The 115,343-nt window shown below is 43.2% G+C and carries 83 protein-coding genes and 1 pseudogene (2 of these 84 running past the window's edge); 29 read left to right on the top strand and 55 right to left on the bottom strand.

Translation table 11 applies throughout. The features are described 5' to 3' along the window. Positions 1 to 553: the 5' portion of a SusC/RagA family TonB-linked outer membrane protein gene (locus BMX56_RS13025; protein ID WP_090647893.1), read on the bottom strand. 2,633 nt of this gene lie to the left of the window's left edge; 553 of the gene's 3,186 nt are visible here — the first part of the coding sequence; its start codon is at positions 551 to 553; its stop codon lies beyond the left edge, outside the window. Positions 554 to 648: 95 nt separating this feature from the next. Next, positions 649 to 1,329 carry a DUF3826 domain-containing protein gene (locus tag BMX56_RS13020; protein ID WP_090647889.1) on the bottom strand — a complete coding sequence of 227 codons (681 nt, stop codon included), beginning with the start codon at positions 1,327 to 1,329 and terminating at the stop codon, positions 649 to 651. A 442-nt stretch (positions 1,330 to 1,771) separates the two neighbouring features. On the opposite strand from BMX56_RS13020, the gene BMX56_RS13015 reads away from it, so the two are divergent. Next, positions 1,772 to 2,662, top strand: a complete 891-nt coding sequence (locus tag BMX56_RS13015; protein WP_090647882.1) for an AraC family transcriptional regulator — start codon at positions 1,772 to 1,774, stop codon at positions 2,660 to 2,662. 59 nt (positions 2,663 to 2,721) lie between these two features. On the opposite strand, the gene BMX56_RS13010 is transcribed toward BMX56_RS13015, so the two are convergent. From BMX56_RS13010 to lysS, 13 genes are all read right to left on the bottom strand, one after another. Beyond that, positions 2,722 to 3,648, bottom strand: a complete 927-nt coding sequence (locus tag BMX56_RS13010) for a dihydrodipicolinate synthase family protein (RefSeq protein WP_090647879.1) — start codon at positions 3,646 to 3,648, stop codon at positions 2,722 to 2,724. A 30-nt stretch (positions 3,649 to 3,678) separates the two neighbouring features. Then, positions 3,679 to 5,235 carry a sodium:solute symporter family protein gene (locus tag BMX56_RS13005; protein WP_090647874.1) on the bottom strand — a complete coding sequence of 519 codons (1,557 nt, stop codon included), beginning with the start codon at positions 5,233 to 5,235 and terminating at the stop codon, positions 3,679 to 3,681. A 232-nt stretch (positions 5,236 to 5,467) separates the two neighbouring features. Then, positions 5,468 to 8,275 (bottom strand): outer membrane beta-barrel family protein, encoded by a 2,808-nt coding sequence (locus BMX56_RS13000; protein ID WP_090647870.1) that lies wholly within the window; start codon positions 8,273 to 8,275, stop codon positions 5,468 to 5,470. Positions 8,276 to 8,467: 192 nt separating this feature from the next. Beyond that, the gene (locus BMX56_RS12995; RefSeq protein ID WP_255369833.1) at positions 8,468 to 10,675 is read right to left on the bottom strand and encodes an alpha-galactosidase; all 2,208 of its coding nucleotides are present in this window, start codon (positions 10,673 to 10,675) and stop codon (positions 8,468 to 8,470) included. A gap of 50 nt (positions 10,676 to 10,725) precedes the next feature. After that, complete coding sequence (locus BMX56_RS12990) at positions 10,726 to 12,750, bottom strand: alpha-galactosidase (protein ID WP_255369832.1); 2,025 nt, start codon at positions 12,748 to 12,750, stop codon at positions 10,726 to 10,728. 125 nt (positions 12,751 to 12,875) lie between these two features. Next, positions 12,876 to 15,212: a glycoside hydrolase family 95 protein gene (locus BMX56_RS12985; RefSeq protein ID WP_090647862.1), complete on the bottom strand. Its 2,337-nt coding sequence runs from the start codon at positions 15,210 to 15,212 to the stop codon at positions 12,876 to 12,878. A 10-nt stretch (positions 15,213 to 15,222) separates the two neighbouring features. Further along, positions 15,223 to 16,536: an alpha-L-fucosidase gene (locus BMX56_RS12980; protein WP_090647857.1), complete on the bottom strand. Its 1,314-nt coding sequence runs from the start codon at positions 16,534 to 16,536 to the stop codon at positions 15,223 to 15,225. A gap of 123 nt (positions 16,537 to 16,659) precedes the next feature. Next, complete coding sequence (locus BMX56_RS12975) at positions 16,660 to 18,597, bottom strand: SGNH/GDSL hydrolase family protein (RefSeq protein WP_090647854.1); 1,938 nt, start codon at positions 18,595 to 18,597, stop codon at positions 16,660 to 16,662. Positions 18,598 to 19,037: 440 nt separating this feature from the next. Further along, the gene (locus BMX56_RS12970; RefSeq protein WP_090647849.1) at positions 19,038 to 19,622 is read right to left on the bottom strand and encodes an LOG family protein; all 585 of its coding nucleotides are present in this window, start codon (positions 19,620 to 19,622) and stop codon (positions 19,038 to 19,040) included. Between the two features lie 132 nt (positions 19,623 to 19,754). Then, positions 19,755 to 21,227, bottom strand: coding sequence for an IMP dehydrogenase (gene guaB / locus BMX56_RS12965; protein WP_090647845.1), 1,473 nt, complete (start codon positions 21,225 to 21,227; stop codon positions 19,755 to 19,757). A 193-nt stretch (positions 21,228 to 21,420) separates the two neighbouring features. After that, on the bottom strand, positions 21,421 to 22,704 hold the full coding sequence (locus BMX56_RS12960; protein ID WP_090647841.1) for a M16 family metallopeptidase: 1,284 nt from the start codon (positions 22,702 to 22,704) through the stop codon (positions 21,421 to 21,423). A 124-nt stretch (positions 22,705 to 22,828) separates the two neighbouring features. After that, a complete protein-coding gene (locus BMX56_RS12955; RefSeq protein WP_090647837.1) occupies positions 22,829 to 24,106 on the bottom strand; it encodes a M16 family metallopeptidase in 1,278 nt (425 codons plus the stop codon). 215 nt (positions 24,107 to 24,321) lie between these two features. Beyond that, complete coding sequence (gene lysS / locus BMX56_RS12950; RefSeq protein WP_090647833.1) at positions 24,322 to 26,043, bottom strand: lysine--tRNA ligase; 1,722 nt, start codon at positions 26,041 to 26,043, stop codon at positions 24,322 to 24,324. A gap of 244 nt (positions 26,044 to 26,287) precedes the next feature. Between lysS and BMX56_RS12945 the strand changes: the two genes are divergently transcribed. Then, complete coding sequence (locus tag BMX56_RS12945) at positions 26,288 to 27,181, top strand: SMP-30/gluconolactonase/LRE family protein (protein WP_090647830.1); 894 nt, start codon at positions 26,288 to 26,290, stop codon at positions 27,179 to 27,181. A gap of 76 nt (positions 27,182 to 27,257) precedes the next feature. On the opposite strand, the gene BMX56_RS12940 is transcribed toward BMX56_RS12945, so the two are convergent. Then, positions 27,258 to 27,575: a hypothetical protein gene (locus tag BMX56_RS12940; protein ID WP_090647825.1), complete on the bottom strand. Its 318-nt coding sequence runs from the start codon at positions 27,573 to 27,575 to the stop codon at positions 27,258 to 27,260. A gap of 402 nt (positions 27,576 to 27,977) precedes the next feature. On the opposite strand from BMX56_RS12940, the gene BMX56_RS12935 reads away from it, so the two are divergent. Then, positions 27,978 to 28,673, top strand: coding sequence for a hypothetical protein (locus BMX56_RS12935; RefSeq protein WP_090647822.1), 696 nt, complete (start codon positions 27,978 to 27,980; stop codon positions 28,671 to 28,673). Positions 28,674 to 29,435: 762 nt separating this feature from the next. On the opposite strand, the gene BMX56_RS12930 is transcribed toward BMX56_RS12935, so the two are convergent. Beyond that, complete coding sequence (locus BMX56_RS12930) at positions 29,436 to 29,831, bottom strand: hypothetical protein (protein WP_090647817.1); 396 nt, start codon at positions 29,829 to 29,831, stop codon at positions 29,436 to 29,438. 307 nt (positions 29,832 to 30,138) lie between these two features. On the opposite strand from BMX56_RS12930, the gene ligD reads away from it, so the two are divergent. After that, on the top strand, positions 30,139 to 32,853 hold the full coding sequence (gene ligD, locus BMX56_RS12925) for a DNA ligase D (RefSeq protein WP_090647813.1): 2,715 nt from the start codon (positions 30,139 to 30,141) through the stop codon (positions 32,851 to 32,853). A 454-nt stretch (positions 32,854 to 33,307) separates the two neighbouring features. Here ligD and BMX56_RS12920 read toward each other — a convergent pair whose 3' ends face one another. Beyond that, a complete protein-coding gene (locus BMX56_RS12920; RefSeq protein WP_090647808.1) occupies positions 33,308 to 34,642 on the bottom strand; it encodes a sensor histidine kinase in 1,335 nt (444 codons plus the stop codon). Between the two features lie 157 nt (positions 34,643 to 34,799). Between BMX56_RS12920 and clpB the strand changes: the two genes are divergently transcribed. Continuing rightward, positions 34,800 to 37,415 carry an ATP-dependent chaperone ClpB gene (gene clpB, locus BMX56_RS12915; protein WP_090647804.1) on the top strand — a complete coding sequence of 872 codons (2,616 nt, stop codon included), beginning with the start codon at positions 34,800 to 34,802 and terminating at the stop codon, positions 37,413 to 37,415. Positions 37,416 to 37,590: 175 nt separating this feature from the next. On the opposite strand, the gene BMX56_RS12910 is transcribed toward clpB, so the two are convergent. The 3 genes from BMX56_RS12910 to BMX56_RS12900 all read right to left on the bottom strand — a co-directional run bounded on the left by BMX56_RS12910 (position 37,591) and on the right by BMX56_RS12900 (position 43,509). Further along, positions 37,591 to 40,578 (bottom strand): glycoside hydrolase domain-containing protein, encoded by a 2,988-nt coding sequence (locus BMX56_RS12910; RefSeq protein ID WP_090647800.1) that lies wholly within the window; start codon positions 40,576 to 40,578, stop codon positions 37,591 to 37,593. A gap of 246 nt (positions 40,579 to 40,824) precedes the next feature. Next, positions 40,825 to 42,177 carry a Gfo/Idh/MocA family protein gene (locus tag BMX56_RS12905; RefSeq protein WP_090647796.1) on the bottom strand — a complete coding sequence of 451 codons (1,353 nt, stop codon included), beginning with the start codon at positions 42,175 to 42,177 and terminating at the stop codon, positions 40,825 to 40,827. Between the two features lie 21 nt (positions 42,178 to 42,198). Beyond that, on the bottom strand, positions 42,199 to 43,509 hold the full coding sequence (locus BMX56_RS12900; protein WP_090647791.1) for a DUF3472 domain-containing protein: 1,311 nt from the start codon (positions 43,507 to 43,509) through the stop codon (positions 42,199 to 42,201). A 215-nt stretch (positions 43,510 to 43,724) separates the two neighbouring features. Here BMX56_RS12900 and BMX56_RS12895 point away from each other — a divergent pair, with 215 nt between their 5' ends. Then, entirely contained in the window at positions 43,725 to 44,753 is a 1,029-nt protein-coding gene (locus BMX56_RS12895; protein WP_090647787.1) for a LacI family DNA-binding transcriptional regulator, read from the top strand. A gap of 112 nt (positions 44,754 to 44,865) precedes the next feature. On the opposite strand, the gene BMX56_RS12890 is transcribed toward BMX56_RS12895, so the two are convergent. From BMX56_RS12890 to BMX56_RS12875, 4 genes are all read right to left on the bottom strand, one after another. After that, positions 44,866 to 46,404 carry a beta-N-acetylhexosaminidase gene (locus tag BMX56_RS12890; protein ID WP_090647766.1) on the bottom strand — a complete coding sequence of 513 codons (1,539 nt, stop codon included), beginning with the start codon at positions 46,402 to 46,404 and terminating at the stop codon, positions 44,866 to 44,868. A gap of 61 nt (positions 46,405 to 46,465) precedes the next feature. Then, complete coding sequence (locus BMX56_RS12885; RefSeq protein WP_090647762.1) at positions 46,466 to 47,221, bottom strand: glucosamine-6-phosphate deaminase; 756 nt, start codon at positions 47,219 to 47,221, stop codon at positions 46,466 to 46,468. Positions 47,222 to 47,327: 106 nt separating this feature from the next. Beyond that, positions 47,328 to 49,622, bottom strand: coding sequence for a GH92 family glycosyl hydrolase (locus BMX56_RS12880; protein ID WP_090647757.1), 2,295 nt, complete (start codon positions 49,620 to 49,622; stop codon positions 47,328 to 47,330). Positions 49,623 to 49,853: 231 nt separating this feature from the next. Further along, positions 49,854 to 50,915 (bottom strand): proline iminopeptidase-family hydrolase, encoded by a 1,062-nt coding sequence (locus tag BMX56_RS12875; protein ID WP_090647750.1) that lies wholly within the window; start codon positions 50,913 to 50,915, stop codon positions 49,854 to 49,856. A gap of 221 nt (positions 50,916 to 51,136) precedes the next feature. On the opposite strand from BMX56_RS12875, the gene BMX56_RS12870 reads away from it, so the two are divergent. The 3 genes and pseudogenes from BMX56_RS12870 (at position 51,137) to BMX56_RS12860 (ending at position 54,906) form a co-directional block, all read left to right on the top strand. Then, positions 51,137 to 51,619, top strand: coding sequence for a VOC family protein (locus BMX56_RS12870; protein WP_090647747.1), 483 nt, complete (start codon positions 51,137 to 51,139; stop codon positions 51,617 to 51,619). 151 nt (positions 51,620 to 51,770) lie between these two features. After that, the gene (locus BMX56_RS12865) at positions 51,771 to 53,651 is read left to right on the top strand and encodes a CocE/NonD family hydrolase (RefSeq protein ID WP_090647742.1); all 1,881 of its coding nucleotides are present in this window, start codon (positions 51,771 to 51,773) and stop codon (positions 53,649 to 53,651) included. A 461-nt stretch (positions 53,652 to 54,112) separates the two neighbouring features. After that, positions 54,113 to 54,906 (top strand): annotated as a pseudogene (locus BMX56_RS12860) (SDR family NAD(P)-dependent oxidoreductase). A 100-nt stretch (positions 54,907 to 55,006) separates the two neighbouring features. Here BMX56_RS12860 and BMX56_RS29860 read toward each other — a convergent pair. Continuing rightward, the gene (locus tag BMX56_RS29860; protein ID WP_143065436.1) at positions 55,007 to 55,207 is read right to left on the bottom strand and encodes a coproporphyrinogen III oxidase; all 201 of its coding nucleotides are present in this window, start codon (positions 55,205 to 55,207) and stop codon (positions 55,007 to 55,009) included. Positions 55,208 to 55,397: 190 nt separating this feature from the next. Between BMX56_RS29860 and BMX56_RS12850 the strand changes: the two genes are divergently transcribed. The 4 genes from BMX56_RS12850 to BMX56_RS12835 are packed head-to-tail and all read left to right on the top strand — an operon-like array spanning position 55,398 to position 58,423. Continuing rightward, on the top strand, positions 55,398 to 55,874 hold the full coding sequence (locus tag BMX56_RS12850) for a DUF4442 domain-containing protein (RefSeq protein WP_090647735.1): 477 nt from the start codon (positions 55,398 to 55,400) through the stop codon (positions 55,872 to 55,874). Between the two features lie 9 nt (positions 55,875 to 55,883). Then, entirely contained in the window at positions 55,884 to 56,342 is a 459-nt protein-coding gene (locus tag BMX56_RS12845; RefSeq protein WP_090647731.1) for a GNAT family N-acetyltransferase, read from the top strand. 25 nt (positions 56,343 to 56,367) lie between these two features. Then, positions 56,368 to 56,991 (top strand): AlbA family DNA-binding domain-containing protein, encoded by a 624-nt coding sequence (locus BMX56_RS12840; protein ID WP_090647727.1) that lies wholly within the window; start codon positions 56,368 to 56,370, stop codon positions 56,989 to 56,991. A gap of 52 nt (positions 56,992 to 57,043) precedes the next feature. Further along, positions 57,044 to 58,423 carry an MATE family efflux transporter gene (locus BMX56_RS12835; protein WP_090647722.1) on the top strand — a complete coding sequence of 460 codons (1,380 nt, stop codon included), beginning with the start codon at positions 57,044 to 57,046 and terminating at the stop codon, positions 58,421 to 58,423. Here BMX56_RS12835 and BMX56_RS12830 read toward each other — a convergent pair. The 7 genes from BMX56_RS12830 to BMX56_RS12800 all read right to left on the bottom strand — a co-directional run bounded on the left by BMX56_RS12830 (position 58,420) and on the right by BMX56_RS12800 (position 65,126). After that, positions 58,420 to 59,322, bottom strand: a complete 903-nt coding sequence (locus BMX56_RS12830) for a histone deacetylase family protein (RefSeq protein WP_090647717.1) — start codon at positions 59,320 to 59,322, stop codon at positions 58,420 to 58,422. The two genes, BMX56_RS12835 and BMX56_RS12830, sit on opposite strands and share 4 nt — an antisense overlap. Before the next feature lie 5 nt (positions 59,323 to 59,327). Continuing rightward, positions 59,328 to 60,182 (bottom strand): bestrophin family protein, encoded by an 855-nt coding sequence (locus BMX56_RS12825; protein WP_090647713.1) that lies wholly within the window; start codon positions 60,180 to 60,182, stop codon positions 59,328 to 59,330. Between the two features lie 11 nt (positions 60,183 to 60,193). Beyond that, positions 60,194 to 61,480 carry a kynureninase gene (gene kynU, locus BMX56_RS12820; protein WP_090647708.1) on the bottom strand — a complete coding sequence of 429 codons (1,287 nt, stop codon included), beginning with the start codon at positions 61,478 to 61,480 and terminating at the stop codon, positions 60,194 to 60,196. 35 nt (positions 61,481 to 61,515) lie between these two features. Then, a complete protein-coding gene (locus BMX56_RS12815) occupies positions 61,516 to 62,118 on the bottom strand; it encodes a DNA-3-methyladenine glycosylase (protein WP_090647703.1) in 603 nt (200 codons plus the stop codon). After that, positions 62,115 to 62,765 carry an alpha/beta fold hydrolase gene (locus BMX56_RS12810; protein ID WP_090647698.1) on the bottom strand — a complete coding sequence of 217 codons (651 nt, stop codon included), beginning with the start codon at positions 62,763 to 62,765 and terminating at the stop codon, positions 62,115 to 62,117. Before BMX56_RS12810 ends, BMX56_RS12815 begins: the two co-directional genes overlap by 4 nt. Further along, on the bottom strand, positions 62,765 to 63,241 hold the full coding sequence (locus BMX56_RS12805) for a GAF domain-containing protein (protein ID WP_090647695.1): 477 nt from the start codon (positions 63,239 to 63,241) through the stop codon (positions 62,765 to 62,767). The genes BMX56_RS12810 and BMX56_RS12805 overlap by 1 nt, the downstream gene beginning before the upstream one ends. Positions 63,242 to 63,416: 175 nt before the next feature. After that, entirely contained in the window at positions 63,417 to 65,126 is a 1,710-nt protein-coding gene (locus tag BMX56_RS12800; RefSeq protein WP_090647692.1) for a GMC oxidoreductase, read from the bottom strand. Positions 65,127 to 65,319: 193 nt separating this feature from the next. Here BMX56_RS12800 and BMX56_RS12795 point away from each other — a divergent pair, with 193 nt between their 5' ends. The 9 genes from BMX56_RS12795 (at position 65,320) to BMX56_RS12755 (ending at position 73,753) form a co-directional block, all read left to right on the top strand. Continuing rightward, positions 65,320 to 66,162, top strand: coding sequence for an MOSC domain-containing protein (locus BMX56_RS12795; RefSeq protein ID WP_090648058.1), 843 nt, complete (start codon positions 65,320 to 65,322; stop codon positions 66,160 to 66,162). Beyond that, on the top strand, positions 66,159 to 66,437 hold the full coding sequence (locus BMX56_RS12790) for an Rdx family protein (RefSeq protein ID WP_090647689.1): 279 nt from the start codon (positions 66,159 to 66,161) through the stop codon (positions 66,435 to 66,437). The genes BMX56_RS12795 and BMX56_RS12790 overlap by 4 nt, the downstream gene beginning before the upstream one ends. A 254-nt stretch (positions 66,438 to 66,691) precedes the next feature. Further along, the gene (locus BMX56_RS12785; protein WP_090647684.1) at positions 66,692 to 67,126 is read left to right on the top strand and encodes an RrF2 family transcriptional regulator; all 435 of its coding nucleotides are present in this window, start codon (positions 66,692 to 66,694) and stop codon (positions 67,124 to 67,126) included. A 233-nt stretch (positions 67,127 to 67,359) separates the two neighbouring features. After that, positions 67,360 to 69,450 (top strand): HEPN domain-containing protein, encoded by a 2,091-nt coding sequence (locus BMX56_RS12780; RefSeq protein ID WP_090647679.1) that lies wholly within the window; start codon positions 67,360 to 67,362, stop codon positions 69,448 to 69,450. Beyond that, positions 69,450 to 70,226 (top strand): uroporphyrinogen-III C-methyltransferase, encoded by a 777-nt coding sequence (gene cobA, locus BMX56_RS12775; RefSeq protein ID WP_090647675.1) that lies wholly within the window; start codon positions 69,450 to 69,452, stop codon positions 70,224 to 70,226. Before BMX56_RS12780 ends, cobA begins: the two co-directional genes overlap by 1 nt. Next, complete coding sequence (locus tag BMX56_RS12770) at positions 70,204 to 71,712, top strand: TSUP family transporter (RefSeq protein ID WP_090647670.1); 1,509 nt, start codon at positions 70,204 to 70,206, stop codon at positions 71,710 to 71,712. Before cobA ends, BMX56_RS12770 begins: the two co-directional genes overlap by 23 nt. A 1-nt stretch (position 71,713) precedes the next feature. Then, a complete protein-coding gene (locus tag BMX56_RS12765; RefSeq protein WP_090647667.1) occupies positions 71,714 to 72,424 on the top strand; it encodes a phosphoadenylyl-sulfate reductase in 711 nt (236 codons plus the stop codon). Positions 72,425 to 72,695: 271 nt separating this feature from the next. Continuing rightward, complete coding sequence (locus BMX56_RS12760; protein WP_255369831.1) at positions 72,696 to 73,496, top strand: RpnC/YadD family protein; 801 nt, start codon at positions 72,696 to 72,698, stop codon at positions 73,494 to 73,496. Between the two features lie 89 nt (positions 73,497 to 73,585). Beyond that, complete coding sequence (locus BMX56_RS12755) at positions 73,586 to 73,753, top strand: hypothetical protein (RefSeq protein WP_177183796.1); 168 nt, start codon at positions 73,586 to 73,588, stop codon at positions 73,751 to 73,753. A gap of 51 nt (positions 73,754 to 73,804) precedes the next feature. Here BMX56_RS12755 and BMX56_RS12750 read toward each other — a convergent pair whose 3' ends face one another. Beyond that, positions 73,805 to 74,386 (bottom strand): GNAT family N-acetyltransferase, encoded by a 582-nt coding sequence (locus BMX56_RS12750; RefSeq protein ID WP_090647662.1) that lies wholly within the window; start codon positions 74,384 to 74,386, stop codon positions 73,805 to 73,807. 606 nt (positions 74,387 to 74,992) lie between these two features. Here BMX56_RS12750 and BMX56_RS12745 point away from each other — a divergent pair. Next, positions 74,993 to 75,334, top strand: a complete 342-nt coding sequence (locus tag BMX56_RS12745; RefSeq protein WP_090647651.1) for a hypothetical protein — start codon at positions 74,993 to 74,995, stop codon at positions 75,332 to 75,334. 113 nt (positions 75,335 to 75,447) lie between these two features. Here BMX56_RS12745 and BMX56_RS12740 read toward each other — a convergent pair whose 3' ends face one another. The 11 genes from BMX56_RS12740 to BMX56_RS12690 all read right to left on the bottom strand — a co-directional run bounded on the left by BMX56_RS12740 (position 75,448) and on the right by BMX56_RS12690 (position 89,353). Then, a complete protein-coding gene (locus tag BMX56_RS12740; RefSeq protein ID WP_090647644.1) occupies positions 75,448 to 77,202 on the bottom strand; it encodes a beta-N-acetylhexosaminidase in 1,755 nt (584 codons plus the stop codon). A 261-nt stretch (positions 77,203 to 77,463) separates the two neighbouring features. Next, positions 77,464 to 78,888, bottom strand: a complete 1,425-nt coding sequence (locus BMX56_RS12735) for an efflux transporter outer membrane subunit (protein WP_090647639.1) — start codon at positions 78,886 to 78,888, stop codon at positions 77,464 to 77,466. 105 nt (positions 78,889 to 78,993) lie between these two features. Next, complete coding sequence (locus BMX56_RS12730) at positions 78,994 to 82,209, bottom strand: efflux RND transporter permease subunit (protein WP_255369830.1); 3,216 nt, start codon at positions 82,207 to 82,209, stop codon at positions 78,994 to 78,996. A gap of 151 nt (positions 82,210 to 82,360) precedes the next feature. Further along, complete coding sequence (locus BMX56_RS12725; RefSeq protein ID WP_090648054.1) at positions 82,361 to 83,497, bottom strand: efflux RND transporter periplasmic adaptor subunit; 1,137 nt, start codon at positions 83,495 to 83,497, stop codon at positions 82,361 to 82,363. Positions 83,498 to 83,834: 337 nt separating this feature from the next. Then, a complete protein-coding gene (locus BMX56_RS12720) occupies positions 83,835 to 84,440 on the bottom strand; it encodes a TetR/AcrR family transcriptional regulator (RefSeq protein WP_090647628.1) in 606 nt (201 codons plus the stop codon). A 198-nt stretch (positions 84,441 to 84,638) separates the two neighbouring features. Next, positions 84,639 to 85,139 carry a DinB family protein gene (locus BMX56_RS12715; RefSeq protein WP_090647619.1) on the bottom strand — a complete coding sequence of 167 codons (501 nt, stop codon included), beginning with the start codon at positions 85,137 to 85,139 and terminating at the stop codon, positions 84,639 to 84,641. A gap of 140 nt (positions 85,140 to 85,279) precedes the next feature. After that, positions 85,280 to 85,717 (bottom strand): DUF5990 family protein, encoded by a 438-nt coding sequence (locus BMX56_RS12710; protein ID WP_090647611.1) that lies wholly within the window; start codon positions 85,715 to 85,717, stop codon positions 85,280 to 85,282. 203 nt (positions 85,718 to 85,920) lie between these two features. After that, positions 85,921 to 86,670 (bottom strand): menaquinone biosynthetic enzyme MqnA/MqnD family protein, encoded by a 750-nt coding sequence (locus BMX56_RS12705; protein WP_090647607.1) that lies wholly within the window; start codon positions 86,668 to 86,670, stop codon positions 85,921 to 85,923. 15 nt (positions 86,671 to 86,685) lie between these two features. Further along, positions 86,686 to 87,303: a histidine phosphatase family protein gene (locus BMX56_RS12700; protein WP_090647603.1), complete on the bottom strand. Its 618-nt coding sequence runs from the start codon at positions 87,301 to 87,303 to the stop codon at positions 86,686 to 86,688. A gap of 123 nt (positions 87,304 to 87,426) precedes the next feature. Continuing rightward, positions 87,427 to 88,623, bottom strand: coding sequence for an aminofutalosine synthase MqnE (gene mqnE, locus BMX56_RS12695; RefSeq protein ID WP_090647599.1), 1,197 nt, complete (start codon positions 88,621 to 88,623; stop codon positions 87,427 to 87,429). A 208-nt stretch (positions 88,624 to 88,831) separates the two neighbouring features. Continuing rightward, the gene (locus BMX56_RS12690; protein ID WP_090647595.1) at positions 88,832 to 89,353 is read right to left on the bottom strand and encodes a hypothetical protein; all 522 of its coding nucleotides are present in this window, start codon (positions 89,351 to 89,353) and stop codon (positions 88,832 to 88,834) included. A gap of 99 nt (positions 89,354 to 89,452) precedes the next feature. Here BMX56_RS12690 and BMX56_RS12685 point away from each other — a divergent pair, with 99 nt between their 5' ends. Beyond that, positions 89,453 to 90,568, top strand: coding sequence for a trans-sulfuration enzyme family protein (locus BMX56_RS12685; protein WP_090647590.1), 1,116 nt, complete (start codon positions 89,453 to 89,455; stop codon positions 90,566 to 90,568). A gap of 71 nt (positions 90,569 to 90,639) precedes the next feature. On the opposite strand, the gene BMX56_RS12680 is transcribed toward BMX56_RS12685, so the two are convergent. The 4 genes from BMX56_RS12680 to BMX56_RS12665 all read right to left on the bottom strand — a co-directional run bounded on the left by BMX56_RS12680 (position 90,640) and on the right by BMX56_RS12665 (position 97,592). After that, complete coding sequence (locus BMX56_RS12680) at positions 90,640 to 91,689, bottom strand: DUF6807 domain-containing protein (protein WP_218152412.1); 1,050 nt, start codon at positions 91,687 to 91,689, stop codon at positions 90,640 to 90,642. 6 nt (positions 91,690 to 91,695) lie between these two features. Continuing rightward, positions 91,696 to 93,051, bottom strand: coding sequence for a Gfo/Idh/MocA family protein (locus tag BMX56_RS12675; RefSeq protein WP_090647580.1), 1,356 nt, complete (start codon positions 93,049 to 93,051; stop codon positions 91,696 to 91,698). Between the two features lie 219 nt (positions 93,052 to 93,270). Continuing rightward, positions 93,271 to 94,131, bottom strand: coding sequence for a sugar phosphate isomerase/epimerase family protein (locus tag BMX56_RS12670; RefSeq protein WP_090647576.1), 861 nt, complete (start codon positions 94,129 to 94,131; stop codon positions 93,271 to 93,273). A gap of 17 nt (positions 94,132 to 94,148) precedes the next feature. Beyond that, entirely contained in the window at positions 94,149 to 97,592 is a 3,444-nt protein-coding gene (locus tag BMX56_RS12665) for a ThuA domain-containing protein (protein WP_090647570.1), read from the bottom strand. A gap of 386 nt (positions 97,593 to 97,978) precedes the next feature. Here BMX56_RS12665 and BMX56_RS12660 point away from each other — a divergent pair, with 386 nt between their 5' ends. Beyond that, positions 97,979 to 98,782 (top strand): alpha/beta fold hydrolase, encoded by an 804-nt coding sequence (locus tag BMX56_RS12660; protein ID WP_255369829.1) that lies wholly within the window; start codon positions 97,979 to 97,981, stop codon positions 98,780 to 98,782. 15 nt (positions 98,783 to 98,797) lie between these two features. On the opposite strand, the gene BMX56_RS12655 is transcribed toward BMX56_RS12660, so the two are convergent. After that, positions 98,798 to 99,823, bottom strand: coding sequence for a WD40/YVTN/BNR-like repeat-containing protein (locus BMX56_RS12655; RefSeq protein WP_090647562.1), 1,026 nt, complete (start codon positions 99,821 to 99,823; stop codon positions 98,798 to 98,800). Between the two features lie 205 nt (positions 99,824 to 100,028). Here BMX56_RS12655 and BMX56_RS12650 point away from each other — a divergent pair, with 205 nt between their 5' ends. Then, positions 100,029 to 101,969 carry an AMP-dependent synthetase/ligase gene (locus tag BMX56_RS12650; protein WP_369829638.1) on the top strand — a complete coding sequence of 647 codons (1,941 nt, stop codon included), beginning with the start codon at positions 100,029 to 100,031 and terminating at the stop codon, positions 101,967 to 101,969. A 188-nt stretch (positions 101,970 to 102,157) separates the two neighbouring features. Then, the gene (locus tag BMX56_RS12645; RefSeq protein ID WP_090647555.1) at positions 102,158 to 103,360 is read left to right on the top strand and encodes a DUF763 domain-containing protein; all 1,203 of its coding nucleotides are present in this window, start codon (positions 102,158 to 102,160) and stop codon (positions 103,358 to 103,360) included. Positions 103,361 to 103,516: 156 nt separating this feature from the next. On the opposite strand, the gene BMX56_RS12640 is transcribed toward BMX56_RS12645, so the two are convergent. The 5 genes from BMX56_RS12640 to gltB all read right to left on the bottom strand — a co-directional run bounded on the left by BMX56_RS12640 (position 103,517) and on the right by gltB (position 113,893). Next, entirely contained in the window at positions 103,517 to 104,515 is a 999-nt protein-coding gene (locus tag BMX56_RS12640; RefSeq protein ID WP_090647551.1) for a family 43 glycosylhydrolase, read from the bottom strand. 51 nt (positions 104,516 to 104,566) lie between these two features. Next, a complete protein-coding gene (locus BMX56_RS12635; RefSeq protein WP_090647547.1) occupies positions 104,567 to 105,100 on the bottom strand; it encodes a DUF4142 domain-containing protein in 534 nt (177 codons plus the stop codon). Between the two features lie 400 nt (positions 105,101 to 105,500). Further along, complete coding sequence (locus tag BMX56_RS12630) at positions 105,501 to 107,663, bottom strand: hypothetical protein (protein WP_090647542.1); 2,163 nt, start codon at positions 107,661 to 107,663, stop codon at positions 105,501 to 105,503. 227 nt (positions 107,664 to 107,890) lie between these two features. Then, complete coding sequence (locus BMX56_RS12625) at positions 107,891 to 109,369, bottom strand: glutamate synthase subunit beta (protein WP_090647539.1); 1,479 nt, start codon at positions 109,367 to 109,369, stop codon at positions 107,891 to 107,893. A 6-nt stretch (positions 109,370 to 109,375) separates the two neighbouring features. Continuing rightward, complete coding sequence (gene gltB, locus BMX56_RS12620; RefSeq protein WP_090647536.1) at positions 109,376 to 113,893, bottom strand: glutamate synthase large subunit; 4,518 nt, start codon at positions 113,891 to 113,893, stop codon at positions 109,376 to 109,378. Between the two features lie 468 nt (positions 113,894 to 114,361). Between gltB and BMX56_RS12615 the strand changes: the two genes are divergently transcribed. Continuing rightward, entirely contained in the window at positions 114,362 to 114,853 is a 492-nt protein-coding gene (locus tag BMX56_RS12615; RefSeq protein ID WP_090647533.1) for a D-glycero-alpha-D-manno-heptose-1,7-bisphosphate 7-phosphatase, read from the top strand. A 175-nt stretch (positions 114,854 to 115,028) separates the two neighbouring features. Next, positions 115,029 to 115,343: the 5' portion of a hypothetical protein gene (locus BMX56_RS12610; RefSeq protein ID WP_090647529.1), read on the top strand. It continues 1,215 nt past the right edge of the window; the window shows 315 of its 1,530 coding nt (coding positions 1-315); it begins with the start codon at positions 115,029 to 115,031; the stop codon falls past the right edge of the window.

Raw genomic sequence — 115,343 nt, 5'->3', positions numbered from 1 at the left:
ATAAAGGATCGGTGCTGCCACCATCTTTTGCCAGGAAAATGGGGTTACGAATAGTAATGGAGGCATTTTGCCCAGGCCTTGCCGTACCGCCGGATACGCCAACCGCGGCGTTGGTACCCTTTAGCGCGGCAGCAAGATTGGTTGTTGGGATATCTTGTATCTTCGTCATATCTACGGTTTCAACAGCGCCGGTAAGGTGACTTCTTTTTTGGGTTCCGTAACCAACTATCACCACCTCGTCAAGATTGCTTGATGTGGGTACCATTTTAAAATCGGCATTCATTTCGCCAACATTTAATGTTTTTTCCTGGAACGAGTAGCCAATGTACTGTACTTTGATTACCACGCTTTGTAAGTTGGTAACTTTAATAGAATACCTGCCACTGGTATCGGTTGTGGTACCGGCTGTGCTCCCTTTTACCTGAACAGAAACGCCTATCAGGGGTTCGTTTTTGTCGCTGCTCACCACCTTGCCGGTTACGGTTCGGGTTTGGGCCTTTAACATACTACTGATAATCAGCAATATCGAAAATAAGAGGAAAAATTTTCTCATAAACTCATGGAATTGAATTTCATAATTCTGTTAATTAATTGGTTATAATTGATGTTCAGGCAATACTTCTCACTTTATCAACCCTACTTTTTTAGTTATTTGTTTGTAGCAGCCCTTTCTTTAATCCGTTTTTGCCACTCCTCGCCTTCCTTCTTCATGTCGTATCCCTGCGCCGACAGGTAATTATTGATACGGCCCTTAAATTTGCCAAACCAGGCGTGCTTTTTCTCTGACGATTCCGCATCTATAGCATTTTCACGCGCTTCCAGCAACCAGCCTTTTATTTTATCTTTTTGCAGGCTGGAAAGGTTAGGTATCTCATCTAAATAAGCGGTGTACGTTATGGGGTAAATGCGGTAAGTCATGCCATCCTTTACTTTATCCACCTGGTCGGCATTTAGTTCGGCAGTTAATTTTGAAAGGTATTGGCCGTGCAGCACGCTCAGCTGTTTAACCATCCCACTATCCACATCTGCGGTTTTGGTTACCGCTGCCGCTTTATCATCGGCAAACTGTTGTTTAATTGCTTTGTTTTTAGCGTTCCTGTCGTTGTATATATCATTAAGATTTCGGTACTGGTCAACTATAATATCGCGCACCTTTTTGTACTTCACCGAGTCGCTAATATTTAACACATCAACAATTTTTGCGGCGCGTTGCGTAATTACCGCGGTGTACTTATCGCCGGTATTACTATCCGGCGCCGATTGTGCAAGCGAAGCTGTGCATCCTGCAAAAATCAACACCAGTATAACAGTATATTTTTTCATCATCATTTCTACCTAATTAGAAATTAAAATTTGAACTTCATATAAAATATTGACAATCAATTTATTAATAAATATTACTATATATTTTTCAGTTAATTTGATCGTATTTACAACAATAAAACAAATTGATATTTATTACTAATACCTTATTTAAAAACTATATGTTGACTACCTTTATTGGTTTATATATTTGGCTGCAGCAAACTGTTTTACAGGATGCTTAAACAAATATCAAATATTAGGGGGTGCAATTTCTACCTGTATTTATCAATTTATTGTACGATCCTATCATAACCTTAATTTCACAGCTGATGTAACAAACGTCAAAAAATTGTTACCATTTTATAAACATCTTTTGCCTTAATTTTTATAATTTTAAATATTGTAAGCCATATAGAAAGCAGTGTTCAAACTGTTTATTTTATAACCAGTATATTGATTTTTTAAAATGAAGCCTCATTTCCTTAAGGTTGCTGTAAAACCACAGAACTCTTTTAGCATTAGGCATGATATTTTGCCAACCTTCCGGGGTATCTGGCATTATCATCCCGAACTGGAGTTGCATTACGTAATTAAAGGCGAAGGTGTGCGTTTTATTGGTGATAATATCAGCAATTTTTCGCCCGGCGAGATCACCTTACTTGGCGAGGCCCTACCCCACTGCTGGCGCTGCAAGGACGAATACTTTTTACCCGATTCTGGCTTGAACGTAGAGGTTATTGTAATTCACTTTTTACCGGATTGTTTGGGCAAATATTTATTGAATTTGCCCGAAACTTACCTACTGCCAAAACTATTTGAAAAGGCTAAAAGCGGCATGGTGATAAAAGGCGAAGCCAGGGAAAAGCTGGCTGGGTTAATGCGCCAGGCGGTTGAGGCAACCAACCTCGAACGCATCATTGTGTTGCTATCTATTTTGAAAATACTGGCCGAAACTGAAGAGTTTGCCCCGATCATTCTCTCACACAGCGAATTTCACCAGTCAAACGAATCGGATACCATCCGGCTGAATAAAGTGTGCTCATACACACTTGCCAACTATAAACAGGAAATCAGCCTCGAAAAAATAGCAGCTATAGGTAATTTAAGCGTTACCTCGTTTTGCAGGTATTTTAAGCTGATGACCAAGAAAACGTATTTTGATTTTTTAACGGAGATAAGGATCAGCCACGCCTGCCGGTTTTTAATTGAGGATAAGCTGCCTACCGAGGTACTATGTTTTGAGTGCGGCTACAATAATATTTCAAATTTTTACCGGCATTTTAAACGGGTTACCAACATGACCCCGCTGGAGTACAAGAGGCGATATATTAAAGGACAAAAGGCTGCTGTGGCCTAGCTAATTGATTTATATATTATAATTAACAAGTCGGCTTTTAGCTATTCTGCTTTTAGCTCTTACCAAATACCGATATTATTTTGCAGTAAAGTATAACTGCTATACAAATCTTCCATCTGGTTACGCACCGAAGCCGAAAATTGCCCCACGTTGCGCCTTGTAACTGTCGAAATTTTTAATCCGCGCCTGGTTAAATAATATTTAGCTATAACCGGGTATACATTATGCATCACAACCATATTATCTGTTAAAAACTCTTGTACCATGTTTACCGCGTGCTGCAAAGCCTCATTGGCATAATTATTACACAACCATACAATTAGCTCAGGAAAAAAATTCCCCTGGATACATGACAGGCCGGCCGAACCTGCTTTTAAAGTTTCAACGGCGTGCCCCATATATGCATCGTATAAACCAAAGGCCGGGTTTACGGCCTGGGCAGCCAATTTTTGCTTTACCTGGCCGATATCAAGACAGGTATCTTTATGGTAAATTACCCTGCCGGTAGCAACAAAATCAGTAAGCTGCTGTGGTAATAACAGCCTTTTGTAAGGCACCGGGCATTCGTAAAAACCCAGTGGGATGCCTGCAGTTTGGTTAAACAAGTCAAATACCCGGTCGTTCAAAACTTCATCTGCCTCGTTAACATCAGCCAGTAAACTTGTAATGGCAATTACCGCTGTTGTACCTGTATCATGTACTTTTTTTATAAAATCGGCTTGATGCGTAACGGTGCCGCCAAAGGTACCTGTGGCTACTATGGGCACAGCGCCATTCACTACTTTTATAACGTGATTAATAAGTTGCAGCCGCTCATCCTCCTTAAGTTCAAACATCTCGCTGGATAGGCAATTGGCAAATACCCCTGCGGCACCCGCCTGCAAATACATCTCTGTGAGTTGCGTAAGTGCATCATAATCTATACCTCCGTCGCTTTTAAAGGGCGTTAACATTACCGGTATAAACCCTTTTTTTGCCTGTTCCATTTGTTTTCTGAATTAAATTTAAATGAGGAATTAAACCGTTTGCCGCCTTGCTTTTGTTAAAAGTATGCCCGTAAGGAAAATAGCGAGCGTACCCAACACAATAATCATATTTGTATTGAAAGTACTACGAAGCGATGCGTACTGATCTGGAATAATGGCCGGGAATGTAAGCCAAATGATAACTATAACACCTATAATGGTAGCTATAATTGCCTCGTGATTGCTGGTTTGCCTGCTGATGATGCCCAATAAAAACAACCCCAGCATGCCCGCGGCAAATATGCCCGAAAGTTGCCACCATAAATCAAGAATACTTTTTGCCCCTATCATAGCTATGCCCACGCCCATACCGGCAAAACCGAATACTACGGTGCCAATATGTAATAAAAAAAGTGTCTGCTTGCTGTTAAGTTTCGGTTTAAAATACCGTTTATAAATATCAACTGCAAAAACAGTAGCCGATGCATTCATACCCGAACTAATGGTGCTCATTGCGGCCGACAAGATTGCGGCAACAATAACACCCACCAACCCTGTTGGAATACGGGTTACCATAAAATGAGGCATAATTTTATCGCCATAATCGGCAGGCGTTAATGTGGCCATCAGGGCGTTTACCTGGCCGGGGGTAGCCGTTAACGGAAGCCGTTCCGCAGCTACCTGGTGCTTTATACTCAAAAGTAAACCGGGATGCTGGCTATAGTAGGCATACAGGCAGGATCCTATCGCAAAAAAAAGAAACGATGCCGGGATATATATCAGCACACAAAGCCACACCGATTTTGCTGCCTGCCTGGTTGATTTTGCCGCATGATACCGTTGTATATAATTTTGGTCCATCCCAAAATTGTTAAGGTTTATAAAAAAACCGTAAAACAATATTACCCAAAACGTGGGCTGTGTAAAATTTAACGAGAAACTGCCCAGGCTAAACTTATCGGCTGTTTTACCTATGGACAGTATTTGGGCAAAACCGCCTGACACATTGGTTACCACCAGGTAAATAATAAGCACTGCTCCCAGTGTTTTTACAATGGCTTGTACTACCTCCGTCCAGATAACCGCTTTTATACCACCCGATACTGTGTAGATGATAATAGCAATACCCATAACAAGCATTATCAGTTTCATAGACACCCCGGTAAGCGCCTGCAGGCTTAATGCAATACCAAAAAACACCGAGCCCATACGCGCCAGCTGTGTAAGTAAAAAACAAATAACCGCATAAGTGCGCGCCCATGCCCCAAAACGTTTTTCGAAATGGGTATAGGCTGATACTTCGCCGCTGTTACGGTAAAAAGGTATAAAATATTTAACCGCTATCCACGCCGCCAGGGGCATAGACAGGCTGAATACAAAAGCGCTCCAGTTACCGCCATAGGCTTTACCCGGCACGCCCAAAAAAGTGTTACTGCTTAAAAATGTGGCATATATGGATAGCCCTATAGCCCAGCCCGGTATCAAACCCGAGCCGGTGGTAAATTGCTCGGCATTCTTATTCTTCCGCGAAAAATAAAAGCCGATTAATACCATGGCAATAAGGTAAATACCTATAACGGCAAAATCGACCACGGGTAACATTTTCATGTTTGGAACGGGTTGAACGGTAAAAGTTTATATTATGGTTTAAAATTGTATTAACAAATGTAGCATTGTGGCTGTATCATTTACTGTAACATTTTTTCAGACTATTGTATGATATTAGCATTGGGTTGCAGAAAAATCACCGGTCAATTTTTTAGTTTTTTGGCTGCCAAATTTGCTAATGTATTCATTTGATCTACAAAGAAACCGACGATATAATTGAAAGAGGTTTATATTATTCAATAAAACTTCCGTCCCCTCTCCTTTTCATCCGTTGCCCGTGACGCATTGGCGAGCCCGTCCATTTTTGCAGGTTTAGCTTGGCGCTGAACATGAAGTAGCGGCTTTGGGCGTTACTGAGGGTGTTGGTTACCGAGTTTTCGGTAGTTACCTGGTTAACAAAGTTGTTTTGCTTTAATATATCAAATACCTGGAATGTGAGCGTAAGGTTGCGGCGCTTAAAAAACTGCTGTTCAATGTAGGCGTTAATGACCAAAGGATTACGGGTAAGGTTTTGCGATATCCCTTTTACAAAATTTTTATTGGCACTGTAGCCAAAGGTAGCAGTACGGCCGGTAAGGAAATAAAATTTACCATCAATGGCTAAAGCCGTTGTACTGATATTGGTATTTACCGAGTGCGGCAGCGTGAAATATGATTTTGCCACGTCATAGGAAACGTACGGGTTAATTTCTACCGATTCGCTTGGGTTTATTTGTGGGCCTAAACGTTCGTTAAAATGCCAGGTAGTGGTAAAGTTTTGAACGTTGTTACTCATTGACACACCATGGCCGTAATTGATGGTGCCGTTAAGCGACAGGTTATATTTCCTATTGTCCAGTTGTTTCGAAATATTGTAGTTCCCGCCTATTGTATAGCTGCCATTTAAGTTAATATAGTGTGTTTCGTTTTTCAAAGCGCCAAGAGTATCGGCTATCTGCACTGTATTGGTAACAATTTGGTTTTTAATAAAGCTCACGTTGGCGTTGGCAGATACATTGAACTTTGAATCGACTATGTAGTTATTGTATTGCAAATTGATGGAATTCCTGAATGATGGTTTCAAATCGGGGTTACCCACAACCGGGTTTTGCGGATTAGACTCATCGCGCACAGGCTGAATCTGGTTAAATGAAGGCTCTTGCGGGCTGCCAGAATAGTTAACCGAGAAACGCTCCTGCTTTGACCATACGTACTGAAAACGCGCTATCGGGATCAGGTTAAAATTAGTGCGATGCGTACTTACCACTCCGCCGGTTATTTTTGTACCGTCTAAAACGGTTGGCACACCGGTAACACCTAACGAAATATTATATTTTTTTTGATTGATACGGTAATTAAGGGCCAGCCGGGTTTCGGTAAACGAATATTTAAAAACATTGCTCAGAGAGTCAACCAAATTACGCCTGCCTAACGAATCTATGTTATAGGTATAGGCCTGGTTATCATAGCTGCGCGAATTAACCTGCGCGTTAAACTCCAGTTGCGACACATCGGTGAGCGGCTCAACATAGGTAAAGCTCGTCCTGAAGTTTTTACTCAGGTTACTGCGGCTGATGTGGCGGTTCACCAGTGAATCTTTTAAAACATGATTAGTAGAATCCTGGTAGTAGATGATGTTATTATCCTGCTCGTTAACTGTTTCATTATCCGCCCGGTTGTAGCTTACCTGCAGCGATAGGTTGCGCTTTGGTTTTTTAAACAAATGCTGATAAAATACAATAGCCCCCCAGGTGGGCACGGTATTATTGCTACCGGTTAATCCTAAAATATCCTGGTGAATGAGACCGGTTTTAAAACTTTGAGATGTGTTTGTTGAATTTACACCCGAGTAGCTAAAACTGGGTGTCACTTTCAGGTAATCAGCGCTATCTATATTATACTCCAATTCCAGGTTTACGTTATGAGTTTTGTTATTGTTTTGCGAATTGGAATTCCTGATAAAATTAGTGGTACCCAATGTGCTAAACTGTTGACCATCGCTATGGTTAATTGAATTAACATCCCGAAAATTATAGTTGTAGCTGGTATTTATTTGGATTTTTTTGGTAAGATAACTCCGGTAACTGATATTAGGCCCACCTGTTTTGGTAGTACCGCCACTGCCGCCACCGGTTCCGCCCGAAACACCATTTACGGTGTTTACAAAACTGCCTATCACCCCTATCTGCTCGTTGCCGTTTATCCTCTGAAAAAACAGGCGGTTATCATAACGGTCGTCACTGCCTACACCCGCGCTTAATCGACCAACATTACCTACCGATCTATCGGCCCTTGTGGTAATATTCAACACTTTTTGCGGGTCGCCATCTTTGATGCCGGTACGGGCCGCCTGGTCGCCGTAGTCGTCAATTATCTGTACTTTATCAACTATATCGGCAGGCAAATTTTTAATTGCCTGGGCAACATCTCCCCCAATATAATCTTTACCATTCAGCCGGGCCTTTACTACGGCCTGGCCCTGGTGGGTAACCGTTCCGTCTTTGGCAACTTCTACGCCCTCCATTTTTTTAATCAGTTCGTCAACAGTAGCGTTCGGGCGTACTTTATAGTCGCTGGCACGATACTCAACCGTATCGGTTTTGTAAGTAACACTTGGCTCGCCATTTATCACTACTTCGCCCAGCATGTGTTGCTGCGGCTTCAAAACAAAAGCATCAAGTTCTAAACTGCGCGATTCGTCGTTATTCAGCATCTTGCGGACAACCGTTTGGAACCCCACGCTGGTAACAGTGATAACAAAAGTAGCCGATTTAACCTTCCCAAACCTGAACTTACCTGTCGGGCCGGTGCTGGTAACCATGCTGTCTGTAGCCGATACCAGTTTAATGGTTGCCCCTTCCAGTTTTTTATTTGCAGTATCCTTCACTACCCCATAAACTTCCCTGAAAGGTAAAGGACCTTTTTGATCTTTGGTACCACGTTGCTTCCCGAAGTTGCCGGCGCCATTGTTTCCATTTCCATTGCCACCTCCACGGCGGTTTTGGGCATAGCCCATGGCGGCAAACATCAGTATAAATAAACAGAGTAAAGTTTTTTTCATGGTAAGGCGGATGTAGCTGGGTTAAGCCCTGAGTTAAAAGTCCTGAGCCAGAAATTATAAGTAGCAAGCTGGCTTATAACTTGAGGCTATCAATTTAAAACTTGTAAAGTTGACAGGAATTAATCTGGCTAAAAATACAAGGCCGCAACGGTTTATTTTAAACTGTTGCAGCCTTGTTACATAACATCCTTGTTACTTACTTTCTTCAAGCTGCAAAACGACGCTTGTTCTGCCGCTGTTAACATCGGGGTTGATGCCTACGGTCATTAAGAAATCGCCTGTTAAAACCAGGTTATTTTCGATGGATGAGTTGGAGCCTGCATAAAGGTTAATCTCTTTAACCAGGTATTTTTTTTGCGGATCGAGGCCTTTCAGGCGGATAGGCACCTTTGTTCCGGCATTGTAACGATTATTAACCAAATAGTTAAATACCACTGCTTTTGATTTGCTTTCATTAACATACATAATAGATGCGGCATCGTTATCCCACGGCGATTGCAAACGATATTGATCGCCGTGCCAGATGGCATCTTTCAGGTATTCATAGTTTTTAAGCGCGTCATGCACATAGGTAAGGTCTTGCTCACTTAGTTTGCTTACTACAATGTCAAACCCAAGCTTACCCATCATAGCCACGTCCGTGCGGAATTTTATAGGTTGTTTACCCCAGTCGGTAACGTGGTTTGAGCTGGTCATAGCCGGGTAAAAGTAGGAGTACTCCCATTGGATAAACACCCTTTCTAAGGGTTCGGTGTTATCACTTGGCCAAAACTCGGTAAAGTATTTGAGTGCACCATAATCAACACGGCCACCGCCGCCTGAGCACAGCATTAAAGGTACTTTGGGATATTTTGCCCTAACACGTTCCAATACTTTGTACAAACCGAAAACATAGTCGGTATACAAATGCGATTGGTCTTTTTTAAGATAAGCAGAATAGGCGTTATAGATCACCGCGTTGCAATCCCATTTAATATAAGCCAGGGTTGGATTTTTGGTAAACAGGTCATCCACTATCCCAAATACAAAATCCTGCACGTTAGGATTGGCAAGATCCAACACCAATTGGTTACGGAAATACTTTTCGGGGCGGTTTGGTTGCTTTATCACCCAATCAGGATGTTTACTGTAAAGTTCACTTTTGGGGTTAACCATTTCGGGCTCAATCCAGATGCCGAATTTTACGCCATCAGCCGTTGCCTCTTTTACCAACGATCCGATCCCGTTAGGTAATTTAAGCTTATTTTCCTGCCAATCGCCTAACCCCGCATGGTCGCCATTACGTGGAAATTTATTGCCGAACCAGCCATCGTCCAACAAAAACAGATCGACGCCTAATTTTTTTGTATCTTTTAATAAACCAAACAGTTTGCTTTCGTTAAAATCAAAATAAGTCGACTCCCAGTTGTTCAGCAAGGTAAGTCTATCGCCCTGCCCGTCAACAATTTTATATTTGCGTGCCCAGCGTTGCAGCTTGCGGCTGGCATCTCCTTTACCATGATCGGAGTAAGTATAAACAAACGCCGGCGTTGTAAATTCCTGAGTTGGTTTGAGATGATACTCGGCAGCTGCGTTGTTAATACCGGCAATAACCCTTAGGTTATTTGATACATCCAGCTCCAGGTCGATTTTAAAATTACCCGACCATTCCAGCGCGCCTAACATTACTTTGCCCTCATCCTCGGTAGCAGGTTTATCCATAGATACCATGAACATCGATGGCTCATACAAATTGGCGCGGGTGCCCAGTTTACTATCAATAGTTTTAATGCCGTGGGTTAGCTTTGCTTCCTCTGGCTGCATCTCCAATGCCCAGTTACCGTGATACTGTTTTAGCCAAAAGCCATTACCTTTTAAATTAAGGTTGGCCGATGCATATTTGTTCAGGGTTACTTCGCCCTTTTCGTTATGTTTTATTACTGACCATTGTTCGGTAACGTCCTCTTTAAAATAGGTTTTATAATATAGTGTTACTTCAAACGGGTAAACAGGATCTTTCAGGTTAACAGCCAGCAGGCTCACATCTTCATCAACTTTGGTAACGGTGTGGCTTACATAAACCAGGTTGAGGGATTTATTACCATCGGTATGCGTCACGGTTATTGCCGGTTCGGCCAGGCTCTGCGAGCCCGATGCCATGTAGGCTTCGGTTAGCACACCCGAATCATCGGCCTGCCGGTACATTTTGCCTATCTGCTCGTACTCTTTGGCATTACCCAGCTTGCTGCCGAAGTAAACCATTTTAAGGGTTTTATCGCCTCCGGTCTGCAGCACCAGGGCATTATTTTGTGTTTCTACCGGGATGGTAACAGTTTGGGCGTAGCTTCCCATAGCCATCACTATCGAACTTACAAGCACCACACCAAATGGCAATGCTTTGTTTGTAAACGTCTTTCTCAATTTTTTATAGGTTATTAATCAGGTACAAATAAGGTTAAATTTATTGATTATTAGTTCTTGAACTCAAATTTATATAATACAGCATCAGCGGCAGGCAATTTTACATTCAAATCTGTATTCGTGCCTTTCAGTATTTCGGTAACTTTATATTTTTGCAGGGGCAGGCCTAACCTTTTAAAATCCAATACAAACGCTTTGGGCTTATCCGAGTAATTAAATACGGCCACATAATACGCGTTTCTAATTTTTCGAACAAACAGTTCAGACGCGTTTTCGCCGGTATTACCCTCAACCGGTTTAAAGGATTTACCATTTTTGATAACCGTTAAAATCTCCGGATTTTGATACCACGCTATAGCCCTTGAGCTCCACTGTCCGTGTACGGAAAAATCGTCGCCGGTAATAAACGTACCGGTAACTATGGCCGAAAGCATCCGGGCGCGGTTGGCCCCTTCAGTTTCGTTGTTTAATACCACATGGTCGGCATCAACAAAATTGTACAAATAGGTTTGCCACCAGCCATAGCTTACACTGTTTAAGGTGTACTGCGTATTATCGATACTTTTAAAAGCATCGCAGGCAATGCGGCGGGTATGAACATAGCGGCCCGATGCCAAACTTGGCGATATAGCGGCGTAAATGAGCATCTGATCGCCCAATTTGCTGACCAGGTATTCCATTCCTTTACGGTAGGCCTGCATTCCTGTAGTTATGGCAGGATCATAAAAATGGGTAGACTCGGCGGTAGCATGACCCAGGAAATCTATTTTAATCATCTTAAAGCCGCATTCTTTCAGCTTACCAATCACCAAATCAATATGTTGCAGCGTTGCGGGGTGTGTAGGATCAACAGCCCTTGCGCCATCAATATCGTGGTAGCCTTTACCAACTTTTGTCCAGGTTTCGCCGTAGGTATAATTAGTGCCGGCTACTTTTCTGTCGGGGCCATCTTTCCAGCCCCAATCGGTAAATGGTGCCCAATATACCCCCGGTTGCAGGCCTTTACTTTTGCAATAGTCTGCAAATGCTTTCAGCTTGCTATAGTCGCCTTCTAAGCCGCCCTTCAGCATAAAATCCCAATAGGAATCCAAATCGATAAAAGCGGTATTACCGGTGCGGAAGGTTGACAGGCTATCGGCAAAAAAATCGACTACTTTGGTGGCTTTCTCGTAGGTTAGTTTTTCCTGCATTACGCCCCAGCTATTCCATCCAACAGGCGTAGGTTTTGTCCAGTTAAAAACAAACGGAGGTTCGGCAATGCGGTTGGCTTTGGCATATTCTTCCATACCTGTACGCCAGTCATTGTAGTAACCAATAAATATCTTGGGCGACTGCACTATATCACCTTTAACATCGCCATGTTCAATATTATCGCGGGTTACGCTTTCTTCGGTATATCCGCTCCAAACAACTATCCGGTTGCCTTCGCCGGTGGCCGTACTGCGTACCCCGGTTTTCCAAACCTCGTGCTCAACAGAACCAGCTATGTAACCGTTGCGACTGGCGTTGTCATATACCGTACCTACTTCGGCGCTGGTATTGCTGAACGGGGCTTTAAACTCTTTGGCATTGTAGCGGATAAACGTATCGTTATCAAAGGGCACAAAAACGCTGCGCGCATCGCCCGAAACAGCCGGAATATTCCCGGAAAACGGAATAATGGCATTGCTGGATATTTTTTTTCCTGTCATTACAACCTGGGTCAGGAAAAATTCCCGGCTCGGGTAAACGTAAAATACCTGTTCAATTTTTGGCAGGTTATTACGGGTAAGTGTTACTACGTATTTTTCGCCTTTGCCAAAACCATCATTAATAGCCGTAGTAGCATATTTACGATATAAATTATCAGTTGTGGCTACGGCGACATCTTTTATTTTGAAAGTGGCTGTTATATTAGAAAAAAATATTTTTTTGCCATGATAAACATTATAGGTGCCGGTTTTAAGGTCGTAAACAATGCTGTTGCCTTTACCGTATGGGATTATTACGGTACTCGTTTGTTTGGCTGATGCAATACTAAACAGTGATTGCATGGCTAACGAAAGGGTAAAAATTATTTTATAGCGTATTTTCATTGATTAGTATTTTTAATAATAAAACGTTATTGCGAGGTACGAAGCAATCCCCGATATGCCAAGTCCCACATAGTTCAGGATTGCTTTGTACCTCGCAATGACGGTAGTTTAGTACATTGATTTAACTACACCTTTTTCGCCATCACCTCTTTCATCACCCCGTTAACCTTTATTTTCACTTTACGCGGCGTGGTTGATGTAACGCGGTAGCTAATAACCTTACCATCTTTCCATTTAAAATCGACAGTAAAATTGCCACGGGCACGTAACCCTTTCACATCGCCGGATGCTTTCCACCTATCGGGAATTGCCGGTATCAGGTTGATATAGCCTTCATGGCTTTGTATCAGCATTTCGGCAATACCGGCAGTTGTGCCAAAGTTTCCATCTATCTGGAACGGCGGACCGGCTGATAACAGGTTTGGATAAATACCGCCACCCGCACCATAATTAATACCTGTACTTGTAGTCGGCTTCATGATCTCGGTGAATAATTTATAGGCCCGGTTGCCATCGTGCAGTCTCGCCCAGAATAAGAGTTTGTAAGCAATAGACCAGCTTGGGCCATCGTCACCGCGTACATCCAGGGTTTTCTTAGCTGCGGCTGCCAGTTCGGGCGTGCCGTCTGCTGTAATTTCGGATGCCGGATAGATGCCATACAGGTGAGAGATGTGCCTGTGCTGTGGCTCGGTTTCCTTGTAATCTTCCAGCCACTCCTGTATGCGGCCATCTTTGCTGATGATACCGGCGGGCGGAATTTCTGTTAACCGTTTTTTTAATTGAGCACGAAAAGCGGCATCAATACCTAAAGTTTCCGAAGCGGTAATTACATTGGTAAATAACTCGCGCATTATTTGATTATCAATAGTTGCACCGATGCAGATACTGGCGTGATTGCCGCTGCCATCGGGCATAATAAAGCTATTTTCGGGCGATGATGACGGCGCAGTAACCATATAGCCGCTTTTAGGGTCTTTTACCAATATGCTGTTATAAAACTGGGCCGAACCCTTTAAAATGGGGTAAATACTTTTTAGGTAGTTTTTATCATTTGTAAAAGCATAATGATCCCAGATATTGCTGCACAACCAACCCGAACCAGCCTTGGTTACGCCCCATGAGGCACTCTCGCCAGGCTCAGTCCATCCCCAAACGTTGGTGATAACGTGGGCAACCCAGCCATCGGCGTTGTAATAAGCTTTAGCTGTACGTTCGCCATTTTTTACCATGCCGCGCACCAACTCAACCAATGGCAGGTTTAGTTCAGACAAGTTGGAAACCTCAACCGGGAAATGGTTCATTTGTACGTTTACATCCAGGTGGTAATCGCCGTTCCATGGGGTGTGTACTTCGTTGGCCCATAGTCCTTGCAGGTTGGGCGGCAACAAGCCTACCCTTGTACTGCAAATACTTAAATAGCGCCCAAACTGGTAAAACAATACCGGCAAGCCTTTATCATCAGCAGGTGCTTTGTGGAAGCTGATAAGCCGCTGATCGGTAGTTTCTGTCGGGTTATCGTTACCTAAATTGATGCTTACACGGTTAAACAGCTTTTGAAACTTCCTGGTATGTTCCTGCTTTTCTAAGGCATAGGGCTTTAACATAGCATCAGCTAAATTCTTAGCCATTTTAATCTTAAAATTGGGACCCTTAAAGTCGGTAGTTGCCGAAATGTAGATAATAACCTCGGTAGCATTTTTTATAACCAGGCTATTATCTATGGCGGTTAATGTACCGCCGGTGAGTTTGGCTTTCACATTGGCAATGTATTGCATACCGTTCCCATCGGTGCCATTATCCAACCGACCTTCCATTTGCAGCGTATTGCCAACTGTGGTGGTTTTTGAGCGCTCCGGACGGCTAATGCCAATACTGAAATTCAGTTGGCCGGGCTTATCGGCAGTAAGTTTGATAATATCAACATCATTGCCAAAACTGGTAAAATACTCCCGTTTATAGGTAACGCCGTTAACTGTATAAGTACTTTTCGCTAATGCATTATCCAGCGACAACTCCCGCTGATAGTTGGTATATTTAGTAGCATCTGCACCATTATAATTAAACTTTAGGTTTAAATCGCCCAGCGTTTGAAAACAGCCCCATTGTTTGCCTCCTGATCCGGGGCCTTTACATACAAAATCTTTATCAATCAGGGCCTGTGCCTCTACGTTTTTACCGGCCAATAATAATGCCTTTATTTCGGGCAGTTTTTTATAGGCATCATAATTATTGGCATCCTGTACTGATCCCGACCAAAGTGTAATGTCGTTAAGTACAATCCTTTCGTCGCTCACTCCCCCATCAGGCATCATGCCTAAACGGCCGTTACCCAGGGCAAGGGTCTCTTCCCAGCGCGATGCGGGCTTATCGTAAAGTAAATTAAGCGCCTTTTTTTGGGCGAAAGAAAACGTAGACAGCAATAAAAAAACAGTCGAAATAGTTATATTTTTTGTAAAATTCATTTAGTGCAGGTTATAATTTTATTACCGGTATATCCATAGCATTCACGTCGAGCTCCAATACAATTACCGAGCAATTTTCATCAGGTAAAGTGGCCGGCAACTCTATCTTGTAGCCTTTACTGTCCGATCGGATTGCAACCGCATTGCCGTTCAAAAAGTATGATTTCAGGATTTTGACATTGGGCAGCAATGGAATATTTAGCGTGCTATCCTTACGTTGAAAAACATTGATATAAATTTTATTGTCCAAGCGCGTTGCACCATATTCGGCGGTTGGTGCGTATGGGCCACCTTTTGTGCCATAAATCGCTTCACCGTTTTGCCTTAACCAGGCCCCCATTTCTTTTAAACGGGCTACCTGCCGGGCTTCTATGTGGCCATCCATCGCCGGGCCAACGTTAAATAACAGGTTGCCATTACCCGATGCTGATGTTACCAAAGTTTGGATGCACTGTTTTAGTGATTTCATCCCATCATTTGGTTTCCAGGCCCATTGGTTGCACATGGTAATGCAACTTTCCCATGGTTCATCCATATTAAGTTTGCCTATCGTTTGTTCAGGGGTTAAAAAGTCACCTACTGCATCGCCGCCAAGCTTATCGCTTATTTTCCCAAGCCTGTTGTTTATAACTACATTAGCATCAACGCTTTTGATGTAACTGTAAATTTCTTTGCCATCTTCTGTTGTCCATGGTTTTTCCCAATAGCCATCAAACCAAAGCATAAACGGATGGTATTTGGTAATCACTTCTTTCAACTCGTTTTTCATGCGGGTTTTAAAAGCAGTCATATCTCCTTTCCTGGCATTTATTTCGGGGTGATGAGGGTTATCTATCGGGTAATCCTGGTCATGCCAGTCGAGCACAGTCATATAGATACAAAAGGTAATGCCTTGTTTTTTACAGGCTTTGGCCAATTCCCCAACCAGATCTCTTTTAAAAGGCGATTTGGAAATATTATAATCCGAATAAGCACTTGGCCACAACAGGAAGCCATCATGATGTTTGGCTGTTATGGTGAGATATTTCATACCGGCATCCTTAGCAGCCTTTACCCAGGCATCGGCATTAAATAATACCGGGTTAAATTCGTGGTACAAGTTATCGTAATCCTCCTCAGACACCTGATCGTTGCGGCTCCAGCCAATTTCGGTACCACGCTGGGTTACCGGGCCAAAATGAATAAACATACCGAAACGTTTATCCATAAACTGATCCATGACCGCTTTGGGAGTTTTAACCGGAATTGAACTTGTTGCCTGCTGAGCGATAGCTAAACAGGTACTTAATAAAAGGACTCCCAATAGTCCTGCTTTTCTTTTCATAGTATAGTTTAATTATTTTTTGGTTAGACTGAGTTGGATTGGGTTTAATTAGGTTGATTGAGTTGGATTAGGTTGGTTTGGTTTTAAAAACCATTCACTTATTAAGCCTAATCAACCAATCACTTATTTATTGTTTACAAAAAAGTTAACAATGCGGCAGGCATGGCCTTTACTCAAATTGTTCTTTTTATCGCTTATTTTAATTTTTAAAGTATGGTTGCCATTGTTCAGCTTATCGCCCAATATATGGTAAACCCCAAGATGAATCCAGCTATAATATTCAGTCAATAAATCCAGATCTTTATAAGCGCCACCATCAATTGAGTAAGATATAATGCCCGCATCGGGCCCAGCCACCACCGCAATACCAACAGCTGTGCCTTTAAATGGCAGGGCGAGTTCGCCACCTGGTTCGGTAGCCTGTAACATGGGTACATCAACAAAACCCGGGCGGGTTGACAAGCCATCCCTGGGATTCCATTTGGTATCGATAGCCCAGCCTTTATCCAACCGGGCATTAGTAATGTTATAATAGCTACCATTATTATAACTGGCGTTATCAATTGATTTAGGTAAAACAGCTTTAACCGGTTGTTTATAATTTGCAGCAACGCCGGCCTGCAGCAAGGCTTTAATGGTTTCAAAGTAAAGCTCCTGCCCATGATACCAGGGGTGGATATCTTTAAAATCATCGGCCCAGGTTAGCTCTTTGTTTTTTATTTTATCGTTAACCCCCAACGCCAGGTTTACATAAGGTAAATTGTAATGAGTAGCTACCAGCTGGTGGTTCAGCAGTTCGGGCGATACTTTGCCTTTGGCGTAGTTGTCTATTTTTTGAGGATCAACAAAGGCCATCATTATAACATCCATCATTGGGTTGTTCGTTTTTGCATGCCTTATAATACCTTCTAAAGCCCGAACCTGCGTAGTACTATCTGTGCCCCTATCGTTTACAGCAGCCTCTACAAACAGCAGGTCGGTTTTACCCGAGTCAAGGATATCCCTTTGCAACCTGAATGCGTGCGGTAAACTGCCTAACGATGGTATCCCGGCAGCTATAAAATGAAAATCTGTTTCGGGGTAAGTTTCCCTGAGATATTTGCAGACCTTATCGCGCCAACCGGGGTTAAAAGTGATCGATCCGCCTAAAAAAGAAACGGTAGCTTTTTTATTTACTGTTGCAGCATAGTAAAAGTTATTTAAGCCGCCCGCCGTTTTGATATAATTTGTGTAAGGCAGTATTTTTTGTACCGGGTATGAGTTATTGTATATAAATTCGGCGTAATAAGCCGGGCGATCTACCGTGAAATGATGCCCCTGTAACTCCATTGGCCCCTGTGTTACGGGATGGATACTAATGGGACCACCCAAAGCAATATAGCGTTTGGCCAGCACATCGCTATTCTCGGCAGGCGGGGCAAGTTTATCGTCGAGTCCTATGGTATGTAAAATGGGTACGCGGAATGAAGCCAGGCCTTCCAGGTTATCAATTGGGTTATCGTTATAAGCAATAGCCTGTTCTTCGGTAAAATGAAAAACCTGTTTTAGTTCGTTCCAGGCGTCTTCATCTCCAGCCCCTTTCAACTTTCCTCCGGGCCAGCTTTTAATATCACAAACCGGCGTTTCCGCATAAATACAGGTTACCTTATCGGGATTGCGTTTGGCCCAGGCATAAGCATACAGGCCTCCCCTGCTCACAGCTTCGAGTGCTACCTTTGGTGCAAAGGCAAGCTGCGTAGTTAAATAAGTGTAAAATACATCATAAAACTTCATTGCCGATGGCGCACCATACCGGTTATCAACATTTATAAAGGCTATATAAAACCCTTTCGCAAGCAAAATACTGTCTATATCAGTATGCCAGTCGGGGAAAGATGTGCGCCAAACCCAGGGATTACCAGGCAACGGATGTGCGGGCTTAACATAGTAAGCATCCCGGTCGGCAAATTTCAGTTGTATTCTTTCAAAGCCTTTCCATAAGTTGGTCTTGCTTTGTGCATCTGCATTAATAAAAAGGGTTGTTAACAGTAATAAAAAAACAGCGTGTTTTAATTTTGACATAGGTTTTAACATTACAATTCGGGCAAAGGTGTTTATGCGCTTCGCGGCTTTTGTGAACAAAGTATTTTTAAACAGGCCATAACATGGCCATGTGCACGTGTTAAAAGATGCTGCATTTACCCTATTTGTTATTATTGGTTGGGGTAAATATATAAGCTAATTGCACTTCAAAAAATGGATAAACCTTTTAAAACGATGGATTATACACCGATAAATAGTGTTATAAAATGCGCTTAAAACAATTATGCCATTGTACTAAATTACCGATCTTCGTATTAGTAAAATCAGTTTCGATCTAATTAACCGCAAATCATGATTGTATCGAATAACCCGTTTGGCTGTGGTGTGATGCTTGCTGTGCTTTTGCCGGATACTACACCCGACGGTACCAGAGTAACGGCGTTATGTAATCAAAATAGAGATAAGCTGCAAACAACAAACTATGTCAGATCTCTGTCCCTAAACCAAACTTCATCGGGTTTGACATTGAAATTATCCATTAGGTTTACCAGCTCAATAGGGTCTCCCGAGGTGATAACCAGCTCGCGGTTGGTGGGTTTAAGAAATTTCTGGTCGACCATGACATCCAGTTGTTTTAACAGTGAATCGTAATACCCGCCTGTATTAAGCAAACCTATCGGGTGGTTGTGCAGGCCTAACTGCAGCCAGGTAAGCACTTCAAAAAACTCTTCGAGGGTACCCAGTCCGCCGGGCAGGGTGATGATGCCATCGCACAAATCATTCATCATTTGTTTGCGCTGGTGCATGTTATCTACAATGTGCAGCTCGGTTAACCCGGTATGGCCAACTTCCTTATCCATCAAAAATTGCGGTATTACGCCTATCGCTTTACCGCCACGGCTTAAAATGGCATCGGCTATCAGCCCCATTACGCCAACTTTACCGCCGCCAAATACCAGGGTAATATCGCGGCTTACCATAACTTCGGTCAGTTGCTCAATAGCTTGTTTTAATAAAAGATCGCCGTTAAAGTTGGCACCGCAGAATACGCAGATGGATTTCATTTATTGGTGAGTGGTTGATTGGGTTGGATTAAGTTGATTGGGTTGGGTTGTAGTTAATTGGGTTGACTGTGTTGATATGAATTTCTAATAAACTCAATCAACCACTTAACCTAATCAACCCAATCAACTAACCTACCTGCTTGTGTAATTAGGAGCTTCCTTGGTAATAGTAATATCGTGCGGGTGGCTTTCGCGCATGCCGGCTGCGGTTATCCGTACAAACTTGGCGCGCTGCAAATCTTCAATGTTGGCAGCACCACAGTAGTGCATACCGGCGCGTAAACCGCCAATGTATTGGAATACCACTTCGGCCATACTGCCTTTAAATGGTACGCGGCCCACAATACCTTCGGGAACCAGTTTGGTTACCACATCGGTTTCGTCCTGGAAATAACGATCCTTCGATCCCTTTGCCATGGCCTCAACCGAGCCCATACCACGGTACGATTTAAACTTACGGCCTTCGTATATAATAGTTTCACCCGGCGACTCTTCAACCCCGGCAAATAACGAGCCTGCCATGATAGAGCTTGCACCGGCTGCAATAGCCTTCACAATGTCGCCGGTTTGTTTGATACCACCATCGGCAATAACGGGGATGCCGCGACCTTCTAATGCTTTAGCGCACTCGTAAACGGCGTATAGTTGTGGTACACCCACACCCGCTATAATACGGGTAGTACAAATTGAACCCGGACCAATACCCACTTTAACGGCATCGGCGCCTGCATCTGCAAGGGCAATGGCTGCATCGCCTGTAGCAATGTTACCGGCAATAACCTGCAGGTTTGGATATAAGGCTTTAATGGCTTTCACCATATCAATAACCCCTTTGCTGTGGCCGTGGGCTGTATCAACCGTAACCACATCAACACCAGCGTTTACCAGGGCGGTTACGCGGTCGATATTGTCGGCAGCAACGCCAACGGCAGCTCCTACCCGCAGGCGGCCAAACTCGTCTTTACAGGCGTTGGGGAAGTTTTTAACCTTCTGAATGTCTTTGTATGTAATTAAACCTACCAGCTTACCATTGGTGTTTACAACTGGTAATTTTTCAATTTTATTGCTTTGCAGTATCGCAGCAGCCTCGGTAAGTGTGGTACCTTCTGGAGCTGTGATCAGGTTTGTTTTAGTCATTACGGTACTAACCGGAACGCTCATATCTTTTTGGAAACGCAAATCGCGGTTGGTGATAATACCCTTAAGGCGATGATCGGCATCAATTACCGGGATACCACCAATGCTAAACTCCTTCATGATCTGGAATGCATCTGCAAGCAGGGCATCTTCCAGCAAGGTAACCGGGTCCTGGATCATGCCGCTTTCAGACCGTTTAACTTTACGAACTTCATCGGCCTGGGCCTGTATGGTCATATTTTTATGCAGCATACCTATGCCACCCGCCTGGGCAATCGCAATAGCCAGGCCAGCTTCGGTAACGGTATCCATAGCTGCCGAAATGATGGGAATGTTTAAACGGATGTTTTTTGTTAACCAGCTGCTGGTGTTAACATCGCGCGGTAATACTTCTGAATAAGCGGGGAGTAGTAAAACGTCGTCGTAAGTTAATCCTTCGGCAACAAATTTAGATGGGTCTAACTGCATAGCAAATAATTATTTTGGAGTTATTATTTGCCGGGCAAAGCTAACTTTTTATTTCGGATTTCGGATGTTCGATTTTGGAATTATTTAAAAATTGCCTTTCTGTGATATTTGGGGAAATTTGGGATTTCGGATGTTCAATTTCGGAATTAAAGACCAAATCCGAAATCGAACATCCGAAATCCCAAATTAAAAATTAATACTTTCCTACTATCACTTTATAGAAGTTCTCAAAATGGAAATATTTATTGGCTAATTCCAATAACCTTGTCGAGTCGACACTTTTTACAGTGGCGGCATACCTGTCATAATAATCATAGTCCAAACCGGCAAAGTAGATGCTTTTGAATTTATCGGCATGCGAAAAAACATTCTCCAGGCTGCCTAACAGCGAGCCCAACATGTAGTTGCGTACCAATGAAAGCTCCTCGTCGGGGATCAGTTCGGTTTTCAGGATATTGATTTCCTTTTCAATTTCGGCAAGGGCCGGTTTGCACACATCTGCCCCTACCTCGGTAGCTACAAAGAAGGACCCGGCCTGTTTAAACGAGCCCAGCCCCGAGCCGATGCCATACGTATAACCTTTATCCTCGCGAATGTTGGCCATCAGCCTCGACCCGAAATAGCCGCCCAAAACCGTATTCAACACCTGTAGTTGCTGAAAGTCCGGGTGGCTGCGGTTAATCATCGGTGTACCTATCCTTATGGCCGATTGCAGGGCTTCTGGCTTCTCGGTAAAGTAAAATAACTCTGTAGCCGGTACAATTTCGGGTTGGGTAGTATCGGCGGGTTTGTTGCCATTAACCCAGCCTTTATCAAACGTATCGGTAATAAGGGTCAAAGTTTCCGGTTCAATTTTCCCTGAAATGATAATGGTGCAGTTTGATGGCTGGTATTGCTCTTTATAGTGTGCAACCAATTCATCGCGCTGCAGGGCTTTATAATTATCAAAGCTTGCACCCACCCCGTATATGGTATCGCCATAAACCGCCTTGTTAAAATTGCGGCGGCCAACAACATCATTTTTTTGCAGGCTAACCTGTAGCTTTTGTTGCTGGTTACGTTTAAAAGTTTCCAATTCTTTCTCGGGGAAGGTTGAATTGGTTAAAATATCAACAATAACCGGCAAGGTATGGTGCAGGTGCTTATTAAGGCTGTACAATACAACCTGCGAGTTTTCGTACCCGTATTCCACCTGCAAAAAGGCACCGTAAAAATCAACCTTATCGGCAATCTGGGCCGCGGTTAATGTACTGGTACCTTCGGTGAGCATGGTATTTACGGCCATGTTCAACAGCGGCAGCGCCGGGTTAAAACGCAGGTTGCCAAAAATCCATTCTATACGTACCAATTCCTGGTCGCCGGAGTTAAAGCAAAATATATTACAGCCGTTACCGAGCTTTTTATGCGCGGGCCGTATCAGGTTTATATTATCGATAGCCTTAAAATCAGGGGCTAATGTTCTATCTAAGTTGGTCATTGGTCAGTAATTCTTTTTTCTGAACCCGGATTAAGCAGATTAATCAGATTTTTTGGATTTGATTAGACTAATCCTGTAAATCCGTTAATCTGAAAAATCGTGGTTCAGATCAATTCCAATTCTGTTAATTCTCTAATTCTGAAAATTCTGATTCAGAAACTTCTGCTTTCTCGGCCAGGTATATCAGCGTTGATGAATTATCTTTCCTGAATATCTTGTTGGCGGCTTCTTTGATCTGCGCAGGAGTTACCGCAAGGTATTTAGCGGTTTCCTGGTTCAGCAGGTCGGCATCGCCCAGCAGTTCAAACGAGGCCAGGTTCATGGCTTTATCCAACAACGACATTTCAGAAAACACCATGGTCGATTCGGTCTTGTTTTGCACCTTGGTCAACTCATCAGCCGGAATCTCCGTGGCTTTTACTTTTTCCAGCTCGTCCCAAAACGCGGCTTCGGCCTGCTCAATGCTAACGTTTTCCAGGGGTTTGCCCTCTAACACAAACATACCTTTATCCAGGCTGCCTGTAATGTAGGCATGCACCTCGCTAAAAATTTGCTTATCCTGCACCAAACTACGGTACAAACGTGACGAGTGACCACGCGACAAGATATCACTCAGTAATTCCACCGGGTAATAATCATCATCCAGCCTCGCCCCCATCTGGAACGCGATGTACACATCGTTCAACGGTACTTTGGCGGTAACGGTTTCGCGGCGTTCGTCATGCTGTTCGGGCTCCTGCGGCAGGTTGCGTGTGTATTTATCGCCTGCGGGGATTGGGCCAAACCATTTTTCGGAGAGCTTTTTAACCTCTTCGGTTGTGATATTGCCCCCAACTACCATAATGGCATTTTGCGGGTTATAATGTTTTTTAAAGAATGCTTTCACATCCTCAATTTTGGCATCCTCGATGTGCTTGATGGTTTTACCAATGGTAGCCCAACGGTAAGCGTGCTGTTTATAAACCAGCGGGCGTAGCTTTAGCCAAACATCGCCGTAAGGCTGGTTAAGGTAACGCTGCTTAAACTCCTCAATTACTACGTTACGCTGCACCTCAAGACTTTTTTCGCTAAAGGCGAGGTTTAACATGCGATCGCTCTCGAGCCAAAATGCTGTTTCGATATTGGCCGATGGCAGGGTGATGTAATAGTTGGTGATATCGTTACTGGTAAAAGCATTGTTTTCGCCTCCTACCCTTTGCAGTGGCTCATCGTAGCTTGGAATATTTACAGATCCGCCGAACATCAGGTGCTCAAACAAATGAGCAAAGCCTGTTTGCTCGGGATCTTCGTCGCGTGCACCAACATCATACAGAATGTTGAGCACTGCCATAGGCGTGGTATTATCTTCATGAACAATAACCCGGAGGCCATTATCCAGTGTAAACCGGTTGAATTTAACCATGGATAGTTCTTATTTTAACAAAGCAAATGTAAAACTTTTGACGACAATCGGAGCGGAGAGTCAAGAATTAAGAGTCAAGAATCAAGACGGAAGAAAACTGGCACTCAGCAACGGTCTCAAAAAGCGCCATTAATTAATAAAAAAACGACCGCGAATTTCCTTTAAATAAGGCACTTCGCGGTCGTTGTAAAAGGTAACGTTAGTTTTCTTGTATATTATTTAAACCAGGCCATCACCTCGTCTTTGGTAGGCATGGTAATATCCAGCTTCAATTTTTTGCGCATGCCGCCAAGATCATTAAATACTTTGTTGGGGTTGGCGGCTTTTAGTTCATCTACCGCATTAAACCCCATTGCATTAAGCACGGGTACCCACTCGGCCTTAACACCTATATTTATAAAGTCGTCAGCAGTAACAACTTTAGCTTTTTTCTCGGGGCGCATCTGCGGGAAGAATAATACTTCCTGGATAGTGCTCTGATTGGTCATCAGCATCACCAACCTGTCGATACCGATACCCAGGCCTGATGTTGGAGGCATACCGTACTCCAGGGCGCGTAAAAAGTCGTCGTCCATGGCCATGGCTTCATCATCGCCCCTGCCTGCAAGTATCAACTGCTCCTCTAAACGCTCGCGCTGGTCAATAGGGTCATTTAACTCCGAATAGGCATTGGCTATCTCTTTACCATTTACAAAAAGCTCAAAACGCTCTACCAGGCCATCTTTGGTACGGTGTTTTTTGGCAAGCGGGGTCATTTCGATTGGGTAATCGGTAATGTAAGTTGGCTGGATCAGGTTATGTTCAACCTTGGCGCTGAAGATCTCGTCAATCAGTTTGCCTTTACCCATGGTTGGGTTAACTTCTATTTTCAGCTCGGCACAGGTTTCGCGCAAAGCGGCTTCATCCATGGCCGATACATCTATCCCTGTATATTTCAGGATAGAATCGTACATGGATAATTTTTCGTACGGACCGGCAAAGTTGATCTCGTTGCTACCAACCTGCACCACGGGAATGCCGTGAACAGCTTTAGCAACAGTTTCCAAACATTCTTCAACCATGGCCATCATCCATATATAGTCTTTATAGGCTACATAAATTTCCATTGCTGTAAATTCCGGGTTGTGGGTACGGTCCATACCCTCGTTACGGAACATTTTACCAAACTCATACACACCATCAAAACCCGCAACAATAAGGCGTTTCAGGTAAAGTTCATTGGCTATGCGCAAAAACAAAGGCATATCCAGCGTATTGTGGTGCGTGGCAAACGGACGCGCCGCTGCGCCGCCATGTACCGGCTGCAGTATGGGGGTTTCTACCTCCATCCAGCCCTGCGCGTTAAAATAGTTGCGCATACTGCTAATCACTTTGGACCGGTTGATGAATATTTGTTTATAAGCCGGGTTAACAGTTAAATCAACATAACGCTGACGGTAACGTAATTCGGGGTCTGTAAATCCATCATGAATGGTTCCGTCGTCCTCGCGCTTAACAACAGGTAGCGGTTTAAGCGATTTAGAAAGAACAATCAATTCGCGAACGTGAACCGATATCTCGCCGGTTTGGGTTAAAAATACATAACCTTTAATACCAATGTAATCGCCGATATCAAGGAGTTTTTTAAATACGGTATTGTATAAAGTTTTATCCTCATCAGGGCAAATATCATCGCGTTTCAGGTAGATCTGGATCCGGCCGGTTGAATCCTGCAACTCGGCAAATGATGCATTGCCCATGATACGGCGGGTCATGATACGGCCTGCGATAACTACATTTTGGTAGGCCTCGGGTTTTATTGCAAAATTATCGGTAATATCCTGTGCCCAGGCGTTAACATCAAATGCTTCGGCGGGGTACGGGTTTATGCCCAGTTCCCTTAATTTTTGTAAAGATTCGCGGCGGATAATTTCCTGCTCGGATAGTGCAATACTCATGTTTTGAACGGTATTTTTAATAAAGGTGCAAAAATAGCGTTTTTAATGGAAAATTAGCCCCCTAACCCCCTGAAGGGGGAACTTTTTGATTTGCATGGTTATTTGAAGTTTAATGAAATAATCACCTCCCTCTTAATGCAAATCAAAAGTCTCCCCCTTCAGGGGGAGATTCAGAGGGGGCTTGCGAGCTTTTTCTTCTTTTTCCCTTTAAAACCCCTTACATTAGCCAACCAATTACCAAACCATGAAAAAACTGTCCGTTATATTATTATGCCTTATAGCAGCCACTTGCAAAGTATTTAGCCAGGATACTACTGCTTTATACAACGCCGGCACCAAAGCTGTGTTAATTGCCAAACAATTCGCATTCACCGAAGGGCCTGCTGTTGACAAAAAAGGCAATGTATTTTTTACGGATCAGCCCAATAATAAGATCTGGAAGTATAGCACGGACGGCAAACTTTCTGTTTTTATGGATAGCGCCGGCCGCAGCAACGGAATGGATTTTGACAGTAAGGGCAACCTCATAAGCTGTGCCGATGGTAAAAACGAACTTTGGTCTATCAGCCCGAAAGGAAAAATAGAAGTATTACTTACCGGCTATAAAGGGCAAATATTTAACGGACCTAATGATGTTTGGGTAAGGCCGGATGGTGGGCTATATATAACCGACCCCTATTACCAACGCGACTATTGGACGCACAAAAAGCCCGAGCTTGACGGCCAAAAGCTTTATTACCTGCCAAAAGGTAAACATGAAGCCGTTATGGTTGATGATAAATTTGTGAGGCCGAATGGCATAGTTGGCACTGCCGATGGCAAACATCTTTTTGTTGCCGATATAGGGGATAACAAAACCTATCGCTACGATATTAATAAAGACGGTTCATTAACCAACAAAATGCTTTTTGTGGCGATGGGATCAGACGGGATGACGATTGACGAACTGGGCGACATATACCTTACGGGCAAAGGCGTGACTATTTTTAACCCTAAAGGCGAAAAAATTGGCCACATTGATATTGACGAGCCCTGGACAGCCAATATCTGTTTTAGCGGCAAAAACCGGGATATATTATTTATTACGGCGTCAAAGGCGGTATATACTTTTCAAATGAAAGTAAAAGGAGCTAACTAAGTCGGAATTCATAAGTCGTGAGTCTTAAGCCGGATTTAGTTCTTTTGACTTAAAATTGAGACTTTCGATTACAGCACTATGCTTTCTGTTGTAATATAGATATGATTTGCTGTTGCTCACCGTTGTTGAGCAGTTCGCCTTCGTAGTGCCAGGGTCCCGACTGGGGGAAATATATGGTGCCCAAATAATCGGGATTATCTTCATCGGCTAAAGAGGGGCCGTCGCCATCAATCTCCATTTCTTCCGTAAACAGCGTTGACTCATTGTCTACCGAAGTTTTGTAAATTTTATATACCCCCGTATCCGCAAGGTTATGTTCCAATACCGGTTCAATGATAATATTTCGTAAACTGCCGTCGGCATGCTTTAAATCTGCGTAGACCGGATTTTTCATAAGCAAGTGGTTTTGTTAGATTAATACAGTAGTATAAGTATTTTGTTTTATGGCTCTATGATGGTTATTGTGGATGGTTAAAATTGGCAGGTACAATTTAAAGCGGATGTGACAAATTAAGTTAAATCGAAAAAACATATTTACCTGATAAAACATAGAACCCGGTTTTCGGTGTTTAATCCATACAATTGTACTCAATCCGTTACAGAACTTATTTCATTTATGCGGATAACTGCAGAAAAGTATAAATATTTTTTGACAACAAGGAAAAAAGACAGCGAACTCTTTCCCATTCTTCTTTATTCCCGAACCGGCGATTTTTAACCTTCATTTAAAGCAGGCAAAAACTATTTTTTTGTATTAAAAAATGTAAATTGGTAAGTCATTTATTATATTATATTAATGAATTTTATTGGTAAAATATCGCTTTTTTTAACGTTGTCTAATGTCGTGCATTTGCATTTCAACTTGAAGCCGGTTTTAACTCCGTTAACCTCAAAAAAAGATTCAGTCCGACAAAGTAAAACCAAAATCATAAACGGTATTAGTTATACTGCGATAAATACCTTTGGTGATGGCGTTAGCCCTGGCAGGTTTTATATAAAAGATAAAAGCGGCAAAATAGTTTATAAAGCAACCGCCGATGACGAAGTGGTTTATTTTAAATTCATTGATTTTAATGGAGATGGCTATAAAGATATCACCGTAGAACTAAGGGGAGTAGATTCGGGTGCACAGGACCTGATTATTTACGACGTAAAATCAAATACATTCAAATTAGCCGGCGATTGTTCAAATGCGGAAAGGATTCCAACAACAAAATTTTACTATACTTACGAGGATTGTTGTATGGGAAGAGTTTGGAGCAGCAACCTGTTTTACATTACCGATTCAAAGATCATCAACGTGGGCAATATTAAGTATGACGATAACGGTGACTATGGCATTTCGTTTTACAAACTCAACGGTCAAAAGCGTGTTTTTATAAAAAAATGGAAAGTTCGGATTAACGGTGATACGCCTGTTTCAACAGGTAAACATATCGATTTTATTTTGAAGCATTATTGGAAGAATCATTGGCGTAGTTTTATTGAATAACGCAGGTTAAGCAAATAAAGATAACTCAAATCATTTCAGCGTTTTTTTAACCGAATTTCATAAACTGCCCAGTAATCAACGGGTAATCATCCAAATTCATCAAACAACCTTTAGATAGGTTGGATGCTTTCAGATTCGGTTTTGAAAGTTTTAAAAACCTATAGAAACAAGAAGCGCCCTCTGATGGGCAGGGGCGCGTTCTAACCAATTATAAACCTAAATTATGAGAAGAGCTGTAAGGGAGGTCTCGAACCTTCTGGTGCTGCCGTTCAGCGCCTTACAAATACTACACTGCAAATATACTACACATCTTTTATTTTGCAAATATTTTAAGTAAAAAAGTTAACTATTAACAATTTAATAATACAGCAAGCATTTAAGTGCGATATTGATAAATAAATAATTGTCATTTAAACACATTATCTATCTGTATATCAATATGTTCATTTAACGCAATAATAATACCAATAGTGCCCTACGATTAAAATATTTTGATTATTTATTGGTTATGTTGATGACTTTTGCAGATTTTGATGCGATTTATTAGAAACCATGCACTTATCAGATAAAAAACTGTTATAACCCAGCTAAAAACTGCAACCTATTATATATCAATCGACTCAAATAGGCATTAATGACCGAACCAAGGGCATCAAACCGGAACAATTTCGCCCAGAGTTACAACACAAAGCCGCCATGGCATACCAGGGCGGCTTGTTATAGCGGCGGGGTTAAAATCGTTATCCCGCAAAATACCGTTAGCTAGTTCTGCGACGCCGGCGATGTCTTCGCCTCTTTCCTGGCGGCCTTTTTTTGTTTTTGGGCTTCTACAAAAGCGAGGTATTTCGTTTTTTGTTCGGCAGTAAAAATGGCCTCCAGTTTAGTTTGCGCGTTGTCACGGATCTGTTTATGTGAATATCTTTGTTCTTTTTTATCGTTTGTACCTTTAAGGGCCTTCAAACTATCCAGGCTTTTACCCTGTTCCAGTAATACCGCATTCACCTGGGTTATCTGGCTGTTGCTCAGGTTAAGCTGTTTAGTTAATACTTTAGTTTGTTTTGCAGCCCGTAACGCGGGAGTCGCCTTTGCTTTTTCCTGGGCGTGTGCAAATAAGCCCAGTCCTGCTATAAAAGCTATCATCATGAATATCTTTTTCATAGTTTATATTTTTTTATGGTATGACTGATTTTTGCTGTATTGGTTTAAATAATAATGAACAATGCCCGGTTAAAAAAACAAGCCTTTTTTCGATACTATGTATAACCAACAAAGTGTGTGTACCGCCCGGAAATGAAACACCATGAAACGGGGTGGTACGGGTGAAACACCCTGGTACGGGGTGGTACACCTGTTCCTCACCTATGTTGGCACCACCTGAAATACCAATGAACTAATGAACCAGTGAACTACCCTAAAACTTTCTTCTTCCCCATGATGTTATTCTAATAATTAAACATCAGTTACCATGAGCCTGGAAATATATGCCAAAAAGCGCGACTTTACCAAAACAGCCGAACCAAAAGCCGGTAAAAGCAAGGATAAAAACAGCCTGACTTTTGTAATACAAAAGCACGATGCTTCGCGGTTGCATTACGATTTCAGGCTGGAGATGGATGGCGTACTCAAAAGCTGGGCGGTGCCCAAAGGGCCGTCAACCGATCCAAAAACCAAAAGGCTGGCTATGATGGTGGAGGATCATCCTTATGATTACCGCAACTTTGAGGGCATCATCCCCGAAGGCGAATATGGTGGAGGTACTGTGATTGTTTGGGACGAAGGCACATATGAACCCATCGAAAAAATTAAAGGCAAAAAAGAGCAGGAAAAGCAGCTGTTAAAAGAACTTAAATCCGGATCATTAAAAATAAAGCTCCATGGCAAAAAACTACAGGGCGAGTTTGCCCTGGTAAAAACCCATGGCATGGGCGATAATGCCTGGCTGCTGATAAAGCACGATGACGATTTTGCATCAAAAAAAGATATTACTAAAGAGGACAAGTCGGTAATATCGGGCAAAACCATCGAGGCCATGGAAAAAACCGGTGAAAAGGTTTGGCAGAACGGGCATGAAGAAAATATTGAAAAGCCGAAGAAGGGCGCATCAATAAAAAAAGTGATTGAAGCAACCGAGCCCAAAGAAAGCGTGGTTGAACAGGAAGATATTGACATTACCGCGATATTAAAAAAAGCCCCCAAAGCTAAAATGCCAACCGGGATAAAACCTATGCTGGCCACTTTGGTTGATGAACCTTTTGACGACCCTGATTGGGTTTACGAGGTAAAATGGGATGGTTACCGCGCACTTGCTTTCGTGAACAAGGGAGAGGTGGAGCTATTATCCCGCAACAATAAAACGTTTAACCAAAAGTTTTACCCTATCTACAAACTACTACGGGGCTGGAAGATTAACGCCGTATTGGATGGCGAGATCCTGGTTTTGAATGATAAAGGCATCTCAAACTTCGGCAACCTGCAAAACTGGCGCAGCGAGGCCGACGGCGAACTGGTTTATTATGTGTTTGATATTTTATGGTACGATGGCAAAAACCTGGTGAATTTACCCCTCTCCCAACGCCAGGCTATACTCAAATCTGTTTTACCAACTAACGATGACCGCGTACGCGCCAGCAAGGTGTTTGACGCCAGTGGAATGGATTTTTTTAAGGCGGCCGAGCGGATGGGCTTAGAAGGCATTATTGCAAAAAAAGCCGACAGTAGTTACGCTCAAGATACGCGCTCCAAAGAATGGTTAAAAATTAAAGTACACAAACGGCAGGAAGTTGTGATAGCCGGCTTCACCAAAAACGAGGATACGTCTAAACAGTTCAGTTCATTGCTGTTGGGTGTTTATGAGGATAAAAACCTGCAATATGTAGGTAAAGTGGGCACTGGTTTTTCGGATAAAGTACAAAAGGAAATGATGGCACAATTTAAGCCGTTAATAACCGATAAAAGTCCTTTTGACACTATTCCTGATGTAAACAAACCATCGCGTTTCAGGCCTAATCCACCCAAAGCCAAGGCAACCTGGCTAAAACCCGAGTTGGTTTGCGAAATAGAATTTAGCGAAGTTACCACTGATGGTGTTTTTCGGCATCCATCGTTCCAGGGCATGCGGATTGATAAAAAGGCAACGGATGTAGTGCGCGAGGTTGCAGAACCCACCGAAACCGCTATTGAACAGGCGGAAGACAAACAGGAGGATAACCATGCATCGGCCATAAAACCACCAAAAGAGAAAGGAAGAAAAACCTTGCTAAACCCAACCGACGAAACCCAGGTGCGCAAAATTTGCGGCCACGATTTAAAGTTCACCCACCTGAGTAAAATTTACTGGCCCGAGGATAAGGTAACCAAGCGAGATATGTTTAACTACTATTACCAGGTAGCCGAGTACATTTTGCCTTACCTGAAAGATCGCCCCATGTCGCTTAACCGGTTTCCCGGCGGTATTCACGGCCCAAGTTTTTACCAAAAAGATGTAAAAGGCAAAGCGCCCGATTGGGTAAAAACATTTCCGTATACCAACGGTGAAGGCGAGCACAAAGAATATTTGGTGGGCACCGATGAGGCAAGCCTGTTATGGATGGCATCATTAGGCTGCATCGAGATGAACCCCTGGTTCAGTCGTATCCAATCGCCGGATAACCCGGACTATTGCGTGATAGACCTTGACCCCGACAAAAACACGTTCGACCAGGTAATCGCCGCAGCGCTGGAGGTAAAAAAAATATTGGATGCCATTGATGTTCCCTCCTACTGCAAAACTTCCGGCTCAACCGGCATGCATATATATATCCCAACCGATGCCAGGTATAGTTATGATCAAACCCAGCTGTTTGCACGTATTGTTGTAAACATTGTTCACAAACAAATACCCGATTATACCAGCCTGGAACGCATGGTTGCTAATCGCAAAGGCAAAATGTACCTTGATTTTTTACAAAACCGCCCCGGCGCTACCATAGCCGGCCCCTACTCGCTCCGCCCCAAAATTGGCGCCACAGTATCTATGCCCCTTCACTGGGATGAAGTAAAACCTGGCCTTACTATGAAACATTTTACCATATTCAATTCAATAGACAGGCTGAAGGTTGAAGGCGATTTATTTAAGGGAGTATTGGGCAAGGCAATCGACTTAGAAAAGACAATGGAAAAAGCAAAATCGATTTTTGGTTAGCGGTCGTTAGGCATTGGTCATTTAAGGCCAAGTTTGATGAGCTAACGATTGTTTTAATTTTTTAATAAATCTCCCCATGACATATCCAATTTTCCTGTTATTCTGAGCGGTAAAATTTCGCGAAATTCCGAAGGGAAAATGACAACGATTTAATCCCCAATGTCATGCTTGTTTCGGCACCGCACATGCTAAGTGTACTTCATGTGGGTCACCTGTCCTGTGGGATCCCGAAACAAGGATGACTTCCGTTTTTCAACTTGTCATAGGTAGGTACGAAGGATCTATAAGCTATGTATGATCGATAGAAAAGTTCGCAAATAGATGCTTCGTTCCTCAGCATGACAGTCGTTTATTTTTTGATTGTCATTCTCCCTTCAGAATTTCGCAAAATTTTACGACTACCAATGACCAATGACAGCGAAGCGAAATGACTAATGACAGCGAAGCGAAATGGCTAACTAACCGGCAATTTCACTACAAAAACAGACCCTTTGCCTTCTGTACTTTCCACGTGGATAGTACCCTTATGGCTTTCAACTATCTGGCGTACAATACTGAGCCCCAAACCTGTTGATTTTTCGCCACGCACGCCGGTGCGGCCGGCCTTGGTAAAGCGGTTGAATATTTCGGGCAGCATAGCCTCAGGAATCCCCATGCCATAATCCTGAACCTCAATAATCACATCCTTATTAACCTGGCTTAACCGCACGTCAACACGGCTGTTATCCTTTGAAAATTTCACGGCATTACTCACCAGGTTGTCAATCACGCGGGAAAACCTTTCTTTATTAATCAGTGCATAAGCGGGGTTTACACTGCTGATAAAAATAACATCAACGTTCAGTCTCCCCTGGGTCCGCCAGGAATCTACGGCGGTTTTAAGCAACTGATTTAATTCTGTTCTTTCGGTTTCAATAGGTCTCCCGTTTTCATTGCGGGCGGCATCCAGCAGGTCGTCAATGATCGACCGGGCTTTGGCACACGACTCCTTAATCATATTTAAATTATCCTGCGTATCCTCTGTCACCTCATCAAGTTCCATCATCATCGCTATCGATTCAACCGAGGCAATAGGGTTGCGCAAATCATGAGCTACCATACCCAGCACCTGGTTTTTAAATACATTGGCCCCTTCTATCAGTTCATTTTTTTCACTTATTTGTAAAACCTGCTGGTAACTATTGGCTTTGTAAGTAAAAAAGTACCGGGAGGTTAAATAAAAAGCAGACAATAAAACCACTGAAATTAACTGATTATAAACCATTTGCGTCGGCGATGTTTGGCTATAAAGCAACAAAGCAGTAAAAAACAACTCTACGCCTATAATAAGGATAATCGATTCGTAATACTCAAATACTACTGTCGCGCTTATCAGGCATAATGCTATCAGGTAAAGTGTAAGCGAATTACTTGGATCGGACGTGGCTATAAAGCTGGAATACATGCCACAGGTAATAATGTACAACGAAAATAAAAATACCGTAAACGCCATAAGCTGGGTGCTTTTTTTTTGCCTTTTATATTCCATTATCAGCAGGTTGGCAGCTATCAGGAAAAAGGGGGTTATTACCAGGAACACCCAGTTACTTGTGTTAAATTCGGGAAAGTTTTGCGCCTTGGTAAGGCTTGCCGGGAAAACAACATACAGCACCCTTATAATGATATTCAACAATAAAAATATGATACTGGCTGCCCGTACAGCAATCAAATTCTGGTACGTGTAAAAATCTTTGTACAATGATCTGTACTTAACAGGCAGGCTATTGAAAAAAAAGCGCGTGTTCAACATGAGTTGATATTTACCAAACGGATAAAAGTATTAAAAATGTTACAACTATTTCAGGTAACGACAAAATGACGTTTAAAATATTTTTTACGTGACTTTTTATCATGTTTAGCTAACTGGCAAGGGATTTGACTAATACAACTCATAACACTAAATCACTATGAATTTTAACAACTTTACAATAAAAGCACAGGAAGCTGTACAAAAAGCTTCTGAAATTGCTACCGGTAATCAGCAGCAGGCAATTGAGCCGGCGCACCTGTTAAAAGGGTTACTGCTGGTTGATGAAAATGTCATATCCTATTTACTAAAAAAGCTTAATGTTAACCTTAACCGGCTGAACGAGGTGCTGGATACCCAGATAGCATCGTTTCCGAAGGTTAGCGGCAGCAACGTTTACTTATCATCAGATAGTAACTCGGCACTGCAAAAAGCGCAAGGATACTTAAAAGAATTTAAAGATGAGTTTGTATCGGTTGAGCATATCCTGTTGGGGCTGCTGGCAGCCGGTGGCAAAGTAAGCGGCGCGCTTAAAGATTTTGGTGTAAATGAAAAGGATCTTAAAAAAGCCATTATCGCTTTACGCGGCGATAGCAAAGTAACCGACCAAAATGCTGAAGCAACCTACAATGCCCTCAATAAATATGCCCGTAACCTGAACGAGTATGCCGAAAGCGGCAAGCTTGACCCTGTTATTGGCCGCGACGACGAGATTAGGCGTGTTATCCAAATCCTATCCCGCCGTACCAAAAACAACCCGATATTGGTTGGCGAGCCGGGCGTTGGTAAAACTGCCATTGCCGAAGGTATTGCTTTCAGGATAATCAAAGGCGATGTACCCGAAAGCCTGAAAACAAAAACAGTTTACTCGTTAGATATGGGCGCATTAATTGCAGGCGCCAAATATAAGGGTGAGTTTGAAGAACGCTTAAAAGCTGTTATAAAAGAAGTTACGCAAAGCGATGGCGAGATCATTTTATTTATAGATGAGATACATACGCTGGTTGGCGCAGGTGGTGGCGAAGGCGCTATGGATGCTGCCAACATTTTAAAACCAGCCCTGGCCCGTGGCGAATTACGGTCGATAGGCGCGACTACCCTTAACGAATACCAAAAATATTTAGAAAAAGATAAAGCGCTTGAACGCCGTTTTCAGAAGGTAATGGTTGAAGAACCGGATGCCGCCGATGCCATATCGATATTACGTGGTTTAAAAGAACGTTACGAAACTCATCATAAGGTGCGGATTAAAGACGAAGCCATTATTGCCGCGGTAGAAATGTCGCAGCGGTACATAGCCGACAGGTTTTTACCGGATAAAGCTATCGATTTGATGGATGAAGCCGCATCAAAACTACGCCTGGAAATGGATTCGGTACCGGAAGTGGTTGACGAGCTGGAACGCCGCATTATGCAACTGGAAATTGAGCGCGAGGCTATTAAACGCGAACGTGACGACCGTAAGGTAACCGACCTGAGCGAGGAAATTGCCAACCTGTCGGCCGAGCGCGATTCGCTCCGCGCCAAATGGCAGGGAGAAAAAGATTTGGTCGACGGCATAAATACCAAGGTTGAGCTGATTGAAAATTATAAACTGGAAGCCGAACAGGCCGAACGTGCCGGCGATTACGGTAAAGTAGCCGAATTACGGTACGGTACCATTGTACAAGCCCAGGCCGAGGTTGAAAAACTGAAAGCCGCCCTTTTGGAAAACCAAAGCGATAGCCGCATGCTGAAAGAGGAAGTTACCGCCGATGATATTGCAGGCGTGGTAGCCCGCTGGACAGGCATCCCGGTGAGTAAAATGATACAAAGCGAAAGAGAAAAACTGTTAAACCTGGAAGGCGAGCTGCACAAGCGTGTTGCCGGGCAGGAGGAAGCGATAGAGGCGATAAGTGATGCTATACGCCGCAGCCGCGCCGGTTTACAGGATAAGCGCAAACCAATAGGGTCATTCATATTTTTAGGCACAACAGGTGTGGGTAAAACCGAACTGGCCAAAGCCCTGGCCGAATACCTGTTTAATGACGAAGGCGCCCTGGTGCGTATAGATATGAGCGAATACCAGGAACGCCATGCTGTTTCAAGGCTTATAGGAGCGCCTCCGGGCTATGTGGGTTATGATGAAGGCGGCCAGTTAACTGAAGCTGTGCGCAGGAAACCGTATAGTGTGGTACTATTAGATGAGATTGAAAAAGCGCACCCTGATGTATTTAACATTTTGCTGCAGGTATTGGATGATGGCCGCTTAACCGATAATAAAGGCCGGGTGGTAAACTTTAAAAATACCATCATCATCATGACCAGCAATATTGGCTCAAACATCATCCAGGAAAACTTCCAGGCTTTGGAAGATAGTAACCGCGATGAGCTGATAGCCAAAACCAAAAATGAACTGTTTAACCTGTTAAGGGCAACCATCCGCCCCGAGTTTTTGAACAGGATAGATGAGATCATTATGTTTACACCGCTAAGCCGCAACGAGATACAGGACATTGTAAAACTACAGTTTGCCCAGGTACAACACACCCTGGCCGAAATGGGCATCACGATGGAAGCAAGCGAAGAAGCATTGGACTGGCTGGCCCAGTTAGGTTACGATCCGCAATTTGGTGCCCGTCCGTTAAAACGTGTCATCCAGAAAAAGATCCTGAACGAACTATCTAAACAGATCCTGGCCGGCACAGTAGATAAAGACAGCACCATTAAGGTAGATATGTTTGATAACAACTTTGTATTCCTGAACACGCCCAAGGTTGGTGAAGTGATTGGATAAGTAAGTGGTTGATTTGATTGGTTTTTTAGATTAAATCGACTCCATCACGAGATTTACTCTATTCTTACTTGCAACTTCAGCATAAACATCAACTCGTACTTCCTCAATGGTAACGATTGCCATCGGTATACATTTGCATACCAGTGGCAATCGTTGTTTTTTATCGGCCTGTTTTTTATTTGATGATCAGCAACCAGCCTTTTCCTTTTTCAACCGGAATCCTATCATCCAAACCAAACGTTTTAGCCGGCTGAAAGCTTTTAATCTCCGGCGCTGTGATGGTCGCTTTTGCAGGATCGATGCCCAGTTTCTTCCAATCGATAGCCAGTTTAAAATCAGTATCGGTATCTTCCCAACTCGCTATCGAAACCATAACAGCTCTTGCCTTCTGGTAAACAGTTGCCAATACCCTGGCTTTATCAGTTTTTACCGGGTTATCATCAACCCAGTAGCCAATCATTTTTGTACCCTTCATACCAAAGTTATCCCAGGCTTTCCATATCGGGCGCGGGTCGGCGCCATCGCTCCAGGGCATGCGGTTAGTCATCCCGTAAACCATGCCCCGCCATTTATTACCGCCGCTTTGTAACATTTCGCCCATTAGGCCAAACGGAATACCGCTCACCTCAGCCAGGAAAAAATCGGGGTCGTTCTTTTCGTAGTCAAAATACTCGCCAAACCACAGACGGTTCAGGTATGGAAAATGCTCCATATACAGGTTGGCGCTGTTATTAAACCCATCACTTTTATTGTATTGATTGGCCGAGTGGAGATCAATAATACCGGGGTGCCCGTCTTTTGTAAGTACGCGTTTAACACGTTTCATGGTTACACGGTCAAAGGCCACATCGTCTAAATAAATACCATCGATGCCTGCGTTTTTGGTAAGCCAGTTCATGCCTTCCACATAGTAATTATGCCAGCGGTTCATACCGCTGTTAATAATGGCCGCATCCTTAATTTCGGGAACAAACCAGGCGGCAATGTAATCGTCGCCAACGTGTTCCTGCAGCCAGCTGAAGCCGCCGCCTCTGCCGGGCGAATAAATTTCGTGCCCAAGGCTGCGGAGCACGAAGGTTTCATAAGCGTGGTTGGACAGTTCGCGTATGGTGTTGTAAATTTTCACTTTTAACCCAGCCGTATGGGCCGAATCATCATAGGACTTCATTTTATGCCAGGCGATAAAAGGGTAGTTGATAGTTGGATTGATAGCTGTAGCATGGTGAATGTTTATTAAGCTTGCACCTGCTGCCTTAATGGTGTCAATAGGTTTGTAAGCGTGATAAAACCTGGTGGCCCACTGAAAATCGGTATTAATGGTATGAAACGGCGTAATAAGTAAGGTAAAGTTGTAGTACAACTCCTCTCCTTTTTTCAAATTCCGTTCGCCGCTGTAGTTGTTTACCAGCACCGCTTTGCCGTCAAAGGCAATTTTTATACCGCCTTTATTATCATTGCCCCATGACGATGGCAGGATCAATGGTTTTTGCAGGTAGAAATTGGTATTAAGCGGACGAACGTATTTTTCATCGCGCAGTGAATATTGCAAACCACCGTTTACGTTGCCAACCCAGGCACCGTCCTGGTTTTTATGCGCCACATCCCATTTCCACTCAAAATTTTCGGGACGATAGCCGCCCTTTTGGCCAAGGCCCATCATGTATTTGGCAAAGTCCTTTTTAAGGGGGATATGCATATTTATCTCCTTTAAACTTACATCCTGCAAGGCCTTCACCTTTACTGTATAGGCCATAAAGCCGTCAAACTCCAAGGATGCGGATACATCCATTTGCAAACTATCATTGGCGCTTACCGCCGTCCACTGTACCGTACCGGCTTCTTTTTTACTGAATTGCACGCCCTGGCTTTTCAGGTTAATTTTTTTTCCGGCAGCGTTTATAAAATGAAAGTGAATGCCTTCGGTAAGCAGGTTATTAGGTGTGGCGGCATATTCGGTCATTTCGGGCGTAAAGTAGGTTTGTATTTGTTTGGGGAATCCATCTTTATTTACCTCCACTTTTCTGCCCAGCAGGGTAATGGTATTGCCATCTACTGTTAATGGCGTATACGGTGCAATTACTGTATTTTCCTGCGCCATGGTCGAGTTTAGCCAACCCAGGCGGGTCATTTTATAAGGTTCATTTACGCCGCCATCTTTTAATATTTTGCTGTTTACTTTTATGGATATAATAATCGTTTTAGCAGCTTTCCCATCTACCCGGATAGTTGCCTTTCCTGTATACGTTGAAGGCAAAGCTGAGGTGGGCACATCAACACCGCACCATAAAGCCTGAATATCGCCCTGTGATACATTTACGGTTTTAGTTAGCGGTTTAGCATCATAGGTGGTACCGCCCGTGTTAATACAAAACAACGCAGATGCAGGGATGGTTTTGCCAGCCGCCGAAGTAAGGCTACTGAATGTAACCTTTACATTTTCGATATTCTGCAACGCGTAAACACCCAACTGAAAGGCAAAGTTTTCGCCACGGGCAGCTACGCCTGTATATTTGTTTTGCGGCCCAAGTTCTATCCATCGTTGTGGCAAATCTTTGGTCATACGGATGGCGTTCAACCTGTCTTCCGGAAAAACCAGGAAGGCCTCTTTTTTATTTTTGCCAATCAAAGCCTCAGTCTCTGCTTTGGTGGCGATCACTTCCATCGGGTAAAAGCTATTAAATGCATCAATGGATTGAAATTCCTTTACCTGGGCCGGAACAAAAACACGTGTCGACGATAACTTTTTTAACCATGCGTCAGAAGCCGTATTATCGGGCTTTAAGTATACCCCCTTAGGATAATTGGACCTGCCCTCATTTTTATAGGGCATATAATAAACATAATAGGTCCCTCTGCCCGATGTGGGCTGAAAAAAGATCTTCCCGCTTTCCCTGTCAATTTTCGCCGCTTTTACATTGGTTATTTTTTGGTGCGTTTTAGCATCCTCAACGATAATCCTTTTCTGTTCCGGATCAATGTCCCTTCGTCGCCAGGAGATGGTTACCGAAGCAAAATCGCCGGTACCGTTAAAGGTCAATACTACCCGGTGATTTCCTAATGAATCGGGCAGCCAGCATTTTTCGCAATTGGTATAAGGTATTTTTTGTGCCGAAGCAGCAAAACTGCCTAACAGTAAAATAATGGCAGTAAATTGTTTTTTCATTTTAGTTGGAACTTATAATTTTTGATAGCCAGCTATGAGCAAATTTGATTACGCACAATCTCAAATGCGCAAAGCAAGCTATCAAAAATTAAAATCTATTATGAGGATGTTATAACTTTTGAAGGCTAAAAATGGTAAAATTATTGATACCATATCCTCACCGTTTCATCCCGCAACAGCGGTAATTACCTGGCTGTACACTTAGCAATTAGGGTGCTGAAATAAACCGACAACATTCTTACATTCCTAAAATCCGCTATCGTCCAGGGCAAAACTGTTTTTCCTATCTTTCCATTTACCTTTTGTAAAATCAGGAAAGGCCACGCTTGCATTGCCTTCTTTAAGGGATTTAGTTGATAATGGCGTAATAACACTCATGGTAACTGAATCATAAACATCAATAGGCGTTTGGCGTTTATTTTTTACCGATTCGATAAAGGCGTTAAATACAAACCAATCCATCCCGCCGTGACCGGCGCCTTCGGCCATTTTTTCGTATTTTTTCCACAACGGGTGATCGTATTTATCAAACCATTGTTGTGCCGGATCCCAGGAATCATCCTCTTTCGATTTATGGTCGATATAAACACTTTTGTTTACATCCATCCACAATCCCTTTGTGCCCTGTACGCGGAAGCCCAATGAATACGGGCGCGGCAAATGCGTATCGTGGCTCAGCAATACCGTTTCGCCGTTGGCGCAATTGATCATGGTGGTAGTTACGTCGCCATTTTTATAATTTATCTTAGCGTTGGGATGGCCGGGCGACAATTCTTCGATGTAAGCCCCCAAACCGCGTGCTTTTGAGCTAAAAGATACCAGGTTGGTAAACCGGTTACCCGCGTTGATATTGGCGTAATGCATACAAGGGCCTGCGCCATGGGTTGGATAGATGTCGCCATCCACATCTATATTAAACTGGGTACGCCATTGGGCTTCGCTTAAGGCTTTGGCACCATATTCCACGCCTCTGTTACCGTAGCTCCCTTTACCATCGTTAAACAATACCGGCCTTAAATTGTGCTGGTAACCGCCTTCCAAATGGATAATCTCGCCAAAAAGGTCCTGGCGTGCCATATTTAGCGCAGCCATTACATCCCGCCGGTAACAAACATTCTCTAATGTCATATAGGGCATTCCTGTTTTTTCGGAGGTATGCACAATATCCCAGTGTTCGTCTACCGTCAAGCCTGCAATAACTTCACAACCCACATACTTGCCGGCCTTCATGGCATCAATAGCCTGCGGATGGTGAAACTGCCAAGGTGTGGCTATGATGACTGCATCGATATCCTTACGGTCTAAAAGTTTTTTGTAGGCATCCAGGCCACCTGTGTATTCCGTTACCGGGGCATGGCCCTTTTTGGCTATGTATTCGCGGCAAATTTTCAGTGAATGCTCCTGGGTATCACAAATGGCTACTACTTCTACATCATCGCGCAGCAAACCTTCGGCAATGTGGCTCATGCCGCGGGCACCAACGCCAATGTAACCCAGCCTTACTTTGGCCGGTGCAGATGCAAACAAACTACCAGACGGCAATATGCTGAAGCCGGCTGCGGCAATAGCGCCGGTTTTTATAAACTCTCTTCTTTCCATTTTATAAGTTATATATCAGTTTTATTTAATAGGTAATTTATTAATATCGATAACAGGTTTTACACCTGCCGCTGCCCTGGTGAATGGCGTGTTCAGTTTCACGAAACCGTCAAAAAAACCGCCGTTTTGCAGGTAAAATTTATCCCCTTCAACTCCGCCGGCATAATCTTTCCGGTAATTTGCTTTGGCGGTAGCATCACCGGTGTATACAGCATGGGTAAGTTGCAGCCAGTTATTGTTGTTATCGCCTATCCATTGGTTGGTAAACAGCGCTTTGCGGGTTTTATCGCCGTTTTCGGGCTCAAAATTCTCTACAAAAGAATAGAGGCTGGTTAGGTAAGTTGCTTTTTGCGGCCGGTTAAAGCTGGCCACCAGGAACCATTTGCCGGCGGCAACGTCTTCAAAATAAGCCGTAAAAGTTGTTGAATTTTTAGCAGGATCGGGTTCGGCGCTTAACAAAAAGGCATAGGCTTTCCCGGCTTCCCATGGGTAATGCATATAACTTTGCCCGCCCGATCCTTCGTTGCCAAATTCGCCAATGTGTACGCCCGCGCCACCTTTTATCAATTTAATGCGCATGCTATCGGGAATGCTTTTGGGGTCTTCGGTATTAAATGGACTCCATACAGAAAACAACACCCGGCGTTCGGCAGCCGAATTTACCTGCATGCCAAAATATCCCTGGCCAAATCCATCTGCCATAAAATATGATCCGACAACGTCCTGCCCCCTGGGAACAATTATCTGGTTGTAAAACCATTTCACTTTTGTTTTTTTATCATCGGGAACTGTAAACCTAAGGTGCACCGATGGTCCCCTCCTGCCGAAATGAAACGAACTGCCTTGTTTTACATAAGCAATATCGGCATCGGGCTGTTTGGTTTGGATGATCAGGTCGCTTACATCAGCATACACTGCGCCTGTTTTACTGATACCCTTCAGTTCAATTTTAACATGACCGGCATGCCTTAAATGAATCGTTCCCATCTCAATGGTATCAAAAGCCCGGTTGCTTACCTTTTTAAATATATAATTTTCGCCTTCCTTTATCCGGATCTTACTTTCGCCGTTTGGCACCCGTAGCCGCAACGATATTTTAATATCCTGCGTAACCGAAACCCTGAAATAGATGTTCGCGGTTGATTTAGGGCCTTTCCAGTTCATCAGGCCTTCATCAGTAATGGTATCGGGCGCGTTTACCCAGGCATTGCCTCCTAAAGGGATTACCTGCCTTATATTGGGCACGTCGGGGTTTGCAACCTGGGCCAGCGAAACAGCGGCTATAAAAGAACCAATTAAAAAGACAAGGCAGCTTGCTGTATTTTTTTTCATATTATGTTATCGGCAAATACCAAATGGTATCCTTTTATAAATGTGCCGGCTTCTTAATAAACATTTTGTTTTGCTGAAATTAGTGATTAAGCATGTGAAAATAAATTACACAAACCCAAAAACGGCACGCAAACGTTTGCAGTACTTTGCAAACCGGCAATAATTTGATAATAATCTGCTAACTTTAATTTTATTTCAAGTACACCAAAAGGATAATGCAATCAAAGCCGACTACTATAAAAGAGATAGCCCGACAACTTGGTATCTCGGTATCTACAGTTTCAAGGGCCTTGCATGATCATCCCAGCATCGGACTTAGTACCAGGGTAAAAGTTAAGAAACTGGCTGGCGAACTAAACTACGAGCCAAATCAAACCGCCATTTTTTTACAGAAGGGAAAAACCCGCACCATTGGTGTTATTTTGCCCGAACTTTCTGAAGCCTTTTTTTCATCGGCTATTAGCGCTATTGAAGATACCGCCTATAAAAAGAATTATACGGTATTGCTTGCACAATCACATGACGATGAGCAGAAAGAAAAAGAACTGGTAGAGAAAATGAAAAATCACCGTGTAGATGGGCTACTGGTATCGGTAGGCAAAAATACTTCTTCTTTTCAGCATTTTGAAAACCTTAAAAAATATAACATCCCTATAGTTTATTTTGATAGAATTCCCAACATTGCCAACATCCATTACGTGGCCTGTAATATGGAAATTGGTACTATAGCAGCGGTTAGTTTCCTGTTAAAAAAAGGTCACCGTGCCATAGGCATGATCAATGGCCCCCAAACTATGGTAGCCACCGGCGAACGAAAAGAAGGTTACATTAAGGCAATGACCAAAAACCGGCTAAAATTTGATCCTTCGCTTATTGTATCCTGCGATTTAACGGAAGAGGGCACAAAAAAAGCTTTCGACGAGCTGTTGGCCAACAAAAGAAAACCCACAGCCGTTGTTACGTTTAACGACTATGTAGCCTTATTTGCTATTAAACACGCACGAAAACTCGGCATCAGGATAAATAAAGACATTGAATTTGTAAGCTACGCCAATTTACCGTTGATCAATTATATGGAAAACATCCCGACAGCCTCGGTTGAGCAATTCCCCTACCTGCAGGGGCAAAAAGCTGCTGATATCCTGATGGACTTGCTCCATCACCAGGATAAGGGCAGTAATGAGCAAAGCGCCTATTATAAAATCATTATAGAATCGCAGCTGATCGAGAATAAGAATAAATAAAGAACGGTCAAACGTTTGCGTGCCGGTTTCATCAGGCCTGTTAAGTGTATTACTGCTGAAAGCTGAAACCATGTTTAACCACGAGGTGAAACCTCGCGGTAGCTTTATTAAATTATTTATCCCCTGCCAATCTGTCAAATAACGATGTCACTTTCATATTACGCAGTTCGTTTTCCTCCCGGATGGCCGACAGCGCCAGAAAATCTTTATTTAATTGTTCAAACCTTTCATTCAGTTTTCTTGATGTAGCCAATAGTTGCTTTAACGCCGCAATTACTGCAGTCTTTTGCGCATTATCAAACGACGCCTCATTCACCTGCTTTTCAATAGCCTGGTAAGTGAGGTAATATACCCTGACATCGGCCATTAATTTAAAGTGCTCAAATTCCTGCCGGTTTTTCGCAGGCTTTAGGGCGTACAGCTTTTGCCGGGCAATGGTGCAGCTATCCAGCAATTGCTGAACCGATAGCGGTGCGGGCGATTTCACCTCGCCCTGTTGTATTTCATAAGGTGCTGTTTTAAGTGCTTCCCAAAATGAAATGGCCCCGGCCCTATCAAACCCGAACTGGTTTTGACCGTAGTTGTATACAAAGTTGGTGATATTTAAAGGCTGGTTACTTTTAACTGCTTCGAAATATGCGGCTATAGACATATTAAACCCCGATAAGGGGTACACGTGCCTGATGGCATACAGTTCGGCCATGTCCGATTCGGATTCATACACTGCCGAATATTGGCCCGATGTTGACCACGACGTCATGATCATCCCTTTATAGCCCAACTTGCTTGCAGCCGGTATAAAATTGCTGATATTTTTCAGGTGTTTTTCCCAAAGGGTGAGGTTATAATTATCCGGGCTCGAGCGGATTGCCGGCGATCCCCAAATTTCGAAGCCGCTTTCCATCAACTTTTGGTGGTTGCCAAAATAGCTCATATCCCAGCCATAGTTCCAATCTACAAAAACGGTTTCTTTGGGCAGCGATTTAATGGCCTCAGGATATTTCAGCGCGATATCGGCCCAAAGCACGGGGCGCTTGCCCAGCTTAATCACGATTTCGCATAGCGTTTTAATGTAATCGGTATATAGTTTGGATTTACCTTCCTTTTCGGCTTTGGCCTTACATTTGGCATCGTGCCCCAGCAGGTAGGTTTCATCGCCGCCGATGTGGATATATTTAGAGGTATGTGTGGCGGCAAGTTCGGTATACAAATCAGTAAACAGGGCTTTATCCCCATCCGTTTCCAAGGGGCACACCTGCGATACATCTTTTTGATCTTCGCGCAGGTTTTTATAACGTTGGTGCCGCAAAATATATTCAACATGACCAAAACTTTGTTGCAGCGGTATCACATCAATACCCAGGCTGTCGCAATAGCGGATAAAGCTTTTAATTTCCTGCTTGCTGTATGCGTAGCGATTGGGTATCAAGGGATGTTTTTCGAATGGATAAGTGCCCTCCCACTCCATCACCAGCGTGTTCATCCCGTTTTGGCTTAGTTTTAATGCAAAAGCTTTAAGCGCCGGCATGGTCATTACCTGGATGCGCAGGTCGAGATGGAAACCACGCACCGCAAAAGGTGATTTTGCATGCTGCGCGATAACGGCGTTTAAACTAAATAAGAGTAGTAAAGTGGGTAATAACTTTTTCATGGAATCGCAATCTTAGCGGGTGCTGCTTTCGTTTCCCCAATTTATTTTTTTAACGGGATGCTTAAATATACGTTCCGCTTTTATCATCAACAAATAATGTAGCATCCGGGTGTGTCCGCAATATTGTTGAAGGGTATTTTTCTGATATTGCTGCATTTAAAGTATGTTTAACCGCATCTGCCTTTTTTTCGCCGGGCACAATGGCAAATGCAAAAGGCGTGTTTACCAATGCGGGGATAGTGAGCGTTAAGGCATGAGTGGGCACATCTTCTATCCTGGCAAAACAGCCATCATTTACCTGCTGTACGCGACAGGCATTATCCAGATCGACAATTTTAACCAACAGGGGATCATTAAAATCGGCCACATGCGGATCGTTGAAAGCGAGGTGCGTGTTTTCGCCGATGCCCAGGCAAACAACATCCGGTGGGAATTGGTTTAGCAAGTCTGCATAGCGCAGGCACTCCTGCTCCGCATCCGCAGCGTTGCCATTGAGATAATGTACCGCCTTAAAAGGCGCTTTGCAAAACAGTCGTTCTTTTAAAAAATTGCCGAAACCCTGCGGCGCGTCCGCATCCAGGTTAAGGTATTCATCCATGTGAAAAGCTCTGATCCTTGTCCAATCTATATCCCGTTTCAGCAATTCATCCAAAAACTCATTTTGTGACGGGGCCGCCGCGAAAATGATATTAACGAATTGCTTTGCTTTTAGCAGTTCATTGATTTTTTCGCCTACCGCATTTGCAGCCGCTATGCCCATCAGGTGCCGGCTGCCCGATACTTCAACTTTCAATTGATCTTTTATAAATTCTTTCATCAACCGTGACTTATCTAAATTCTTCTCTGATATTCTGTACAGACCATGCTATAGAAAAAAAATCTGCACACCTGAAATCTGCACATCTGCATATCCGCTCATCGTATCAATCTTTTTGGGGCACACTTGTCATCTTAAATTCCAATGTACCCCCGTGGCTTATCTGCTCGTGCGATATCATGTGGTTTTTTATGGGCTGGCCATCAAAAGTAACTGCCTTCACATATTTATTTTGTGCCGATAGGTCGGTGGCTTTAATAACCAGCTTATTGCCATTTTGCAGGCTTAGGGCAATATAAGGGAATTGCGGCGCGCCAATACTGTACATACCCGATGCCGGTGTTACCGGGTAAAAACCCATGGTGCTAAAAATATACCATGCCGAAGTTTGGCCGCAATCATCGTTACCGTTGATGCCTACAGGGGCGTTGCGGTAATTTTGCCAGCCTACGTTTTGCCTTACCAGTTCCTGGGTTTTCCAGGGCATACCGCAATAGTTAAACAGGTATATGTAGTGGTGCCCGGGCTCATTATCGGCCCTGTAGTGGCCATCGGTAAAATTATGGGATAGTTTATCGGCAAAAGTTTTTTCACCGCCCATAAGGGCTATCATGCCCGGCACGTCCTGCATGGCGCCAAAGGTATAAGTCCATTTGGTACCTTCGGTAAAGCCGCTATCCGGCTTGGCCGACCATTGTCCGTTGGCGTTGCGCGGCGCCATAAATCCGGTAGCGCTGTTATAAACGTTTTTATAGTTCTGGCTCCAGGCCATCAGCTGTTTATAGTCATCATCCTTGCCCAATGCTTTGGCTACCTGGGCCACACAGTAATCGTCGATGCCATACTCAATTGTCCGGGAAACCGACTCACGGGTTTTATCAACAGGAACATAGCCCAGTTTATGGTAGTTGGTAAGGCCGCCGCGGGCTTCAAAGCTCGTCCACAAATCGCGGTCGCCCCATTTTTTTTGCGTATCACCGTCGGGCGCTGTAAAAGCATCTTTATGCATGGCCTCATAAGCCAGTTTGGTGCTATATCCCCGAAACCCTTTTACATAAGCATCGGCTACCACAGCATCAGCATGGGTGCTTATCATAATATTGGTATAGGTTGGGTTTGGCCACATGGGCATCCAGCCGCCCTCCTGATACATTTGTAATAACGATTTCACCATACCGTTTACCCGCTCTGGCTGGGTTAGTGTTAACAAGGGGTGTAAAGCCCGGAAAGTATCCCAAAGCGAATAATCGTTGTAAGAAATTCCACTATGCACTTTATCGTCAAACGCGCTGTAATACCGACCATACTCCGTAAATTGCCTTGGAAACAACAAGGTATGGTAGAGGGCAGTATAAAATATAGTTCTTTGCTCATTAGTGATGCTATTTACCTGTATCACTTTTAGTTGCTCCTGCCAGTTATCGCGGGTATCCTTTACCACTTTCTCAAAATCCCAATCCGGAATTTCTTTTTTAAGATTGTGGCGGGCCTGGTCAATACTGATAAACGAGGTAGCCACGGCTACTTTGATCTGGGTATTGGTTATTGTTTTAAAAGAGATAAATGCGCCCATACGGGTGCCGAATTGTTCCTTACTGCCCTTTTTGATGACATTTTTATCCCAGGTACCGTATTTACGGATCTGTTTATCAAACCTGATGATAAAATAACCCTTAAAGTTTTTAAGTTCCGGCCCTATCTGGGCCGATTGCCTGTCGGGATTGTAGCCGGTAATTTCATTATTGATGGTATCAACATGCACGTAGCCCTTTAGCTTTTTAAGTCTGGGCTCATAATCATTTGCCCAATCCTTAAGCTGCGGGTTAAGGTTTATGCCCTGGATAATAAGGTGCGCCTTTTCTGCAGCCGGAAAAGTAAACCGGAACATGCCGCAGGTATTCGCCCCCGCTATTTCTGATTTGATAAACGTTTTATTATCAGCCCTTAACTTAACCGAATAGTAGTATGGCTTTGCAATCTCGTCCTTATGATTGTAGGTTAATTTGCGTTCGTTGGGCAATACACGCAGGTTACCAACCTGGGGCATAATAGATACATAACCATAGTCGCCCATCCAAACAGTTGGCTGATGGGTGGCCAGCAGGCCTATAACGGTTTTGTCTTCGTATTGGTAACACATACGGCCCATTTTGCTTTCGCCGGTTTGCGCAACAAAGTTGGTCATGGCGAAGGGCACATTTACGCAGGGCATAGTGCCACCACCATCAAGGCCTTTGGCAAAACCGGTAATGGCTGTACCTATTAAAGGGTTAACAAAGTCTACTTCGTCTTTCTGAGTTTTTTGGCTGGCTTGCTGTGCCTGGACCGTGGCGTTAAAACTTGTGAGCAGAGCAAATAAACAGGCACTTATTTTTAATTTATGGTCAAATAAAAATCTCATTTTTCAATAGGTATGTAAATGTGTTTATAAATAGTGGTACGGCAAATGTCTTATTTTAAAACTATTCCCGATAGCGATAGCCGCTTTTTTTTGCTAAAACGTTTAACAGGGGGCTGTTAAAAACCATATAATAACATAAAAAGCGGATGCCGGTTTGCATTCAATTAGCTACAAAGCAAAACGCCCCGGCAAGTAAAGACTCAGGGCGTTGTATTTTGAATTTGAAAGTGATTATAGTTTTATTTTCTTTTCGCCTGCATCCACTCCTTTTATAAATTTAATAAGGCCGGTCATGTAAGTTTGCTGGTCATCATACATGCTCATATGGCTTCCGTTGGGGCAATATAAATAACTGCCGTTTTGCACCAGCTGAGATACCTTTTCCATGTGTTTTGGGTCCATAGTATCATATTGACCACCGATGCTTAGCGTTGGTACAGCTATTTTGGGTAAATCGGCCATCCTATCCCATTTAACCAGCTTACCGGCAACACCAAATTCGCTTGGGCCTTGCATGGTTACATATAATGACTGGTTCATTTTGGCAAATGAACGGTTAATCGGCTCAGGCCATTGGTCAAGCGGGATACGGCAAATATGTTTAACATAAAAATTCGGCATCAACAAAGCCATGTATTCCGGGTTTTCAAAGTCACCCTTAGCTTCAATAGCCCTTATGCGCGCCAAAATTTTAGGATCAAGTTGCTTTGCCAACACTTCATCGGCATACTTTCCATAAGCAGGTACGCTCATCATCATATTTGAAATGATAAGGCCTTTTAAATTACGCTGGTACTTTTGCGCATACTCCATAGCCAGGATACCGCCCCACGAATGGCCAAGCAGGTAAAAATTGCTGCTATCCAGCTTTAAGGCCTGGCGTACCTGTTCTACCTCCTCAACATAACGGGGCAGGCTCCACATGGAGGTATCTTTAGGATTGTCGGAATTGCCGCAACCGAGCTGATCATAATAAATCAATTCGATGCCTTCGGCCGGCAAAAAGCTCTCCATACACTCAAAGTATTCGTGTGTGGCGCCAGGGCCGCCGTTAAGCAACAGTAACTTAATTTTAGGGTTATTACCCAGTTTTTTTGTCCAAACGTTGAACTTGCCTTTGGGCGTATTGATAGTTACTACCTGAACGCCACCCGTTTTAACACCGCTTGCGGTGTCGCTAAAATAGCTGCTTAAAGTAACACCGCCCGGCTGGGAAATTGGAGGTTGCTTACAGGCAAAAAAAAGTGCTGCGATAACTACCGGCGCTATCCATTTTATGAATCGTGTTATCATATGATGTTTAAGATGTTGGTGCTTTAAAGCTAATCAAAATTTCACAAGCCCCAAAAACAACCTAAAATTAAACAAAGGCGGTTTTGGGGCCAAATTTACCTAAACTTAGCTATGCTTACTTTCATTATCACCCCCTAAAAATGTCATGATCAACCCGCATCAATAAAGCCTGTTTACAGCTACATTTGATCATAAAAATCAATTTAACAACCCGACTATTTATGGAAATCAGACAAAAAATCACCCCGTTTTTATGGTTCGACAATAATGCCGAAGAAGCCATCAACTTTTATATCGCTGTGTTCGAAGGATCAGCCGTTGGCGACCTTGCCCGGTATGGCGATGCAGCGCCCGGCAAAACAGGCAGACTAATAACGGGTACATTTAGTTTGGCAGGGCAGCAATTTATGGCACTTAACGGCGGCCCAATGTTTAAATTCAACGAGGCAATATCGTTGTTTGTTGATTGCAAAGACCAGGAAGAAGTAGATTACTTTTGGGAAAAGCTATCCGAAGGGGGCGAAAAATCACGTTGCGGATGGCTGAAAGATAAATTTGGTCTATCGTGGCAGATAGTACCCGACACCCTGACCAAGGTACTATATGGCGCCGACCGTGAAGGCTCGGCAAGAGCGATGCAAGCCATGATGAAAATGGATAAGCTTATAGTTAAGGATTTGCAGGATGCTTACGATGGGAAGTAATAGCAACACGAAATAATAACCGGTCAATTTGCAAACAGATTGGCCGGTTTTGCTGTGCATAATTTTCGGGCTCATTGTAACAATTAAGTTGGCAAACAGCCTAAACCTGGCTTTATTCATTAAATTGCAGTTTAAATTAACTGACTGACTTATGAAACAACTGCTACTCTGTTTAGGGCTTGCTTTATGCTGTTCGCTCGCGGGCGCACAAACAGCCCCGCCATCTGACGATGCCACCTACATCAAGGACAACTACAACAAGATGGAAAAGTACATTACCATGCGCGACGGTAAAAAACTTTTCACTTCCATTTACCTGCCTAAAGATCAATCAAAAAAGTACCCCATCATGATGACGCGTACACCGTATACCGTTGCCCCTTATGGGGAAAACGAATACAGGCGCACGCTTGGTCAAAATATGTTGTTTGCCAGGGCAGGGTATATTTTTGTTTACCAGGATGTGCGTGGCCGGTGGATGAGTGAGGGCGACTATGTAGACGTACGCCCTATATTAGATAAGAAAAAAAGCAAAACCGATATTGACGAAAGCACCGATACCTATGATACCATTGATTGGTTGGTAAAAAACCTGCCCAACAACAATGGCCGTGTTGGTATTGAAGGTATCTCCTACCCGGGCTTTTATTCCAGTGCCTCGTTGCCAAACGCACACCCTGCACTAAAGGCGGTATCGCCACAAGCCCCGGTTACCGATTGGTTTATAGGCGACGATTTTCACCACAACGGAGCGTTTATGATGATGGATGCATTTAACTTTTATACTGGTTTTGGCATCCCCCGTCCCAAGCCTATTACGCCAAAAGAATTTAAAAGCAATATTAAACCAGTATTTAAGGATAACTACAAATTTTACCTGGAAATGGGTGCTTTGCCCAATTTCAAAAAGAAATACATGGGCGATTCTATCAAATTCTGGAACGATTTAATGTCGCATCCTAATTATGATGAGTTTTGGAAAGCAATGAACATCCGCCCGCATTTAGTCAACATTAAGCCGGCTACCATGACTGTCGGAGGCTTTTTTGACGCCGAAGATTGCTTTGGTGCCCTGCATGTGTATGATGCACTGGAAAAACAAAATCCGCAAAGCCATAAAAACATGCTGGTTATGGGCCCATGGTTCCACGGCGGATGGGAGAGCAAAGATGCAACGCTTTTTGCTGATCAGAATTTTGGGTCGAATACAGCCGAATGGTTCCGTGAAAATATTGAGCTTCCATTTTTTAACTACTATTTGAAAGATGAAGGCAAAATGGAATTACCCGAGGCCAGCATATTCATAACCGGCAGCAACCAGTGGAAAAAGTTTGAAACATGGCCGCCAAAAAACACTACCGAAAAAACGCTTTACTTTCAGCCTAATGGCAAGCTATCATTCACTGCTCCATCGGCAACCGATAGCTTTGACGAGTATGTGAGCGACCCGAATGCACCGGTGCCCTATCAGGACGGTATACAAAAAGGCCGTACACGCGAATACATGCTGGACGACCAACGTTTTGCCGGCCGCAGGCCCGATGTTAAGGTTTACCAAACAGATACCCTTACCGAAGATATGACCCTGACAGGCCCTGTAATGGCCGATTTATTTGCATCAACAACCGGTACCGATGCTGACTATGTGGTAAAACTGATTGATGTTTTCCCTGATGACTACCCTAATGCAAACCCCAACCCTAAAAATGTAACCCTTGCCGGTTATCAGATGCTGATTCGTGGCGAAGTGTTCAGAGGGCGTTTCCGTAACTCGTTCGAAAGACCCGAAGCTTTTATACCGGGCAAAGTAACGGAAGTGAAATATGCGCTGCCGGATGTAGGCCACACTTTCAGGAAAGGCCACCGGATAATGATCCAGGTACAAAACTCCTGGTTCCCGTTGGTTGACCGTAATCCGCAAAAGTTTGTGGATATTTATCAGGCCACCGATATCGATTTTCAAAAAGCTACCCACCGCATTTACCACGATGCCCAAAATAAATCGTCGGTAACCGTTACTGTACTTGAATGATATAAATAAAGCATAAATAGTAAACAACGCCACAACAACGACGATATCGTACCTGAAATTTCCCTGGAAAAAGTACTCCCAGGTGCTTACCGGGGTTTTATCGTCAGGAACGAGATAATTGCCGTTGCGTTTATTATAGTACATGTAAGGTACAAGGATTGATGCCCCTCACAACGTGCCAAAGTGAGCAGCCAGTTGAAATTTTAAATATGCGGGGGGCATTTTTGCTTTTACCTCAAAGTAAATGAACCAAACAGATACCTTATAATTTATGTGGTGAAACGCCCCAAATTTGTGGTGAACGGACAACTGTATATAGCTTTGTTTAAAACAATCCATACTTAAGTCATAAACATATTCTTTTGTCAGGGTGGTTTAATCTTTGAGTTTAAAAGCTTGCGGTTCTATAAACATGTATTAATCTTGCATTGGTAATTCAAAAAACCACAAATACAAAGCATATGGATCTTCAACTTAAGGGCAAGGTTGCTTTGGTAACCGGCTCAACTGCAGGTATCGGCTATGCCATTGCCAAATCATTAGCCGGCGAAGGCGCCCAGGTATGCATCAACGGCCGCGATCAACATAAAGTTGATGCGGTTGTTGACAAAATGATCAACGAAACCGGCAACAAAAACATTAAAGGGGTCGCTGCCGACTTTTCGGATAAACAACAAATTCAAAACCTGTTGACTCAATTACCGGAGGTTGACATCCTGGTAAACAATGTAGGCATTTTTGAACCGAAAGACTTTTCGGCAATTACTGATGAAGACTGGTTTAAATTTTACGAAGTAAATGTGCTGAGCGGGGTGCGCTTACACGGGCCTATTTTGATAAAATGATCGCCAAAAACTGGGGGCGTATCATTTTTATTTCGAGTGAGTCGGCACTACAAATTCCCGTCGAGATGATCCATTACGGAATGACCAAAACGGCGCAAATTGCAATAGCACGCGGATTGGCCGAAATGACCAAAGATACTGCCGTTACGGTAAATTCGGTATTACCCGGCCCAACCTTGTCTGAAGGCGTTGGCGACTTTATCACCGCCTTAGCCAACGACCAGGGACTATCGGAAGCTGAAATCGAAAAGGAGTTTTTCACTAGCATGCGCGGCACATCCCTCATCAAACGTTTTATAACTCCCGATGAAATTGCCAGCCTGGTAACTTATGTGGCCAGTCCGCTTTCGGCGGCCACCAATGGCGCTACTTTAAGGGCCGACGGCGGGGTCATAAAAACTGCATTTTAACCGCCCCTGAATTACCAAAAGCGCAATAAATTTTACCATAAAAATTCCTGGATCTTCCTTGAAATATCTTGAAATTTTTATGGTAAAACTTAATAGATAATTACATCTTTTTAGAAGTATCTTTTTTGATGGTGTCGGTTTTAGCGGTGTCAGTTGCTGCCGGCGCCGGGGTTGTTGTAGATGTTGAATCCATCTTTGTACTGTCGGCCCCTTTACTGGCGTCTTTAGTTGAACTACACCCTGTTGCAATTGCAGTCACCATTGCCGCGACTAATGCGAAACTTAAAATTTGCTTTTTCATAGTTATTGATTTAATAGCGTTTGTCGTTTTTAATGAACATATTTATTAACCCGACAAATCCTACATTGTTTAAACAAGTTTGCGTGTAAAATGAATTTTTTTAAACCTTTTTGAAATAAATTGAAATTAAACTGTCAGTTTTTACTCCATTATTGAACTACTTTGCCATAAAATCCAGATATTTAAAAATATGGTTGTATCCGAAACCCTATTAAAGTGGGCATTACGCATTTACCCTCCCCTCCTTTTCCAACGAATTTGGGTTGTTCAATTTGATAAAGATTTTAAAGGCGTGGAAGTAAAAATCAAAAAGAGTTTTTTAAACAAAAACTATAATAACTCAATTTTTGGCGGTACCATTTTCGCTGCCGCCGATCCGTTTTATCCATTGCTATTTCACCAGGTTTTTATCAAAAAAGGCTATCGCTTACGGGTGTGGTCAAAATCATCTACTATACAGTATTTAAAGCCTGGTTCAACCGATTTACGTTTTAAAATCATCTTAGGTTACGCTGAAATCGCTGAGGCTGAGGACATATTAAAGAGTACCGGAAAATATACGGGGCACCACCCTATTGACATTTATAATAAAGATGGTGAAATATGTGTTTCATTAATGAATGAGGTTTATGTGCGGAATCTCGATTTTATCGATCAGAATTTATAATTTTAGCTGATGACTACTTTTATTGACGATACACCTTTTATTGAAAAAGGCTTTATAATATCAACAGACAAGAACTTGTTACCTATTGACGTTATATTCAACTATTTAAATGACGATTCCTACTGGGCTCAGGGTATTCCACGGCAAAAACTTGAAAATGCAATTGAGAACTCCATGTGTTTTGGCGTTTACAATCACACCACATTTGCGGGGTTTGCGCGGATTATTACAGACAAAGCCACTTTTGCATACCTTTGCGATGTGTTTATTTTACCCGAATTCAGAAAAAAAGACCTGTCGAAATGGCTAATGCAAACCATAGTTAAACATCCTGATTTACAAGGACTAAGGCGTTGGTCGTTGGCTACAGCCGATGCTCATGGCCTATATGCACAGTTCGGATTTTCGCAACTAAGCAAGCCCCAAAACTGGATGGAAATATTTACACCTTACATAAAACCTCAATAATTAGTTTAAGGAACCGGAGCTTATAATGAATATAAAAAAACTGATTTTTGAGGGCGAGGGTGTTAAGCTCGACTTTAAAAAAACAATTACCAGCTGCGAAAAGATAGCCCGCACTATGGTATCGTTTGCCAATAATAAAGGCGGCAAATTATTAATTGGCGTTGCTGACGACGGCACCATAAAAGGCGTAAAATCCGAAGATGAAGAGCGTTACATGATTACGCGGGCCGCCCACATGTTTACCAGGCCTGCGCTGGAGCCTACTTTTGAAGAAATTTATGTTGATGATAAAATGGTTTTGGTAGTAGATATCCCCACCAGCGATCTTAAGCCGCACTATGCCCTCGCAGATGATGGCAAATGGTGGGCTTATGTAAGGGTAAAAGATAAAAGTGTATTAGCCAGTAAAATTGTGCTGGAGGTGCTTAAAAGATCGGCAAGCGATCAAGGCGTTTTGATAGAGTATTCAGATAATGAGAAAACGCTTCTCAGCCATCTGCAGAAGTCAAACCGGATAACTATCAAAGAGTGTAGCGAATTGCTGAAGATGGGACGCAGACGTACACAACGCATCCTGGTTGATCTTATCCTGTCGGGGCTTATTCGTATAAACACAACCGAAAAAGAGGAATATTATACGGCCTGTTAGGTTGTTCTTTTGTCGCCACCAATCGTTACTTTTGCACCCCTGCAAATAAGTGATGAAAGCCATATACCATAAATACCGCCCATTTTATAGCGAGAGTTTAAAGCTGGCCATTCCGGTAATGATATCGCAACTTGGCCATATTATGGTTCAGATATCAGATTCAATCATCATTGGCCATTTCACAAATAAAGTATCCTTAGCTGCAGTTTCGTTGGTAAACAGCTTGTTTATGATACCACTTGTTGTTGGCATGGGGATATCATATGGCTTAACCCCGCTCATCGCTCAAAACAATGCGCGCAAGGATTTTAAGGAGTGTGGTTTATTACTATCAAATAGTTTAATGTTAAACCTCCTGACCGGCATTGTCTTATTTTCAGTCATATACTTCGGTACTTTGCCGCTAATTGGCCATCTTGGGCAGGCGCCATCAGTTGTAACAACGGCTACACCTTATCTTTTCCTGCTAAGCCTGTCAATTATTCCGTTACTTATTTTCAACACATTTAAGCAGTTTGCCGAGGGTTTGGGCTTTACCAAACATGCCATGAAAATATCTATTTGGGGTAATGTAATCAATATATGCCTTGGGGTGATATTTGTTAAAGGTTTGTTCGGTATTCACCCTATGGGTATAAAAGGAGTTGGGTACAGCACACTGATTGATCGTTGTGTTATGGCAATTGTAATGGCCATCTATGTATTCAAATCCCCCATATTTAAAGGTTATTTAAAGAATTTTGCCGTCAAAAATATCGATCGTTTGCGTGGCTTGCGAATCTTGAAAATTGGTGCTCCGGTTGCCCTGCAATACATTTTTGAGGTTAGTGCCTTTGGCGGTGCATCTATTTTAATAGGTACCATTGGTGTAAACCAACAGGCTGCGCATTTGGTTGCGCTTAACCTGGCTTCGGCTACCTATATGATGGCCACCGGTGTATCAGCTGCCGCTGCGATAAAATCGGGCAACTATTTTGGTGTTAACGACCACAAAAACCTGCGCCTTGCCGCTATATCTAATTATCATATCGTATTGATATTGATGGGTATAACAGCAGTTATTTTCGCTCTCGGTCGAAATTATTTACCCTGGATCATAACCTCCGACAAAGACGTTATTATTATAGCTTCGCAATTATTGATCATAGCTGCCTTTTTTCAGCTTTTTGATGGAACGCAGGTTGTTGGCTTGGGCGTATTACGTGGAATGGGCGATGTAAATATCCCCACGTTTATCACCTTTCTGGCTTATTGGGTAGGTGGTTTGCCAATCGGTTACTTGCTTGGCGTAAAATTGAAAATGGGCGTTTATGGGGTTTGGTACGGACTTGTGCTGGGCCTGGCCATTGCCTCTGTGCTGCTTTTTTTTAGGTTCAATTTGATCAGTAAACGGCATAGGGATATAACGACACCGATACCTGCAAAAGATTAAAAGTACAAATCGATTGCTGCCTTAAAGGTATTGCAATGTGCATCCACGATATCTTTGATCTGTGGCGAATAGCCTCCTCCCATACTTACCTGCACCGGCAAATTATTGTTGATACATTGTTCAAAAACAAATCTGTCGCGTTTTTTACAGCCATTTTTGCTAAGGGATAACTTGCCCAGTTTGTCGGTATTCAAAATGTCAACACCCGACAGGTAAAAAACAAAGTCCGGTTTATGTGTACTGATTAACTTTGGCAGTGTTTTATGTAAGATATCCAGGTATTCTTCATCTCCAACCCCATCTGCTAATGGAATATCAAGATCCGACCGTTCTTTTCTGAAAGGGAAATTTCTATCACCATGCATCGAAAATGTGAATACCCTGGCTTCTTTTTCAAATATCTGCGCAGTGCCATTTCCCTGGTGTACATCTAAATCGATAATTAAAATAGAATTTGATAAGTTACTATTTAATAAATAGTTAGCAGCAATAGCCTGGTCGTTCAACATACAAAATCCTTCGCCCCAGTTTGTACCGGCATGATGTGTGCCACCGGCTACATTAAAAGCAATCCGGTTATTTAAAGCGGCTAAACAACCATCAATAGTTCCTTTAGCGATTCTTACTTCACGCTCAACCAGTTGTGCCGATAATGGGAAGCCTATTCTACGTTGTTCTTTGGCAGGTAGTGTTAAATCGCGAAGTTGTTGCCAGTAGTCTTTATCATGAGTTTTGATTATAATATCATCCGATAACAATCCCGGGGAGAAAATATCGTCGGGTTTAATAATCCCTTCATGTAATAGCTGTGCCGGAATCAATTCATACTTCAACATCGGAAAACGATGCCCTTCGGGCAGCTGATGAGCGTATATCGGGTCGTAAGCTATCTTGAACATGATAATTAACCAAGAATCTCCCCTACGTGTTTCTGGATATTTTCGCAAATATTATCTAAGGGAAGGTCATTGGCATCATATCCAAACGGGTCTTCAATTTCTTCGGCCAATAACTCAATACTGGCAAAAACGAATAATACAAAACCAATAATTGGTATAGCAAGATATTTCATCTCAAACGCCCATGTAAATGGAAGCGTCATGATATAAGTAAAGATAAACTTCTTGATAAATACATTGTATGAGAACGGTATCGGGGTTTTTCTGATCCTTTCACATGCACCGCAAATATCTGTAAATGAAGTAATTTCGATAATTATACTAAATAATTGCTCCGGGTTGATATAACCCTGTTTGTTAAGTTCATAAATACGCCCGATAATGGCGGACGCCACCTGGTTAGGCACATGTTTTTCGGCATCGATAACAACAAAGGCCTGTTCTTCTGGTATATAAATATCCCGAAGGTGATTTCGTAACACTCTTGCATATAACGGGATCAGGTAGTTGAAAAACGCCCATTCCTCTTCGCCAACCAGGAATTTTAGTTTTATAGCCAGGTTGCGGCTGCTATTGGTCAGACTGCCCCATACTTTCCTGCCTTCCCACCAACGGTCATAAGCCGAGTTTATCCGGAAGGCCAGTAATAACGATAACACAAACCCTACAGTTTGGTGTACAAAACTTACTTTTTTGAGCAGGCTACTGTCTGGTAAATGCCAGAAGTCTATCAGTAAATAAATTACTGCACCCGCATAGGCGCTAACTGCAATAATCAGCGGCAGAAGCTCACGTAGCGTATCGGCCTTGTTAAGCTTAAAAATAAAAGAAAACCACTCTTTGGGATTGTAGTAAACCATGTATCAATAATCTATTTTACGGCTTCAATGGCATTTGCCAGGTGTTTTGCCGTGTTGTAAACGTCCTGGAAAGAATTATATAATGGAACGGGGCTTAACCGAATCACATCCGGTTCGCGCCAGTCGCCAATTACACCATTGTCGGCCAGATAGTTAAAAATAGCTTTGGCATTGCGGCTACAAACTATCGATAGCTGGCACCCACGATTAGTTTCATTTGCCGGTGTAATAATGTTAAAAACGTTATCACCCAGTTCTCCATTAATCTCCTTGATCAGAAACTCCAAATAGCCCGTTAGCGCAACGCTTTTCTTACTGAGATTGTCGATATAGCCCGCATCGTCAAAAATCGCCATAGAGGCCTTAAATAAAGCCAAAAGAATTATGGGGCTGGTACTCACCTGCCAGCCATCGGCACCTGATGCCGGATCGAAGCCGGGGGCCATCAAAAAGCGTTTATCGGCACGGTAGCCCCACCAACCGGCAAAGCGGTTCATTTCCTTATCTTTAAAATGTTTTTGATGTACAAATATCCCGCTAATGCCTCCCGGGCCGGAATTCATATATTTATACGAGCACCAGCAGGCAAAATCGGCTCCCCACTCGTGCAACTTCAACGGCACGTTTCCGGCAGCATGCGCCAAATCGAACCCGGCATAGGCGCCGGCATTGTGTGCAGCCTTAGTTATCGCCGGTAAATCAAAAAACTGGCCGGTGTAATAGTTTATTCCACTAAACATTACTAAAGCCAATTCATCAGCGTGCTCATTTATGCAATTTACGATATCTTCGGTACGTAAAGTTACTTCGCCCTCACGCGGAAAAATTTCTATAATGGCATCTTTAGGATCAAGGCCATGAAACTTTACCTGGCTTTCCATGGCATACTGATCTGACGGAAAAGCGCCGCCTTCCATGATGATTTTAAATTTTTTATTATCTGGTTTATAGAAACTTACCATCAATAAGTGAAGATTTACTGTAAGCGAATTCATAACAGCTACTTCATTTTCATTTGCACCGACTATAGCAGCCACCGACTTTGCAAGCGGCTTGTGGTATTCCAGCCAGGGGTCACTTCCCTGGAACCAGCCTTCAACCGCAAGGTTTTGCCAGTTTGCCATTTGATCGGCCACATATTGAGCTGCAGATTTTGGCTGCAGGCCAAGGGAATTACCACAAAGATAGATGGCATCCTCTCCCTTATGTTTCGGAATCAAAAAACGATCTCTGAACTCTTTCAACGGATCAAGTTCGTCCTGTTCAATTGCAAATGCTAAGCTGTTTTGGTAATTCATCGCCCAATATTACAAAAAAGGCATTTTAAACCGGGTTATTTATTGGGTTTACTCACGTATTTATTGCCTTTTACATAAAAACGATAAGGTAAAAAAGCATCCTCGCCGGCATAACTTACGCCAATACGCGGGCCAATTGTAATTTGCTCATCTGGAAAATTGAGTCCACGGTCCTCTATCCAAAGCGTATCGCTTTGGAGGCTTATCGCATTGATATTTCGGGAGATACCTAATGCCTTAGCTACCGAGCCTGGCCCCGCAGTGATAGTGGGCTTAAGCATGGGCATATTGCGCCTAACCTGCATGGCCTCAATGCCCTCGGTAGGGTTTATTGCACGAATAAGGGTAGCATGGGGTGTGCCCTCAACAGAAGTAACTATGTTAAACATCTCGTGAATGCCATAGCACAGATAAACGTATGCTATACCGCCCTGCATAAACATGGTTCTGGTACGCGGGGTTATCCGATTGCCGTAGGAATGAGAAGCCCTATCAATAACTCCGTTATAAGCTTCTGTTTCAACAATATAACCTCCGGTGGTTACACCATCAATACAGGTAAATAAGTACTTACCAAGTAGGTTTTTACTGATGGCAACTACGTCATTCCCGAGGTAATAATCCTCATTTAGTTTCATTGTTGATAAAGGATTGGTTTTAATAATTTGTTTATTTCTGCTGCTTTATCAAAAATCATAATGTGCGTACCGCCTTTTACAATGGTAGCATTCTTTATTTTTTTGTAATCAAAAACCAAATCTTTATCGCCGGTAATGTGGTAGGTATTCGGTGGGATAATATCATTTTTCCATGCTAAAATAGCACTCATTGCCCACTCGATAAACACCGGTGAAGTACCTTTCAACATCTCCATGAACACCCTTGCATCACCTTTAGCCATCCCCCCGAACACCGGCCTGATCATGGGACCCATCGAGGTCATCAGTTTACCCGAAATGAGTTTTTGAATCGGCACATTTCTGAAAAAGCTAAAATAGCCCGGCGCCTCATCACTGGTTTTGATACTGGATATCAGGATCACCTTTTTCATAGGCACGATTTTGGCAATTTCTACCGCGAGCATTCCTCCCAACGAATTGCCAATCACTATTGAATCAGGTTTTATATTATATTGATACATAAGCTTTTGGGCGTACGAAGCTAAAGTATCAGCTTTGCCGGGCTCTATCCAGTTTATCGGGATAACTTCATGGTCGTGCAAGTCGATATTCTTATAAATCCGGGTGTCGGCACCAAGGCCCGGAATGATATAAATCCGGCTCATTAAAATTTAATCAGCTTTACTATTTGCTCCAGGAACAAAGCATCGGTTTCATCAAACTGATCCAGCAATTCGCTGTCAACATCCAGCACCCCTACTGCTAAATCGTTATTAAAAACCGGCACCACAATCTCCGACCGGGAAAGCGAGCTACATGCAATATGCCCGGGAAATTCTTCAACATCCGGCACTATCAATGTTTTGGCCTGCTCCCATGCCGCGCCGCAAACGCCTTTGCCCAATTTAATACGGGTACAGGCCACCGGGCCCTGAAACGGGCCTAAAACAAGTTCGTCGTTTTTTACCAAATAAAAACCAACCCAAAACCACTTAAACTGTTCTTTTAAAGCTGCGCTGATATTGGCCAGGTTAGCCACTAAATCGGTTTCGCCATCAAGCAAAGCTGCTATCTGGGGTAGCAATGTGGTATATTGTTCGGTTTTATCGGTTGATGTGGTTATGTTTAAATCCTCTGCCATAACGCAAAGATGGATAATTTGGCAGCAAGTATTTTAGCGCGAAAGTCAATTTTTGCATATTATTTACAATACAAAAAAGACCGACAATACAAATCCTACCAAACAATCCATCTTCAAATTTTCAAATCCTCAAATCTTCAAATTGCCTTTCCAATCCTCAAATTTTCAACTCAATTTAAATATTTCCTTTCTTCAACTCATCCGCAGCAAAATTCGCGGCACGGGCGGTTAATGCCATATAAGTTAAGGATGGATTTTGGCATGCCGACGATGTCATAGCCGCGCCATCGGTAACAAAAACGTTTTTAGCATCCCAAACCTGGTTATGTTCATTTAACACCGATGTTTTAGGATCTCGGCCCATACGCGCAGTCCCCATTTCGTGGATTCCATCGCCTATATTATGGCCCCGGTCATGCGTTTTTACGTCTTTAACACCGGCGCTTTCCAGCATTGCTTTAGCTTCTTTAACAATATCTACGCGCATCTTCATTTCATTTTCCCTGATAACCGCATCCATAGATAATATGGGCAGCCCCCATTTGTCTTTACGGGTTTTATCAAGCGTAATTTTGTTATCGTGATAAGGCAGCAGTTCGCCAAATCCGCCTATACCTATTTGCCAGTCGCCAGGTTCGGTTATGGCATCTTTGTATTGCGCGCCAATATTCATTTCGGCAATTTCACGGCTCCAGCCGGTGCGGCTGGCGGCGCCCTGGTAACCAAAGCCACGCAGGTAATCGCGTTTATCGCCAAATAAATTGGCAAAACGCACTACGTAAATGCCATTGGCCCTGCGGCCATAGTAATATTTATCTTCAAATCCTTCAACAGTGCCCGATGCACCCAAATTATAATGATGATCCATAATATTATGGCCCAATTCGCCACTACTGCTGCCCAACCCATCAGGCCAGATGTCAGTAGCCGAATTCATCAATACCCACGCACTGTTTAAGGCAGAAGCATTAACAAATACAACCTTGGCATAATATTCATAAGTTTTGTTGGTTTCGGCATCCAGCACCTCTACTCCTTTTGCTTTTTGAGTATCCTTATCATATAATATCCTGGTAACTATACTGTATGGCCTTACGGTTAAGTTACCGGTAGCCAAAGCGGCCGGCAAGGTAGATGACTGTGTACTAAAATATCCCCCGAAAGGGCAGCCCTCCCAACACCTGTTCCTGAACTGGCATTGCGTACGGCCAGGTATAGCGGCCGTAAGGTTGGCAACACGACCTATGATCATATGCCTTGTATCGTTATAATTCTTTTTAATTCGGGCAGCTACATCTCTTTCCACCCAGTTCATATCCATCGGTGGCAAAAAATGTCCGTCAGGTAAGTGAGGCAATCCTTCCAACGATCCACTTATACCAGCAAACTTCTCAACATGATCATACCATGGGGCAAGGTCTTTATAACGGATGGGCCAGTCAATTGCCCAGCCATCTTTTGCATTGGCTTCAAAATCATAATCGCTCCAGCGGTAGCTTTGACGGCCCCATAAAATAGAGCGGCCGCCCAGTTGATATGATCGCCACCAGTTAAACGGCTTAACCTCGTGATAAGGTGCTTCCTGCTCATTCACCCAGTAATCCATAATAGGTTCCTGGGCGCCCCAGTTACGTGAAATTACCGGGCGGGCTTTTCGCTGCTCCTGCGTTACCGAACCGCGGTGCTCAAAGTCCCAGGGATCTTTGGTTGCTGTTTTATAATCTTTAATGTGCTCAAAGTTCCTGCCGCGTTCAAGCATAATGGTTTTTAAGCCCCTGCCTGTTAGTTCTTTAGCCGCCCAGCCGCCGCTGATGCCCGATCCTACAACAATAGCGTCATAAGTATTTCCGGCTTTGGCGCTGCCGCTTACATTGTTTAATGGCATAATCTCGAATTGGTTATGAGTATATTTAGTATTGGTTTCTCAATTGGATAAAACAATATTATCAATTAATATTAACTAAAGCAATCGATTGAAATATTTTTTATCCGAACCTGGATGAAGCGCCTTAGCTTTCATGCCGGCTTCGCATTCAGGTCAAATTTTTCTATTTTTACCGGGCCATCACATATCGCGTATGCTTCAAATCAGCCAGCTTTACATATATCCTATAAAATCTCTTGGCGGTATTCCGGTAACTTCGGCCGAAGTTACCTCGCGCGGTTTTAAACACGATAGGCGATGGATGCTGGTTGATGGCCAAAACAGGTTTCTCACCCAAAGGGAACACCCCCAGATGGCGCTGATCAAAGTAAACATACAAAGCGATGGCTTACTGGTTTCTTATCATGCAAACGGATCTATAAAGATTCCGTTTGCATACGATACCCTTAGTAAACATGATGTGGTTATTTGGGATGATACGTGTATAGGCGTTTATGTAGGCGATGAGTTTGACGAATGGTTTACCACCATATTGGGCATTCCTTGCCGGCTGATTTACATGCCCGATGACAGTGAGCGTGAAGTTGACCAACGCTATGCCCAACCGGGCATGATCACTTCTTTTGCCGATGCTTATCCATTTTTACTCATCGGCCAGGCTTCGCTGGATGATTTAAATAAACGCCTGCCGGCTGCCTTACCGATGGATAGGTTTAGGCCCAACATTGTTTTTACCGGCGGCGATGCCTTTAGCGAAGACCTGATGGACCATATAAACATCTCGGGCATCAATTTTTACGGAGCTAAACTCTGCGCCCGCTGTGTAATGACCACTATCGATCAGCAAACGGGCGTAAAAGCTAAAGAACCGTTGAAAACACTGGCTACTTATCGCTTAAAAAATAACAAGATCCTTTTTGGACAAAACCTGGTACACCAGGGCGAAGGATTTGTTACTGTCGGTGATACCATTAGTGTATTAAGCACACACACCGACGACAGATTTATAATTGAGAAAAAGAAATCAGTATCATGAAACCAACCGTCACTATTGAATATTGCCCCAAATGCGGCTGGATGATGCGGGCAGCTTATATGGCCCAGGAACTGCTTACCACTTTTACTGATGACATTTATGGGGTAACCCTACATCCAAGCGAAATAAGCGGGAGGTATACTGTTTTTATCGATGGCGATGTGATTTTTGACAGGAAAAAAGAGGGGCGTTTTCCTGAAATCAAGGAATTGAAGCAATTGGTGCGCGACAGGGTTAATCCCGAAAAAAACCTTGGGCATTCGGATAAAAAATAAAGATATATCAAAAAATATCGGGCTTAACTGCAATTGTATATTCAATTAACAGCGCTTTTTTTCGATAAAAAGAAATACGCCCATCATATCGCCCTCTTTTTCCGTCTTAACATCCATTGATTTTACATATTTTTCGGCAAACTGTAATTTTATTATAACAAAAAAGGTAAATAAGATAGTATCGTTGTACTCTATAGTTTTAGTGGATTATTTTATTTAATATTGTTTAACTTTTTGAGTTTTTATTTTTTAAAATGCTTTCCAAAAAAACAAAGTACGCTATTAAGGCATTGGTGATCCTGGGCAAAAACATGGATCAGCCGCCTATGCAAATTTCGAGAATCGCCGAGGCAGAACGAATTCCCAAAAAATTCCTGGAACAAATCCTGCTCGATCTGCGCAATGCTGGTTTCCTGTATAGTAAAAAAGGAGCAGGCGGCGGTTACAGCTTAAACCGCGATCCGAAAGAGATTTTCCTGGTAAGTATCATGCGCATTACCGATGGCCCCATAGCCATGGTACCTTGTGCCAGCCTGAATTTTTACCACAAATGCGATGAGTGCCACCAGGAAACTACCTGCGGCATCCGCGATGTGTTTGTTGATGTGCGGGATGCTACACTTAAAATACTGAGCGAGACCAGCATAGCTGACATTATAACCCGCGAGCAGACGCTCATCAACGTGTAATGTCATCATAAAACTGTCAAATAACAGTTTTTTCAATTAAATTCTACCATTTCCCTATACTATGTATATATTTGTGATATAAAACATAATGAGCCCTATTAATACACACACTTATATCCACATGTACTGCTGTTTAACCGGCGACAGGACACGGCTATAATTTGTATTATCCACATACGCCTCTTTAGCCAAAGCCAAAGGGGCTTTTTTATAATTGATTAAAAAAATAGCTTATGCAAAGCTTCAGAACAGAACTGGAGAACCCAATAGTAGAGCAGGATATTATCGACCTGGAAAAAAAGATCAGAGCTTTTCGTGAAGGTAAAATACACGACGAAAAATTCAGGAGCCTTCGTTTGGCCCGTGGTGTGTATGGCCAGCGCCAGCCAGGTGTACAAATGGTGCGCATTAAGCTGCCATTTGGTAAGGTAACTTTTAAGCAACTACTTAAAATTGCCGATATATCTGACGAGTACGGAAGCCGTAACTTACACCTTACCACCCGCCAGGATATCCAGATTCATTATGTAAGCCTGGATCGTACGCCCGAACTTTGGGCCAAACTGGAGCAGGATGATATCACCCTGCGTGAAGCCTGTGGTAATACCGTGCGGAATGTTACCGCCTCTCCTACCGCCGGCATCGATCCGTTGGAGCCTTTTGATGTATCGCCTTATGCACATGCTACTTTCGAGTACTTTTTGCGTAACCCTGTTTGCCAGGAAATGGGCCGTAAATTTAAAATCTCGTTTTCATCAAGCGATGCGGATACCGCTTTTTCATATATTCATGATATTGGCGCCATCCCCAAAGTAAATGCCAATGGCGAACGTGGCTTCAAAATACTTTTAGGTGGCGGCTTAGGTGCACAACCTATATTGGCAAGCATTGTTGAAGAGTTTTTACCGGAAGATCAGCTGATCCCTTATATCGAAGCCATCATTCGCGTGTTTGACCGCTATGGTGAACGTAACAACCGTAATAAGGCCCGGATGAAATACCTGATCCAGAAAATTGGATTAGAGGAAGTTTTACGTTTAGCCAAAATTGAAAGAACTGCCATTAAAGTAAAAAGCTATCCTGTTAATCGCGATACCGTTGCGTTACCCGCATTGCCGGCAACAGCAGAATACCCTGCGGTAGAAATCAGCAACCCATTCCGCTATGAACAGTGGTTGGTTACCAACGTTTTTGAGCAAAAGCAAAAAGGCTTTTACGGTGTATATATTAAAGTACCGGTGGGCGATATCCCATCTGATACTGCCCGTGCCCTGGTGAAGGTTTTAGAGCCGTTAGTGGCCAACGAAATCCGTATTACACAAAACCAGGGTTTACTGTTAAAATTTGTCCGTAAGGAGGCATTGCCTGCTTTATATGAAGGTTTAGCTAAACTGGAGCTTGCCGCGCCCGGTTTTGATACCCTGGCCGACGTTACTACCTGCCCCGGTACCGATACATGCAACCTGGGCATAAGCAACAGCATGACTATGGCGCGTGTGTTGGAAGATTTGATTTTTAATGAATACGAAGAGTTCATTTTTAACCGCGACATCAAAATAAAAATAAGCGGATGTATGAACTCCTGCGGTCAGCATGGGTTGGCCCATATAGGCTTCCATGGCAGTTCGCTTAAGGCTGGTACAAAGGTATTGCCTTCGGTACAGGTAATGCTGGGCGGTGGCACTGTTGGCGATGGCGTAGGCCGTGCGGCCGAAAGAGTAGTTAAGGTGCCTTCAAAACGTGCTACCGACGTTTTAAGAAAAATCCTTGACGATTACAAAGAGTTTTCGCCAGAGGGTGAAACTTTCCATGCCTATTACGACCGCCAGGGTAAAGATTATTTTTACCGCCTACTGAAACCGCTTGCAGATTTAACAACCCTTACCGATGATGAATTTGTTGACTGGGGCCACCAGGAAACCTATGTATCTGCCATCGGCGTGGGCGAGTGTGCCGGCGTAGTAATTGATTTGGTTGCTACCCTCCTTTTTGAATCGGAGGAAAAAATGGGCTGGGCAAACGGTTCGTTTACCCAGGGCGACTGGTCTGACGCTATTTATCATTCATACAATGTTTTCATCAGTTCGGCAAAAGCTTTATTGTTAGATAAAGGTACCAACAGCAGCACACAGGCAGGCATTATTAAAGAGTTTGATGCGCAGTTTGTAGCAACCGGCGAGTTTGATTTGCAAGGATCGTTTAGTGACCTGGTACTGCAGATCAATCAAAACGAGCCCTCAGCTGAATTTGCAGCGGCATATTTAGCGCAGGCCGAAGAATTTTTAGGAAAAAGCAAAGCGCAAAGAGAGGCATTGGTGCAATAATGACGGATAACACTAAACAACCACAAATAACTTTAGTGGGTGCAGGCCCCGGCGATGCCGCCCTGATTACCGTTAAGGCTATTAAAGCATTAAAAACAGCCGATGTTGTTTTATACGATGCTTTAGTGAACGAAGAATTGCTTGGCTATGCGCCAGAGGCTTCGGTAAAAGTATATGTAGGCAAACGTTCCGGCGATCATACCTACTCACAGGAAGCTGTGAACCAGCTAATGGTTGATTACGCTATCAATTACGGCCACGTGGTAAGGTTGAAAGGCGGCGATCCGTTTGTATTTGGCCGTGGGTTTGAAGAATTGGATTTTGCCGCATCACATGATATCCCCGCTTCGGTTATCCCCGGTATTTCCAGTTCCATAGCCGTAGCTGAATTACAAAATATCCCGGTAACTCATCGCGGTTTAAGCGAAAGTTTCTGGGTGATCACCGGTACTATATCAAGCGGAAAAATTTCACCTGACCTTTATGATGCTGCCAAAAGCAGGGCAACGGTTGTTGTGCTTATGGGGATCAATAAGCTGGCAGAGATTACCGAAATATTTAAAAGTGAAGGAAAAAGCAAGCTGCCCGTAGCGGTAATTCAAAGCGGCACTACAGCGGATGAAAAAGTTGCTATTGCTACAGTTGATACCATTGTTGATGCAGTGAAAGAAAATAATATCGGTTCGCCGGCGATTATAGTGTTGGGCGAAGTGGTTTCATTGCACCCTAAATACCAGTTGATTAACGAAATTTATGACGTTGTTGCCAAAGGATAATAGTTTAACGCAAATTGAGCACGAAGAGATCGGCGGTAATCAACTGTTCCCGGTTTTTTTGAAGCTGAATAACCTCCATACCGTTTTGGTTGGTGGCGGCAATGTTGGCCTTGAAAAACTAACGGCTATTTTAAACAATAGCCAGAAAGCCAATGTAACGGTAATATCTAAAACGTTTTTACCCGAAATTCATGAACTTGCCGCGCAATACCCGGGCTTAACCATTGTTCAGAAATCGTTTACAGACAACGACCTGGATAATGCCGAGGTAGTAATTGCAGCTACTAATGATAGCGAACTTAACAAGTATGTGCGCCAATCGGCACATGACCGTAAGCTGCTCATTAACGTGGCCGATAAGCCCGAACTTTGCGATTTTTATTTAGGTTCGATAGTAAAAAAGGGCGACCTGAAACTGGCCATATCAACCAATGGTAAATCGCCTACGGTAGCCAAACGCTTAAAAGAAGTACTAAACGAAAGCCTGCCTGATGAGCTGGATACCACGCTACAACAAATGAGTGAGTTAAGGAACACCTTAAGCGGCGACTTTGCAGATAAAGTTAAACAACTGAATAATGTAACATCAGTATTGGTTGAGCCGAAATCTGTTGTGATCAAAAATTTCATCTGGCTTATATGGTCAACCATTATTGTTTCATTGGCCATTGTTATAACTGCTTTATACTTCAAAGAACCCGCTTTTAAAACATTTGTTGAAGGTGTAAGCCCGCAGTTTTATTACTTTTTAGGCGCAGGGTTTATATTCGCGATGATAGATGGCGCCATTGGCATGTCGTATGGTGTTACATCAACCACTTTCTCCCTTTCAATGGGCATCCCTCCTGCTTCAGCAAGTATGGGTGTCCACCTGTCCGAGATCATGAGCTGCGGTATTGCCGGATGGATGCATTACCGTATGGGCAATATCAATTGGAAGTTATTTTGGTTATTGGTATTACCGGGCATTGCCGGTGCAGTTATTGGAGCATCTATCCTGTCGTCCCTTGAACATTACAGCATGTATACCAAGCCCGTGGTATCAGTGTACACTTTGATATTAGGCGTTGTAATACTCTCCAAAGCGTTCAATATTAAGAAAAAGAAATCGGCTGATAAGGTAAAACGCATATCGTTGCTTGGTTTAGGCGGTGGTTTTATTGATGCTGTTGGCGGCGGCGGTTGGGGTTCAATCGTGTTATCAACACTAATAGCCGGTGGCCGCAGCCCTATATTTTGCTTAGGCACGGTAAAATTATCCCGTTTTTTTGTGGCGATAGCCGGGTCAATCACCTTCATAGCCATGGTAAGCAGCGATCATTGGCAAGCTGTAGCCGGCCTGGTACTGGGTAGCGCTTTAGCATCGCCTATTGCGGCAAAAATTTCAAATAAAATTTCGACCAAAACCATTATGGTATCTGTGGGTATCATCGTGATTTTGGTAAGTATTAAATCAATTGTTGCCTTTATTACAAAGTTTATCTGATATGAACGAGGCTTTTGAACATATAAACAACATTACACCAGGTCTGGGCCCTGTTGAAGCACTGACTAAGCTGGCTGAGCTTTATCCCGGCGAGGTTGTATTTTCGACCAGTTTTGGTTGGGAAGACCAGGTGATCAGTCATATGATCTTCGCCAATAAGCTGCCCATTAAGGTATTTACTTTAGAAACAGGAAGGCTTTTCCGCGAAACCTATTCAGTTTGGGTAAGCACCATGGACAGGTATAAACAGCCTATTCACGCTTACTACCCTAACCAGGAGCTTTTAGAACAAATGGTGAGTACCAAAGGGCCAAACAGCTTTTACGAATCGGTAGAAAACCGTAAAGAATGTTGTGGCATCCGTAAAATTGAACCGCTTAAACGTGCTTTAAAAGGAAATAAGGTTTGGATTACGGGTATCCGTGCTGATCAATCGGCCAACCGCCATGATATGCATGATGTAGAATGGGACGAACAAAACCAACTGGTAAAATACCACCCTATTTTTCATTGGACTTTGGATGAGGTTAAAGCCTATATTAAACAATACAATATCCCTTACAACTCACTTCACGATAAAGGCTTCCCGAGCATAGGCTGTATGCCTTGTACCCGTGCCGTTGCCGAAGGCGAAGATTTCCGCGCCGGCCGCTGGTGGTGGGAAGATCAATCCAAAAAAGAATGCGGCTTGCATGAGGTGACTGCAAAGTAAACACGATTTCGGGATTTTACAGGATTGACAGGATTTTTTTAAAATTCCCTGCTGGAATTTGGCGCCTCTTTTCATACTTCTTTATTAAGCTTTAATAAGATTGAGCCTTTTAATCAATTATAATTTTCTATAATTGTTTAATGAGAAGAAAAGACGACATCCTTTGGAAAGGGATACTCGAAGATGTTTTTGACGATTTCCTATGTTTTCTTAATCCCGATGCTTCTAAATTTTCGACTTTAATAAAGGTTTCGAATTCCTGGATAAGGAGTTGGAACAGGTTTTTCCGCCCGAAAATGATGAGTATTCTCCAAAGGTGATCGATAAGCTGGTTAAGGTATTTACCAAAGCCGGCAAAGAAGAATGGATTTTGGTGCATGTGGAAGTGCAGGGCCAATATCAAAAAGATTTTGCCAGCCGTATGTATACTTACTTTTACCGGATACTGGACAAATATCAAAAGCCCATAGTCGCCTACGCCATATTTACCGAAGCCAATACAAAGGAAAGACCAAACCATTTTGCCATAGACTTTATGGGCACCTGTTTGCGTTATACGTTCAATACGTATAAAATAGCCAGCCAAAGCGATGAGGTGCTGAAAGCGAGCGATAATCCTTTTGCCCTGGTTGTGCTTACAGCTAAGGCGCCGCTTGCAGGCAAAGACCTGAAAAGCAGCAGGGAACGTGACGAACTATTGCTGAATTTAAAACTTAACCTCACCAGGTTATTACTGGCCAAACAGATAGCAAAAGAAAAGATAAGGGTACTGATGAATTTTCTGAGGTATTACATACGCTTTGAAAATCAGGATATAAACACTAAATTTGAGCAACAGGTAGAAATTTTAACAGAAAGGAGCAACACCATGGGTATCGAAGAACTTTTATTAGACAGGGCTGAGAAAAAAGGCGAGAGAAAGGGTGAAAAAAAAGGCGAGAAAAAGGGTGAAATAAAAGGCAGGAAAGAAGAAGCTGTTGTTATTGCCCGCGAAATGAAAAAAGATGGCTTGCCTGTTGCCCAAATCGAAAAATTCACCCGGCTTTCTGTTGAGGAAATAGAAAAATTATAAGCAAAACTCTATAAACATTCAAAAACAGTCTGTACTATAACACTAAATTTGAGCAACAGGTAGAAATTTTAACAGGAAGGAGCAACACCATGGGTATCGAAGAACTTTTATTAGAAAGAGCTGAAAAAAAAGGCAGAAATGAAGGTAGAAAAGAAGAAGCTGTTGCTATTGCCCGCGAAATGAAAAAGGAGGGTTTGCCTGTTGCCCAGATCAAAAAATTCACCGGGCTGTCGGTTGAGGAAATAGAAAAACTATGATATACGCTCAATTTAGAATGAGCAATCATCTATGCTTGATTCCAAATGTGTTTAAATCTTTCTGATGTCCCAAACAACTACATACCAATCGCCAAACTCATCACGGTGGCTACCGGCTATTTCGAAACCCATTTTTTGATGCACTTTTAACGAGTTGACGTTTCTTACTGCTATTTCGGTGATGCAAAGTTCATAATCATCGCCTGCCAGGTTGGCTGTTGCGTTATAAAGTTTGCTTAACAATCCCAGCCCTCTGAAATCTTTATCAACACACACCTGGCCTCCTACAAAAAATTTATAGGCAGTTAAAATTTTACCCTGGTACCGGATTTTATAAAACTCCCTGAACATTGGTTCAAGGCTGGGCAGTTGTTTTTCCATAGCAGCTGTCATGGCCAGGTTATAGCCAATCACTTTATTTTTATACAACGCAATAACCTGTGGTATTTGCGCTGCCATTTGCTGTAATAGTTCAACTGTATGCTCGGCAAAAACAAAGCCTTGCTGATTCTGCTCTTCGGGCGTTAAAGATTTGTATAGATTTTGATTTTGAAGCGCTATAATTTGTTCAAAATGTTCGGTTGTAGTAGCTGCCTGGTAAGTTATTGCCGATAGAATGTCTTGGGTCGTCATTTGGCAAATGTCTTATTTTAACCGTATTTGTGCAATCATAAAAAACACTGAATTATTGGGCGAACGATATGGAACTATAGGTGAGCGAACATCGCTGCTTTGTTGCTTAACTATGATGAGTAAAGCCCAAATAATGAGCAACGCGGCTTAATTGCACGCAAAGTGTTAATATAGACTGCCGCATCATAAAAAGCCTGTATCGGGCTACTGAGACGGTTCACCGGTCATTGTCATGCTTTTTAATCCATCAGGCAGATTACCTGCCTGCTTCGAAAAAAGAGCATTTATCACTTTTTAGTTTCGGATTTTATTGACAACACTCCCTTGCTACGGCAACAAGGACACAATAACTACTGATTAACAACCCATTACACCACATAGGTTATAAAAATATAAATTGCGGGTGTATACTTTAATTTAGGTAGCTTTGAATTGTTATGCGGTAATATTATTCGCGGGAGTAGCTGTCCCTAATTATCCCTGTTTCAAAACAACAAATTACATACATAAAATAAGATCAGGATATATGGTTTTCCTGTTCTTAAAAATCTTAAAAGCCCCTGTAAACGAATACCTACAGGGGCTTTATTTATATATAAGCATATCATGGAAGAAAGAAAGTATTTAACTACCTGGAAAAGGTACATGCCGGTTATCCGTTTGCATTTGAAGAAAAGCCTGACTGAAGATCAGCAGTTCAAACTGAACATTACCGATTTTGAATCTGCCGGCGATCGTGGAAAATCGGGCTACACGTTCAATATCAATATGGAAAACGGCAAGGTTACCAACAACATTAGCGGATCGGCCGTGGCGCGCGATCTTTTTGAGGCCATCAAAGGCGATGATGCTGTTAAGGCTATGTTATTAGACAAAAACGTTAAAATAAGCGTTGGAAAATCTTTTGTGCTAAGCATCAAAACTACCCACCTGTCAACCTATAGGTAGAACCGGAGTAAGCTCAAAGCAAAAGGCGAAAAGCTCAAAGCTACTGCTAATCGGGAATAAACAATATAAAGGAAGTAACCAGCAGGCTATTTCCTTTTTTTACGGGGTTTACTTTAGGTCGATTTGGATGTCGATTTATGAGATTTTGCCGATATCTTATTTCCCCTCTTTGATGCTTTTGAATGTGCTTTATAGTGACGGCCATGTTTTTCGGCTACGGGAGTTTTCCTGATTACAGGTGCAAAATCAACTGCCTCTGGGTGGGCCTGCGGATCGAAAGGGTTAAAGTAATAAATATCGGCCGCATCCCAGTTTTTTAAGCCTGCCTGTACCCGTTCATTAAATGCCGCCTCGTTTTTTACCTCAGGCGCAGTCCACCCAGCTTCGGCCAGGCCGGCAATCCGTGGAAAGAGCATAAAGTCCAGGCGTTTTTCTGATGCTATTTTCTCTGTCCAGATATTTGCCTGCACGCCGATGATTTGGTTTGATGCAAGCTGATCTGCATTTAATTGCCTGTCTGGAAAGTTATAGATATCTGTATACCGGTTAAATACACCCTTCCAGTTACGCCCCGAAACGTGTGTGCCATCCTGTAAAAAATCGAGATATAGCGGCAAGCGAGGACATAATACCACCTGGTAATTTTTCTGCAAGGCAAGACTTAGCTGGCCCGGCAAATTTTGCCGCCACCAAAAAATGATGGTTTTCCCAGTCGGCAAGTCGGTTTGGGTGGCCTCGTCCCAGGCCAGAATCTTACTGCCCATATTGGTTACAGTATCGGTCATCCGCTTAAAAAAGTAGCGTTCCAGCGTGCCAACATCAGCAAAACCCTTATTCTGCATCATCCGGGCAATGGCCGTATCTAACGACCATGCTTTAATACCCAAAACAACCTCATCGCCCCCCAGATGTATCATTTTTGATGGAAACAGAGCAGTTGTTTCCTTAATAACATTGGCTAAATACTGGTAAGTTTCTTCTTTGGCCGGGTTAAAAGTGAAATTTGGATAACCGGCTACACTCCCACCCGAATATTCGGGGTAGGCTTTATTAGCGGCGGTTGCATGGCCGGGCATGTCAATCTCCGGTATCACTGTTATAAAGCGCTGAGCAGCGTAATTAACCACTTCTTTGATATCATTTTGGGTATAATACATCGGAATGGCCTCTGCCGATGTATCGCTGTAATCACCCACCCCACCTACCGACGTTAACCTGGGGTACTTTTTTATTTCAATGCGCCAGCCCTGCACATCTGTCAAATGCCAGTGGAATTTATTGAGCTTGTAATAAGCCATCCAATCCAAAATCTGCTTAACCTTTTGCTTGCCAAAGAAATGCCGCGATTCGTCGAGCATTAAACCACGCCATTGGTAACGGGGCGCGTCGGTTATTTCTGTGGATGCAAGGCTTACGTTCTGATACTCACGGGCGTCTGTTGCATCGGTTGATGCGAGGGTAAGGTTATCACCTTCTTTAGGATGATCTTTAATAAGTTGTAAAAGCGATATCAAGCCATAAAAAACACCTTCTTTATTTGAAGATGATATGGTTACCTGCTCCGGCGTAATTTTTAGTGCGTATGCACCTATAGTTTGGTTTGTGTTGGTTAAAACGAGTTTAACGGTACTTTTTAAATCACCGTTGTTTATAGCAGGTGATAAACCTTTTGCTTTAAATAATTCCTTTTGAAAGTAAATAGCCAAAGTGGTTAATGAAGTATCGCTTAAGCTAATTGTCGAGTGATTATTGATGCTGATTTGCCCGGAACCACTTACAACCGACCGTGGCTGAGGAATGATGTTTAAATTTTGTGCTTTCAGGTATCCGGATATAAGAAGCAGCGCTATTAAGAATTTATATTTCATTAAAAAACAAGTCAAAATTATTGGGGTTGCGCTATGATAGCGATTTTATGCTAAATCGAGGTAATTTATTTGTAATATCTGAATTTGGGCACCTGGCTGCTTTATTTAAACACATGGCGTAGACATAAACGCGAGGGACGCAATTATACCCCTCTACGAAAAGGGGCCGGTCGTATTAAATACGACCGGCCCCGAATATTTGGCAATAAGCTGATAAAGCTAAACTACCCTCCTAATCAACTTAATCAACTACTTACCAAATCACTTCCATCCGCCACCTAATGAACGGTAAAGTTCGGCAGTAGCGCTTAGCTCATCTCTTTTAATGGTAGCAAGTGCTAATTCACCTTGCAATACATTGCCCTGGGCTGTTATTACTTCCAGGTAATTAGCCAGGCCGTTTTTAAATAACATGCTGGCGTTTGTTGTAGCTTGCTGCAGGGTTTTTACACGATTTGCAGCTATGGCTTGCTCCTGTTTTAGCTTTTCAATTTTAACCAGGGCGTCAGATACCTCGCCAACCGCATTTAAAACCGATTGCCTGAATTGCAGTACCGTTTTTTCGCGGTCAATTTGTGCAACTTTGTAAGTAGTACTTAATTGTTTGTGCTCCAGTAATGGAGTTACAACACTACCGCCAACTATACCAAACAACGAAGCTGGAATATTAAACCAATTGCTGGCCTTAAAGGAGTTAACGCCACCGCTTGCGGTGATCCTTAAAGCCGGGTACATTTCAGATTTGGTAATGCCGACTTTGGCGTTGGCAATAGTTAAAGCCAGTTCCTGTGTCCTGATATCGGGCCTGCGGCTGATGATGGCCGATGGAACCCCGGCAGTTAGCGTTTCGGGGAATTTAACATCATTTAATGTGCCATTGCGTTCGATAGCATCCGGCAATTTGCCTGCCAAGATACTAAGAGCGTTTTCCTGTACAGCTACGTTCCTTTCAAACTGTGGTACCAACTGCGCAGCTGCCTGCTGCTGTGCTTCGGCCTGTTGTACTGCCAGTAAAGTTACCTGGCCGGCATCATATTGTAACCGGATGATCCGGATAGTACTGTCATTCAGTTTAACATTCTTTTTAGCTATATCCAATTGTGCATCAAGCATCAGCAGGTTATAGTAACCTTGCGATACGTTTGCTACGATATTGGTTTGAATAGCCTTTTTTGCTTCGGCTGTTTGCAGGTATTCTGCAAGTGCCTGGCGGCTTTGGTTACGGATTTTGCCCCAGATATCGGCCTCCCACGAAAGGGCAAGGTTTGCTGAATAATCTTCAATGTGTTTGGTACTTAAGCCATACTGTTTAATGCTTAATCCGTTGAGGCTGTTATCGCTCGGGCGGCTGCTGCTTGCCGTTACATTTAGTGCAACCTCGGGTACATAATTCCATTTTACCTGTTTAAACAGTAACTGTGCTGCATCAATATTTTTGACCGCTATCTGCATGTCATAATTTTTTGCTATGGCGCTGTCAATCAGCTTTTGCAGGGTCGCGTCGGTAAAAAAATTCTTCCACTGTATATCGGCTATGCTGCTGGTATCGGCAGTGGTTATGGCTGTGGCGCTCCTGAAAGCAACCGGCAGCTCTGGTTTGGGTGTTTCCACATCCTTTGATACTTTACAAGCGCTTAAAAAGGCCGTAAGTAATACAAAAGCTAATGGAGTTATATAACGTTTCATTTTTTTAATATTAATAGAATCAAGAGATTAGAGTCAAGAATCAAGACGGCTTCAACAACTTTTTAAAGTCTGGATTCCTGGCTCTTGATTCTTGATTCTCAAAGATTAATTATTCTGTAGTTCCAATTTTTTAGGATCAATTGCGTGCCCTTTTTTGTGGCCTGGCCCGTCACCATTCAGCACGGCCAATGGTACACCGCTGATTCGTTCCTGTAATCCCTGGAATATCACAAACAATACCGGGATGATGAACAATCCTAAAATTACTCCTGAAACCATCCCTCCGGCTGCACCTATACTAATAGAGTGGTTACCTTGTGCTGATGGGCCTGTGGCAATACTCATCGGGAATAAACCGAATACGAAAGCCAGCGACGTCATGATGATTGGGCGTATCCTCAGCCTTGCAGCTTCAATCGCCGATTCAATTAAACCATGCCCCGCTTTTCGGCGCTGTACCGCAAACTCTACAATAAGGATGGCATTTTTGGCTAACAAGCCAATGAGCATGATTAAAGCCACCTGTACATAAATGTTGTTTTCGATACCGGTTAAACCTAATACCACAAACACACCTAAAATACCTGTAGGGATTGAAAGGATAACAGCCAATGGCAATATATAGCTTTCATATTGTGCTGATAATAAGAAGTATACAAACACCAAACAAAGCATAAAGATAATAGCCGACTGACCGCCCGAAGCAATCTCCTCACGGGTTTGACCAGCAAACTCATAGGCAAAGCCGGTAGGCAATTGTTCCTGTGCTGTTTCCTGTATAGCTTTAATGGCATCACCAGAACTATAACCCGGTTTTGGGATAGCGTTGATCTCGATAGAGTTGAACAGGTTATAACGGGAAGCCGTTTCTGAACCATACACACGGGTTAATTTAACCAGTGTATTGATAGGTACATTTTCGCCTGCTTTGTTTTTAACAAATACCCTGTCAATTGCCGAAGGATCTGTTCTATCGGCAGTATCAGCCTGCACTACCACGCGGTAGTATTTACCAAAGCGGTTGAAATCTGACGCCTGAGCTGTACCAAAATACGCCTGCATAGTTTGTAAAATGTCTTTAACATTTACGCCCAACTGACCGGCCTTTTCGTCATCAATTTCTAATTGCAACTGAGGATAATCTGCTTTATAAGATGTAAAGGCATAAGCTATTGCTGGTTTCTGCATCAGCTTTCCTATAAAATTATTGGCAACACCACTAAATTTATCCAGCTTACCGTTGGTTTTATCCTGCAATACCACATCCAAGGCTTCTACGTTACTAAAACCTGGCACCGTTGGAAAACTGAACACAAAGAAAGTACCGCCAGGTATGCCGCCTAATCTTCCTCTAACAATGTTCTGTATCTCGTCAATATTTTTAACTGCTCCCCGCTGTTCATTTGGTTTTAATAACAGGAAGATTACACCGGCAGATGGACTGCTGGATTGGGTTAAAAAGTTAAAACCAGACAATGCGGTAACAAACCTTGCCGACGGTAAAGTTTTCAGCTGATCTTCGGCTTGTTTAAAGATTTTATTGGTACCGCTTAATGATGTACCGGATGGCGTGCTAACAGCAATGGCCACAAAGCCCTGGTCTTCAGTTGGAATAAAGCCCGTTTTTGTTCTGTTTACCAGGTAAACGGTAGCTGCTATTACCAACACCAATCCACCTATGCTCAGCCACTTTTTACGGATAAGGAATTTTAAGCCTCCTACATACCTGTTGGTCATATAATTAAAACCACCATTAAAGCCTGCATAAAATTTATCTACAAAGCCTTTTTTAGGTGCGTCATGGCCATCTGCGCTGTGTTTGTTCTTTAAGAACAAAGCGGCAAGTGCAGGGCTTAAGGTTAAAGCGTTAACAGCCGATATAATAATAGCTATAGCCATAGTTAAGGCAAACTGCCGGTAAAATATACCTGTTGAGCCCACCATGAAGCTAACCGGTAAAAACACGGCAGCCATAACCAGCGTAATAGATATAATAGCGCCTGTAATTTCGTGCATAGCCTCGGTAGTTGCTGCCTTAGGGGTTAGGCTTGGGTCGTGCTCCATTTTGGCATGCACGGCCTCCACTACCACAATAGCATCATCCACCACAATACCTATGGCCAGCACCAGGGCAAACAGGGTTAAAAGGTTAACCGAGAAACCAAACAGGTTCATGAAGAAGAACGTACCGATAATGGCCACCGGAACAGCTATAGCCGGAATCAATGTCGACCTGAAATCCTGCAGGAATATAAACACTACGATGAACACCAGTATAAAAGCCTCTACCAATGTATGTTCAACCTGGTTAATTGATTCATCAAGATCGGTTTTGGTACGATAAAACTGATTGTATTTGATACCTGCCGGGAAATCTTTAGATAACTTAACCATCAGCTTATCAATCTCAATCTGAATTTGGTTGGCGTTTGAGCCCGACAACTGTATGATACCAATAATAATACCGTCGTGCCCGTTCAGGTTACTTACGCTATTATAGGAATAGGCGCCCAGTTCAACACGGGCTACATCTTTTAAATGCAATACAGAACCATCTGCGTTTGCACGGATAGCGATATTCTGATATTCCTCTGGTTTGGTAAGCTTACCTTTATATTTAATTACATATTCAAATGCCTCGTTACTGCGCTCACCAAATTTACCAGGCGCGGCTTCAAGGTTTTTGTCCTGTATAGCTGCCATTACTTCGGCGGGTGTAACTTTGTAAGTTGCCATTTGCGCAGGATTAAGCCAAACACGCATAGAGTAATCCTTAATACCACCAAATATACTGGCCGAACCTACACCCGTGATACGTTTAATTTCGGGCACAATGTTAATCTGTGCATAGTTTGCCACAAAGGTTTGATCGTATTTTTTAGGATCTTCTGAGTAGATGGCCATAGCACCAATGAAGCTGTTTTGCTGTTTGGTTGTGGTTATACCATATTGAACAACCTCGGCCGGTAACTGGCTTGTAGCCTGCGAAACACGGTTTTGAACGTTTACAGCTGCCTGATCGGGGTTGGTACCCTGTTTAAAGTAAACGGTGATACCCAATGTACCATCGTTACTGGCGGTAGATGTCATATAGGTCATATTTTCCACACCGTTAATCGCTTCTTCTAACGAAGGCGTAACAGAACGCAAAATAGTCTCGGCATTAGCGCCCGGGTAAACAGCCGATACCAATACCGCCGGAGGAGCGATATTCGGGAACCGCTCTAAGGGCAGTTTTGTTAAACCAAGTACCCCTACTATCACCAATAATATGGAGATAACGGTTGAAAGTACCGGTCTTTCTATGAATTTTTGAAACATGATTTTAATTTTTTAATTCGGATTTCGGAAGTGCGATTTCGGATTTATTAGACGCCACCTATCATTTCGTAATTGAACGATACAAACGGCTACCAATTAAACCTTTCACCTTTGGCCTTTAGCCTTTTACCTAAATCCTAACTCTTGATTCTTATTTATTAACTACAGCAGCAACCTTATCAGTAGCTTTTTGAGGTGCTATTACCATACCTTCGGCTAAGTGGTCCATGCCGCTTAGTACAATTTGGTCGCCGGCTTTAAGGCCATCTTTAACCAGGTAGTTTTCGCCGCTTTTGCCTACAATGTTGATAGGTACTTTTTTCACTTTATTGCTATCGGCAAGTGCGAAAACAAACACCTTATCCTGCATTTCGACAGTAGCCGACTCGGGCACTATCAATGCATCCGTATGTTGTAAGCTTAAACGTACTTTACCTGTATTACCGGCACGTAACAAACCATCGGGATTGGCAAAGTTTGCCCTGATGGTAATAGCGCCTGTGTTTTTATCAAACTGGCCGTCTATCACGTCTATTTTACCTTGTTTGGCATATTGGCTGCCATCTGCTAGTAGTAATGATACCGTAGGCAAGTGCTGTAGTTTTTCTTTTAAAGTAGTACCGGGATACTGTTCTTTAAAGGCTACGAAATCTTTTTCGCCCAAAGAGAAGTAAACATGCACATCATGCACATCAGACAATTGGGTTAAAGCTTCCACATCCTGCGGAGTAACCAGACTTCCCTGTTTTTTGAGTAAACGACCGATATAACCGCTAACCGGTGCTTTTATTAAGGTATAGCCTAAATTAATTTGCGCGGTTGACACATTTGCCTTAGCCGATTCGATATTGGCTTTAGCAACCTGCAGGCTGGCTTTTGCGGTTTTTAACTGGTAATCAGATACTACCTTGTTTTCAACCAGCGGTGTAAGCTTGTCAACTTCAAGTTGCGCGTTACCTGCTGCTGCTTCGGCCGCGTGTAAGCTGGCCAGGGCGTTGTTTAAGGCTGCGCGGTAAGGCTGCTCATTTATTTTAAATATGGGCTGGCCGGCGCTTACAAAAGCACCTTCGTCAACAAATACCTTGTCTAAAGTACCGTTTACCTGCGGACGAACTTCTACGTTAACGGTACCTTCAATAGATGCAGGATATTCCTGGTAAGTAGTTTGTGTGCCCGATGCTATTGCGGCAACAGGTAGTGCCGGCGGTGGCGGTGCCTGCTGCGTTTGCGGCTTGGGCGAGCAACCATATAATGTGAGTGCTAAAAGCGCTAATGGGATAATTTTCATGATACTTAATTTTGAGGGTGATAGATTGTGATTCATTTTGTTGCCTTGCGGCTGGTAGATATATGTTGAGTTAATTGTTTTCATTGCTGAATTGATATATGTGTGATTTTTATTGAAATGATAACCTTTGTTTTTAAGGCTATCGGTGGTGATTACTAACTGAGCTAACGTTTTGTAGCTAAATAGTTGCCGCGTTTTGTGTTTGATGACTTAACACTGTTTAGTAACGCTATGTAAAAGTTGATATCCATAGTTGTTTTATTATTTATTTGTTGTTGAGTTTACTTTTATTTAACACTGTTAAATTATTTAACGATGTTATTTTCGAAGCAAAAAATTACTCAGGTTTTATCGACCTGATGATACCGGTAATAGCATCCATTAATACCTGGCGATTGATATCGTCTGATGAACCGCGCCGCAATAAGTTGATAGACACCAACCCATGTACAACAGACCAAAAAGTGTAATATTTAGTGCAAATAACATCCGATTCGGGATTGTCAATACGCATCACCTTGCCAATTACATCGGTGAACAGGTCCCAGGGCATCACAGATTCTTCCAGCTTGTTTATCTCGTCGCAACAGCAATTGGTAGTAACGCCAAACATAATCTGGTAAAGCTCTTTGTTGGCAAAGGCGAAATTCCAGTAGGCAAGCCACATAGCCTCCAGTTGTTTTTCTGGCAGCAAGTGTTGTTCGTGAGCTGTCCTAAGGTCTTTAGCTAATAATAAGTAGCCTTTGCGGGCAAGTTCCAGCAAAATAGCTTCTTTATTAGCGTAATATTCATATATGATAGGTGCGGTGTATTCAATTACATCGGCAATTTTACGCATACTTAAAGCCTGCCATCCCTCCTCTTTAACAATTTGGAGCGCGGCATTCAGGATATTTATCCTGGTTTCGTCTTTTAAGCGTTGAATACGTTCTTTACTGGCCATTTTATTTACGCCTTAAATCATTTAACAGCGTTAAGCAAATATACAGCTGTTTATTTAGGCATAGTACCATCCATTTGTCAAATTGAGATCATGGAATTGTCAGGAGGAAGCCCCCTAACCCCCTGAAGGGGGAACTTTTTGATTTGCGAAGAGGCTTTTCTTAAAGCCTCCCCTTCAGGGGAGGTTTGGAGGGGCTATCTACTTTTTCACCAAATAGGCCAGTTGCCCCATGTGGTAGCCCTGGTGAACGGTTCTGTTGATGAGGATATTCAGTTTGTTGCGATGGGGTTCTTTTGCAAAATCTTCGGCAGGGATGGCGCTGTGTTTGGTAAACCAGTCTTCGGGCTGCATGGCATCAAATTTTTGTTTGAGGGTGGTGTTTACGTTGTGCCAGGCAGCTTTGATATCGGCTATCGGCGGTTTTTCCAGCCCGGAGTTATCGGAGTTTTTCAGGAATATCTCATCCATCTGCGGGTAAAGACGCTCGCCAAGTTCTAAATAGGTAAAAAGGCCGTCGCTTACCGCGGTTAAATGCCCTAAAAGATAGGTGCCGCTATTACGGTCGGGCGCTGTGAAGCCGGCAATTTGCTCGTCGGTTAGTTTATCAAGTAAGGCGTTAAGGCGGGTGTTTTGCAACTCCCAGTTTGATGTGGCTATTTTAATGAATAAAGCTGTGGTTGTTTCCTGTTGAATTTCCATATTAGGATTTATTTTGATAAATATAAGGTTGTGTCATCGATAAATTGACGCCTATTCTTCAGCCCAATGTCACAAGTTGCAAGCACAGAAATGAGATAGCCTTATGATTTCCGACTTAGTGCCGTTGACTTAACAATAGATTATTTTGAAACTACCTGCCAGCCATTAAATGGCTTTACTGTAGCACAATTTGGGCTGCCGTCTTTGGCTGTTCCGGCTACGTTTGTTTTAAGCATTAACGCCGCATCTGCATTTAGCTGATCGATGATCTCCCAGGTTATTCCGGCCATCGGAATTTTGAGCCTCCTGTTCCAGGGGCTAATCTGCCCGGCCAGCGTGCCGATATCGAGGTAAATAAAGTTGCCCATGTATGGGCCTTGTATAAATGGCCCGCCAAACCTTGGCAAAACATCTTTAAGCCTGTCCCCTTTTGTGGTTACCGTTAAATAAAAATTCAGGTCGCCCGAATCAGTTTTTTGGATTTGTACAGTTTCATATTTATTGCCCGATCCCTTTTGTAAACCAAAAGCGACCCCGGCGGTAGGCTTTTCGAGGATGATATGAAGCGATAGTTCCATGGTTTTATCAGATTTTGGTTAGTATCAATAAACAACGGTTAAGATACTGAAATCGCGAACTATATCTTTGATCTCTAAGCGTGATTTTGATATCATTCAATTTGTCTGAACTCGAATTACTAAGCGAATTTTTAGAATTTCCGAATTAGCTTTTTAATTCTGTTAATTCTTTGATTCTGTAAATTCTGATTCAGACAAAACCGCTAATCGTTCAATCGCTTTATGTAGTCCAAAAACATATACAGCGCCTTCTTCTTCCCTTCGGTTAAATCAAAATCAATTTTTACCATCAGGTAATCAACAATATCAAAGTCATCGCGCATAGGCAACTCTTTGAACAGCTCCTGCCTATGGTCGAGGCCGTATTTCAGGGCGGCGTTAAATTCCTGCATAAAATCATGCGGGATTGGTTTGTTGGCTATCCAGCCTGCAAACATGAACGGCAGGCCGGTAAACTTTTGCCATTCTTCGGCCAAATCGTATACATATTTATACTGGTCTTTTTTGCCAAAGGTGCGGTCGCCAATTTGAACAAAAGCCGTGTTTGGTTCGGTCGATAGGCTGTAGTTTGGAGCACCCTCAATTAACTCCGGACTTATTTTCCAATAGTTTTTAAGCAGTACACGCCCCAGGTTGTTAGATGAGCGCGATTCGGGATCAAGCTGCAGGTATTTAATATCGTGTACCGTGCAATTACTAAATATAAAAACCGAGTTTACCGCGCCTACGGCACCAATGCAGTAATCGGATACTATTTCCCAGTTGGGCAGGCTTAACGTGGCCGCCACGGGGATAAGGCCTATATCCGCCACGTCATCAATGAGTTTTTGGGCACAATCAGTCGGGGTGTCAAGGCTTAGTTCTATTTTATCTACAAAACCGGTATGTTGAAGGCCGTATATAAAGGGTTTGGTATTAGTGTAGCTTACTGCTGATATTCTGATCTTTTTCACAAGAAACGTTCTCTTTCAGGATTGTTTTAAATGTTCGGCATTGTTAAAATCTACAATAGCAAATTGTTGGCCATTATAAACAACTTTGTATAAAACCAAATTTTGATGCGGAAAGTTATCCATTTCGCTTAGTGGCTTGCCTGTTAAAATACAAAGCAATAAACGCATGGCGCGGCCATGCATGCAAACCAGTACGGTTTTTTCTTCGGGATGGCTCATGATCACCTTCAAAGCCTCGCGCTGACGGATCTCTACTTCGTTAGGGCTTTCGCCGCCTTCAAATTTACTATCCAATTTTCCATCCAGCCAATCGCGCATAATTTGCAAAAAGGCTGCTTTATTTTCCGGCGTGGGTAGCTGACCTTCATGAATACCCCAGGCCAGCTCATCAAGGCCCGGAAGCTTTTCAAATGGCAATCCCCCATCCAAAAAAGGCTGAATGCTTTGCTTTGTACGTTTTAGTGCAGATATATATGCTTTATCGAAAGGTACGTCTTTATAAGCCGCAAAAAACTGTTGAGCCTGCTTGCGGCCCTCGTCGTTCAGGTCGGTATCAACGCCCCTGCCCTGGATAATTCCCAACTTGTTGTATTCGGTTTGGCCGTGTCGTACTATGTATAAGGTTTTTTGCATCTTTTAGCTGAAAGCTGAAAGCATAAGGCTTAAAGCTTTGTTATTGTTGTCGTATTAATTATGTTGAAAGCACAATGTTTCTCCTTCTTTTTTGCTTTCAGCTTTTAGCCTTCTGCTTTAAGCTTAGTTTATTACCGGCAGTTTGTAATATTGCGGTTTGGGCTGGGTTTCAGGAAATTCAAAATCATTGTAATCGGTAACTACGTTATAAAGCGTATCGCGCTCTATAGGGTACCTGCCTACATGCTTAATCAGTTCCACCAGTTGTTTGGTGCTCATGCCGGGGTGCTGCTCTTCGGCGCCTGCCATCGAGTAAATTTTGGTGGTATCGTCAAGCGTACCGTCAATATCATCTACTCCAAAATTAAGCGAAAGCTGCGCCGTGGTACGGCTAATCATAGCCCAATAGGCCTTAATGTGATCGAAATTATCCAGGTAGATTCTCGCGACAGCATAATTACGCAAATCTTCAACAACAGTTGATTCAGGCACATGCGACATCTGGTTATCCTGGTTGCGGAATTTCAGCGGGATAAAAGTTTGGAAACCGCCTGTTTTATCCTGCAGCTGGCGTAAGCGTTCCATATGATCAACCCGGTGATGAAATTTTTCGATATGTCCGTAAAGCATGGTGGCGTTTGAGCGGCCACCCAGTTTATGCCATTCCTCGTGTATGGCCAGCCATTGGTCGCCGGTACATTTATCTTTTGAAATCAGGTCGCGAACCTCGGGGTGGAAGATCTCGGCTCCACCGCCCGGTATCGAGCCTAAACCGGCTTCCATCATCAATTTCATACCGGTGGCATAATCAATTTTGGCTTTTTTAAATATGTAATGGTATTCAACCGGTGTTAATGCCTTAATGTGCAATTCCGGGCGATGAGCGCGGATGCGGCCGAAAAGCTCCTGGTAAAAAGGCACATCATATTGCGGCAATACGCCACCTACAATATGTACTTCGGTTACCGGTTCGTCATCATATTTGGTTACCATGTTAAACATTTCGTCCATGGTATACTCCCAGCCTTCGGCTTTTTGCTTAAGCAGGCGCGAGTACGAGCAAAATTTGCAATCGTAAACGCAAAGGTTGGTGGGCTCGATATGAAAATTACGGTTGAAATAAGTTTTATCGCCATGGCGCTTCTCGCGGATGTAGTTGGCTAAAACACCAAGATAACCCAGGTCGCCCTGCTCATATAACGTAACACCTTCATCAAAGGTGATCCTTTCGCTGCGCTGTACCTTTTCGGCAATATGCTTTAAATCAGCAGGCAGGTCGGGGTTTTGTAATAATAACTGTAAATTATGCTCAGCTTCCATTCAAAAAACTTTGAACAAATGTACTAAAAAAGCGGAAAGCTTAAAGCCCAGGGCCTAAAGCAAGGGGCATCTTTACAATAAGATTATGAGGGGGGGGGGAAGCTTAAAGCCGAAGGCTGAAAGCAAAAACTAATTGGGGAAAGCCGAAAGCTAAAGGCTGAAAGCAAAAAGCTTAAAACAAGAATTGGAATAGCTTTCGGCCTTTAGCTTACAAAGCGGTTATGGCTGTAATGCTTATCCCTCTAAAGCAATCGTCGGCGCAATTGCGCGGCACATAACCACAGTCGGAAATAAGGCCGTGGTTTTTTGCTTCAAATATGATATCATTGGTTGCGGCATCAGCTTTAAGCCATTCGGTACGGGCCTTTAAGTAAATGTCATCTATCGTAAGTGCATTGGCTGCATCATTTGGGTGCGAGTTTATGGTGGCAGCATCTTCATGCCAGGCTTTAACGGTATCAGCGTTATTGGTGCCATCGTTACGGGATTGTACTTTAATGTAATCACGCGAAACAACTTTACCATTGCTTACAGCTACTTTGATGGTTACACCAAAACCTACCCACGAGCCAAAGGTTGTTGTATAGGAATATGAGTTTTTGCTGCTGTTTTTGAAACTTATCCAGGCTTTATAGCTGGCATCATATTCGCTTTGTTTGGCGATGTTTTCTTTTTTACAGGCAGTGACTAATAATAACAGAGCGATTGTAAGCAGGTGCAGGTTTTTCATGTTATATTTTTTAACAATTACGCAAAATTTACACGGCCTGCTACAACACATTACAAATAATCTTATTTACTTTGAAGGCACAACAACATCATCAACATAATGAAAACTGAAACGATAGCCATACACGCAGGCAACCATGTAGACGGATCATCAAAAGCCGTGATACAACCTATTGTTATGTCGACCACTTTTGAGCGTGACGAAGATGGTAGTTTTCCAGGCGGGCATATTTACAGCAGGGCATCGAACCCTAACCGGGCCTTGCTTGAAAATGTTATAGCCAAATTAGAGGGTGGCGCCGATGCAGCGTCATTTTCATCGGGTAACGCGGCGGGCATGTCGGTATTTCAGTCGCTGGCTCTGGGTACCCACATTATTTGCCCTGATGACATGTACCACGGCTTGCGTAATCAGCTTAAAAACCTATTTGCGGGTATTTTAACCTTTGATTTTGTTGATGTTAATGATATCGAAGTTTTAACCCAACACATCAGGCCCGAAACCGGGGTGATTTGGGTTGAAACGCCATCAAACCCACTGCTCAAGATCACCGATATAAAAAAAGTAGTTGCCTTTGCCAGGGCGAACAAAATTAAAGTAGTGGTTGACAATACTTTTGCCACTCCTATTTGCCAGCAACCATTGGCTTTGGGCGCCGATATGGTAATGCACTCGGCCACTAAGTACTTTGGAGGCCACAGCGACCTGATGGGCGGCGCATTAATTACCGCCAGAAAAAACGATTGGTGGGCCAAAATACGCCAGGTACAGGAAATGGGCGGCGCTATCCCCTCCCCAACCGACTGTTTCTGGCTGGTACGGAGTATTAAAACCCTGCCCTACCGTGTTAAGGGCCATGTTCACAATGCGCAATTGTTAGCTGAGTTTTTAGAACGGCACCCCAAAGTAGAACAAGTATTATATCCCGGACTGCCATCGCATCCACAGCATGAAATTGCTAAAGAACAGATGCTTGCCTTCGGTGGTATGCTATCCTTTATTGTTAAGGGTGATGAAAATGATACGCACAATATCATCAATAAATTAAAAATATTTACCAGGGCAACCAGCCTGGGAGGTGTTGAAAGTTTAATTGAGCACCGTGCAACGATGGAAGGCCCAGATACAAAAACGCCATTTAACTTATTGCGGGTTTCAGTTGGGTTGGAACATATTGATGATTTGGTGGAGGATTTGAAGCAAGCCCTGAGTTAAGGCTTGCTTTTACTGCCATATGCATTTAGCGAGACGCCTGTCCGCGCGGTTTGTCGTAATAAATTAAAAAATCATTTCTTCCCATATTCTGCTGCCATCTCATTAAGCTGCCCGCTGCTGATGGTTTGCCCGCCATTACTGATAACTACACGAAAACGAAAAGTCACCGCCTCGCCTTTATTTAAATGCAAATTCTTTGCCGATTTACCATTCGTAAAAATCTTCTCACCTAAAGGGTTAGCCGCAAATAAGCCATAACCCCTGGCATGCCAAAATGTGGGATAATTAGGATTTTGAGGATGATCTATAATAGCGATACCTACCGAATCGGCACCCATTTTACCGTAAACCTTGCACCATACGCCGCGGCTGCTCCAGGCATCGTTACCTGTTTTGCCAGCGCTGGTTAAGTAATTGCCGTTGGCCACTTTATCGGTACCGGCTTTAACTATGGTTACATTGCCTTTATCATCGGTAAATTTTTGGTCTTCAGTAGCAGGCATCTGCAGGTCATGAGCCAGGCGCAGGCCAAGCAGGCCGTCTTTAGCATCGGTAAAAGTTGCATCCACACTGGCTTTTAGTGTAGTAATACGATCTACAATGCGCTGATTGGCTGTTCCGCTGAATTCAAAACGGGTGGTTTCTTCTAAAATGACATCTTTTTGCTGGTTAGTCCAGTTTGCATGGTATGCCAATACGCCGGTTGTGCCGCTTTTGGTTTCCAGCACCTTGTCGGTACGGATCCAGCCGTACAAATTCTTTTTCTCTTTATGAATGGCATAGGAGTTATTCCAAAAATCCAGTCCGTTCAGGTTTTCAAAATTAAACCAAAGGCCTATGTGATGTGGATGGTCGGTTGGGTCCCCGGGCTTTGGATCAAGCGGAAAGCCACGGGTAACAACAGTTCCATTAGCTGTGCGTAAAGGATATAAAACCGGTTTCTCAAGACTATCAGGGTACAGAAAACTTGTAAACGGCTTACCGCCGATAAACACATCTACCTTACGTTCCTTTTTTGACTCTACAACCTTTACCGGCTCGCTTTTTTGAGCGGCTACACCTGTGGCAAAAGCTATTGAGGCTATCATTAAACCTGTTTTTTTTAAAGTATTTATCATCATTACTTATCAATATTTAAAAACTTTACCGTTTGCCATTACTTCCTGGGTGCTTTCATCAAACGTTGCCTTAACACCGGTGTGTACCGCCGCATTGGTCATGATATTGGCAATAGAATGGCTGTACCCAGCTTCCACCGGAGCATTGGGTTGCTTACGGCTGCGTACGCATTCCATCCAGTTGCGCACATGGTTTGAAGTAAGCACATCGCCGCCGGTGTTGGCCGATGCTACAACCTGTTGTGTATTTGCCAGGCCAATCTCGGGCAGCAGGTTGGCTTTCATGCCCATAGCGGCAGCCATTTTTTCTGTGAGCCCGCCTTTTGGAGACACTTTATTGGTGATCAGGTTTAGTTCGCCTCCGTTGGAATAGTAGATTTCGGCGGGATGTTCATCTCCGTTATGCATGCGCGAACCAAAGGTAACCTGGAAACCGGTTGACAGATCATCCAGCGGACCATAATCAAAGGCAGCCAAAATGGTATCCCAGTTGCGGCGGCCATCTTTCCACATATAAATACCGCCGTTGGCAACAACGCTGCGCGGGTGCTTCAAACCGGTAAACCAATGTACTGTATCAATCTGGTGGCTCATCCACTGGCCGGGCAATCCGGAGGAGTATGGCCAAAATAAGCGATATTCCAAATATTTGCGCGGATCGAAAGCCTCGTATGGCCGGTTCATGATAAAGCGTTTCCAGTCGGTATCTTCTTCTTTTAACTTACTAAGTAATTCGGGCCGGCGCCAGCGGCCCGGCTGGTTAACGTTCCAGGTAAGCTCGACCATGGTAATAGGCCCAAACTTACCCGAGCGGATAAAATCATTGGCAGCGTGATAATTATCTCCGCTCCTGCGCTGCGATCCTATCTGCACTATTTTTCCAGATTCCTTAACGGCCTTAAGCGCCGCGCGGTTATCCTCCATAGTTTCGGCAAATGGCTTTTCCACATACGCATCACACCCTGCTTTAACAGCTTCAATTGCATGGCGTGCATGCTGAAAATCGGCCGTACTAATAAATACCGCGTCGACGGTTTTGCTATCGTACATCTCCTCGTTATTGCGGTACGCCTTTACATCGTTCTGCATTTTTTCTTTCCATACAGCGGCACCTTCTTCGCGGCGGTTTTTCCAGATGTCGGATACGCCAACCACTTCGAAATTAAGCTCTTTATAATGATTCATGAAGCTGGGGATGTGCGAACTTTTATGCCTGTCGGAAAAGCCGACAACACCAACCCGAACACGGTCATTAGCACCAATAATGCGTTTGTAGCTTTTGGCGCTCCACGCGTTTTTAGTGATCAATACGCCTGCTCCTGCTATAGCAGCCTGTTTTATAAATGTACGACGAGAGTTTTCCATACTGTAAGGTTTACTGTTTTTTCAGTGTAGATATAAATTGGTTTAAATAGCGGTTTGTGGTGCCGCGATATCAAATATCGAAGAAATACCGCATAATGCATTATTCTTTTTTGTAAGAAGCGTATTACAATGTATAAGGTGAACAAGCCGGCTAATGCCCCGGATATAACAATAAGTACTTCACTATCAAATTTTTATCCTATTAAAACCTTTCACGACCTAATATTTTAATCCTTTAATATATTCAATAGTAACAGGAATTTGCGTTGCGTACGATGGGCTTTCATCCTCAATAAAATAATGCCTTACGCCCGCTTTCCTTGCTGCTTTAAGCACCGCCGGGATATCGATTTGACCGGTGCCAAGGGCTACATCGTTTTTAGTATCGGTGCCCCCGGTAAGGTCATTGGCTACGCCTTTGCGAATATCCTTAAGGTGCATCAGTTTAATGCGGGTTGGATATTTTTCTATCAGCTTAGCCGGGTCCTGCCCGCCATGGAACGACCACAACAGGTCGATCTCGAATGATACATACTTTGGGTCGGTATTTTTAGCGATATAATCAAACAGGGTTCCGTCCTCGTAAGGGCCAAACTCATACCCATGGTTGTGGTAGCAAAATGTAATCCCGGCTTCTGCAAGGTATTTGCCAACCGTATTAAAATCAGTAACCGCTTTTTTGGCATCTTCCAGGGTAAACTCCTTACCATGCGGAATCCAGGCTACCATCACATATTTGGCTCCTAACGCTTTAGCCTGTTTCACCACCTGGGCCGGGCTTTTTACTATATCATCATATCCCGCTCCTATCGATGGGATGCTAATTCCTCTTTCGTTACAAAGCTTACGGAAAGCTTCGGGCGTCATGCCCTTGGGTTCCTGTCCTTCCAGTTCGGTTATGCCCATTGCTTTAATGGTATCCAACACAGCTATGGTAGCCTTGGGCATACTGCTTCGGAAGGTATAAGCTTGTACACCTATTTTGCCGACAAAAACCGGTTTGCCGCTTTGAGCAAAAGCATTGGAGGTTAATAAGCCTAAACCTACACAGGCGTTTATTATAACTGATGATGTTTTCATATGTGGTGTTTTGTATGTTATTGACCGAAGCGAATATCGCTTAATTTAAGGATGCCATCATTTGGTTTGGTACGTTTAATGGCAAAAACAAATACATTGTGTTTGCCGGTAACCTGCTTTTGCACATCGCCGCTTAACCAGGCCAGTTTATCCCAACTGCCGGTATCGCCATAAGTTGCCAAACAAATAACGGGGCCTGCCTGTGAATCCATCCGTACTTCAATCTCGCCATCAACTCCCTTCGATCCGTATTGGAAGCTCATTTTTTTGATATCGGTTAAATCCACATCCCTGAACAACACAAACGATTTATGGTTACCCAGCGACAGATCGTCTTTAAAACGATTGAATCCTTTTAATTCATCAGCATAAACTGCTTTTACATCAGCATTGCGCAAAGTTACCACATCAATACCTGTAAGCGGACCAACCACCTTACCACCTTTATCTGTATAGGATGCAAACAGCGTGTACTGCCCGCGCGGCTCGGCGTCGCTAAATTTCAGGTTCAGGCTACCGTTAAGCGGTAAGGCAGTGGCCTTGCCCTTTTTGTCGGTAAGCGAAAAAATGTATTTCACTATCTCCCTGGTATCGGCGGCCGAAAGCTGAGGGTGCGCGCTCATGACATGTTCGGTTCCCCAGCTGCCTGCGCCACCGGCTATGATTTTTTTGGATAGCTTATCAACCGATCCTTTTTGTGTTTTATACCGATTGGCTATCGCTATAAAACTTGGCCCTACAGCGGTCTTGTTGGCCAGGTGGCACGATTTACAATCGCTATTGGCCATCAACGCCTTGCCGGGATAGCTTATCTCGTTGGCCGACAAAGTAGCCAGGCTTTGCACTGTTTTACTATCGGTTGACGGCTGCGGGTTATAGATGTAAAATAACTTCACCCGTTTAGGGTCTATCTTACCGTCTTCTTTATCCTTCACCACCACATGGTATTTAAAGGGCTGCCCCTTTTGGACGAATGATTTGTTACCAGTACCGGCAATAGTAACTACCGGCCTTGTATTACCCACCCTCACTATAATGGTATCACGCCCTGTAGCACCGCCTTTATCGGTAACTTTTAAAATAGCCTTGTAAACACCCGGCTTAGTATAGGTATAGCTTGACGAGGCTGTTGCTGCTCCCACCGTTTTACCATCAAACAACCACTGATAGGTTATTTTATCGTCATCATCCAAATCTTTACTGTTCTGGCTATTAAAACCTACGGTTAGCGGTGCCTGGCCTGATATCTCTTTTTTTACGGGCATTTCCTTCAACTCGGCAGTAAGGTATTTGGTATGCTGGTAGTAGGCTTGCGTAGCGGTATCGGTAATACCGGCTTTGGCAATTGGCGCGCGGTTGCCGGTGTTGTATTCAATTTTTACCAGGCGGGCATCTTCGTTTTGCGCCCCGTACACAGATCCGTATTCCAGCATATATAAAGCACCATCGGGGCCGAACTGCATATCAATAGGTCGCCGGAAATCGCCATTGGCGGGCATAAAAGCCTCATTGCGCACGTAGTTTTCGTTTTCATCAAACGTGAGGCTTATTACCCAGTTGCGCATCCAGTCGGCAACAAATAATTTACCGTCGTAATAATCAGGGAACTTATTGGGATTTTTAACATTGGCATTATACTTATAAAAATCGCCACCTATAGCGCAGCGCCCGCCTAATCCCAATTCCGGGAACTCATCCGATGCGGCGTAAGGGTACCAGATCATGGCGGGTGTGGCGGGTGGCAATACATTTAAGCCGGTATTATTGGGCGAGTTATTTACCGGCCGTTTAGGATCAAACATTGGCCCCGGTGTGCCCGTAACAAAATCCCAGTGCGAGTAGGCAAAGTTGTTGCCCACAAAATACGGCCAGCCAAAGTTGCCTGCCTTGCGTGCCTGGTTAAATTCATCATATCCACGCGGGCCACGCGACGAATCTTTACCCGCGTCGGGCCCAATCTCGCCCCAGTATAAAACCGAGGTATTGGGGTTTACCGCAATGCGGTATGGGTTACGGCAACCCATCACATAAATCTCCGGTTTGGTTTTGGCCATACCTTTAGGAAAAAGATTTCCTTCGGGTATGGTGTAAGTGCCATCAGCCTCGGGATGAATGCGCAGTATTTTGCCTTTAAAGTCATTGGTATTGCCTGCGCTACGCTGGGCATCCAGGCTAAAATGCTCTTTCCCGGGGCGTTCGTCCAGCGGTGCGTAACCATCGGCCGGGAACGGGCTCGAGCTATCGCCTGTAGACAGGTATAGGTTACCGTTTTTATCCCAGGCCAATGAGCCGCCGTGGTGTGCGCCGCTTACTATTTGTACCGGCACTTTTAACAAAACTTTTTCCGATTTCAAGTCGAGCACGTTAGTCGGGCTCAATTTAAAGCGTGAGAGCTGGAAGTTTAACGGCTCAACGGTTTGTCCTTCGGGCATGTAATAAATATACACAAACTGGTTAGTTTCAAAATTTGGGTCAAGCGTTAGGCCAATAACCCCGGTGCCCCCCTGGTAAGTGATGGGGAATTTATGGATCACTTTAAACTGGTTGGTTTTGGTATTATAAACCGAAAAATTACCCATCAGCTGGGTAAAAAATACGCGGCCATCTTTAGCCGTAGCCAGTTCCATAGGCGATGCCACGTTGCTAACCAATACCGTTTTAATGAAGCGGGTTTGATCGGGCGATACTTTGGCGTATGCTTTACCGTAGTCCAGCGGTTTGCCGTTGCCCATGGCGTATTTAATACCGCCAAGCATCTGCCCTAAAAACAAAGGATCGCTATAGCTTTCGTCGGTGTGGCCGCATCCGGTATAAAACGAGCGCCCACCATCAAACTCATGAAACCAGGTTATGGGGTGATTAGCCCCGTTGGTGCCGCCATCGTAGGTGTTTTCGTCAAGGCTGGCCAAAATATGTATCCCGCTATAGATGGATTTGTAGTTGTACCACTCGTCGGTACGCTCCCATCGGGCAGGCAAACCAGCAGTTATCGGGTTTGTACGGTCGGTAACATCTATAGTAGCCGTACGGATATTGGAATTATTGGGATGGCTTGAAAAATACGCGCCCACCAGTTTACCATACCATGGCCAGTCGTACTCGGTATCGGCAGCCGAATGGAAGCCTGCATATCCGCCCCCGGCCTGTATGTACCGCTCAAACGCTGCCTGCTGCGCGGCGTTAAGTACATTACCCGTGGTACATTGAAATATAACGGCATCGTATTTTTTAAGATTCTCGTCGGTAAAAGCTTCAGAATTGGTTGTGGTATCAACATCGAAATTATTTTCTTTACCCAGCTTCTGGATAGCAGCTATACCAAACGGGATACAGGAATGGTGCCAGCCCAACGTTTTTGAAAAAACCAGCACATGCTGCCGCGGAACAGGTTTTTTAAACGAATACAGCCCAAAGCTGAGCCCTATCAATAAAATACAGGCGAGTTTTAATTTTAATGACATGAGTTGAGAGATTTAGTTGATGTACATTTTGTTGCCAATAAGCCCGCCGGCAATAACGCATAAAAGCGCTGCAAGAATGGGCTGATAAGGCCCGGTGATAAATATGTATTATGTAACGGTAAAAAAGTACCGGCTAACTAATTGGCTCAACAATATTAACGATTTAGCAAACCACTGTGTAATAAATACACCCTTATTTCGCGCTCGCGGCGCATTGTAAATGAATTGTTACCCTTGGTTTGCTGAAACGATTTACAACCTGTCGTAAACTACCCTAAACTTTGTCGCATACTGCTATTTGCGCAATTAGCCCCTGGCGTTAAATTTGAATTATGAAAAACTTAATGCTGCTATATATTAAGATCACTACTTTTATAATTATACTTATGACAACAGCGACAACCACCCAGGCACAAAATGCCGGTAAATATGCCCATGTAAACGGCATAAAAATGTATTATGAAATTCATGGCACAGGCCATCCGCTGGTATTAATTCACGGTGGTGGTTCAACCATGCATACGTCATTTGGTAAAATTATGCCCCAACTGGCCAAAACCCATATGGTTATTGCTGTCGATCTGCAAAATCACGGTCGCACATCTGCCAGGGAGATTCCCGAAACTTTTGAGCAGGATGCCGATGATGTAGCCGAACTGCTAAAACAATTAAGCATTAAAGGTGCCGATGTTATGGGTTTTAGCAACGGCGGCAGCACTACCCTGCAATTGGCCATCAGGCATCCCGAATTAGTACGTAAGCTGGTTGCCATTTCGGCACTTTATAAACGTTCCGGAACGTTCCCCTGGTTTTGGGATTTTATAAACAAAGCAGATCTATCTTCGATGCCACAGATTTACAAAGATGTTTACCTGGCCATCCCCGGCAATACCCAGGCAGGGCTGCAAAACATGCAAGATAAAGATGCCAAACGGATGCAGACTTTTAAGGATTGGAACACCGACGATATCAAAGCCATTCAGGCTCCTACCCTGGTCATCGTAAGCGATCAGGATGTGATAACGCCCGAGCACGCTATAGAGTTGTCGCGGTTATTGCCACATGGCCGGCTAACCATTATGCCCGGCAGCCACGGCGCTTTCATGGGCGAGGTTATGGCGCCAAACCCGGATAGTAAAGTACCGGAGTTATTTGTAGCGATGCTTGATGAGTTTTTAACGGCTGAATAACGGCAGCGCCCAACTTTAATAAGTTATCTTAATTATTTTATTTCCCGTTATGCCAAAACCTACGCTTTGGTTCGGGAAGCTTACAGCGTTAATGGCAGAATACCCGGTAATATCTGACGATCCTGTCCAACTATCGCCGCCATCGGACGTGGTATAAATTGAAGCATAAGAATGACCAAAATCGCCACCCGAATAATTGCCCCGGCCGAGTGCGATACCGTTTTTAGAGTTTTTGAAATAGATGGCAAAAACATCTGCCGGCGAATTAGCCAGCACGCTCCACGAGTTGCCATTATTTGTTGATTTTATAACCTTGCCCTGCCCACCCACATAGGTAACGCCTCCGGCAGATGCTATGCTGTAGTAACCGGTGTTGGTTTGTGGGCTGATTACTTTCCAGGTTAGGCCGCCATCATCTGTCTGTACTATCTTATCAAACAGGCATATTATGAAGCCATTTTTATCATCAGTAAATTTTATTTGCATCATTTTCCCGCCCAGGTTTTCGATGGCCTGCGCTGTCCACGCTAAACCGCCGTTGGTAGTTTTGTAAATCACGTTATTACCTACGCAAAAGCCCACATTGGTATTTACAAAATAGACTGACGTTATCTCAGTTTTTTCAACCGGTGTATAAACCCTTGTCCAGCTTTGGCCGCCGTCAAGCGTACGCAGTATAAAACCACCCGGCGGCACACAGCCCGTTCCTCCACATGAGCTTTCGCCACCAACCGCAAACCCTTTATTGCTATCTATAAAATAGAGGCCATAAATAGGCAAATTGGTATTTGAATTTTCGGCTTGCCAGCTGTCGCCACCGTTAAAAGTTTTATAAATACCACCGCCACCGCCGGCAACATAACCGGTTTTAACATCAGTAAAAAATACCGCTGTAATTGATTGGGGCAACTGAGCAGGCAGCAAAACTACTTTGGCGTTACTTTCGCTGTTTTTAATTGCAGCCGGCTGGCCTTTATCGCAGCCCGACAGGACGGCCATAACAATTGCCATTGCAAGAAAAATAGGGTAAGGTGGTTTCATAAAAAGTATAATTGGCTATTAACCTGATTACGCATTTTTACCTGCAAACGCTACATCTGAATCATTTTTCTAATAAAACCTAAGGAATAAATTACACATCCGGAATTTTTAAAAATACTTTACGTTTGCATGGGGAACCGACCCTGCTTTATTTATCGGTCATTAATATTTGATTTGAGTTTTATACCGAAAAAACATAAGTTTGATGCTTGAACAGAACCAATTTCATCACTTAATGAGCCAGGCTAATCAACTTACAACCGTTCCATCGTTTATCCGCAACACGGTAGCCAATATCCATCCCGAAAGTCATACTTTTTTAATCCATAAGGTTAAAGATACCTGGGTGGAGATTACTTATGGCGAGGCACTTGAAAAGATAGATGCCATATCGGCCTGGTTATTAAACCTGGGCATTAAAAAAGGCGACCGGTTGTCGCTGATTATCGAAAATGGGCCAAATTATGTTTATTACGACCAGGCATTACAGCAGATAGGTGCGGTAAATGCATCGATATACCCTACCCTCACCGAAACCGAAATTGAATATATCTTAAACGATTCGGGCGCAAAAACCATCATTACAGGCAATCCGTTCCTGCTTCGCAAGGTGCTTAAAATAGCCAATAACTGCCCCGAGCTCATTCGTATTATACCGGCTTTTGATGATTTTGAAAAACACAGCGGTAAACATACGCTCAACGCCGGTGTAATTGGTTTTGATGATGTGATTAAAGAGGGGCTGGCTTTGGTGAGCCAATATCGCCATGCTATTGCTGCCGCCCGCGAAGCTATTTTACCTACCGACCTTTCCTGCCTTATTTATACATCAGGTACAACAGGTATCCCTAAGGGTGTAATGCTTACGCATTATAACCTTACCCAAAACGCGCTGAATAGTGTTATCCAAATTCCTTTTGTAAGCAAGGATGACCGCTTTTTATCGTTCCTGCCATTATCGCATGTATTTGAGCGTACAATTTATCATATCGCAATTTTAAAAGGGTCGCAAATTGCTTTTGCCCAAAGTTTGGAGCTGTTAGCTAAAAATATGGGCGAAACGCAGCCTACCATACTATGTTGCGTGCCGCGCCTGCTTGAGCGTATTCACGATAGGGCTATCAAAAGTGGTACATCTGCAGGTGGCATAAAAACCAAAATATTTTTATGGGCATTTGAAATTGGCAAAAAGGTACGTTTGATACACGAAGCCGGTAAATCGCCTGGCCTTATCCTTAAAGCCCAGCATGGCATTGCCGAAAAATTGGTTTTCAGTAAGATAAAAGAAAAAACCGGCGGCAAGCTGCAGTTTATGGTATCGGGCGGAGGCGCACTGCCCAAAAACATAGGTGAGTTTTTTGGCGATTTGGGTATAGTAATACTGGAAGGTTTCGGATTAACAGAGACATCGCCCGTTATGGCTGTAACCGAAAGGCACAGGGTTATTTATGGCACTGTGGGCCGCATTATTCCGGGCATTGAGGTGGCTATCCAAAATGTAGAGACCAAAGAAATTTACTCCATACAAACCCACGATAATTTTAAGGAAAATACAGAAACCGAGGAAGGCGAAATTATTGTTCGCGGCCATTGCGTAATGAAAGGTTACTGGCATAAGCCCGAAGAAACAGCCATGGTTATAGATGACGACAACTGGTTTCACACAGGCGACATAGGCAGGTTTTATCGCGGTAACCTGCAAATTACCGACAGGCTTAAAAACATGCTGGTAAACGCGTATGGCAAAAACATATATCCTACCCCGGTTGAGAATACGTACCTCAAGAGCCCCAAAATTGAACAGGTGTTTTTAGTGGGCGATAAACGCGAATACATAGCCGCTATCATAGTGCCCGGTAAAGAAGGCTTGCAGGAGCAATTCGGCCTCCAGAACGATTTTTTTGAACGCCCGGAAGTATTTATCGATGATCAGGAAATTGTGGACTGGATAAGCCAGGATATCCGCAAATTCAGCAACGAGCTCGCCAAGTTTGAACGTATCAAATCATTTAGGATAAAACGTAACCCTTTCAGCATGGAAGAAGGCGAAATAACCCCAACCATGAAGGCCAAACGCAAAGTTATTGAGAAAAAGTATGCCGCAGAAATAGATGAACTGTACGCAGGTGAAACGGAAGAAGATTAATTTAATTTGAGAATTTGAAGATTTGAGAATTTGAAGATGCTTTTGGTCTGAACCACTATTTTGGGGATTAAGGGATTGAAAGGATGGATTCCAAATCAAATCCGAAAAATCTGCTTAATCCGAGTTCAGAATAAATTTGTTAATCCTGCAGGCCCCTTAAATCAAAAACAAATACTAAATTTGTTAGCATGAAGCGATCCGGCAGTGCTGACTTACCTTTACACTATGGCTATGTACCCACATGGCTTGCCGAGCGCATGGCAAAGTTAGGCCTGGCTGTAATTGAAAACATCGTAATGGATTATGGCAAGGACGAGGTTTTAAGCCGTCTGAGCGATCCTTTCTGGTTTCAGAGCCTTGGCGCGGTTATGGGGATGGATTGGCACTCATCGGGCATAACTACCTCGGTAATGGGCGCTTTAAAAAAATCAGTAAACCCATACAGCCGCCAGCTGGGCATTTATATTTGCGGCGGCAAAGGCAAACACTCCAAACAAACCCCTGCCGAGTTGTTAAAAATTGGTGAAACCACCGGGCTTGACGGTAACCACCTGGTACGATGTAGCAAACTAAGCGCTAAAGTTGATAACGCAGCCATTCAGGATGGTTTCCAGCTGTATACCCACAATTTTATCCTGAGCGATACCGGCAAATGGGCCGTGGTGCAGCAGGGCATGAGCGATGCCAGCAGCACGGCACGCCGCTACCATTGGTATTCGGAGCAATTAACATCATTTGTTGATGATCCGCATACATCCATCTACGGCAAAAATACAGGCCTGATCCTGAACATGACAGATAAGCTGGCCGACACCTCCCGAAACGGGGTAATGCAGATAGCCGCCGAAAATCCGGAAGCCATGATCAAAGAGATCAGTCATCTGGTACTGCCCAACCATCATGATGTAAAAGCCAGGGACGTGGATTTGAAACGCCTGGGTGCTGTACTTTGGTTAGCACATGAAAAGCAACCTGCTGATTTTGAAGATTTATTACTATTACAAGGCCTGGGGCCACGTACCCTGCAATCGCTGGCATTGGTAAGCGAGGTTATACATGGAACTCCATCCCGGTTTAAGGATCCGGCAAGGTTTTCATTCGCGCACGGCGGTAAGGATGGCCACCCCTTCCCCGTACCTACCAAAGTTTATGATGAAACTATAGGCGTCCTCCAAAACGCGATACACAAATCGAAACTGGGATTATCGGAACAAAACGAAGCCATCAAACGCCTCCATAAAATAGCCGAGAATGCCGAAAAAGATTTTACACCCAACGCCAATTTTGACCAGGTAATAGCCAAAGAGCGTGAGGATTCTTGGAAATACGGTGGACGCACCGTATTTGGAAAAGCAAAGCCACCGGTACAACAGCAATTGAAATTATTTTAGCATCTTCCGCTATCGCGTATCGCTCCCGCGAGCTTCCAGCTCGTGGGGTACATGGTTTCAGCTTTCAGCTGAAATAGTTAAGCCATAGGCTTAAACCAGGATGCCCACGAGTTACGCTGACGCTAACCTCGCGGGAGTTAAAGGGTTAACAGGTTCTCATTTATCCTCAACATTTTTCCATTCCCCCGTTTTTACATCTATCTTCCAGGGCTGCGGCTTTGGCAACCATAACTTGCCGTCGCCTATCTCCAAAGGCATCCACAGATAGCGCGAATCCCATTGGGCTTTGGGGCGCCATTGGTCGGCCATAAAAATTATGGTGGTGCTTTTTGTACCAACAACTTTAACCATCATGGTAGATTGAGATCCATAAGTGTTTGTTTCGGGCGGGGCAATATCTTTAAACTCCGACCATGGCCCGCTTAGCGATGTTGCCGTAGCATATTTGTTAGGATTAGCGTCCCAGCCGGTAAGCGCCGATCCAATGGCATAGTAAAGCCCTTTATAATGCACCAGGGCGCCACCTTCCAAAGGCGCTTTAATAAGGCAAATCTCTTTTTCAACGCTCAGGTAATCGTCCGATAGTTGTGCAATATGGAAGCCTTTGGCCCTATCCTCAAATATCAGGTATGCCGAACCGTCATCGTCAACAAACTGGCCAATATCCCGGCTTTGCTCGCCTAAAGGCCTAAAGCTTTTAAGGTACTTGTAGTCGCCATCTATCTTTTCACAAACCGCAACGCCAACACGGGCAGCTTTGTAGTTGGCGCTATCCATATGCAGGTACATCACATACTGCCTGTTCTTTTTGTTGTAAAAAACCTTTGGCCGTTCTAAAACAAAGCCTTTACCAAAGTTTGCCGGGTCGTCTGTTTTGATCACTTTGTTCCGGAATGTCCAATTCGTAAGGTCGGGAGAGGAATAACAGGCTACGTAGCGTTTGGCGGGATCATTGTCTTTTGCCCGGTCTTCGCCAAACCAGTAATATAATTTGCCAATTTTGATAATACCGCCACCATGGGCCTGTACATGTTCGCCCCGGTTATCGGGCCAAACCTCACCCGGCTTTATAGCAGAAACTTGTGCAGAAACCTGTATTTGGCAGGCAATTAAAACCAGCAAAAAGGCAATAACTGAACGTTTTTTTAATAGCATGATTTAGATAGGTATAGCCCGCAATTTAAACATTACCTGCTATAAAATAAACTATTTTAACGCCAGCATAATCATCTTAGCCGAATCAAGATGCGCTTGCAACGATGGCATATTTTTGTTGGCAAAATCAGATAGGTTTGGATTTTTATTGAGTGAGGCTGTTTTAAACAAGGTTATCTCCTGTTCGTGCTGGTTTACAATTAGTTCCATATAAGCTTTATCAAAATCGGCCGCCTTTTTTTGTTCAAGAGCGGCAATTACTTGTTGATGGCCGGCATTTATGGTATCGCTGGAGGTTACAAAGTTATCAATCTCCAATTTTTTTAAATTATCGGCAAGCAAAGTATGGTCGTCAATCATCGCCTTGGCAAACTGAATAACCTGTTGATTTTTTGAGTTGGAGATAGCCAAACCGGAAGCTTTTACGGTGGTCAGGCTGGCCTCAGCGCCATTTTTAAAAAAAAGTGTTCCGGCGTCGTCAACGAGTACTTTATTGTTGTAATTGTTTGCGCGTTTGTTGCTCTCGCATGATGGTATCCAAATGAGGGTAACCAAAATCAATAATAAGCCGGTGAAATACTTCATTTATAAATTGATTATGCCTTGTTTAGGTTTAACAACAAAAGAGGTAAGTGGTTTACCAAAGTGGCATAATTATATCAACTAATTGCATTAATACACAGAACATTAAATAAAGAGTTATTTATTTACCGAAAAGCTCAATTTGTAACTCAACGGGTAAATGAGTTTAACAATTGAGCAAGAACATCTTTTACCACGAACTTACAGCATTCCTAAGTATGGAAAGAATACTTTGTTTCGTACCCGGCTTCAGGTTTATTGAAATAGCTGTTTTTTTTATTGCCTGAAATAAATTTCCAATTGGTAAAATTAAGCATTAAGCAGCTATTTTGACTATTGATTCATTGATAGCCAAATAGCAAAATGTGTAATAAGCCTTTGTCAATATCGAATCGAACCAAAACTATGGTTTGAGAAATTTATCTAAAGCTGCGCTATATCCCACCTGCAGTGTTGAGAAATTATTACTTGTTTGTTTCATATCGAAAAAGTATTCAAACCTAATGATGATCCTTTTTGATTTATCATCATTAAGATAAATATTGGTCATTGCTTTATAACTCCATATTTTAACAGAACTCGCCGGGACATATTTGTTATTTTTATAAAACTCATTGTATTCGGTATTAGTTAACTTAAGCGAGTCTATGCGTGGTTTTACTAAAATAAATCTCGTGCCAAAATCCATGTCTAAATATGTTGCAGCATGTATTCTTGAGCTAACCCCTACACTTAGTGCCGTGGAATTGATACCAAAGGTCTCCGGAGTTTTAATTATAACATTACCTTCTGTTGTTTTTGTACTGTCGCGTAAGGGAGTTCTATATATTGATGCTTCACCGGTAAGCGCTGTATTACCTCCCCTATAATCAAGATTTACAATATTAAACCTAACACCATAATTCAAGCTTTGATACTGTAATATATTGATACCATGTATATAAGGAATATTAGCTGGATTACTATCTGCGCTTCTTTGCACATCGAGATATCTTACTTTGTCATCAAGCTTTGAAAATTTAAAAAATATTTCGGCCTTGTTGAAAGGCGTAACTAAAATCTCGTTGGCCGGACGAACGCGATAATTTGAACGAAAAATGGGTTTTCTAAATAGCGCGGTACCGATCTTTAATTCTGATTGTATAAGTCCGTTAGGATTATTTTCATTAAAAAGGCCAATCAGGTCTGAATAAATATCAAGAGTAGCAAAAGAATACAATGACTTTTCCTTAATGGTAACAGGTTTTCCTAACTGATCTTTGTCAAAACTTAAAAGTGTTTCTGGGGCTGTAAAGTGAGCATTAGGTGCCTTGGTCGGCGGTTTAAAATCAATCAACTCATTAATTAAATAAACATAATTATTACTGTCTTTAGAGGTAGCAGAAGAAAAAGTATAGATTTCCTTTTGGAGATAGTTTGGCGCGGCATGGTTTAAAAAATCTTTAGCAAAAATAACATTCCTAATATTGTACCCTCCCCGTATCGTTTGATTTCTTTTCAATGAATACTTAGCCGCATCAACTGAATCGATATCAAAAGTGGTTCCTAACAAAAACCCGTCGAACACCTGCACTTTTGCATTCAATATTTTAAGTTTACCAACTGAAATATTTTTATAGCTTATCCCATTACTATATACAAAAGACGCATGAAAGCCAGTGCTCCTCTTACTTGTATCAACAGTAATCGTTTTATCATTTTCATTATTCCTGCCAGTATCCTTTCCCGTTTTATTAATCGTAGCATTGGAGTCCTTTCCATCTTTAACGGTTTTGCTCTTTTTACCTTTAGCAACTTGGTTCTTCTCAAAAACCTGGTATATAGGAATTTCCCTACTTATGGTAATTTCGGCCCTTAAGCTGTCATTATAAGCTACCTTATCAACATTTATTAACGAATTTCTATTCTTATCACTAAGCCAATTAACCATATCGGCGTACATTGTTTCCTTTAAATAATTTATCTGATCTATTTGATCAATAGTTAAAGGCTCGGTTTTCTTTTTTGCATTACTCACCAAAGTGTCCAATGCTTTATTAAACTCCGAACGTGATACATAAATCTCAAATTTTGACACATGAACTTCCATGCTGTCATTTAGCAAACATGTTGTACTTCCCTTGTCAAATTTACACAGCTGCATTTCAAATGACTTATTGATCATTTTAAACTCCCAGGCTAAGGCCGGAGAAATTGAAGATTTGATAGATAATTTCGTTGTATCAGTTACCCTATATTGATCTTTCCAGGTCTTTTCATAAAAAGCCTTCGCCTTTTTGTATGAATTATCCAATTTCTCGGTTCCGATTGTGTCAGCTGGTGATATGCCGTTGTCTGTTTTAACAAGCGCCAGGTAAGTAGCTGCAAACAGCTTCTTTTGACTATATGAACCATCTTTAAGACTTAGGCTAACTTCGGTTCCATTTTCCTTTTTGAGCAAAAGCTTAAAATCATTCTTATCTGTTTTAATTGCCAGCTTATTTTTACCAAAAGTGTAAAGTGTATCCTGGGCTTCAACCTTGTAAAAAGCTAAGCATAGAAGTAGAAAGATAATCGATTTTTTCATGGTGTGAGGTTTAGGCTAAATAACGTTTGATATTATATCCTTTTAGCAGGATAAAAATACATAAATACCTAATAAATAGCTAATTAACATTGTTTTTTTTTGAAAAATCCACAATTTGAAAATATTTTAATTACCGATAATTATTAGTTAATTATTAATTATAAAAAAAGCCGAACCTCTGGTTAGGGATCGGCTTTTTAGCTTATATTTTATATGTTCCTTTAACTTTAAAACACCTGGTCAAACTGATTAACGGCATCCTTACTTTCCAGCAATGAGTGGCCCATTAAAAACTCATCTACTTTGCGGGCCGTTTCGCGACCTTCGGATATTGCCCAAACAACAAGTGATTGTCCGCGGCGCATATCGCCGGCAGCAAATACTTTACTTACGTTGGTGCGGTAAACGCCTTCTTTGGCTTTAACGTTTTTGCGGTCATCCAGTTCAACGCCTAATTGAGCTAACAGGCCTGCAGGCTGCGGATACAGGAAACCCATGGCCAGGAACACACGCTGACAAGGAATTTCACGTTCTGATCCTTCAACCACATGGAATTTTACAGGGCGGCCCATAAAATCCTGCTCCCACTCTACATCTACCACTTTCAAAGCCCGCAGGTTGCCTTCATCGTCGCCTAAAAACTCCAGGGTGTTTACACCCCAGAAACGTTCAGCGCCTTCCTCATGCGAGCTGGTGGTTTTAAGCACCATTGGATATGTTGGCCATGGCATGTGCTGTGTACGCTGTGCAGGTGGCTGAAACATCACCTCAAACTGCTTAATTGATTTTGCTCCCTGGCGGTTTGATGTACCAACACAATCGCTGCCGGTATCGCCGCCGCCAATTACTACTACATCTTTGCCTGTGGCCAAAATATCATCCCCGTCAACTGCAATATCGCTTACACGTTTGTTTTGCTGTTTCAAAAAGTCCATTGCAAAATGGATGCCTTTTAATTCCCTGCCGGGGATCATCAGGTTACGTGGTACTGTTGAACCACCCGCCAGTACTACAGCATCATTATTGCGCACCAATTCATCAGCGGCAACGTTAACACCTACTTCACTGTTCAGCTTAAACACCACACCATCTTTTTCCATTACTTCTATACGGCGTTCTACTACAGTTTTCTCTAATTTGAAATCAGGAATACCGTAGCGCAATAAACCTCCCGGTTTGTCATCGCGCTCGTAAACTGTTACTGCGTGGCCTGCCTTTACCAATTGAGCTGCAGCAGCCAAACCGGCCGGACCAGAGCCTATTACAGCTACTTTTTTGCCCGATTTTACTAAAGGCGCAGTTGGTTTTACCAGGTTTTTCTGGTAAGCAATTTCAATGATATGCTTTTCAATTTCCTCGATAGCTACAGCCGGCTTGTTGATACCTAACACACATGCAGACTCGCAAGGTGCAGGACAGATACGACCTGTAAACTCGGGGAAATTATTAGTTGATGATAAAATATGGTAAGCTTCTTCCCAGTTTTGACGATACACGGCATCGTTAAACTCCGGGATAATATTACCCAGCGGGCATCCCGAATGGCAAAAAGGGATACCGCAATTCATACAACGGGCCGATTGCTGGTTCAGCTTTTCGTCGGTATATAAATTAACAAACTCTTTATAGTTTTTTACGCGTTCAGCAGCGGGAACCTTAGTTGGTAATTCCCTGTTAAACTCCTGAAATCCTGTTGGTTTTCCCATTGAAATTTAGCCTATTGTTTGATATTGTAACTTCTCTACTACTTTTTTATACTCTTTTGGATACACCTTCACAAACTGTGTAGATGCCTCGGCCCAGTTAGCCAGGATCTGCTGTGCAAGTTTACTGCCTGTAAGGCTTACATGCTTACGCAATAAGGTAAGTATCTGCTCTTCATCCTGTAACGATAGCGGATCAAGATCCACCATCTCGGTATTACAGTTCTCGGCAAAGCTGTTATCCGGGTTATAAATCCAGGCTAAACCACCGCTCATACCTGCCGCAAAGTTACGGCCCGTTTTACCAAGGATAAGTGCACGGCCACCGGTCATATACTCGCAACCGTGGTCGCCAATACCTTCTACAACAGTAGTAGCACCTGAGTTACGTACCGCGAATCGTTCGCCTGCCATACCGCCTATAAATAACTCGCCGGATGTTGCACCATATAGGGCAACGTTACCAATGATGATATTATCTTCCGGTGTAAAAGTAGCTTTCGCTGAAGGATAAATAGCCAGTTGTGCGCCTGATAAACCTTTACCTACGTAGTCATTGGCTTCGCCTTCCAACTCAAAAGAGATACCCTTGGTTGCAAAAGCACCGAAACTTTGCCCGGCCGAGCCTTTGAATTTGTAGTTAATGGTATTATCGGGTAAGCCAGCCGAACCATAGATCTTCGAGATCTCGTTTGACAGTAAGGTACCAATGGTACGGTTAACGTTGATGACATCGAACGATGCAAATACCGGTGTTTTATCTTCAAGAGCAGGTTGAGCTGCCGCTAACAACTGCCAATCCAATATCTCATCCATGCCATGATCCTGCTTTTCGCTGTTATAAAGCGTCATGCCTTTGGTATTGGTAACCGGGTGTAAAATACCGCTCAGGTCAATCTTTTTAGCCTTCCAGCTTTCCAGATGATCTTTCACTTTCAGGAACTGAACACGGCCAACCATTTCATTAATGGTACGGAAACCTAATTCGGCCATAATCTCGCGCAGTTCTTCGGCCATAAATTTAAACAGGTTCACTACGTGATCTGCCTTACCGCTAAACAGTTTCCTTAATTCAGGATCTTGCGTGGCAACACCTACCGGGCAGGTATTCAGGTGACACTTACGCATCATGATACAGCCACCGGCTACAAGCGCCGCTGTTGCAACGCCCCACTCTTCGGCTCCCATCAAAGCTGCAATGGCCAAATCACGACCGGTTTTTAGCTGGCCATCTGTTTGCAATACCACACGGCTGCGTAATTTGTTACGTACCAATGTTTGGTGAGCTTCGGTTAAACCAAGTTCCCATGGCAAGCCGGCGTGTTTTACCGAGCTTATTGGCGATGCACCTGTACCGCCATCGTATCCGGCAATCAGGATAACATCAGCATGTGCTTTGGCCACGCCTGCTGCTATTGTACCCACACCTGCTTTTGATACCAATTTCACATTGATACGTGCAGCACGGTTAGCATTTTTTAAATCGAATATCAACTGCGCCAAGTCTTCGATAGAGTAAATATCGTGGTGCGGCGGTGGAGAAATTAAGCCTACACCAGGGGTTGAGTGACGGGTTTTAGCAATCCAGTCATCAACTTTATGACCAGGAAGTTGTCCGCCTTCGCCTGGCTTAGCGCCTTGTGCCATTTTTATCTGCAATTCATCGGCATTGGTCAGGTAATTTGATGTTACACCAAAACGAGCAGATGCTATCTGCTTAATAGCCGAACGCATGGAGTCGCCGTTGGCCATTTTTTCGTAACGCATTTCATCCTCGCCGCCTTCGCCGGTGTTACTTTTACCACCTATGCGGTTCATGGCAATAGCCATGGTGCTATGCGCCTCGTGAGATATAGAACCGAATGACATGGCGCCTGTTGCAAAGCGTTTCATGATATTTTCGGCCGGTTCAACCTCGTCAATGCTGATAGCTTCGCGGTGATGGGCAAAGTCAAGCAATCCCCGAATGGTAAAATGCTTTTCGGTTTGCTCGTTAATTGCTTTAGCGTAATTTTTGTACACGTTGTAATCATTGCTACGGGTAGCATGTTGTAATAAGTGTACAGTGGTTGGGTTAAATAAGTGCGCTTCGCCCCTGCGTTTCCATTGGTAAATACCACCTTCGGGCAATAAATTGTCGGCTCCCTTGGTGTTAAAGCCCATGCGGTGTTTGCATAGCGCTTCGCGGGCTATTTCGTCAAGGCCCAAACCGCCAATACGGGTAACAGCTCCGCAGAAATATTTATCTACAACCGTTTTATTTAAACCTAATATTTCAAAAACCTGCGAACCATGGTATGATTGTAGGGTCGAGATCCCCATTTTAGAGAAGATCTTCAACAAACCATCATTTATAGATTTTACGTAGTTTTTTTGTAATGTTTTAATATCATGGCTGGTTTCTAAACTGCCGTTGTTTTTAACGGTTTCGATAGTTGCCAAAGCCAGGTACGGGTTGATAGCTGTAGCGCCAAATGCCAGCAAGCAGGCAAAGTGGTGCACTTCCCACGCATCCCCGGTTTCAACAACCAAGCCTACAGCGCCGCGGCGGCCTTTTTTAATCAGGTGATGATGTACCGCAGATACCGCCAATAATGTAGGGATGGGCGCGTGCTCCGAATCTACAGCACGATCCGACAGGATCAATACTTCAAATCCATCATCAACGGCATCCTCGGCATAGCGGCAAAGCCTTGCTATACCTTTTTCTAACGAGCCGGGCATACCATCGGCTACAAAGTAAGTTTGCAGCGTTTTGGCATGGAAAAGGCCGGTATCAATACTCCGTAGTTTTTCTAACTGGTGGTTTTTTAATATCGGGTGTTTTAAAACCACACAATGGCAGTGCATTTTATCTTCATCCAGCAAGTTACCGTTGTTTCCGATAAAAGTTGCCAAACTCATTACCAGGCGCTCGCGGATCGGGTCGATAGGCGGGTTGGTTACCTGGGCAAAAAATTGCTTAAAGTAGCTTGATAAATGTTGTGGTTTATCAGATAATATAGCCAAAGGCACATCGGTACCCATGGAGCCTACGGGCTCTTTACCATCAACAGCCATAGGCTTAATAATGGTGTCTATATCCTCGCGGCTATAACCAAATACCTGCTGGTAACGGAATACAGAAGCTTCTGATAGCTGAGCGAATGCCAAACGGGGTTCGGTAAGTTCGCTCAGGTTTATTTTATAATTCTCCAGCCAGCGGCCATAAGGCTGCCTTGAAGAAATTTGTTTTTTAATTTCATCATCGGTAATTATCCTGCCTTTTTCGGTATCAATCAGCAACATTTTACCAGGTTGCAAACGACCTTTACGTACTACGGTACTTTCGTCGATAGCCAGAGTACCCGCCTCCGATGCTGCTATAACGCGGCCATCGTTGGTAATTACATAACGCAAGGGGCGGAGGCCATTTCTGTCCAATAAAGCACCTACCAGTTTACCATCGGTAAAGGTGATAGCGGCCGGGCCATCCCATGGCTCCATCAAAGTAGCATGGTATTCGTAAAACGCCTTTTTAATAGGATCCATGTGTACGTTGCCGTCCCATGCCTCGGGTACCAGCATCATCATTACATGTGGTAACGAACGGCCCGAGTGTAACAGAATTTCGATGATATTATCCAGACAGGCAGAGTCTGACTGGTTGTTATCAATCACCGGCATAATCATTTCCATTTCTTCGGCCGTGAAGTACGACGAAGCATATGATTTTAAACCGGCATAAAACCAGTTTAAGTTGCCGGTTAAAGTATTGATCTCGCCATTATGGGCAATCAGGCGGAAAGGCTGAGCCAGTTTCCACGATGGGAAAGTATTGGTAGAGAAACGTGAATGGATCATGGCAAAGCCAGATGCAATACGCGGATCAGTTAAATCAGCATAATATTTACGCAGCTGGTAAGTAGTTACCTGGCCTTTGTAAACAATTGTTTTGCAGGATAACGATGTAAAATAAAAATATTCAGATGCGCCGGGAATGGTATCCGTAATAGTTTTATTGATGTACCTGCGTAATATAAAAAGCTTCCGCTCAAAGTCATCCGCATTAGTAATGTGGTGCGGGCGGGCAATAAATATCTGCTCCACATCCGGCTCTGCCTGGCGGGCTGTTTCGCCAACTGCCATTGAATCAACGGTCAATTTGCGGTAACCTAATTTAACAAGGCCAAGCTTTTCTATCGCATTGGTAATCACAATGCGGCAGGCCTTTTTTTGTGCCGAGTCTTTCGGGAAAAAGATCATCCCAACACCATACTCGCCCGGTTCGGGCAGGCTGATCTCGAGGTTTGAGCATTCCTCCATTAAAAACTCATGGGGCAGTTGTATTAATATACCGGCACCATCGCCGGTTTCAGGATCACATCCGCAGGCACCGCGGTGTTCCATGTTCTCGAGCATCGTAAGCGCATCATCAATAATCTGGTTACTTTTATGACCATTTATGTTGGTTATAAATCCAGTTCCGCACGAATCGTGTTCAAATTCTGGCCTGTAAAGGCCCTGGTTGCTATCAGTTTGATTCATCTTTAAGAGTAAACCGTTTATAAAGGGGTGTAACAACGAAGTTACCAATTTGCAAATAAATTATAAAATTTATCGGAATTTTTAAAGATTTCTAAAAATTCGATTATCTATATCATATTTATTTAACAAAATGACAACATAAACAATGAATTATTATGATTAAGTAAATGAAATATGTTGTTTTCTTATTTAGAATCGGTATAAAGTTGCACCAATTTACCGCTATTCATTTATACAATCGGTAAATATACCAATAACAGAATAAAATTTTGTTGGTTAAATCTATGTGAAGAGTAGACTATTTTGGGAAAGTTGATGGTTCATAGATCATGGTTCATGGCCGGATACATAAGATGGCATATTTAGCTGCACGGAACTACTTACATTAAGCAAAAAACGGCCATGAACTATGAACCATTAACTATGAACACATAAAAAACTACTAACTTCGCCAAAAATTAAAATTAGATGTCTGCAAAAGTTAAAGCCGTTTTTTTAGATCGCGATGGAGTATTGAACCAGGAAATGGGCGATTATGTTCGCCGTTTTGAGGATTTTCATGTACTTGATAATTTTGATGCCCTTAAAACTTTGCAGGACAGAGGTTATATGCTATTGGTAGCCACTAACCAGGGCGGCCTGGCCAAAGGCTGGTATACCGAAGAGGAACTGGCAAAAATGCACCATCACTTAAAAACTGTATATGCTGAGCATGGTGTAGTTATAACCGACTTTTTTTACTGCCCGCACCACCCTAATTTTACCGGCGACTGCGATTGCCGCAAGCCAAAACCAGGATTGTTACTACAAGGCATTGCCAAATATAATATTGACCCTGCCCTATCCTATTTTATAGGCGACCGCGAGCGCGATGTGGAAGCAGGCACCCTGGCTGGTGTTAAAGGAATTTTGATTGACAGCGATCAGCCGATTAGCACCGTATTGGATTTGATTGCGTAGATGCCAGCCCCACCCAAACCCTCCCCGGTAGGGAGGGCTTTAAAAGAAAGCTGATAAAAAGTCTCCCCTACCCGGGGGAGATTTAGAGGGGGGCTTGGGCTGGGCTTTTTAACTATTTTAAAACATTTTACCCGCTTACAACTTTTACAACTAAATTTAACAGTAAAAAAACCCTATGCAGCTAAGCCGCTATTTAAAAAACTACGACACATTTATTGCCGCGGTACTTGGCTTTGTTGCAATACAAATGTTTTGCAGTTATAGCGGTATCGGTATATCGCCAGACTCTATTATGTACACCAGCGCTGCCCGGAGCTTGAACACTAATGGTACGCTGCAAACATTTAACCATATCCCTATTGTTGATTTCCCGGTATTTTACCCCATATTTTTAGGGAGCATTATGTTTATTACCCGCATAGATCCTGTTGTTTTTGGCGCGGTATTCAATGGTTTGATGTTTGCCACGCTCATTTATACCGCCGGTTGG

It is taken from the genome of Mucilaginibacter sp. OK283 (assembly GCF_900110415.1).
In the GTDB taxonomy this organism is placed as follows: Bacteria; Bacteroidota; Bacteroidia; order Sphingobacteriales; family Sphingobacteriaceae; genus Mucilaginibacter.
This window is presented reverse-complemented; position numbering and strand designations above follow the sequence as displayed.

Excerpts from the sequence above, each read along its gene's own strand:
- BMX56_RS12715 (WP_090647619.1), bottom strand. The coding sequence starts at position 85,139 with ATGGAAATTCAACAGGAAACAACCACAGCTTTATTCATTAAAATAGCC.
- BMX56_RS12745 (WP_090647651.1), top strand. The coding sequence starts at position 74,993 with ATGGAAGAAAGAAAGTATTTAACTACCTGGAAAAGGTACATGCCGGTT.
- BMX56_RS12735 (WP_090647639.1), bottom strand. The coding sequence starts at position 78,888 with ATGAAACGTTATATAACTCCATTAGCTTTTGTATTACTTACGGCCTTT.
- BMX56_RS12920 (WP_090647808.1), bottom strand. The coding sequence starts at position 34,642 with ATGTTGAACACGCGCTTTTTTTTCAATAGCCTGCCTGTTAAGTACAGA.
- BMX56_RS13020 (WP_090647889.1), bottom strand. The coding sequence starts at position 1,329 with ATGATGATGAAAAAATATACTGTTATACTGGTGTTGATTTTTGCAGGA.
- BMX56_RS12885 (WP_090647762.1), bottom strand. The coding sequence starts at position 47,221 with ATGAAAGAATTTATAAAAGATCAATTGAAAGTTGAAGTATCGGGCAGC.
- BMX56_RS12675 (WP_090647580.1), bottom strand. The coding sequence starts at position 93,051 with ATGGAAAACTCTCGTCGTACATTTATAAAACAGGCTGCTATAGCAGGA.
- BMX56_RS12940 (WP_090647825.1), bottom strand. The coding sequence starts at position 27,575 with ATGAAAAATCCGGTCTACGCAGATTTAAAGCATGCCGACGGCAGTTTA.
- BMX56_RS12700 (WP_090647603.1), bottom strand. The coding sequence starts at position 87,303 with ATGCAAAAAACCTTATACATAGTACGACACGGCCAAACCGAATACAAC.
- BMX56_RS12750 (WP_090647662.1), bottom strand. The coding sequence starts at position 74,386 with ATGACGACCCAAGACATTCTATCGGCAATAACTTACCAGGCAGCTACT.
- BMX56_RS12720 (WP_090647628.1), bottom strand. The coding sequence starts at position 84,440 with ATGGCCAGTAAAGAACGTATTCAACGCTTAAAAGACGAAACCAGGATA.
- BMX56_RS12985 (WP_090647862.1), bottom strand. The coding sequence starts at position 15,212 with ATGAATTTTACAAAAAATATAACTATTTCGACTGTTTTTTTATTGCTG.
- BMX56_RS12650 (WP_369829638.1), top strand. The coding sequence starts at position 100,029 with ATGCTTGAACAGAACCAATTTCATCACTTAATGAGCCAGGCTAATCAA.
- BMX56_RS12810 (WP_090647698.1), bottom strand. The coding sequence starts at position 62,765 with ATGAGCCGGATTTATATCATTCCGGGCCTTGGTGCCGACACCCGGATT.
- BMX56_RS12755 (WP_177183796.1), top strand. The coding sequence starts at position 73,586 with ATGGGTATCGAAGAACTTTTATTAGAAAGAGCTGAAAAAAAAGGCAGA.
- BMX56_RS12640 (WP_090647551.1), bottom strand. The coding sequence starts at position 104,515 with ATGCTATTAAAAAAACGTTCAGTTATTGCCTTTTTGCTGGTTTTAATT.
- mqnE (WP_090647599.1), bottom strand. The coding sequence starts at position 88,623 with ATGGAAGCTGAGCATAATTTACAGTTATTATTACAAAACCCCGACCTG.
- BMX56_RS12770 (WP_090647670.1), top strand. The coding sequence starts at position 70,204 with ATGACGTTGTTGCCAAAGGATAATAGTTTAACGCAAATTGAGCACGAA.
- ligD (WP_090647813.1), top strand. The coding sequence starts at position 30,139 with ATGAGCCTGGAAATATATGCCAAAAAGCGCGACTTTACCAAAACAGCC.
- BMX56_RS12800 (WP_090647692.1), bottom strand. The coding sequence starts at position 65,126 with ATGCCATTAAACAATGTAAGCGGCAGCGCCAAAGCCGGAAATACTTAT.
- BMX56_RS12655 (WP_090647562.1), bottom strand. The coding sequence starts at position 99,823 with ATGAAACCACCTTACCCTATTTTTCTTGCAATGGCAATTGTTATGGCC.
- BMX56_RS12895 (WP_090647787.1), top strand. The coding sequence starts at position 43,725 with ATGCAATCAAAGCCGACTACTATAAAAGAGATAGCCCGACAACTTGGT.
- BMX56_RS12765 (WP_090647667.1), top strand. The coding sequence starts at position 71,714 with ATGAACGAGGCTTTTGAACATATAAACAACATTACACCAGGTCTGGGC.
- BMX56_RS12660 (WP_255369829.1), top strand. The coding sequence starts at position 97,979 with ATGACAACAGCGACAACCACCCAGGCACAAAATGCCGGTAAATATGCC.
- BMX56_RS12625 (WP_090647539.1), bottom strand. The coding sequence starts at position 109,369 with ATGGGAAAACCAACAGGATTTCAGGAGTTTAACAGGGAATTACCAACT.
- cobA (WP_090647675.1), top strand. The coding sequence starts at position 69,450 with ATGACGGATAACACTAAACAACCACAAATAACTTTAGTGGGTGCAGGC.
- BMX56_RS12900 (WP_090647791.1), bottom strand. The coding sequence starts at position 43,509 with ATGAAAAAAAATACAGCAAGCTGCCTTGTCTTTTTAATTGGTTCTTTT.
- BMX56_RS12805 (WP_090647695.1), bottom strand. The coding sequence starts at position 63,241 with ATGGCAGAGGATTTAAACATAACCACATCAACCGATAAAACCGAACAA.
- BMX56_RS12680 (WP_218152412.1), bottom strand. The coding sequence starts at position 91,689 with ATGATGATAAATACTTTAAAAAAAACAGGTTTAATGATAGCCTCAATA.
- gltB (WP_090647536.1), bottom strand. The coding sequence starts at position 113,893 with ATGAATCAAACTGATAGCAACCAGGGCCTTTACAGGCCAGAATTTGAA.
- BMX56_RS12830 (WP_090647717.1), bottom strand. The coding sequence starts at position 59,322 with ATGTTCAAGATAGCTTACGACCCGATATACGCTCATCAGCTGCCCGAA.
- BMX56_RS12955 (WP_090647837.1), bottom strand. The coding sequence starts at position 24,106 with ATGGTTAAATTCAACCGGTTTACACTGGATAATGGCCTCCGGGTTATT.
- BMX56_RS12740 (WP_090647644.1), bottom strand. The coding sequence starts at position 77,202 with ATGAAATATAAATTCTTAATAGCGCTGCTTCTTATATCCGGATACCTG.
- BMX56_RS13015 (WP_090647882.1), top strand. The coding sequence starts at position 1,772 with ATGAAGCCTCATTTCCTTAAGGTTGCTGTAAAACCACAGAACTCTTTT.
- BMX56_RS13010 (WP_090647879.1), bottom strand. The coding sequence starts at position 3,648 with ATGGAACAGGCAAAAAAAGGGTTTATACCGGTAATGTTAACGCCCTTT.
- BMX56_RS12635 (WP_090647547.1), bottom strand. The coding sequence starts at position 105,100 with ATGAAGTATTTCACCGGCTTATTATTGATTTTGGTTACCCTCATTTGG.
- BMX56_RS12980 (WP_090647857.1), bottom strand. The coding sequence starts at position 16,536 with ATGAAAAGAAAAGCAGGACTATTGGGAGTCCTTTTATTAAGTACCTGT.
- BMX56_RS12875 (WP_090647750.1), bottom strand. The coding sequence starts at position 50,915 with ATGATAACACGATTCATAAAATGGATAGCGCCGGTAGTTATCGCAGCA.
- BMX56_RS12970 (WP_090647849.1), bottom strand. The coding sequence starts at position 19,622 with ATGAAATCCATCTGCGTATTCTGCGGTGCCAACTTTAACGGCGATCTT.
- BMX56_RS12795 (WP_090648058.1), top strand. The coding sequence starts at position 65,320 with ATGCTTCAAATCAGCCAGCTTTACATATATCCTATAAAATCTCTTGGC.
- BMX56_RS12645 (WP_090647555.1), top strand. The coding sequence starts at position 102,158 with ATGAAGCGATCCGGCAGTGCTGACTTACCTTTACACTATGGCTATGTA.
- clpB (WP_090647804.1), top strand. The coding sequence starts at position 34,800 with ATGAATTTTAACAACTTTACAATAAAAGCACAGGAAGCTGTACAAAAA.
- guaB (WP_090647845.1), bottom strand. The coding sequence starts at position 21,227 with ATGCAGTTAGACCCATCTAAATTTGTTGCCGAAGGATTAACTTACGAC.
- BMX56_RS12840 (WP_090647727.1), top strand. The coding sequence starts at position 56,368 with ATGAATATAAAAAAACTGATTTTTGAGGGCGAGGGTGTTAAGCTCGAC.
- BMX56_RS12785 (WP_090647684.1), top strand. The coding sequence starts at position 66,692 with ATGCTTTCCAAAAAAACAAAGTACGCTATTAAGGCATTGGTGATCCTG.
- BMX56_RS12850 (WP_090647735.1), top strand. The coding sequence starts at position 55,398 with ATGGTTGTATCCGAAACCCTATTAAAGTGGGCATTACGCATTTACCCT.
- BMX56_RS13005 (WP_090647874.1), bottom strand. The coding sequence starts at position 5,235 with ATGAAAATGTTACCCGTGGTCGATTTTGCCGTTATAGGTATTTACCTT.
- BMX56_RS12665 (WP_090647570.1), bottom strand. The coding sequence starts at position 97,592 with ATGTCATTAAAATTAAAACTCGCCTGTATTTTATTGATAGGGCTCAGC.
- BMX56_RS12905 (WP_090647796.1), bottom strand. The coding sequence starts at position 42,177 with ATGGAAAGAAGAGAGTTTATAAAAACCGGCGCTATTGCCGCAGCCGGC.
- BMX56_RS12710 (WP_090647611.1), bottom strand. The coding sequence starts at position 85,717 with ATGGAACTATCGCTTCATATCATCCTCGAAAAGCCTACCGCCGGGGTC.
- BMX56_RS12865 (WP_090647742.1), top strand. The coding sequence starts at position 51,771 with ATGAAACAACTGCTACTCTGTTTAGGGCTTGCTTTATGCTGTTCGCTC.
- BMX56_RS12835 (WP_090647722.1), top strand. The coding sequence starts at position 57,044 with ATGAAAGCCATATACCATAAATACCGCCCATTTTATAGCGAGAGTTTA.
- BMX56_RS12960 (WP_090647841.1), bottom strand. The coding sequence starts at position 22,704 with ATGACCAACTTAGATAGAACATTAGCCCCTGATTTTAAGGCTATCGAT.
- BMX56_RS12825 (WP_090647713.1), bottom strand. The coding sequence starts at position 60,182 with ATGGTTTACTACAATCCCAAAGAGTGGTTTTCTTTTATTTTTAAGCTT.
- BMX56_RS12990 (WP_255369832.1), bottom strand. The coding sequence starts at position 12,750 with ATGAAAATACGCTATAAAATAATTTTTACCCTTTCGTTAGCCATGCAA.
- BMX56_RS12630 (WP_090647542.1), bottom strand. The coding sequence starts at position 107,663 with ATGAAAAAATCGATTATCTTTCTACTTCTATGCTTAGCTTTTTACAAG.
- BMX56_RS12930 (WP_090647817.1), bottom strand. The coding sequence starts at position 29,831 with ATGAAAAAGATATTCATGATGATAGCTTTTATAGCAGGACTGGGCTTA.
- BMX56_RS12615 (WP_090647533.1), top strand. The coding sequence starts at position 114,362 with ATGTCTGCAAAAGTTAAAGCCGTTTTTTTAGATCGCGATGGAGTATTG.
- BMX56_RS12685 (WP_090647590.1), top strand. The coding sequence starts at position 89,453 with ATGAAAACTGAAACGATAGCCATACACGCAGGCAACCATGTAGACGGA.
- BMX56_RS12910 (WP_090647800.1), bottom strand. The coding sequence starts at position 40,578 with ATGAAAAAACAATTTACTGCCATTATTTTACTGTTAGGCAGTTTTGCT.
- BMX56_RS13000 (WP_090647870.1), bottom strand. The coding sequence starts at position 8,275 with ATGAAAAAAACTTTACTCTGTTTATTTATACTGATGTTTGCCGCCATG.
- BMX56_RS12815 (WP_090647703.1), bottom strand. The coding sequence starts at position 62,118 with ATGAAACTAAATGAGGATTATTACCTCGGGAATGACGTAGTTGCCATC.
- kynU (WP_090647708.1), bottom strand. The coding sequence starts at position 61,480 with ATGAATTACCAAAACAGCTTAGCATTTGCAATTGAACAGGACGAACTT.
- BMX56_RS12690 (WP_090647595.1), bottom strand. The coding sequence starts at position 89,353 with ATGAAAAACCTGCACCTGCTTACAATCGCTCTGTTATTATTAGTCACT.
- BMX56_RS12935 (WP_090647822.1), top strand. The coding sequence starts at position 27,978 with ATGAATTTTATTGGTAAAATATCGCTTTTTTTAACGTTGTCTAATGTC.
- BMX56_RS12725 (WP_090648054.1), bottom strand. The coding sequence starts at position 83,497 with ATGAAAATTATCCCATTAGCGCTTTTAGCACTCACATTATATGGTTGC.
- BMX56_RS12670 (WP_090647576.1), bottom strand. The coding sequence starts at position 94,131 with ATGAAAACATCATCAGTTATAATAAACGCCTGTGTAGGTTTAGGCTTA.
- BMX56_RS29860 (WP_143065436.1), bottom strand. The coding sequence starts at position 55,207 with ATGAAAAAGCAAATTTTAAGTTTCGCATTAGTCGCGGCAATGGTGACT.
- BMX56_RS12870 (WP_090647747.1), top strand. The coding sequence starts at position 51,137 with ATGGAAATCAGACAAAAAATCACCCCGTTTTTATGGTTCGACAATAAT.
- BMX56_RS12845 (WP_090647731.1), top strand. The coding sequence starts at position 55,884 with ATGACTACTTTTATTGACGATACACCTTTTATTGAAAAAGGCTTTATA.
- BMX56_RS12730 (WP_255369830.1), bottom strand. The coding sequence starts at position 82,209 with ATGTTTCAAAAATTCATAGAAAGACCGGTACTTTCAACCGTTATCTCC.
- BMX56_RS12945 (WP_090647830.1), top strand. The coding sequence starts at position 26,288 with ATGAAAAAACTGTCCGTTATATTATTATGCCTTATAGCAGCCACTTGC.
- BMX56_RS12890 (WP_090647766.1), bottom strand. The coding sequence starts at position 46,404 with ATGAAAAAGTTATTACCCACTTTACTACTCTTATTTAGTTTAAACGCC.
- lysS (WP_090647833.1), bottom strand. The coding sequence starts at position 26,043 with ATGAGTATTGCACTATCCGAGCAGGAAATTATCCGCCGCGAATCTTTA.
- BMX56_RS12790 (WP_090647689.1), top strand. The coding sequence starts at position 66,159 with ATGAAACCAACCGTCACTATTGAATATTGCCCCAAATGCGGCTGGATG.
- BMX56_RS12780 (WP_090647679.1), top strand. The coding sequence starts at position 67,360 with ATGCAAAGCTTCAGAACAGAACTGGAGAACCCAATAGTAGAGCAGGAT.
- BMX56_RS12975 (WP_090647854.1), bottom strand. The coding sequence starts at position 18,597 with ATGTCAAAATTAAAACACGCTGTTTTTTTATTACTGTTAACAACCCTT.
- BMX56_RS12880 (WP_090647757.1), bottom strand. The coding sequence starts at position 49,622 with ATGAGATTTTTATTTGACCATAAATTAAAAATAAGTGCCTGTTTATTT.